The sequence below is a fragment of the Photobacterium sp. WH77 genome, assembly GCF_022014395.1.
GTDB lineage: Bacteria > Pseudomonadota > Gammaproteobacteria > Enterobacterales > Vibrionaceae > Photobacterium > Photobacterium arenosum.
Map to the genome: position 1 here is coordinate 1 of NZ_JAKLTE010000009.1, position 115,343 is coordinate 115,343.

At 48.2% G+C, this 115,343-nt stretch carries 90 protein-coding genes and 1 tRNA gene (1 of these 91 running past the window's edge); 42 read left to right on the forward strand and 49 right to left on the reverse strand.

Annotated features, from left to right (window positions below; translation table 11 throughout):
- Positions 1-21: 21 nt before the first annotated feature.
- Positions 22-330: a DUF3634 family protein gene (locus L6J37_RS10870; RefSeq protein WP_192017091.1), complete on the reverse strand. Its 309-nt coding sequence runs from the start codon at positions 328-330 to the stop codon at positions 22-24.
- 46 nt (positions 331-376) lie between these two features.
- Positions 377-829: a macrodomain Ter protein MatP gene (gene matP / locus L6J37_RS10875; protein ID WP_192017090.1), complete on the reverse strand. Its 453-nt coding sequence runs from the start codon at positions 827-829 to the stop codon at positions 377-379.
- Between the two features lie 236 nt (positions 830-1,065).
- Here matP and L6J37_RS10880 point away from each other — a divergent pair, with 236 nt between their 5' ends.
- Both L6J37_RS10880 and fabA read left to right on the forward strand, forming a co-directional pair.
- On the forward strand, positions 1,066-2,778 hold the full coding sequence (locus L6J37_RS10880; RefSeq protein WP_218385857.1) for an AAA family ATPase: 1,713 nt from the start codon (positions 1,066-1,068) through the stop codon (positions 2,776-2,778).
- Between the two features lie 68 nt (positions 2,779-2,846).
- The gene (gene fabA / locus L6J37_RS10885; protein WP_027252208.1) at positions 2,847-3,362 is read left to right on the forward strand and encodes a bifunctional 3-hydroxydecanoyl-ACP dehydratase/trans-2-decenoyl-ACP isomerase; all 516 of its coding nucleotides are present in this window, start codon (positions 2,847-2,849) and stop codon (positions 3,360-3,362) included.
- A gap of 128 nt (positions 3,363-3,490) precedes the next feature.
- On the opposite strand, the gene rmf is transcribed toward fabA, so the two are convergent.
- The 10 genes from rmf to pepN form a co-directional block, all read right to left on the reverse strand.
- Complete coding sequence (gene rmf / locus L6J37_RS10890) at positions 3,491-3,664, reverse strand: ribosome modulation factor (protein ID WP_027252207.1); 174 nt, start codon at positions 3,662-3,664, stop codon at positions 3,491-3,493.
- 165 nt (positions 3,665-3,829) lie between these two features.
- On the reverse strand, positions 3,830-5,845 hold the full coding sequence (locus L6J37_RS10895) for a DUF3466 family protein (protein ID WP_237795100.1): 2,016 nt from the start codon (positions 5,843-5,845) through the stop codon (positions 3,830-3,832).
- Complete coding sequence (locus tag L6J37_RS10900; protein WP_237795102.1) at positions 5,845-7,773, reverse strand: ABC transporter ATP-binding protein; 1,929 nt, start codon at positions 7,771-7,773, stop codon at positions 5,845-5,847. Before L6J37_RS10900 ends, L6J37_RS10895 begins: the two co-directional genes overlap by 1 nt.
- On the reverse strand, positions 7,760-8,008 hold the full coding sequence (locus tag L6J37_RS10905) for a glutaredoxin family protein (RefSeq protein WP_027252204.1): 249 nt from the start codon (positions 8,006-8,008) through the stop codon (positions 7,760-7,762). The genes L6J37_RS10900 and L6J37_RS10905 overlap by 14 nt, the downstream gene beginning before the upstream one ends.
- 32 nt (positions 8,009-8,040) lie before the next feature.
- Positions 8,041-10,185, reverse strand: a complete 2,145-nt coding sequence (rlmKL, locus tag L6J37_RS10910; protein ID WP_237795103.1) for a bifunctional 23S rRNA (guanine(2069)-N(7))-methyltransferase RlmK/23S rRNA (guanine(2445)-N(2))-methyltransferase RlmL — start codon at positions 10,183-10,185, stop codon at positions 8,041-8,043.
- Positions 10,186-11,366: 1,181 nt separating this feature from the next.
- Positions 11,367-11,906, reverse strand: a complete 540-nt coding sequence (locus L6J37_RS10915; protein WP_192017085.1) for a cell division protein ZapC — start codon at positions 11,904-11,906, stop codon at positions 11,367-11,369.
- Between the two features lie 248 nt (positions 11,907-12,154).
- Positions 12,155-13,174 carry a quinone-dependent dihydroorotate dehydrogenase gene (pyrD, locus tag L6J37_RS10920; protein WP_237795104.1) on the reverse strand — a complete coding sequence of 340 codons (1,020 nt, stop codon included), beginning with the start codon at positions 13,172-13,174 and terminating at the stop codon, positions 12,155-12,157.
- A 45-nt stretch (positions 13,175-13,219) separates the two neighbouring features.
- A complete protein-coding gene (locus tag L6J37_RS10925) occupies positions 13,220-18,049 on the reverse strand; it encodes an NAD-glutamate dehydrogenase (RefSeq protein ID WP_237795105.1) in 4,830 nt (1,609 codons plus the stop codon).
- Between the two features lie 420 nt (positions 18,050-18,469).
- On the reverse strand, positions 18,470-18,691 hold the full coding sequence (locus L6J37_RS10930; RefSeq protein ID WP_192017082.1) for a DUF2835 domain-containing protein: 222 nt from the start codon (positions 18,689-18,691) through the stop codon (positions 18,470-18,472).
- Positions 18,692-18,776: 85 nt separating this feature from the next.
- Positions 18,777-21,401 carry an aminopeptidase N gene (pepN, locus tag L6J37_RS10935; RefSeq protein WP_237795106.1) on the reverse strand — a complete coding sequence of 875 codons (2,625 nt, stop codon included), beginning with the start codon at positions 21,399-21,401 and terminating at the stop codon, positions 18,777-18,779.
- A 422-nt stretch (positions 21,402-21,823) separates the two neighbouring features.
- Between pepN and pncB the strand changes: the two genes are divergently transcribed.
- Positions 21,824-23,020 carry a nicotinate phosphoribosyltransferase gene (pncB, locus tag L6J37_RS10940; RefSeq protein WP_237795107.1) on the forward strand — a complete coding sequence of 399 codons (1,197 nt, stop codon included), beginning with the start codon at positions 21,824-21,826 and terminating at the stop codon, positions 23,018-23,020.
- A 101-nt stretch (positions 23,021-23,121) separates the two neighbouring features.
- Here pncB and L6J37_RS10945 read toward each other — a convergent pair whose 3' ends face one another.
- From L6J37_RS10945 to L6J37_RS10960, 4 genes are all read right to left on the reverse strand, one after another.
- A complete protein-coding gene (locus L6J37_RS10945; RefSeq protein WP_192017079.1) occupies positions 23,122-23,787 on the reverse strand; it encodes a lipocalin family protein in 666 nt (221 codons plus the stop codon).
- 228 nt (positions 23,788-24,015) lie between these two features.
- Positions 24,016-26,019, reverse strand: a complete 2,004-nt coding sequence (prc, locus tag L6J37_RS10950; protein WP_192017078.1) for a carboxy terminal-processing peptidase — start codon at positions 26,017-26,019, stop codon at positions 24,016-24,018.
- A gap of 17 nt (positions 26,020-26,036) precedes the next feature.
- A complete protein-coding gene (gene proQ, locus L6J37_RS10955; RefSeq protein ID WP_192017077.1) occupies positions 26,037-26,675 on the reverse strand; it encodes an RNA chaperone ProQ in 639 nt (212 codons plus the stop codon).
- 110 nt (positions 26,676-26,785) lie between these two features.
- Positions 26,786-27,244 carry a GAF domain-containing protein gene (locus tag L6J37_RS10960; protein WP_237795109.1) on the reverse strand — a complete coding sequence of 153 codons (459 nt, stop codon included), beginning with the start codon at positions 27,242-27,244 and terminating at the stop codon, positions 26,786-26,788.
- Between the two features lie 84 nt (positions 27,245-27,328).
- Here L6J37_RS10960 and L6J37_RS10965 point away from each other — a divergent pair, with 84 nt between their 5' ends.
- The 5 genes from L6J37_RS10965 to L6J37_RS10985 all read left to right on the forward strand — a co-directional run bounded on the left by L6J37_RS10965 (position 27,329) and on the right by L6J37_RS10985 (position 35,603).
- Positions 27,329-29,161: an ABC transporter ATP-binding protein gene (locus L6J37_RS10965; RefSeq protein ID WP_237795111.1), complete on the forward strand. Its 1,833-nt coding sequence runs from the start codon at positions 27,329-27,331 to the stop codon at positions 29,159-29,161.
- Positions 29,162-29,211: 50 nt separating this feature from the next.
- Positions 29,212-30,402 carry a paraquat-inducible protein A gene (locus tag L6J37_RS10970; protein ID WP_192017074.1) on the forward strand — a complete coding sequence of 397 codons (1,191 nt, stop codon included), beginning with the start codon at positions 29,212-29,214 and terminating at the stop codon, positions 30,400-30,402.
- A complete protein-coding gene (locus L6J37_RS10975; RefSeq protein ID WP_237795113.1) occupies positions 30,389-33,052 on the forward strand; it encodes an MlaD family protein in 2,664 nt (887 codons plus the stop codon). Before L6J37_RS10970 ends, L6J37_RS10975 begins: the two co-directional genes overlap by 14 nt.
- A 157-nt stretch (positions 33,053-33,209) precedes the next feature.
- Complete coding sequence (rsmF, locus tag L6J37_RS10980) at positions 33,210-34,646, forward strand: 16S rRNA (cytosine(1407)-C(5))-methyltransferase RsmF (protein ID WP_237795114.1); 1,437 nt, start codon at positions 33,210-33,212, stop codon at positions 34,644-34,646.
- Positions 34,647-35,009: 363 nt separating this feature from the next.
- Positions 35,010-35,603: an FMN-dependent NADH-azoreductase gene (locus tag L6J37_RS10985; RefSeq protein ID WP_237795115.1), complete on the forward strand. Its 594-nt coding sequence runs from the start codon at positions 35,010-35,012 to the stop codon at positions 35,601-35,603.
- 93 nt (positions 35,604-35,696) lie between these two features.
- Here the strand turns inward: L6J37_RS10985 and L6J37_RS10990 are convergent, their stop codons facing one another.
- Positions 35,697-36,011, reverse strand: coding sequence for a DUF496 family protein (locus L6J37_RS10990; protein ID WP_192017070.1), 315 nt, complete (start codon positions 36,009-36,011; stop codon positions 35,697-35,699).
- Positions 36,012-36,475: 464 nt separating this feature from the next.
- On the opposite strand from L6J37_RS10990, the gene cspE (L6J37_RS10995) reads away from it, so the two are divergent.
- From cspE (L6J37_RS10995) to L6J37_RS11040, 10 genes are all read left to right on the forward strand, one after another.
- Complete coding sequence (cspE, locus tag L6J37_RS10995) at positions 36,476-36,685, forward strand: transcription antiterminator/RNA stability regulator CspE (protein WP_027252187.1); 210 nt, start codon at positions 36,476-36,478, stop codon at positions 36,683-36,685.
- 380 nt (positions 36,686-37,065) lie between these two features.
- Positions 37,066-37,275 carry a transcription antiterminator/RNA stability regulator CspE gene (cspE, locus tag L6J37_RS11000; RefSeq protein WP_027252186.1) on the forward strand — a complete coding sequence of 70 codons (210 nt, stop codon included), beginning with the start codon at positions 37,066-37,068 and terminating at the stop codon, positions 37,273-37,275.
- 383 nt (positions 37,276-37,658) lie between these two features.
- Positions 37,659-39,074: a tyrosinase family protein gene (locus L6J37_RS11005; protein ID WP_237795116.1), complete on the forward strand. Its 1,416-nt coding sequence runs from the start codon at positions 37,659-37,661 to the stop codon at positions 39,072-39,074.
- A 59-nt stretch (positions 39,075-39,133) separates the two neighbouring features.
- Complete coding sequence (locus tag L6J37_RS11010) at positions 39,134-39,448, forward strand: hypothetical protein (RefSeq protein ID WP_237795117.1); 315 nt, start codon at positions 39,134-39,136, stop codon at positions 39,446-39,448.
- Positions 39,449-39,723: 275 nt separating this feature from the next.
- Positions 39,724-41,148 (forward strand): exodeoxyribonuclease I, encoded by a 1,425-nt coding sequence (gene sbcB, locus L6J37_RS11015; protein ID WP_237795118.1) that lies wholly within the window; start codon positions 39,724-39,726, stop codon positions 41,146-41,148.
- 286 nt (positions 41,149-41,434) lie between these two features.
- Positions 41,435-41,977: a winged helix-turn-helix domain-containing protein gene (locus L6J37_RS11020; RefSeq protein WP_237795120.1), complete on the forward strand. Its 543-nt coding sequence runs from the start codon at positions 41,435-41,437 to the stop codon at positions 41,975-41,977.
- Positions 41,978-42,074: 97 nt separating this feature from the next.
- Positions 42,075-42,416, forward strand: coding sequence for a CidA/LrgA family protein (locus L6J37_RS11025; RefSeq protein WP_027252181.1), 342 nt, complete (start codon positions 42,075-42,077; stop codon positions 42,414-42,416).
- Entirely contained in the window at positions 42,416-43,093 is a 678-nt protein-coding gene (locus L6J37_RS11030; protein WP_218385887.1) for a CidB/LrgB family autolysis modulator, read from the forward strand. The genes L6J37_RS11025 and L6J37_RS11030 overlap by 1 nt, the downstream gene beginning before the upstream one ends.
- A 238-nt stretch (positions 43,094-43,331) precedes the next feature.
- Positions 43,332-44,219 carry a cytidine deaminase gene (gene cdd / locus L6J37_RS11035; RefSeq protein ID WP_218385889.1) on the forward strand — a complete coding sequence of 296 codons (888 nt, stop codon included), beginning with the start codon at positions 43,332-43,334 and terminating at the stop codon, positions 44,217-44,219.
- Between the two features lie 127 nt (positions 44,220-44,346).
- Positions 44,347-45,255, forward strand: coding sequence for a DMT family transporter (locus tag L6J37_RS11040; protein WP_237795122.1), 909 nt, complete (start codon positions 44,347-44,349; stop codon positions 45,253-45,255).
- 221 nt (positions 45,256-45,476) lie between these two features.
- Here the strand turns inward: L6J37_RS11040 and L6J37_RS11045 are convergent, their stop codons facing one another.
- The 5 genes from L6J37_RS11045 to L6J37_RS11065 form a co-directional block, all read right to left on the reverse strand.
- Entirely contained in the window at positions 45,477-45,878 is a 402-nt protein-coding gene (locus tag L6J37_RS11045) for a hypothetical protein (protein ID WP_192016658.1), read from the reverse strand.
- A gap of 176 nt (positions 45,879-46,054) precedes the next feature.
- The gene (gene acnA / locus L6J37_RS11050; RefSeq protein WP_237795123.1) at positions 46,055-48,742 is read right to left on the reverse strand and encodes an aconitate hydratase AcnA; all 2,688 of its coding nucleotides are present in this window, start codon (positions 48,740-48,742) and stop codon (positions 46,055-46,057) included.
- A 116-nt stretch (positions 48,743-48,858) separates the two neighbouring features.
- Positions 48,859-49,506 (reverse strand): thiopurine S-methyltransferase, encoded by a 648-nt coding sequence (locus tag L6J37_RS11055; protein ID WP_237795125.1) that lies wholly within the window; start codon positions 49,504-49,506, stop codon positions 48,859-48,861.
- Between the two features lie 222 nt (positions 49,507-49,728).
- Positions 49,729-50,022 (reverse strand): hypothetical protein, encoded by a 294-nt coding sequence (locus tag L6J37_RS11060; RefSeq protein WP_027252174.1) that lies wholly within the window; start codon positions 50,020-50,022, stop codon positions 49,729-49,731.
- 206 nt (positions 50,023-50,228) lie between these two features.
- Entirely contained in the window at positions 50,229-50,615 is a 387-nt protein-coding gene (locus L6J37_RS11065; protein ID WP_237795127.1) for a spore gernimation protein, read from the reverse strand.
- 335 nt (positions 50,616-50,950) lie between these two features.
- On the opposite strand from L6J37_RS11065, the gene L6J37_RS11070 reads away from it, so the two are divergent.
- On the forward strand, positions 50,951-51,421 hold the full coding sequence (locus L6J37_RS11070) for a SulA-like leucine-rich domain-containing protein (RefSeq protein WP_237795128.1): 471 nt from the start codon (positions 50,951-50,953) through the stop codon (positions 51,419-51,421).
- A gap of 135 nt (positions 51,422-51,556) precedes the next feature.
- Here the strand turns inward: L6J37_RS11070 and L6J37_RS11075 are convergent, their stop codons facing one another.
- The 4 genes from L6J37_RS11075 to phnW all read right to left on the reverse strand — a co-directional run bounded on the left by L6J37_RS11075 (position 51,557) and on the right by phnW (position 56,000).
- Entirely contained in the window at positions 51,557-51,961 is a 405-nt protein-coding gene (locus tag L6J37_RS11075; protein ID WP_192016663.1) for a hypothetical protein, read from the reverse strand.
- A gap of 657 nt (positions 51,962-52,618) precedes the next feature.
- Positions 52,619-53,431, reverse strand: coding sequence for a phosphonoacetaldehyde hydrolase (phnX, locus tag L6J37_RS11080; protein ID WP_237795129.1), 813 nt, complete (start codon positions 53,429-53,431; stop codon positions 52,619-52,621).
- A gap of 53 nt (positions 53,432-53,484) precedes the next feature.
- A complete protein-coding gene (locus L6J37_RS11085; RefSeq protein ID WP_218385894.1) occupies positions 53,485-54,867 on the reverse strand; it encodes an aspartate aminotransferase family protein in 1,383 nt (460 codons plus the stop codon).
- Positions 54,864-56,000, reverse strand: coding sequence for a 2-aminoethylphosphonate--pyruvate transaminase (gene phnW / locus L6J37_RS11090; RefSeq protein ID WP_237795130.1), 1,137 nt, complete (start codon positions 55,998-56,000; stop codon positions 54,864-54,866). Before phnW ends, L6J37_RS11085 begins: the two co-directional genes overlap by 4 nt.
- A 266-nt stretch (positions 56,001-56,266) precedes the next feature.
- Between phnW and L6J37_RS11095 the strand changes: the two genes are divergently transcribed.
- The 4 genes from L6J37_RS11095 to phnR all read left to right on the forward strand — a co-directional run bounded on the left by L6J37_RS11095 (position 56,267) and on the right by phnR (position 61,027).
- Positions 56,267-57,280: a putative 2-aminoethylphosphonate ABC transporter substrate-binding protein gene (locus L6J37_RS11095; RefSeq protein WP_192016666.1), complete on the forward strand. Its 1,014-nt coding sequence runs from the start codon at positions 56,267-56,269 to the stop codon at positions 57,278-57,280.
- A gap of 158 nt (positions 57,281-57,438) precedes the next feature.
- Complete coding sequence (locus L6J37_RS11100) at positions 57,439-58,515, forward strand: putative 2-aminoethylphosphonate ABC transporter ATP-binding protein (protein ID WP_237795131.1); 1,077 nt, start codon at positions 57,439-57,441, stop codon at positions 58,513-58,515.
- Positions 58,516-58,528: 13 nt separating this feature from the next.
- Positions 58,529-60,259, forward strand: coding sequence for a putative 2-aminoethylphosphonate ABC transporter permease subunit (locus L6J37_RS11105; RefSeq protein ID WP_237795132.1), 1,731 nt, complete (start codon positions 58,529-58,531; stop codon positions 60,257-60,259).
- Positions 60,260-60,328: 69 nt separating this feature from the next.
- Positions 60,329-61,027 carry a phosphonate utilization transcriptional regulator PhnR gene (gene phnR / locus L6J37_RS11110; RefSeq protein ID WP_192016669.1) on the forward strand — a complete coding sequence of 233 codons (699 nt, stop codon included), beginning with the start codon at positions 60,329-60,331 and terminating at the stop codon, positions 61,025-61,027.
- A gap of 113 nt (positions 61,028-61,140) precedes the next feature.
- Here phnR and L6J37_RS11115 read toward each other — a convergent pair whose 3' ends face one another.
- The 4 genes from L6J37_RS11115 to L6J37_RS11130 all read right to left on the reverse strand — a co-directional run bounded on the left by L6J37_RS11115 (position 61,141) and on the right by L6J37_RS11130 (position 65,461).
- Positions 61,141-61,905: an amino acid ABC transporter ATP-binding protein gene (locus L6J37_RS11115; RefSeq protein WP_192016796.1), complete on the reverse strand. Its 765-nt coding sequence runs from the start codon at positions 61,903-61,905 to the stop codon at positions 61,141-61,143.
- Positions 61,906-61,931: 26 nt separating this feature from the next.
- Positions 61,932-63,023: an amino acid ABC transporter permease gene (locus L6J37_RS11120; protein ID WP_237795197.1), complete on the reverse strand. Its 1,092-nt coding sequence runs from the start codon at positions 63,021-63,023 to the stop codon at positions 61,932-61,934.
- A 14-nt stretch (positions 63,024-63,037) separates the two neighbouring features.
- Positions 63,038-64,297 (reverse strand): amino acid ABC transporter permease, encoded by a 1,260-nt coding sequence (locus tag L6J37_RS11125; protein ID WP_237795133.1) that lies wholly within the window; start codon positions 64,295-64,297, stop codon positions 63,038-63,040.
- Positions 64,298-64,411: 114 nt separating this feature from the next.
- Positions 64,412-65,461: an amino acid ABC transporter substrate-binding protein gene (locus tag L6J37_RS11130; protein ID WP_237795134.1), complete on the reverse strand. Its 1,050-nt coding sequence runs from the start codon at positions 65,459-65,461 to the stop codon at positions 64,412-64,414.
- A gap of 596 nt (positions 65,462-66,057) precedes the next feature.
- Between L6J37_RS11130 and L6J37_RS11135 the strand changes: the two genes are divergently transcribed.
- Positions 66,058-67,365: an oligosaccharide flippase family protein gene (locus L6J37_RS11135; RefSeq protein WP_218385902.1), complete on the forward strand. Its 1,308-nt coding sequence runs from the start codon at positions 66,058-66,060 to the stop codon at positions 67,363-67,365.
- 70 nt (positions 67,366-67,435) lie between these two features.
- On the opposite strand, the gene L6J37_RS11140 is transcribed toward L6J37_RS11135, so the two are convergent.
- From L6J37_RS11140 to folE, 8 genes are all read right to left on the reverse strand, one after another.
- A complete protein-coding gene (locus L6J37_RS11140; RefSeq protein ID WP_237795136.1) occupies positions 67,436-70,192 on the reverse strand; it encodes an immune inhibitor A domain-containing protein in 2,757 nt (918 codons plus the stop codon).
- A gap of 94 nt (positions 70,193-70,286) precedes the next feature.
- Positions 70,287-70,556, reverse strand: a complete 270-nt coding sequence (locus L6J37_RS11145) for a hypothetical protein (RefSeq protein ID WP_218385906.1) — start codon at positions 70,554-70,556, stop codon at positions 70,287-70,289.
- 607 nt (positions 70,557-71,163) lie between these two features.
- A complete protein-coding gene (locus L6J37_RS11150; RefSeq protein ID WP_237795138.1) occupies positions 71,164-71,616 on the reverse strand; it encodes a GNAT family N-acetyltransferase in 453 nt (150 codons plus the stop codon).
- 95 nt (positions 71,617-71,711) lie between these two features.
- Positions 71,712-73,088, reverse strand: a complete 1,377-nt coding sequence (locus L6J37_RS11155) for a hypothetical protein (protein WP_237795140.1) — start codon at positions 73,086-73,088, stop codon at positions 71,712-71,714.
- Between the two features lie 223 nt (positions 73,089-73,311).
- The gene (locus L6J37_RS11160; protein ID WP_192016677.1) at positions 73,312-74,712 is read right to left on the reverse strand and encodes a peptide MFS transporter; all 1,401 of its coding nucleotides are present in this window, start codon (positions 74,710-74,712) and stop codon (positions 73,312-73,314) included.
- Between the two features lie 417 nt (positions 74,713-75,129).
- Positions 75,130-76,539 carry an FAD-dependent oxidoreductase gene (locus tag L6J37_RS11165; protein ID WP_237795142.1) on the reverse strand — a complete coding sequence of 470 codons (1,410 nt, stop codon included), beginning with the start codon at positions 76,537-76,539 and terminating at the stop codon, positions 75,130-75,132.
- Positions 76,540-76,837: 298 nt separating this feature from the next.
- Positions 76,838-78,604, reverse strand: a complete 1,767-nt coding sequence (locus tag L6J37_RS11170) for a L,D-transpeptidase family protein (protein WP_237795144.1) — start codon at positions 78,602-78,604, stop codon at positions 76,838-76,840.
- A gap of 322 nt (positions 78,605-78,926) precedes the next feature.
- Positions 78,927-79,580, reverse strand: a complete 654-nt coding sequence (gene folE / locus L6J37_RS11175) for a GTP cyclohydrolase I FolE (RefSeq protein ID WP_192016680.1) — start codon at positions 79,578-79,580, stop codon at positions 78,927-78,929.
- Positions 79,581-79,761: 181 nt separating this feature from the next.
- Here folE and moeA point away from each other — a divergent pair, with 181 nt between their 5' ends.
- Both moeA and moeB read left to right on the forward strand, forming a co-directional pair.
- Positions 79,762-80,997: a molybdopterin molybdotransferase MoeA gene (gene moeA, locus L6J37_RS11180; protein ID WP_237795146.1), complete on the forward strand. Its 1,236-nt coding sequence runs from the start codon at positions 79,762-79,764 to the stop codon at positions 80,995-80,997.
- A gap of 24 nt (positions 80,998-81,021) precedes the next feature.
- Positions 81,022-81,777, forward strand: a complete 756-nt coding sequence (moeB, locus tag L6J37_RS11185) for a molybdopterin-synthase adenylyltransferase MoeB (protein ID WP_192016682.1) — start codon at positions 81,022-81,024, stop codon at positions 81,775-81,777.
- Positions 81,778-81,856: 79 nt separating this feature from the next.
- On the opposite strand, the gene L6J37_RS11190 is transcribed toward moeB, so the two are convergent.
- Together L6J37_RS11190 and L6J37_RS11195 are read right to left on the reverse strand one after the other, a co-directional pair.
- Positions 81,857-83,473 carry a peptide ABC transporter substrate-binding protein gene (locus tag L6J37_RS11190; RefSeq protein ID WP_218385922.1) on the reverse strand — a complete coding sequence of 539 codons (1,617 nt, stop codon included), beginning with the start codon at positions 83,471-83,473 and terminating at the stop codon, positions 81,857-81,859.
- Positions 83,474-83,684: 211 nt separating this feature from the next.
- Positions 83,685-84,524, reverse strand: a complete 840-nt coding sequence (locus L6J37_RS11195) for a CvfB family protein (protein ID WP_192016684.1) — start codon at positions 84,522-84,524, stop codon at positions 83,685-83,687.
- A 302-nt stretch (positions 84,525-84,826) separates the two neighbouring features.
- Between L6J37_RS11195 and L6J37_RS11200 the strand changes: the two genes are divergently transcribed.
- Entirely contained in the window at positions 84,827-86,170 is a 1,344-nt protein-coding gene (locus tag L6J37_RS11200; protein WP_192016685.1) for a hypothetical protein, read from the forward strand.
- Positions 86,171-86,323: 153 nt separating this feature from the next.
- Complete coding sequence (locus L6J37_RS11205; protein WP_237795147.1) at positions 86,324-87,793, forward strand: protein adenylyltransferase SelO; 1,470 nt, start codon at positions 86,324-86,326, stop codon at positions 87,791-87,793.
- Positions 87,794-87,878: 85 nt separating this feature from the next.
- Here L6J37_RS11205 and L6J37_RS11210 read toward each other — a convergent pair whose 3' ends face one another.
- Positions 87,879-88,802, reverse strand: a complete 924-nt coding sequence (locus L6J37_RS11210) for a putative PEP-binding protein (protein WP_237795148.1) — start codon at positions 88,800-88,802, stop codon at positions 87,879-87,881.
- 270 nt (positions 88,803-89,072) lie between these two features.
- Between L6J37_RS11210 and L6J37_RS11215 the strand changes: the two genes are divergently transcribed.
- The 5 genes from L6J37_RS11215 (at position 89,073) to L6J37_RS11235 (ending at position 94,413) form a co-directional block, all read left to right on the forward strand.
- A complete protein-coding gene (locus L6J37_RS11215) occupies positions 89,073-90,125 on the forward strand; it encodes a 3-deoxy-7-phosphoheptulonate synthase (RefSeq protein WP_192016688.1) in 1,053 nt (350 codons plus the stop codon).
- A gap of 84 nt (positions 90,126-90,209) precedes the next feature.
- Positions 90,210-90,695, forward strand: coding sequence for a YajQ family cyclic di-GMP-binding protein (locus L6J37_RS11220; protein ID WP_027252148.1), 486 nt, complete (start codon positions 90,210-90,212; stop codon positions 90,693-90,695).
- A gap of 272 nt (positions 90,696-90,967) precedes the next feature.
- Complete coding sequence (locus L6J37_RS11225) at positions 90,968-92,590, forward strand: glycoside hydrolase family 19 protein (protein WP_237795149.1); 1,623 nt, start codon at positions 90,968-90,970, stop codon at positions 92,588-92,590.
- A gap of 239 nt (positions 92,591-92,829) precedes the next feature.
- Positions 92,830-93,447: a DNA-J related domain-containing protein gene (locus tag L6J37_RS11230; RefSeq protein WP_218385932.1), complete on the forward strand. Its 618-nt coding sequence runs from the start codon at positions 92,830-92,832 to the stop codon at positions 93,445-93,447.
- A gap of 123 nt (positions 93,448-93,570) precedes the next feature.
- Entirely contained in the window at positions 93,571-94,413 is an 843-nt protein-coding gene (locus tag L6J37_RS11235; RefSeq protein WP_237795150.1) for a pirin family protein, read from the forward strand.
- A gap of 62 nt (positions 94,414-94,475) precedes the next feature.
- Here L6J37_RS11235 and lpxL read toward each other — a convergent pair whose 3' ends face one another.
- Positions 94,476-95,405 carry an LpxL/LpxP family Kdo(2)-lipid IV(A) lauroyl/palmitoleoyl acyltransferase gene (gene lpxL / locus L6J37_RS11240; RefSeq protein WP_192016691.1) on the reverse strand — a complete coding sequence of 310 codons (930 nt, stop codon included), beginning with the start codon at positions 95,403-95,405 and terminating at the stop codon, positions 94,476-94,478.
- A gap of 568 nt (positions 95,406-95,973) precedes the next feature.
- Between lpxL and L6J37_RS11245 the strand changes: the two genes are divergently transcribed.
- The 5 genes from L6J37_RS11245 (at position 95,974) to L6J37_RS11265 (ending at position 102,380) form a co-directional block, all read left to right on the forward strand.
- Positions 95,974-96,267 (forward strand): winged helix-turn-helix domain-containing protein, encoded by a 294-nt coding sequence (locus L6J37_RS11245; RefSeq protein WP_027252143.1) that lies wholly within the window; start codon positions 95,974-95,976, stop codon positions 96,265-96,267.
- Positions 96,268-96,664: 397 nt separating this feature from the next.
- Entirely contained in the window at positions 96,665-97,279 is a 615-nt protein-coding gene (locus L6J37_RS11250) for a DUF2760 domain-containing protein (protein WP_237795198.1), read from the forward strand.
- Complete coding sequence (locus L6J37_RS11255) at positions 97,279-99,114, forward strand: Hsp70 family protein (RefSeq protein ID WP_237795151.1); 1,836 nt, start codon at positions 97,279-97,281, stop codon at positions 99,112-99,114. Before L6J37_RS11250 ends, L6J37_RS11255 begins: the two co-directional genes overlap by 1 nt.
- A gap of 123 nt (positions 99,115-99,237) precedes the next feature.
- The gene (locus L6J37_RS11260; RefSeq protein WP_237795152.1) at positions 99,238-102,060 is read left to right on the forward strand and encodes an Hsp70 family protein; all 2,823 of its coding nucleotides are present in this window, start codon (positions 99,238-99,240) and stop codon (positions 102,058-102,060) included.
- A 116-nt stretch (positions 102,061-102,176) separates the two neighbouring features.
- Complete coding sequence (locus L6J37_RS11265) at positions 102,177-102,380, forward strand: helix-turn-helix domain-containing protein (RefSeq protein ID WP_027252139.1); 204 nt, start codon at positions 102,177-102,179, stop codon at positions 102,378-102,380.
- A 60-nt stretch (positions 102,381-102,440) separates the two neighbouring features.
- Here the strand turns inward: L6J37_RS11265 and L6J37_RS11270 are convergent, their stop codons facing one another.
- The gene (locus tag L6J37_RS11270; protein WP_192016694.1) at positions 102,441-102,746 is read right to left on the reverse strand and encodes a hypothetical protein; all 306 of its coding nucleotides are present in this window, start codon (positions 102,744-102,746) and stop codon (positions 102,441-102,443) included.
- A 553-nt stretch (positions 102,747-103,299) separates the two neighbouring features.
- Between L6J37_RS11270 and L6J37_RS11275 the strand changes: the two genes are divergently transcribed.
- From L6J37_RS11275 to L6J37_RS11285, 3 genes are all read left to right on the forward strand, one after another.
- Positions 103,300-103,376: transfer RNA gene (locus tag L6J37_RS11275), tRNA-Pro, on the forward strand.
- Positions 103,377-104,120: 744 nt separating this feature from the next.
- Positions 104,121-105,602, forward strand: coding sequence for an alanine/glycine:cation symporter family protein (locus tag L6J37_RS11280; protein ID WP_192016695.1), 1,482 nt, complete (start codon positions 104,121-104,123; stop codon positions 105,600-105,602).
- A gap of 519 nt (positions 105,603-106,121) precedes the next feature.
- Positions 106,122-108,656 carry a glycosyl hydrolase family 18 protein gene (locus tag L6J37_RS11285; protein WP_442957011.1) on the forward strand — a complete coding sequence of 845 codons (2,535 nt, stop codon included), beginning with the start codon at positions 106,122-106,124 and terminating at the stop codon, positions 108,654-108,656.
- A gap of 218 nt (positions 108,657-108,874) precedes the next feature.
- Here L6J37_RS11285 and L6J37_RS11290 read toward each other — a convergent pair whose 3' ends face one another.
- Entirely contained in the window at positions 108,875-109,360 is a 486-nt protein-coding gene (locus L6J37_RS11290; RefSeq protein ID WP_237795153.1) for an MAPEG family protein, read from the reverse strand.
- A gap of 331 nt (positions 109,361-109,691) precedes the next feature.
- Between L6J37_RS11290 and L6J37_RS11295 the strand changes: the two genes are divergently transcribed.
- A complete protein-coding gene (locus tag L6J37_RS11295) occupies positions 109,692-110,384 on the forward strand; it encodes an alpha/beta hydrolase (RefSeq protein ID WP_218385948.1) in 693 nt (230 codons plus the stop codon).
- Positions 110,385-110,725: 341 nt separating this feature from the next.
- On the opposite strand, the gene L6J37_RS11300 is transcribed toward L6J37_RS11295, so the two are convergent.
- The 5 genes from L6J37_RS11300 to L6J37_RS11320 form a co-directional block, all read right to left on the reverse strand.
- On the reverse strand, positions 110,726-112,348 hold the full coding sequence (locus L6J37_RS11300) for a peptide ABC transporter substrate-binding protein (protein WP_370630700.1): 1,623 nt from the start codon (positions 112,346-112,348) through the stop codon (positions 110,726-110,728).
- 169 nt (positions 112,349-112,517) lie between these two features.
- The gene (locus L6J37_RS11305; protein WP_046221276.1) at positions 112,518-112,853 is read right to left on the reverse strand and encodes a hypothetical protein; all 336 of its coding nucleotides are present in this window, start codon (positions 112,851-112,853) and stop codon (positions 112,518-112,520) included.
- 127 nt (positions 112,854-112,980) lie between these two features.
- On the reverse strand, positions 112,981-113,592 hold the full coding sequence (locus tag L6J37_RS11310) for an HAD family hydrolase (RefSeq protein WP_237795201.1): 612 nt from the start codon (positions 113,590-113,592) through the stop codon (positions 112,981-112,983).
- Between the two features lie 89 nt (positions 113,593-113,681).
- Positions 113,682-114,482, reverse strand: coding sequence for a transporter substrate-binding domain-containing protein (locus tag L6J37_RS11315; RefSeq protein ID WP_192016700.1), 801 nt, complete (start codon positions 114,480-114,482; stop codon positions 113,682-113,684).
- 280 nt (positions 114,483-114,762) lie between these two features.
- Positions 114,763-115,343, reverse strand: the 3' portion of a protein-coding gene (locus tag L6J37_RS11320; RefSeq protein ID WP_192016701.1) for a helix-turn-helix transcriptional regulator. The gene runs 130 nt beyond the window's last position; 581 of the gene's 711 nt are visible here — the last part of the coding sequence; the start codon falls outside the window, past its right edge; the stop codon is at positions 114,763-114,765.

The window sequence follows — 115,343 nt, forward strand, 5'->3', positions numbered from 1 at the left end:
CTGCTCTTGGCAGGCCTGAATCTAGGCTTGTCTCCGGCCTGATTTCTTGTTGTTAGAAGAAAACGGAAACACGTTGTGGATCTTTTGCTTCACTTTTGCTGGAACATCTTTCGAGAAAACCAGCTTTGTCGTAAACCTATTCTTATAAACCTTGATTTGCCCAGTAAATGGCTCCCGATGGGCAATATCTTTACACCCATGTAAGAATCCACTGGGGACATTCCCCTTCGTCTGTTTCAACTCACCTTGCTCAAATTTTAACATCATTACTGGGCGATCCTTAAAAACCAGGATCAACACAGCAACTGCCAGCAAAAGAACATATTCCATCGTCTTATTCCTCAAACAAACAGCGCATGATATTAGGTATAGCGAATCAGTCGAGTTGAAGCAATTTACTTAAGTCTTGTTTTATGTCCTGTACCTTTTTATTGGCTTCCAGGGACTTGGTGCTTTCACTCAACAAATACTCGATAGTGTCAGATAAGGTACAGTCCAACTCTTTCGACTTATCGGCCAGCTTCTCCCAGACACGATAATCCAGATCAATAGATTTTTTGCGTGTATGGACCTGCTCAGCATTGAAGTGGCGTTTTCGCTTCGCACGTATCGCCTGCTTCATTTTATTTTCAAGATCGGGAGACATGTGATGACCAATCCAATCCAGCACTTTGGTTGGTTCGTGCTCTATCTCAAGTAATGATGCCACGGCGGCCTCGGCCTCACTGGTATCAATATGACGCGTAACGGCTTCCCCTTCCTTGTACTTCTTTACCAGGTAGCCCCACTTCCAGCCAGCCTCAAGGTTTTCTAATTGCTGATATTTCATAATCGACGCTTATTTGGGTATGTAAAGTCTACAATTAATAGAGAGTGACAGTGTAACTAGATCGATAGTGAAGCACAATAGCACATTGATTTAGAAGCATGTCTCCCTCTTTGAAGGAACGCCTTTTGGCTGATTCTCATCCGAATCGCAGGATAATCCATGCCTGTTCTATTATGCGGACAACGATTCCTTTATACTGCTGTCTTTTTCACAGTAACGGAAATTATATCAAGCCTATGCAAGAAGAATCCTGGCGTACCATGCTCCCAGATTACACTCAGTATGAGTCAATTCTGGACCAGTATGCACAACTCCCCCCTGCACCGACAGGCATTTTACAAGATCGCCTGAGCGATGCCGTACGCCGATTCACAGCAGTTGATATCCAGCCCAGATTATTAAGAATTACTGCACCTGATAACAAGGTTTACCGCGACTATATCATTGATCTGCTGATGCATTGGGATTCAGCAGGTAAAAGCCCGTCAGATGAGTCTCCTATTGTAATAGCCGGTGACAATGTCACAGACATCAACCTGTTTGGAGCCGTGTATCCACCTTTAGAAGATGGCAAATTAACGAAACCTCAGGTTAAGCATGGTCTGCTTCACCAAGCCAACAACGGTTATTTAGTATTGTCTGTCGCCAGTATTCTTGCCAACCCAAGCTTATGGCCAAGGCTCAAAGCGGTACTGATGAATGGCGAACTGGAGTGGCAACCCGTTACTCAGAAGAAATTTTACCCATTGCCACCTGCTGAAGCACTGAATGTAAAATTAGTCGTGGTTGGTGACAGATTCTTAATGGCAGAACTGGAAAATGCTGAGCCCGACATCGCTTCTGGCTTTAGCATGTATGGTGAGTTTGAGCAGGATATGCGCCTTACTCAAGAGAGTCTGCCAAAATATTTAGCCTATCTGAAGTCTCTGATTGAAAAAGCTGGGGTACCAGACATGGCGGACAACGACGCATTGAAACTCTTGATGCGTACCGGTGCTCGCCATGAAGAAGATCAAAACCGTTTACCTCTTTGCCCTATCTGGCATCTAAGCCTGCTATGTGAGGCAGCAATAGAATCCCAGAGCAAACCGATTACAGCCGAACACTTGCAGCAGTCACTGAAAGCCAGAGAATACCGCAGTTCATATTTGCCAGAGAGAGCCATCGAGGATATCCATCACGGCCAGGTTATTATTAACTGCCATGGCAAAGAAATCGGTCAGGTTAATGGTTTAACTGTTGTCGAAATGCCTGGCCACCCTGTCGCTTACGGCGAGCCAGCCCGAATTTCCTGCGTGGTTCACTTTGGTGATGGCGACATTTCAGATGTTGAACGCAAGGCTGAACTGGCAGGTAATATTCATGCTAAAGGCATGATGATCATGCAGGCCTTTGTCAGTACCGCCCTTGACCTTGACCAGCCGCTGCCGTACTCGGCATCTATCGTTTTTGAACAGTCATACAGCGAAGTGGATGGCGACAGCGCGTCTTTAGCAGAACTATGTGCTTTGGTGTCAGCCCTTTCTCAGCAGCCCATCAATCAGCAAATCGCCGTTACAGGGGCTGTCGATCAATTTGGCCGTGTACAAGCAGTCGGTGGTATAAACGAAAAAATCGAGGGATTCTACAAGGTTTGCGCCTATCGGGGCCTAACCGGCCACCAAGGTGTCATCTTGCCGAAAACAAACCTGAGTAACCTGTGTCTTTGTGACGAAGTCCTGAATGCAATTAAAGACGGTAAATTTCATATCTGGGCCGTAAATAGCGTGGATGATGCGCTACCTTTACTGACAGGTAAATCTTTCCGTCGAGACGAAAGTAATCAAGAAAGCGATGAAGATACACTCTTAGACGTCATCGCTATACGTATAGCGCACTTCCATAGCGGTCATAATGACGAAGGCTCAGGTTGGTTTACCAAAATGAAAAACTGGTTGGTCCACCACTGATCCGAGTTGTTAGGCGTACAGGTGTAAGCTAAATTGCCCCAATAATTTCAAAGAGAAAATAGCATCCAATGAAGAAATGCAATTCTTACAACCGTGACGATCTCCTCGCTTCCAGCCAAGGCCAATTATTTGGTCCTGGCCGTCCTCAATTACCAGCACCTAACATGCTGATGATGGATCGTATTGCTGAAATCACTGATGAAGGTGGTGAGTTTAATAAAGGCTTCATCATTGCTGAGCTGGATATCAAACCTGATCTTTGGTTTTTTGACTGCCACTTCCCTGGCGATCCCGTCATGCCTGGCTGCCTGGGTCTGGATGCAATGTGGCAACTTGTTGGCTTCTTCCTTGGCTGGATTGGCGGTGAAGGTAAAGGCCGTGCTCTGGGCGTGGGTGAAGTGAAATTCACGGGTCAAATCCTGCCTACAGCTAAAAAAGTCACCTATGAGATCCAAATGAAGCGTGTTATCAACCGTAAGCTGATTATGGGTGTTGCTGACGGCCGAGTGTTGGTTGACGGCAAGGAAATCTATGTTGCTAAAGATCTGAAAGTTGGCTTGTTTCAAGACACGTCGAATTTCTAATTCAAGTTTAGCGCTATAGCAATATCAAAAAGGTCGCACACGCGGCCTTTTTTGCGTGTTTGCAGCAGATAAAGTAAAGCCCCTCTCCAAAGGGGCTCTGTATGGTTAGGGATATGAGGGTGAAGGTTTTATTTTGCGCGGCCAGATTGCAATTCTTCTCTCGCGTCTCGCCAGCCACCTAGCCAGTTCATACGGGCGTCCACAGTTTGATATGGACATGCGTCACTGGAACGACCATTAATGCCAGCTTGATAGCCTCGAGATTGGGCGCGTTCCATACGATCCCGCTTTTGTCTCTTCATAGTTCGATCCTCATCCTTATTCATATTAATCATTACCGTTACATAATGATGGAGTTTTTGTGACTCCACCTTAAGGATTGGATATTTAACTGAAGAGATCAACCTTCATAAAAAATCAGGCTCACAACTTGTGAGCCTGATTAAAAATCGAACAATTTTGACAAATTACTTTCGGCGACGTAAGCCCAGCAGCACCATAAGTGACAGTGTCACTATACCAATGGAGCCCCCTTTGCGGCTTACACTACTTTCATCATCGCCTCTTGGCTGCACTTGAGCATCAACGCGAGGAATCAGCTTAACAGCAACTAAACGCTCATCCCCATCACACTCCGCATTCTTGCTGAGCGACTTATACCCCGCATCACACTTCAGTGCTGTCGCAGAAATAACACCCGCATCATTAATGCCTGTAGCCTGAGCGATACGGAACTGGTTTGCGGATCCACTAATGTTGTCATCATTGGTCAGGTCATCCAGCATCCAGGTTGACTTCGCTGGCAGTGCATCAGTGACAGCGTCACTACCTGCCAGATAGGTGAAAGCACGCTGACGACGTTGCCGGCCGTTAACCTGGTTGACCGTTTCTGCATCAACCCAACCGACAATCTGATCACTATTGTTGATCGCGCTTGGGTAGCCATTGGCACCGGCAAAGAAAATGCTGCTTACGGATGAGTCCAGCCATTTGAACGAATTCGACGTCGCGTCATACAAATACATCATTTCAGCATAAGAGCGCTCTGTCGACTTGGCTCGCTTAGCAACCCCAATCACTGTATTTTGGTCATTGATATCCGTCGCTATGGTATAGCGGTAAATACGGTCATTACCCTGTTCAATATTCAGGTTCGGAATGTAAGAAACCGTCCAGCTCTCAGCGGTTGGAGTGCCAGTCACACCCTCTTTCAGCTTAAAGATAGCTGCGCGCACCGCATAATAATCGTTGTCCACTGAGTCGGTGGTGTATCCCACCATCACAGGCTTACCGTCAACCAGAGAAACCGCCCGGGCTGATGCCTGGAAAGAACGGTTGTTGTCATCTGGGTCTAACGCTGGTCGATCCGATGCACGGGCTGCAACTAACTGAGCTTCTGAAGTGGCTGAACCATCAACATTCCAGAATGCCGCCTCATTGGCGAAGACAGTAAACTGACAGGCCCATGAATTAAATATCGTGCCTGGCGTCGCGCCATTGGTGACACAGTTATTCAGGTCGCCACGGTTGATCGGCACGTCATCAGGCAGCTTGATATTGTCATTAAGGTTTGAAGGGGCAAACGCCGCGCTACCAACCACCAGCAGATTACCAGCAGGATACTCAACAGCATCCCAGGCTAATGTCTGACCCATGTTTTTAACCAGGTCATTGCCGGCTACCGGCAGTAATGAAACCTTACTGGCGCCAAGATTCACAAAGCCGCGCTTGTTGAACTGGCGGGCATAATGGTTGTTATTGGCAAAATAAGCCGAGCTGGTCACACCCAACGCATAGCCACCCAACGTTGAGGTACCGACAGCACTGACCGCACCATTGGCGGAAACATGATCGCCGCCATCCACCAGCGTACCGAGTGACGGTGTCACGCTTGAATCATAACCTGCCACATCATTGGCAAACGTAGTGGCACGCTCAAAAGCGTCTGCACCGTTATCTAGGATTGGCAACGTGTTAGCATAATAATTGTTCTGCCAGGCAAACTGCTCTCTGCGCAGGCCGCCATAACCTGAACCATCTTCCGGTTTGTCAGAGTTATAACCGACACCAAAAAACCGAGTCTCGGCCCAGGTATCACAGGTGTTAAATCCATATGCCGAGCTGCAGTGTCTTTCCAGTGACCACTCATCATTGATCTGCTGGAAGTTATCCAGCTGGTATGGGATCTCATCGCGGATATCAATACCGTCACTGCCAAAGCGGCTTTCACCGAAAACTTTATAACTGGTTGATGAACAGCTGGTTTCAAAGCAGTTTTCAGTGCCTGTTGACGGACTGATCCCCTGCCCATAAAACTGCACCTGGCTGGCCAAATCACTGTTATTTTTATCGTAATACTGCAGTGCTGATACACCACTGGCATCACCGCTCACTTCAACAACGTCGTAAACCGCCGCTTGTGCCTGCGTGACGCTGGCAACAACAATTGCCAGCGCTGAAAACTTGAACATCTTCTGTCGCATTAGGATTCCTTCTGCATTGCTTCTAGTTCTTCCCAACGTTCAAAGGCGACTTCCAGTGCCTGCTCTGCCTCTGCCAGGCGTGACAGGGTCACTTGAGTGTCATCAGTTGAGCTTTGGAAAAATGCAGGATCATTGATTTTTTCCTGCAACTGGGCAATCTCATTTTCCAAATCTTCCAAACGAGACGGCAATTCTTCAAGTTCTTTCAGAAGTTTATAAGACAACTTCTTACCCGGCTTATCCCGGCTCCCTTGCTGCCGCTGTTGGCTTTCATCTTTTTTATTCTCGGCGGCTTGCTCTTCTGCCTGTGCTTTTGCACGTTGCGCAGCAGAGTTTGCTCGCTGGGCTTGTGCATCATGGTAGCCACCCACGTATTCATTGACGACACCCTGACCTTCAAAAATCCAGCTTGTGGTCACAGTATTATCAACAAACTGACGATCGTGGCTCACTAAGAGCAAAGTGCCCTGATAATTGGCAAGAATATCTTCCAAAAGTTCCAGAGTTTCGATATCCAAATCGTTTGTTGGTTCATCAAGAACCAATAAATTATTGGGTTTCAGGAATAACTTGGCCAACAACAAGCGGTTCTTCTCACCGCCAGACAGCGCCTTCACCGGCGTGCGCGCTCTTTTGGGGTGGAACAAAAAGTCCTGCAGATAACCTAACGCATGGCGGCTGCGGCCGTTGACCGTGACTTCCTGTTTACCTTCTGCCAGGTTATCCAGCACGGTTTTTTCGGGATCAAGTATTTCGCGGTACTGATCAAAGTAAGCCACTTCCAGCTTGGTACCACAGTGAAAATGCCCTTCCGTCGCCTGTAGCTGGCCCAGCATGAGCTTGAGCAAAGTACTCTTACCGCAGCCGTTTGGCCCAATCAGGGCGATACGGTCACCGCGCATGACGTTAAAGCTGAAATCATGAATGATAGGCTTGTCGTCGTAACGGTAGCTGATATTCTCAGCTTCAAAGACAACCTTGCCTGAACGACGGGCATCTTGAAGCTGCATATCCGCTTTACCCATCACTTCCCGGCGCTCACTGCGCTCGGCACGAAGCTGCTTCAGCGCTCTAACTCGCCCTTCATTACGGGTACGTCTCGCTTTAATGCCCTGACGTATCCAGGTTTCTTCCTGCGCAAGTTTTTTATCAAACTCAGCGTTCTGCTCGCTTTCGATCCGCAATAACTCTTCCTTCGCGTCGAGATACTTATCGTAATCGCCAGGGAATGAGTTCAGCTTGCCTCGATCCAAATCGACAATACGTGTCGACATTGAACGAATAAAAGCCCGGTCGTGAGAAATGAAGATGATAGAACCACGGAAATCTTTTAAGAAACCTTCCAGCCATTCAATTGTGGCGACATCCAGGTGGTTGGTCGGTTCATCGAGCAAGAGAATATCAGGCTCACTCACCAGAGCACGTGCCAGCGCGGCTTTGCGCTGCCAGCCGCCAGACAGGTCCGCCAGCAAAGTGCCGGCATCTAACTCGAGGTGTTCTAATACAGAGCTGATTTTGTTGTCAAACTGCCAGGCATTAGCATGATCCAGTTTTTCCTGTACCTTAGCTAATTGTGCAAAGTGTACTTCACTGGCATCCGTGGTGATTTTATCGAGTAAGTGGTGATATTCGCGAAGCAAACCACCCACTTCTGATAAACCTTCTGCAACAAAATCAAAGACAGTGCCTTCGGCATTGCGAGGTGGATCTTGTTCCAGCCGTGAAACCTTTAATTCACTCATACGCTGGATACTGCCATCATCCAGCAGTACCTCACCGGCGATGACTTTCATTAACGTGGATTTGCCTGCACCATTACGGCCGACCAAACAAACACGTTCATTAGGTTGCAGCAGAAATTCGGCATGATCCAATAATGGATGATCACCATAAGCAAGCTGCGCGTTACTGATTTTAATTAATGCCATGACTCTTTAACCAAAGTGCCAGCTCAGCGGCATCGAAAGGCCAGCCAAGCTCAGAAACAGATTCATTGTCGTAAAAAGATACGACCGGTATTGTGACGCCGTAACGGGAAAACAGGTTGTCGTCAAAAGCAATATCAACGACATCTACCTGCTCTGAAACTCCAGCCTCCGTAAGCAGTGCATACGCCTGCTCACAGAGGTGGCATCCCTCCGTACTGTAGAGGATGATAGACAAGTAACAATCCTTAGTTTATCGACTTCAGCGACTCAAACATCGCCTTCCTTATGGGTAATAATCCAGCAGTTATGAATTTGCTTATTACGGGCAAAATCCATCGGCAGTGTTTCAGAAGATATGTTCTTCGCCACCAGCCCCAAATCTGCTAATGCCGCTTCATCCATCTTGAAGTGGCGTTTATTGTTTGAAAACACAATCTCTCCCCCCTTGCGCAGCATTCGCTTCAGGTTCTCCATCAGCATGATGTGGTCACGCTGCACATCAAAACTCTGTTTCATGCGCTTAGAGTTAGAGAAAGTCGGCGGATCAATGAAGATCAAATCAAAGGTGTCATCCACTTCCTGCAGCCATTGCAGGCAGTCCGCCTGAACATACTCATGCTGACGGCCGACCTGACCATTCAAGGCCATATTTTCCTGTGCCCAACGCAGATAGGTATTTGACATATCAACCGTTGTGGTGGATTTAGCGCCACCGCAAGCAGCATGCACCGTTGCCGAGCCTGTGTAAGCAAACAGATTGAGGAAATCTTTGCCTTTTGACATCTCGCCAAGACGACGACGGGTAATTTTATGATCCAGAAACAGCCCGGTGTCGAGATAATCAAACAGGTTAACCTGCAGCTTTACTCCGTATTCGTTGACCGTCATATAACGCGATGCATTAGACAGCTTCTGATACTGGCTTTTACCTTTCTGGCGCTCTCGCACCTTCAACACCACTTTATCGCTGTCAACCCCGGTCACCTGGATGGTGGCACGCATAATATCCATCAATCGACGGCGGGCCGTTTCCTCAGGTACTGATTTAGGTGCTGCGTACTCCTGAATCACCACATAGTCGGCATACTTGTCGATCGCGGCATTGTAGTCAGGCAAATCGGCATCGTAGACCCGATAGCAATCCAACTCTTCTTTCTTTGCCCATTTATCTAATTTCGACAGGTTTTTCTTCAGGCGATTCGCAAAATCCGGTGCAACCAGCGTTTCTTCAAGTTGTCCTTCTTTAGCACCCTCTACCTGCTTAACACCACCAGCAGTGATCTGATATGTCTTGAGCACACAATCTAATGCGCCGTTACGCAGCTTAAACTGCTTATCGGCCCGCATACGCATACAGCTCAGCAATTCATTCGACGATGAGAAGATCGACGCCACTGAACCGGCAAAGGCCAGCTTGAGACGATTTCCTAACTCGGTGTAAAGCGCAATCAGCTCAGGTGTGGTACCCAAGCGCTCACCATAAGGGGGGTTACACAAAATCACACCGGTCTCGAATCCGTTAGGACGAACCAATTGGGTGGCATCACCGTATTCGAAATCAATCAGCTCACTCACACCGGCGCGGCCTGCGTTGTCTCTGGCCACACTCAGAATACGCCTGTCCATTTCGCGGCCAAAGAAAGATGTTGTGACGTTAGCCACACCCCGACGGGCTTTCACAGAGGCTTCAGCATGAATCTCTTGCCAGGCATCCTGGTCAAAATCATTTAAGACTTCAAAACCCCAACGCTTACGCTTTAATCCCGGCGCAATTTCCGCTGCTATCATGGCAGCCTCAATCAATAATGTGCCTGAGCCACACATTGGATCTAACAACGGCTTCTCTGGCGTCCAGCCACTTTTCATCACCAAAGCCGCAGCGTGAGTCTCGCGCAATGGTGCTTTACCCGCTTCAGTACGATACCCGCGCTGGTGAAGGCCACTCCCCGCCATATCCAAACCCACAATGGCTTTATCGTTCGACAAACGCACGTGGATGCGTAAATCAGGTCGTTCACGGTCAATTGTCGGACGAGGCTGATTTCCCTTGGTAAACCGGTCAACAATGGCATCCTTAACTTTCATCGCGCCATACTGGCTGTTACGGATTTCACGGTTAGTACCGTTGAAGTCGACCACAATACGGGTACGGGAACTGAAATACTGCTCCCAGCTGATCGCTGTCGCGCCGAGATACAGATCCAGATCGTTCCTGACGTTGAATTCGCTTAATACCTGGACGATACGTGATGCAACACGAGTCCATAAACAGCAACGATAAGCCGTATTCTGATCAGCGGAAAAGCGAACGCCGGCATGCACAACTTTTACTTGTGCAGCACCTAATTGAGTCAGTTCATCGGCCAGAAGATTTTCCAGACCGCGGGAAGTAATAGCGAGATATTGATTCATGGGTTTCTTTTCAAACAAATGTTGCCCGCGATTATACCTGAATTCACAGATATGCGCCTGTATCAGCTATGCCGGCCAGTCATTTTTTCTGCACTGTTCGAGTATAAATCAAGCTAACAATCGCAGTTTGCCACTTCACAGACGGTTTATCTTTGCAATCCGCCACACGCCAAGATAGCAAAACAGATAAACGCATACTTTTCAGAGCATCTCACCCAGGCAGATAGTTTCCCACAGGAAACGAACCTAGCCTAACTCCTTGAATACAATTCATAATACGGATTTAGCAAGCACTTACCTCTACGCCCGAAAATCGTTTCCTCACGGAAACAGTAAAATAAAACCCATTAAAATCAACGACTTAACAATAATCAGTAATCAGGGTGACAGCGTGATTACTGAAGATACAGCGGCCAAACACAAGCAATGTTTGTAAGCATTCGCTATCTCCACACCTATGTATATACAATAATCTCTCGCTGCACTGTTCGCTCCAGATGCAACTCTTTCCTGTTGGGAAACTTAATATGATGCGCTTGTTCGGGTTTGTAATGGACTTTCACAAATGAGGAAAACAGGGAAATATCCACCCAGATAAACGATAATTTACCGGAAAATAGTGGTGTTTTTTTGTCCAAAAAAAAGACAAGTAACTATAAAAAAGTCCCTATTTTTACTGATTTTTTGCATCAAGATGACGTTATGTCGCTCAATACCCGTATAGATATTCATCAGATGCTGCACTGATGACTATTATCCCCACGGCAGCGGATGTATCTGGAGCCGCTAAAAAGACAAAAAGGCGATAGCTGATAGCTGATAGCTGATAGCTGATAGCTGATAGCTGATAGCTGATAGCTGATAGCTGATAGCTGATAGCAAAGCATGACGCCCTCTGTTGAGAACAGGGGCTGAGAAAACACCCTGATTTAGCCAAAGGCCTGTTCAAGGTGCAAGAAGCGGCATGAGATAAAACACGTGTGTTTAGATAAGAAGAGAGTGTGGGAATTGGCGCAGAGAATCGAGCCGTGACACAGACAGCTAAATCCGGTCACGTAAAGCAGCTGATTAACCAGGCACTATATGACAAGTGGCTGATAGCTTATTGGGGATATATAGAAATGTGCTTTTAAAGCCTATTGCTGTAAATCGTTGTTAAATATACTTTTCCAGGCCAACGATTAGCCTACCAGCGCCAGGCCAAGCTCTGTGTCTAAATGGACGGCCTGCATTCTGTCGTTCATTACTTTGATAATGCCGCAGAATTCCATTTCTTTCCCTGACGTCAGAACATGAGATTCCACATCCGCCAGCATGCACAGGCTCGCACAGCCGCTGTTTTCAATAACCAGGTAACGGGCAGAGCCGAAATCGGTATCCAGCCCGATGATCTCGCCGTTATGAGGCGTATACCCCCCCTCTTGCTGAGAAAAAAACCAGCTTTTAGGCATCATGGGTTTATGAAAACGACTGGCAGCGACAGCATTTAAGGCCAGCTCGACCTTACGCGGAGCAGACAAATCCAGCGCAGAAATATTTTCGAGGTATGTTTGATAGGTACTTGCATCGTCAACCGTGAACTCACATCGGTTAAAGGCGCAAGCAATAAGATGTTTACTCGGAATTGAAACGCGGAAAACCATCTCTTCGCCCAGGTCGAGCATTAAAGAGTCATTCTTCTGGTCGTAATACCACGTCCATGAATTATTTGGTTTTAACACGATAGGCTCCAATGTCAGTGTCTTAACTGTGATCAAAGCAAGCAAATTAAGTACGTAAAAGGAATTGTACTAAGTAAGTGGTAAAATAAAAGGGGAAAAAATTTGTAAGATCATAGTGTTAAGCTATGTAATTTTGACAAAATACCGCTTTTTACCGATGTTGGAACAAAAAAACGCCCACATAAAGTGGGCGTTGTTTGTATGACGGCAGATTTACAAACGCTAACGTTTAGTGACAGCGTCACTCATTATCGTAAATCACAATTGAGTACGATATCTTTAACCAGCTTAGGACCATGATAGATAAAGCCTGAATATACCTGGACCAAACTGGCACCGGCTAGCAGCTTCTCTCTTGCAGCAATGGCTGAATCAATGCCACCTACCCCAATAATAGGGATTTGCCCTTTTAGCTCATGATTAAGCATGCGGATGACTTCCGTGCTTCTGTGCTGCAGCGGACGCCCACTCAAGCCGCCAGCCTCATCACAATGCGGCATTCCCTGTACCAGGGTACGATCCAGGGTCGTATTCGTCCCTATCACACCGTCTATCTCATTTCGGATCAATGAATCGGCAATCTGGATCAGCTCGTGATCTTCGAGATCAGGCGCGATCTTCAGCGTAAGCGGCACGTATCGGCCAAACTTCTCAGCCAGCGATGTTTGTCTGCTCTTCAATTGCGTCAGCAAATCATCCAATGCCTCACCGTATTGAAGATTACGCAGTCCAGGCGTATTCGGTGATGAGATATTCACAACGATATAGCCAGCATGCTCGTAGACTTTATCCATACAAATCAGATAGTCGTCTACCCCTTTCTCCAACGGTGTATCTTTGTTTTTACCGATGTTGATACCGATAATTCCGTCAAACGTGGCTTTCTTTACATTTTCTACCAGTTGGTCAACGCCTTTATTGTTGAAACCGAACCGGTTGATAATGCCTTCTGCAGGCTGTAACCGAAAAAGTCTGGGTTTGTCATTTCCCGGCTGAGGTTTAGGCGTCACAGTGCCGACTTCAACAAATCCGAAGCCCATCGCGCCAAAGGCATCAATACACTCGCCATTTTTATCCAGGCCAGCGGCCAGACCAACAGGGTTTTTAAACTTGAGTCCCATGACTTCAACAGGACGATCAGGGAGGTTTTGGCGGTAAAAAATATCGAGAGGTGTACCGGTGAAGCGAGAAAAGTTCTTGATAGCCAAATCATGCGCTTTTTCAGGATCAAGCTGAAACATGGCCGAACGCGCGAGGCGGTAAATCATTATACCTCCTTAAAAAAAAGCCCCGTATAAACGGGGCTAGATTATTCACTGATTTGGTTTGCAATTCAAATTTAATAGCACCAATTCACGCATTGCAACGGAGAATTTTGCAAATTCATGGGCTGTACCCACCTTGAATTCAGCAAGTACGCTTTCCCAGCGTTGAATGGCGGAGTGATGATGCTCAATCCACATCTCAATCAGCGTTTCAGGTTTTTCACTGCCCTTGCCTGCTCCGATAACTGCAGATGTGAGCTGACGTTGCTGCCAATCCAGATCTTCACGGAAAGAAGCACGAGCCAGTGCCTGCCAATGGTTTTCAACCGGCTGATTATGAACCTGTTGCAGGAACCAGTGCAGTGATAACTGTGCGCCAAGTACAAAGTAGACACGAGCAATAAAGCCAACATCTTTGTTCAGCTCTTTCGCACTCTGCGCAATATCCATGGCAGAGTACAAGCTGCTCAGGCGGGCAATATTGTGCGCAAGCTGTGCCGGGACGCCTTCGTTGATCATGCTGTTCGCCTGATCATCATGCTCCTGCACCTCTTCAGCCACCAGGTATTGCTCCAGGTTATCACGCAGGTTGTTCAGCGTTGGCTGATAGAATGCAATTTGCTCTTCAATGCCCATCTTACGATCGCGGTTACGCAAGAACCAGCGAGTGATGCGACGCAGCATACGACGGCAACGATACATCATTTCGTACTGGATATGCGCAGGCACTTTATTGTCCAGCTCGCGGATTTGCTCGAAGAACTGCTCAAAGCCAAACACATCACGGCCAACAGAGTAAGCAGACGAAATTTCCGCCACTGTCGAACCCGTCTCTTCCTGCAAACGGGTAACAAAGTTACAACCCATCTCGTTAGACATCTGGTTAGCCAGCGATGTGGCAATCAACTCTCCTTTCAGAGGGTGATTTTCCATCTGAGTACGATACTTTTCCTGCAGTGCTTTCGGGAAGTATGCCGGCAGCAGGCGGTTATGATAAGGATCTTCAGTGATCTCTTCAGTAACCAGCTCTTCTTTCAGTACCATCTTGCCGTAAGCAACCAATACAGCCAGCTCCGGACGCGTCAGACCAATGCCGTCTTTCTCGCGCTCTGCCAGTGTATCGTCATCTGGAAGATACTCCAAACCACGGTCCAGCTTGCCTTCTTTTTCCAGATGATGAATGAAGCGGATCTGCTCTTTCAGCAGCTGTACGCTTTGATGCTGAGTCACAGAAATAGACTCACTTTGGGTGTACGCATCGTCCAGTACGATATCGCCTACTTCATCTTCCATCTGCTCAAGCAGAAGGTTGCGTTGCTTGTATGTCAGATCACCCGCCGCAACCAGACCATTGAGCAGGATCTTAATGTTAACTTCGTTATCAGAGCAATCTACACCGCCCACGTTGTCAATGAAGTCTGTGTTAACCCGTCCGCCATTGATCGCAAACTCAACACGACCCAGCTGAGTCATACCCAGGTTACCACCTTCACCAACGATCTTGGCGCGCAACTCACCGCCATTAACACGCAGGCCATCGTTAGCACGGTCGCCAACATCGGCATGTGTTTCACTGGCAGCCTTAACATAAGTACCGATACCGCCGTTCCACAACAGATCCACTTCCATTGTCAGGATCAGTTTGATCACTTCATTTGGCGTCAGGCTTTGTTTACGCGTACCTAAGAGTTTCTGAATTTGTGGTGACAGCTTAATAGACTTGCTGCGACGCGAGAATATACCGCCCCCTTCAGAGATCAGGCTGGCATCGTAATCTTCCCAGCTTGAACGAGGAAGATTGAACAGACGGTTACGCTCTTCCCAGCTTGAGGCTGAATCCGGGTTTGGATCCAGGAAGATGTGCATGTGGTTAAAGGCTGCAACCAAGCGCGTATGTTTAGACAGCAACATACCATTACCGAATACGTCGCCGGCCATGTCACCAACACCAGCACAGGTGAAATCTGTTGTCTGGCAGTCAATACCCAGCTCACGGAAATGACGCTTAACAGACTCCCAGCCACCTTTGGCAGTGATACCCATTTTCTTGTGGTCGTAGCCGTTAGAACCACCAGAAGCAAATGCGTCACCCAGCCAGAAGTTATAATCTGCTGATACCGAGTTAGCCAGATCAGAGAATGTCGCGGTGCCTTTATCGGCAGCAACAACCAGATATGGGTCGTCCTCATCATGACGAACAACATTGCTCGGATAAATAACCTCGCCTTCAACGATGTTATCAGTCACATCCAACAGTGCGCGAATGAAGCGCTTGTAACAACGCTGACCTTCAGCCAGGATTTCCTCACGGGTTGTCATTTGCGGCTGACGCTTACAAACGAATCCGCCTTTTGCACCTACAGGTACGATAACTGTGTTCTTAACCTGCTGTGCTTTAACCAGACCGAGGATCTCGGTACGGAAATCTTCCTGACGGTCTGACCAACGCAAGCCACCACGGGCCACCTTGCCACCACGCAGGTGAACACCTTCAATATCTGGCGCGTAAACGAAGATCTCAAAGAAAGGTACAGGTGCCGGAATTTCCGAAATTTCAGACGGACGCAGTTTCAGCGACAGCCATGGCTTAGGCTGGCCTTGTTCATCAGTCTGATAGTAGTTAGTACGCTGGGTAGCCAGAATCATTTCCATATAACGACGGATAATACGGTCGTCATCCAGACTTTCGACTTCTTCCAGCTTTTCATTCATCTTAGTGATCAGTGCTTCTTCAGCTTTTGCACTGAACTTTCTCGCCGGATCAAAACGCAAGGCGAACAGATCAACCAGATCACGCGCCAAATCAGCATGGTTGGCCAGCGTATCTTCAATATATTGCTGGCTGAATGGAAAACCAACCTGACGCATATAACGGGCATAGCTGCGGACAATAGTGATTTCCCGGCCAGTCAGCTCTGCACAGAACAGAAGACGGTTAAAGCCGTCACTTTCCAGTTCACTGCGCCAGATAGCAGCAAACGCTTCCTGGAAACGATCTCGTGCATCGCTCAGATCAATCTCGTTGCAACCATTGACCAGCATCGCAAAGTCGAGGATCCAAAATACTGTTCCGTTCGCCGTAACGATCTCGTATGGCGACTCTCCGATCACACGTAAGCCAAGGTTTTCCAGCATAGGCATCACATCTGACAGATGGATGGGCTCATCACGATGGTAAAGTTTCAGCTTCACAAAACGGGAATCTGTTGCCACTTCCTGCGGACGGTAGAACAACATACCCAGCTTGTTGTCTTCGCTCAGGCTTTCCAGCAGCTCAATATCTGCAACCGCAGAGCCTGGCAGCATTTGTTCTTTATAAGAACGCGGGAAGGCGCGCGCATAGTTTTTCGCCAGAGGGGTTCCCTGATTCTCACCAAAATTTGAGATCAGTGAATCAATTAAACGATCTTCCCAGGAAGCCGCTGCTTCTACCAGATTACGTTCGATCGCTTTTACATCTACATCAAAGTTGTTGTTATCTACACGCACAATATAATGAGTTCTCGCTAGTGGGCTCTCTGAGAAGAAAGTGGTGAAATCCACGTTCAGTTTAGAGCCAAAATACTCTTGGAAAATTTTCTGAGTCTTGACACGCAATTCGGTGTTATAACGCTCGCGGGTGACATAAACCATGCAAGAGAAGAAGCGACCGAAAGGATCACGGCGAACAAACAGACGCAGAAGATCACGATCCTGCATTCTGACAACACCGCTGGCCACATCCTGCATTTCTTTTTCACTGGCCTGAATCAGCTCATCTCGCGGATACGTTTCCAGAATGTTATTCATCGCCTTCCACGAGTGTGAATCTTCTGAATAACCACTGCTTTGAAGAATGCGTACCACTTTATTGCGGATCAACGGAATATTCATCGCTGTCTGATGATAAGCCGTTGCAGCATACAGGCCGGTGAAGCGGTGCTCGCCTATGACATTGCCGTCTTTATCCAGACGTTTAATACCGATGTAATCAATGTACGCTGGGCGGTGAATCGCTGACTTGCCGTTGCTCTTGGTCAGAATCAGCAGATTTGGCTTTCTGGCTTCTACACGTGCTGATTCTGGCAAATCAGACAGCATCAGTGTACGTGCTTTACCCGGCTTGCTCAGCAAACCCAAACCTTTCTCGTCACAGGGACGCAGTTCAAAATCACCTTCAACAGGTACCAGATCGTACTGGTGATAACCCATAAAGGTAAAATTATGGCGTGTCACCCACTCCAGAAACTCAATCGCTTCTTCACGGTGGCTTTTATCTACCGGCAATTTCGCTGATTTAAGTTCTTCTGCAATCTCCAGCATTTTGCTCTGCATTGCCTGCCAGTCATTCACGACCAGCACAATATCTTGCAATACTTGCTCAAGCTCGGTTCTCAAAGCATCCATTTCTTCCTTACTGGATAACCGATCGACTTCAATATGGAATAAAGTTTGCAGATCTCCGGATTCTCCACATGCTTCAATGATCACCCCTTGATCATCGCGCTTGAAGAAATACGGGCCATTGAACATCAAATGACTGGTGATACCCAGACGGTTTAATGTCATACGGACTGAGTCGACCAGAAATGGATGATCCGGCATCACAATCTCCACTACCGTGTGGGTTGACTGCCAGCCATATCGACTCAATGTCGGGTTATAAACACGAACAGATATTTGGTCAGGTTTGTTTTGCACTAGATGGTGCCAGAGGCTCAGTACTGCACCATACAAATCAGATTCATTCCGTTGAAGCAGATCATCATCTGCCAGTTGTCCTAACAATCGTTGAGCAAACACTTCGACTAATGACTGCTGAGGGGATTCTATCTTGTCCTGGATTAAGCCATACACTTTTTCAAGCAGTACCGGCACTATTGTGTCAGGTGCGGTCATAGCAGATGCTCCATCGTTATTACTTTTATCAATCTAGTATAGGGTTTTATAACGACGCCCCGAGTTCAGCGCTAAAAAACTTCTCTCTGGCGAGGTATTGTTGACTCGAAAGCTATTGTAGGGGGTTTTGTTGCCAAATGGTTACGTTAATTACTCTGGTTTTTGAAGAAAAAATCGAATATGTGACTAAGGTAGATGTTTTGACTGGTGGCCTGTCAGCAGACAAAAATTCCAATGCGATAACTTGCTACTACACACACTTTTTGGTCTAACCATCTAAAAATATAAACTTTTTTCTAGCTGTGAAACTAATCAACATCTCAGGCAACTGATTATGAGATACTTTTTTCGCAACAGATAAAAAAACCAGTTTCGCATAATTATGTAGGATATTTGTTAATATCCGACTAAAGACAGGTTTTAAGCGATTTTCTCCAACTTTTCAAAACGGTTTTCTGCATTCACCACAACCCGAAAGCGCCCTTTTATACCTAACTGGCTGAGGAAAGGACGAAGTCTGACGGCTGGGAGCTGCAGCCGGAGGCCCTCATCGGTGTGAACCAGCACTGAGCTGGCAGCACCTGAGTAATGCTGCAGGTAGGTGTGATAGGGAATGTTGACTGAAAAGGTGTATCTCTTCATGCAAACAAGCCTGCTTGTCGAATAAAATTGGTCGAATAAAAAAGAAAGGCTCCCGGAGGAGCCTTCTGATTAAAACAGACTTGCTTTATTGTTCAAGTGCTTTTTCCACTTTCTCAAACAAATCTCTCGCCAGATTGTCCAAACCGGCCAATTTCTCCAGTTCGGCACGCATCAGTGCCTGGCGTTCCTCATCATACAGACGGTACTTGAGGAAAGGCTCAATCAGGCGTGAAGCCAACTGCGGGTTCGACGTATTCAGGGCGGTCAGTATCTCAGTCAGGAAACGATAACCACTACCGTCTTTTGCGTGGAATCGAACCGGGTTGTTGGCGCAAAAGCTCGCTACCAGACTGCGTGTACGGTTCGGGTTCTTCAGGCTAAACGCTGGGTGTTGCATAGTGTCACGCACATTATCCATAGCATTTGCCGCTGGATTCTTACCCTGAAGAATAAACCATTTGTCCATAACCAGTCCGTCATGGCTCCACTTGTCGCTGAAATCTGCCATCTGCAATTCGCGGCAGGCCAGCTGCGCTTCATTAGCCGCTGACATGGCAGCCATAGTATCTGTCATGTTATCGGCCGTTTCATACTGAGCTGACACCATTTTTTCACCCTGCTCTGTCAATGCCAGATAAGCGAGGCAGCGATTACGTAACGCACGTTTGGCTATCGCACCATGTTCAATACTGTAGCTGGCTTGCTTCAGTGAGTGATAAATGGCAGTCAGCTCATCTTCCAGCTCTGTCGCCAGAAGCTTTTCGAGCTGTCCGAGCACAGCATGTATTGCATCAACATCGACAATGTCATACCAGCCAGCCACTTCATTCTCGCTGGGCAGAGTCAGCATTTCAGCAATAAAGGCAGGATCGAGTTTTTCGTCCAGTAACGCCCCGCGGAATGCATCAACCACGTTTTCAGGGAAAACCACTGTGCCCCCCGTTTGTACCGCGGCCACATTACTTCGAATGTATTTGGCAAGTAACATCTGACCGGCATCCCAGCGCGCAAATTCATTGCGTGCATGAGTCATCAGGAATACTAACTCCTGGTCACTGTAATCGTACTCCAGAGCAACCGGCGCCGAGAATTCACGTAACATGGAAATCACAGGCTGCTCATTCACCCGATCAAATTCAAAAGTCTGCTCAAGCTCTGTGACATCCAGTACATGATGCACTTTTTCTCCGTTACGCTGTAACTCAATAACCTGACCATTGCTGTCGTAGAGTTCAATATCAAACGGAATATGCAGGGGCTGTTTCTCTTTTTGCCCGGCTGTAGGTGCCGTATGTTGTTTTACCGTGACAAGGTAACGTTTGGTGCCGGCATCATATTCGGTGCTGACTTTTACAATCGGTGTGCCCGACTGGCTATACCATAAACGGAACTGTCTCAGGTCAACACCCGAAGCCTCTTCCATCGCCAGCACAAAGTCGTCACATGTCGCTGCTGTGCCGTCATGACGTTCAACATACAGTTTCATACCCGCCTGAAAACCTGCTTCGCCCAGCAGTGTGTGCATCATCCGAATCACTTCACTGCCCTTCTCATAAACTGTCAGGGTATAGAAGTTATTCATCTCAATGACTTTTTCCGGTCGAATCGGGTGCGACATCGGACCGCGGTCCTCAGCAAACTGTGGCCCACGCATAACACGGACGTTGTTGATTCGGTTTACCGGCCGAGAGCCCAGATCCGATGAAAACTCCTGATCCCGGAATACAGTCAAGCCTTCTTTCAAGCTGAGCTGGAACCAGTCCCGGCATGTAATGCGGTTACCGGTCCAATTGTGAAAGTACTCATGACCAATAACTGACTCAATACCCAGATAATCCGTGTCCGTAGCAGTGGCCGGATTCGCCAGCACGTATTTGGAGTTAAAGATATTCAGACCTTTGTTTTCCATCGCCCCCATGTTGAAGAAATCAACGGCAACGACCATATAGATATCCAGGTCATATTCCAGGCCAAACCGCTCTTCATCCCATTTCATAGAGTTAATAAGCGATTGCATGGCGTGCTCGGCGCGATCCAGATTGCCCTTATCGACAAAGATTTCCAGCGCAACGTCACGACCGCTGACTGTTTTATAATTGTCACGCAGCACATCAAAGTCACCGGCAACCAAGGCAAACAGGTAGCAAGGCTTTGGATACGGATCCTGCCACTGAACCCAATGACGACCATTTTCCAGCTCACCGCTTGCCACTTTATTACCATTACTCAATAAATACGGGAAGCTAGCTTTATCTGCGATCACTTTGGTGGTGAAACGGGCAAGCACATCCGGGCGGTCCTGATAAAACGTAATACGCCGAAAACCTTCCGCCTCGCACTGAGTACAGAAGCCACCACCAGATTTATACAGACCTTCAAGCGCGGTGTTTGCTTCCGGGTTAATCTCCGTTTCAATGGTAAGTTCAAACTCTTCAGGCAATTGACGAATCAGCAGGCCATCTGCCGTTTCTTCATAGTGCTGCCAGGTTTCACCATTGATTTCCAGCCGACGCAGAACCAAATCATCACCGTCTAATTCAAGTGACGTCACACCTGCAGTTTGTTGCTTCACTTTACTGACAGCAACAACGCGGGTCGCCGTGTCTTGCAGATCAAACACCAGATCAATGTCGGTAATCGTAAAATCGGGTGCGGTATAGTCAGCACGATACTTAGCAGTGGGTTGAGCGGCATTCGGTTGATCGGCCATAAAGTCCTTCCTTCATCATCCATATTGGCAGTTACCACAAAACAACGAACAAGATTTGATCTTTTCAATCGATGAAACATTGTTTGCGGAACTGAAAAATTTGCATACCCCAACTTCAGGTTATGATAGCGGGTATGGAGCAGGTAAAGTCAGCGTGAAGCCTATGCCATATACACGCAATTATAGGTAAGACAAGAATTCTTGAAATCGCATCAACTATACTTTATGTGAATACGTATAATTGGTCGCCAATAATCTTTACACTGTGTTAAGGCAAAATGTTAGCAGATAGCACTTGAGGTGAAAATCTTATCTTTATCTATTGTTACCAGCGTCGCGTCGCGTAACAATGACACTGTCGTACAACCTCCTTTACCCCAGTACATTGATTTTAGCCTCTTTAACAGGAATGACTCTGCAATATGAACCACACTATGCAACCTTGGATCATTGATTCACTGCTTGATACCGATGCGTACAAACTCCACATGCAGCAAGCGATTTTTCACCTCTACCCAGATGTGAGCGCTGCCGCCGAGTTTCGCTGTCGCAGTGGCGAAGATCTCAGGCCTTACCTGGCTGAAATCAAAAGACAAGTCGCTCACCTGGGTGAGCTGCAGTTTAGCGCAGAAGAAATTGACTACTTAGCCACACTGCCATTCTTTCAGCAAGACTACCTGGACTATTTAAACCAGTTTCGCCTCGATCCCACACAGGTCATCATAGATGAAAGCGATGAACAGATCACTATACGTATCGAAGGAAAATGGCTGGATATCATCTTGTGGGAAGTGCCTTTGCTGGCCATTGTCTGTGAGACTCGATGTCGTCATCGCTATGCTGATGCCTCACCTGAAGCTGCGATTGATCAACTCAATCACAAGCTGTCCCGTTTTCACGCGCTGGCTGCCGATACGGACATCAGCGAATTTTCTTTGGTCGATTTCGGCACCCGGCGTCGCTTTTCTAAAGATGTACATTACGCCGTTGTCGATCATCTGACAGCACACTTCCCTCAGTTCAGCGGTACTTCAAACTACCATCTGGCCCGAACTCGCCAGCTAACCCCTGTTGGTACCCAGGCACACGAGTGGTTCCAGGCTCACCAACAACTGGCCGGAGAACTGGCTGGTTCTCAGCAGTTAGCATTGAACCGCTGGCTTCAGGAATACCCGGACTCCTTAGGTATCGCCTTAACCGACTGTATTAACATGGATGCATTTTTGCGGGATTTCGATCTGCGTCTTTCCAAACGCTTCAGTGGTCTGCGTCATGACAGCGGTGATCCGATCACATGGGGCGAAAAAGCCATTGCGCACTATCAGTCGCTGGGCATCGATCCAAAAAGCAAAACGCTGGTATTTTCCGACAGCCTGACGTTAGAGCGCGCACTGGAGATATATCAGCACTTCTGTCAACGCGTCCAAATCAGTTTTGGTATAGGGACGAATATGACATGCGACTTGCCGGGCGTAGACACCTTAAACATTGTGCTGAAACTCACCGAATGTGAAGGCCGGCCAGTTGCCAAAATTTCAGATGAACCTGGAAAAAGTATCTGTCAGGATGAAGAGTACCTGGGTCAACTCCGTGAAGCCTTCAAGCTGGTCAATGACTGAGTTGAATGCACAGTAATACTGCAGACAAAAAGAGAGGCGAAAGCCTCTCTTTTTATTACAACGTTGCGTTACAAGGTAACATTTTACAGATAGATAAGGTGTTATTGACGCTGCATCACAGCTTCCATGCCAAACTGTTTATTTGTCAGAGTTAACGTATTGTCTCCGCCCAGTTTAAAGTGGCTGTCATGCTGGCCATCTTCGTAAATCAGCACAATCCTGTCATCTTCCAGGTAGTAGATGCCCTTATGCTCTTTACGTGTTCCGTCTTTTCCTATTACCTGAGCGGAGAATAAGAAATCCGGACGTAGCGACAGCTTCAGCTCTGACACTTTGTTATCAACGTCCTTACCGCCTATCGCGGAAGAACGCCATTGACCCGGTAAATTTTCAGGCGCCAGCTTAGTAAAACGCGCACCATCTAAAAGAAACTGGTTATAACTCAACACATATTCATGCTGCTGGGAGGGCTGATTGATGGAGTTCATGGTAAGCGTCGTTTCATCAATATCATAGTTGCCGCCCCACTCGTCGATCAGTCCGTCAGTACGAAGCAGGCGCACTTTAAAATGATAAGACGAACTGAACTTAATATTCATAGCACGGTAGTTGATTCCCTCACTCTCCACCCCTTCCTCGGTAGTGCTGAACCAGTACCAGTCTCCAAGCAGCAGTGGATAATCGAATTCAGTCAGCTCATCGGCTGCTGCAGTGTTGCTCCATGTAAAAACACTGAGAACAAATGACAAAAGAACGGCTCGCAGCATGATAGTACCCCTAAGAAGTATCAGCCCCTTCTATCAAATTAGCCCTCATTGGAATGTCCCGCGCGCGAATATGATACTTGTCATAAGTATTCAACAGCTTGTTTCAACTATGAGACATGGCCAGCCATGAACTTCAGCCTTGTTATTAACACCACTAACGCACTGTTGTAAAAAGAAAAACGGCGCAGAATGCGCCGTTTTTTATATCATCATTAAACCTTAATCACTTCAGCTTTGCTCTTCCCGAACTAAATCAGCCGTGATTGCAACAGCCTCATCCAGATAAGCATCAGGCGCTTCATAATCTTTAGGGACGTCTTTCAATGCAATGAAAGGTTTCTCACCTAACGATTTCTGACGTGCGTTCAAGCGCTCCAAACGCTCTTTCTCATCCAGATCCTGCTCAGAGCGACGCTTGCTTTCGTTCAGAGACAAGGCATTTTTATCTTTCTCAGCGTTGTACTTGGCTATGTCATCGAAAATAAAGCCAAACTCCATATCGCTCTTGATACGTTGTTCGTGTTGAACACGTAACGAAGGCAACAGCGGAGAGAAGTCATACAGCTTCTGGTAACCCGCAGGCTTGATACTGTCCCACGGCAGAGCATTATCTTCTACACTTTCACCCGTATCCGCAGGGTCAATGGCAGTAGGGAAACTGATATCCGGTACAACACCCAGATTCTGCGTACTGCCGCCGTTAATGCGGTAGAACTTCTGAATCGTGTACTGAACGTGACCTAGCGGTTTATCGAACAGATCATAGATATGATTCAGAGAACGGTGCTGCTGAACTGTACCCTTACCGAATGACTGTTCACCGATAATAACGGCACGACCGTAATCTTGCATTGCCGCGGCAAAAATCTCAGACGCAGACGCACTGTAACGGTTGATCAGCACAGTTAAGGGGCTATCAAAGTAAACGCGATCATCGGAATCACCATTCACTTTCACACGTCCGTAACTATCGCGAACCTGAACCACCGGGCCACTGTTAATAAACAGGCCGGTTAATGCTGTGGCTTCCGTTAACGCACCGCCGCCGTTATTACGTAAATCAATAACAATACCATCAACCTGTTGCTGGTTTAATTTCGCCAGCTCTTTCTTGGTATCTTCAGAAAGACCAACATAGAAACTCGGGATCTCAAGAACACCAATTTTGCGGCCTTTATAAGTTTCTACTGATGACTTGGCAGCCCTGTCTTCAAGACGGATCTTATCCCGGACGATTGTGACACTGTAGCTTTTGGCATTGACTCCCTCCGGAAGAATCTCCAGGCGAACCTTGCTGCCCTTCGGCCCTTTGATCAGCTGTACCACATCATCCAGTCGCCAGCCCACCACATCGACCATTTCTTTACCGTCCTGAGCGACACCAATAATACGGTCTCCTGCAGACAGTTTTTTAGAATTGGATGCCGGGCCACCAGCAACTAAAGAACGAATAACAGTGAATTCATCATCCACTTGAAGCACAGCACCAATCCCTTCCAGAGACAGGTTCATCTCCGACTGGAACTGCTCAGCGCTGCGAGGAGAGAGATAACTGGTATGAGGGTCAACTTCACGCGCGAATGCATTCATATAAAGCTGAAACACATCTTCGCTGTGACTTTGAGTCAGGCGCTTCAACGCGTTGTTGTAACGTTTACCCAAGGTTTCCTGAATGTCTTTCCACTCTTTGCCTGCCAGCTTAAGATTCAGCTCATCCGATTTGACACGTTCACGCCAAATTTCATTCAGCTCTGCCCTGTCCTTCGGCCATGGCATTTCTGAACGATCAACCACAATATCTTCGTTGACATTGAAAGACATAGGTCTGTCCAACAGAGTCAGCGCATATTGATAACGATCAAACCGACGCTTCAATACCGTATTGAAGATATCGTAAGCTGCTGTTGTTTCGCCTCTTTTTAACTGGTCATCAAGCTGATATTTCCACTGTTCGAACTGTCTGATATCAGATTGAGTGAGGAAGCTTTTGTTGAAGTCCAGCATTTCCAGATAGCGATCGAAAATGTTGGCAGAAAATTGGTCATCAAGTGAGAACTGGCGATAGTGAGATCGGGTAAACCGTGAGGCTACACGCTTACTGGCGGTCGCATGCTGTTTTTCTGGAGACAAAACAGGCAATTCACTTTGTGTATGTGTGGCTTCCAAGGCCTGAGCTGATGCTGCCAGCATGATACCGGCAGCAATCAGTGAGAAACGGAATCGACATTTCATACGTCGAGCATTCTCCTTTATGAACGCAGGTGCTCCGCTTTCACAACCATGGTCAGGCCATTAGTCAGACGGACACGCACATCGTCCTTATTAATTTCTACAATGGTTGCCGGCATGTTGCCATTGCCCATATTGACACTGACATCCTTACCCACTGTCACTTCATCGGAAGACAAAGCGCGTGTTGTTTCTACCGGCTTCTTATCTAGCTTAGACGTTTTTTGCTTAACGTTTCTAGGTCTAGGTGATTTTTCCCTAACTTTCTTTGGCTTAGCATCACCTTCAGCCGCCGCTTTAGCCGCTGCCTGCTCTTTACGACGGGCGCGAACTTTCGCTTTACTTTCTTCCAACGCCTTTTGCGCGTGATCAACATGTTCCTGTTCTAACACACCACACTCATTGCCATCAAGGTCAATACGGCTAGCGCCTGCTTTAACACCATGAAGATAACGCCAAGAAGAAGTGTACTGACGAAGTGCTGCTCGCAGCTGAGTTTTACTGACTTTAGGATCATCACTCAGTCGTTCAGCGAGGTCTTGGAAGATACCAATTTTTAATGGTTTAGCTTCACCTTCAACAGTAAAACAATTCGGGAATTGCTCTGCAATATAGGCAATCACTTCTTTACTGTTCGTTAACTTTTCAGAGTTTTCCATGGACTTTCCTGACAAAGCGAGAGTACCTCGCTGTTAGTGCTTTTAAATAAAACCAATAAGTGCGGGCTATTATAATTACCTGATGTTGAAAAACCACCGAAAGCATGCAATTAGAGCTTAATTTGTAGTTCCTCAATGAATGCAGCCAGCCCGTCTTCATCTTCCTGGTCAAATCTTGACAGGCTTGGGCTATCAATATCCAATACGCCGTACAATTCACCTTTAACTGAAAATGGAATCACGATCTCAGAATTACTGGCAGCATCACAGGCAATGTGCCCCTCAAATTGATGGACGTCACCTACTCGCTGAATTTTGTTTTCTGAGATTGCCGTACCACAAACACCGCGGCCAACAGGTATACGAACACAGGCTGGTTTACCCTGAAATGGACCCAATACCAACTGGTCATCTTTCAGCAAATAAAAACCGACCCAGTTAATATCCTCTAACTCCATGTTCAGTAACGCACTAATATTAGAAATATTAGCAATTACATCGGGTTCACCGTCAACGATTGCCACAGCCTGTTGGGTTAAACGACGGTAGAATGCAGATTTATTTTCCATGGCTTACTCCATATATAGCCGTTAAAATGGCACCTTTGTATCGTAATAGGAATCGTTATCACTGTGAAAGGCTCAACGAATCAAATGATTAACTGGTCATGGTTGATAAAGCAAGCAAAACATCACAAAAAGAGGCTGATTGCTGCCAATATCATCGCCCTGATTGCTACGCTTATCAGCGTTCCTATCCCACTGCTGATGCCGCTGATGGTAGACGAAATTCTGCTTGATCAGCCTGGTAAGGGAATTGCTTTATTAAACCACTTCCTGCCGTTAGCCTGGCAACAACCGACTGCCTATATCATTCTGGTACTCCTGATGGTCGTCGTCATGCGTGCTGCCAGCCAAGCTTTGAATATCCTGCAAAGCCGCCAGTTTACCTTAGTCGCCAAAGACGTCACTTATCAGATGCGCAAGCACCTGATAGATAAACTTGGCCGGATAAGCATGCGTCAGTATGAAGAGCGCGGCAGCGGCGGAATCACTTCTCATCTGGTTACGGATGTTGAAACCATAGATAAATTTGTGGGCGACACGTTAAGCCGCTTTCTGATTGGTACGCTGACTGTGCTCGGGACAGCCATCGTGCTGCTGTGGCTGAACTGGGAGCTGGGGCTGTTCATTCTTCTGGTCAACCCCGTTGTGATTTATGCATCACGAAAAATGGGAAACCGAGTTAAGCACTTAAAGCGGAAAGAAAACCAAGCCTTCGAGAAATTTCAGCAGCGACTGGTTGAAACGCTGGATGGTATTTATCAGCTAAGAGCGGCAAACCGTGAACGCGATTTCCTGAAAAACCTGAAAGAGCATGCTGATGGCATCCGTGATAATGCCGATAAATACGCCTGGCAGTCAGAAGCCGCCGGACGGATCTCTTTCCTGCTGTTTTTGATTGGATTCGAACTCTTCCGCGCTGGGGCCATGCTCATGGTGCTGTTCAGTGATCTGACCATTGGCCAGATGTTCGCGGTATTTGGCTATCTGTGGTTTATGCTGGGCCCTGTTCAGGAACTGCTGGGGATTCAATTTGCCTGGTACGGTGCTTCGGCCGCTATGCAGCGTCTGAACCAGTTGATTGCACTGGAAGAAGAGGTTCGCCCTCAGGCCAAAGTGGATCCCTTTTCCGGCCATAAGCAGATTGCCATTGATATCAATCATCTCGACTTTTCCTATGATGAAGACAAGAAAGTCCTGAACGGATTGAATATTTCATTACCCGCAGGAAAACGCGTGGCATTAGTGGGTGCGTCAGGCGGCGGAAAGTCCACATTGATCCAGTTACTCCTTGGCATCTATCAAAAAGACAGTGGCGATATACTGATCAATGGCCATCCTGTTGAAGACGTCAGCTATGAGGCACTGCGGGAAAAAATGGCCGTTGTGCTGCAACAACCGGTACTGTTCAATGATACTCTTCGTCATAATCTGTCATTGGGCGCTGAGTATAGCGACGAACAACTTTGGCAAGCAATTGAAATTGCACAGCTTTCAGATGTCACACAGCGGCTGAGTGACGGGCTGGACACTCAGATTGGCCGTCAGGGTATTCGCCTTTCAGGAGGACAACGCCAACGGCTCGCTATCGCCCGAATGATTCTGACTAACCCGGATTTCGTCATTCTGGATGAAGCGACATCTGCACTGGATACGGCCACTGAAGCCGCTTTGCATACTGCCTTGAACCACTTTCTGGCAGACCGGACGACCCTTATCGTGGCTCACAGACTCTCTGCGGTGAAACAGGCTGATATCATTTATGTGCTGGAAGACGGTCAGGTAAGCCAGACGGGCACACACACTGAACTGGTGAACACAACCGGCCTGTATCAGACCCTGTACGGTACTGCACAATCCAGCGAGGCTGAACATCACATTAATGATCAGAATCTGACAGTAGCCAGGTTCAGTTCAAAATAATATAGTGATGCCAGTTCAACAAGTTAACGGTTCCAATAGGATGGACATCAATGTCAACGGTAAGACTCTGCCCTAGTTGTGATTTACTATTGACACCTAAAGTAACCGCCAGGGGACAAAGCGCTTTTTGTCCCCGTTGCGAATCACGCATGTACCGTGGCGGCATGCCATCTATACGTGGCGATCTGGCTCTCGCTGTCGCCGGTTTGATACTAATCATACCGGCGCATCTCTATCCTTTAATTACCATTCGCCTGTTCGGTGTCATGATACCGGCTACCATACCCTCAGGCGCACTGACGTTGTCGTCCGATTACCCCGCTGTCGCGCTGTTAATACTGTTCTGCAGCACAGTCGCACCTTTACTGGTTTTCCTATCGGTAGTCGGCGCTCAACTAGGCTTGGCGAAGCGCCAGCTCAGCCTCTTTAAGTACTCGATGTGGTGCATAGAACACCTGAAGCATTGGGCGATGTTTGATGTTTTTCTGGTCAGTTTGGGTATTGCGTGCTTCAAAGTTAAAGACTATGCCGATATCTATGTCGGCCCCGGCCTGTTTTGCCTGGTTATGATGGAAATACTGATGGTCATCATGCTCACGCGCTTCCATGTCAAACGGTATTGGGAAGCCTGGCAACCTGAATCCGATCATAAAAGCCCAGCCTTGAAGTTACACTGTGACAATTGCCATCTGAGCCAGGAAGAAGCCGATAAATGTCAGCGCTGCCATAGCCCAACTCACTACCGTAAACCGTTTTCAATTCAGAAAACATGGGCTTACCTGATCACGGCGACTATTTTCATCATCCCGGCAAACACCTACCCGATATCAATATTTTTAAACAATGGTAAGCGGATTGAAGACACTATTCTCTCTGGCGTCGCGTCACTCATCAATACCGGCATGGAAGGCATAGCCATTCTGATTTTCTTTGCCAGTATCGTTGTGCCCGTTGCCAAAATACTTGGGCTTGCATTTATTCTTCTGTGCATCCACGGTAAAAGAAAGATCAATCACTTACACAGAATGAGGCTTTACCGTATCATTCAATGGATCGGTAAATGGTCAATGATGGACTTGTTCGTCATTGCTTTAATGGTCACGCTCATTGATCGCGGCCAGATTCTGGATTTTACCCCTGGCCCGGGAGCCATTGCCTTTGCGATCGTTGTCGTGCTCACCATGCTGGCAGCAGAAAGCCTGGACTCTCGCCTGATTTGGGATAACTATGACAAACAGTAAACACCCTCCACAGCCGCCTTTTGGCAACCCCGTCGGCCCGCAACAGCCTCAACCGGTGAATGTCAAAAGGGACAGACAGATATCGCCGCTGTGGATTTTACCTGTACTGGCTTTGGGGCTGGCGGCATGGCTGGTCGTTCAGGCTGTCAGCGAAGCTGGCCAGCGCATCATTATCCATTTTGAGGATGCGGCCGGTCTGGTTGCCGGCAGAACCATGATTCGTTATCAGGGCCTGGAAGTTGGCGTCGTCCGGGACGTTAAATTATCTGATGATCTGCAAAGTATCTATGTAACCGCTGATATCTATCCTGAAGCGGTACAGGTTTTACGTAAAGGCACGCGGTTCTGGCTTGTTAAACCCAAAGCCTCGATTACCGGCATCAGTGGCCTTGATGCACTGGTATCGGGTAACTACATTGCGCTGCTCCCAGGAGAGGGAGAACCGGCCCAGGAGTTTGACGCTTTAGACAGTCAACCCTCCGAAACTCCCGCTGGCGAAGGGCTCACCATTCAGCTTCAGGCGCCCGACCTGGGTTCTGTTTCTATCGGCGCGCAGGTCTACTATAAAAAAATCCCTGTTGGCGAAGTCTATAACTACACCCTCAGCAACAGTAAAAAACGGGTGTTGATTGACGTCCTGATCCAACCTCAGTACGCCAACCTGGTGACCAATAAAAGCCGCTTCTGGAATGTTAGCGGTGTCAGTGCCAATATCGGATTTAATGGTGTCGATGTTCAGTTTGAAAGTCTCTCTGCATTAATTGCCGGGGCGATTGCTTTCGACTCCCCGGACGAAGGTCTTCCTATCCAGCCGAACCATTTGTTTCGCCTGTACCCCGATCTGAATACCGCTGGACGCGGCATCGCCATTACCGTTGAATTACCAGATGACAATGACATCAGTGCTGGCGGCGCTCCGATCGTGTATCGCGGCCTGCAGATTGGCCAGATCTCTGATTTGCGTTTAGACCATCAGCGCAAACGTATTATTGCCCATGCAGCGATTGAACCTAGCATGAGTGATTTGCTGACATCCGGCACCAGTCTGTTGTTGGAAGAAGCCAACCTCTCCTTACAGGGTGTGAGTAATCTCGGTAACCTGATAAAGGGCAATTATCTGACGTTAATTCCAGGCGAAGGTGAGCCGGCCCGGCACTTCCAGGCATTCACCCAGGAGCAGCTTGAAGAGAAACGTCCCGGGGCTGCCGTCATTCACCTGTACGCCGATAAGAATGTTGGTATCAGCCGAAATACTCAGGTGACACACCGAGGCATGGCCGTGGGAAGTGTCAAAAAAATCAGCCTGGAAAAAGAAAAAGTCCGCTTTGATATCATAATCAAACCCGAATTCACCTCTCTGGTACGAAGCCAAAGCCGCTTCTTTATTGATGGCGGAATTCAGGCCAATATCAGTGCAGATGGCATCAATGTATCAGTACCACCAGCAGAGCAGTTAATCAGTAACAGTATCGCTTTTACCTCTGAAGGCTCAGGGAAAATGCGTAGCCAATATCCGCTGTTTGAAAGTCGGGCACTCGCGAAACTTGCCAGCAGCCAGCAATCCGGCAGTACCACGGTACAACTTTTTGCCGACACTCTTCCCTCGGTGAGCGAAGGTAGCCCTGTGCTATACCGTAACCTTCCCGTCGGCAAAGTCAGTGGTTATGCCCTAACGCGTGACGGCGTCACAATAAAATTATCGATTCAGAACAAGTACCGCTATTTAGTGACAGCAGACAGCGTTTTCTGGGATCAATCCGGTGTTGAAATCGAAGCTGGTTTGTCTGGGGTCAATATAAAAGCCAGCCCTGTCACTTCATTACTCAAAGGCGGTATTGCTTTCGATAACATGAACGGCATTCCCAACCGTGTCGGTAAACAATTCAAACTGTTCGGCAGCCTGAAAAGCGCGAAGGAATTTGGTACGCAAATCAGCCTGACGGCAGAGCATGCCAAAGGCATTTCTGTGGGTACTGACATCAAATACCAAGGAGTGACGGTGGGTAAAGTGTTGTCGCTGGTACCGGATTTTAAAACCGGTCTGGTTCAGATTGATGCGCGTCTTTTTCCCCGGTTTGCTGATGCTCTGACAAAAGATAAAACGCACTTTTGGCTGGTCACACCCAAAGTCGAACTCACTGGAGTCAAAAATCTCGACAGTCTTTTAAGCAGCTACATAGAAGTAGAGCCGGGTGAAGGAAATTACCGGCAAACATTCGCGCTTTCGGAACAGGAAAAAGCAAGGTTCGATGGCCTGACCGTTATTCTGGAAAGTGTCAACCGCGCTTCAATACGTTCAGGTACACCCCTGCTGTTCAGAGACATACAAGTGGGTCAGGTCAGTAAAGTCACGTTAGGCGAATTGGCTGACAGAGTAATGATTGAGGCGCACATTGAGCCTGGCTTCCGGCATCTGGTTCGTTCAGATACCGTATTCTGGAACACATCAGGTCTGGATGTCAGTGTCGGTCTGACAGGCGCCAGCATTCAGGCTGGTACTGTAGACAGCCTGATTCGTGGCGGCATTGCACTCGCCACACCCGAAGGCCAGCCCCTTTCCGCGCCAGCTCAAAGCGGAACGCACTTTCTGCTTCACGAAAAGGCCAATCCGGAATGGAAACAGTGGCGGACTGCTATTCCGGCCGAATAACACCCGGCATCGGCCACCGGGCACGTGGGTCGCCGAAAAAGTCTGGTTGTTCCAGCCTGCAAAACAACAAGGCAAGCCATTGGGCTTGCCTTGTTGTTTTATCCTAACGCCAGTTTGTTATAGACTTGCCGCCTGCATCCCAACCGAGATAAAGCAAGTGCATCAGTCCATCTACATTCCAGACGATTTCATTAACCTCATCCGCCAAATTCTGCCAGACAGTCTGGATATGGACAGTTTCCTCGCCAGTTGCCGTACCCCGCTGCGTCGTAGTATCCGGGTCAATACTCTGAAAATTTCCGTCGCCGATTTTTTGGCAAAAGTTAGTGATAAAGACTGGACCCTCACACCGGTTCCCTGGTGTGAAGAAGGATTCTGGATAGAGTACGATGAGTCAGTCACTGAGTCTTTAGGCAATACCGCAGAACACCTGGCAGGACTGTTTTATATACAGGAAGCCAGCTCCATGCTGCCAGTCACCGCTTTACTCACAAACAACGAGCAAATCGGCTGTGTGCTGGATATGGCCGCCGCCCCCGGTTCAAAAACAACGCAAATCGCGGCCTCAATGCAACATAAAGGCGCACTGGTTGCTAACGAACTGTCAGCCAGCCGCATCAAGGTATTACACGCCAACCTGCAGCGTTGCGGTGTGTCTAATGCCGCAATTACACATTTCGATGGGCAGATATTCGGTAGCTGGACCCCTGAAGCATTTGACAGCATTCTTCTGGATGCCCCCTGTTCAGGCGAAGGTGCAATACGTAAAGACGAAGACGCCATGGCAAACTGGAGCCTGAAGCACGTTCAGGATATTGCAGACATTCAGCGCGGCCTTATTGTCAGTGCTTTTCAGGCGCTGAAACCCGGCGGTGTGATGGTGTATTCCACCTGCACGCTTAATCATACTGAAAATCAAGAGGTGTGCTTATTTCTCAAAGAAACCTTTGGCGATGCAGTGCAATTTGAATCCCTTGCAGGTTTATTTAACGGTGCAGAGCAAACCTGTACCGAGGAAGGCTTTTTACACGTCTTCCCGCAGGTTTATGATAGTGAGGGATTTTTTGTCGCCCGCATTCGTAAACTTGCGGCTGTTGAAAACGAGCCGGCTAAAAAACGAAAAGCCATTTTTCCCTTCTCTCTGGCCTCGCGTAAAGACAGTGAGCAAATCCACCAGCAGCTGTACACAGATCTCAGCCTGACACTACCGCCAGAGCGGGAGGTTTGGCTTCGGGATCAGGAAGTCTGGTTGTTCCCTGCCCGCCTTCGTCCGCTATTAGAAAACATCCGTTTCCAGCGTATTGGCATTAAACTGGCAGAAAAGCATAAAAAAGGGTACCGCTGGCAGCATGAAGCAGTCATGACACTGGCCACAGGCAAAGAGCCAAGCTGTGTTTCTCTAACCACCGATGAAGCCAATGAGTGGATCATGGGCAGAGACATACGCCCGCAAGACCTCACTGGCAAAGGTGAAGTTATTGTTACCTATCAGGATTATCCTCTGGGATTAGGAAAATGGGTTGGGAATCGCATCAAAAATGGCCTGCCAAGGGAATTGGTGAGAGATACAGGTTTATCTGGAAAAATACTTTGAATTTGGAGCAGACGGTTATTGGTATCGATGATGGCAGTAGCCTTGACTGTCTCAGGGCTAAAACTGGCAAAAAATGCTGCTTGAACTAAGCTTGATATTGTAATTGATCTCCATTTATAAACCAGTTAGCGCAAGGCTCTCACGAGCCATTCCCCTAAGCCCGAAACAGGAGTCGTTTCGGGCTATTTTTTATCCTTTTTTAATCCCTTCTGCCCTCAGACCACCCGAATTTTTCCGGGCCGAATCTAGCTTCATTCAAAATACTCGAACAACTTACACAAGTTTTTCAGCTTTTAGTGCTGCAGCCCGGCATTTATAGTTAGCCCAAGTTCATTAAAGAATCACTATAGAAGGGACAGCATTATGTCTAAAGTTCTTGTTCTGAAATCCAGCATCCTTGGCGGTTACTCTCAATCAAACGCCCTGATTGATCATCTTGTCAACGTTAAAGCAGATAGCATCTCCACCATCATTGAACGTGACCTGGTTGCTCATCCGCTCCCTGTTCTAGACGGCGAGCTGGCAGGTGGGTTACGTGGCGGTGACAATCTGACCCAACGTCAGAAAGAAACGATTGCACTGTCTGATCAGCTGATCAACGAAATCAAAACCAGTGACACTGTTATCATTGGCGCACCTATGTATAACTTCAGCATTCCGACTCAACTGAAAAACTGGTTTGACCTGATTGCCCGTGCAGGTGTGACTTTCTCTTACACTGAAAATGGGCCTGTTGGTCTGCTGACAGGTAAAAAAGTGATTGTTGTTTCTTCTCGTGGCGGCATGCATAAAGGTAACGCCACTGACACTATGGTTCCTTACCTGACCACTATCCTTGGCTTTGTCGGCATGACAGAGGTTGAGTTTGTTTATGCAGAAGCATTAAACATGGGTGATGAATTGGCCGATAAAGGCCGTGGGGAAGCGAAAGCACAGATTGAAGATCTGGCAATCTAACAGCGCCTCATCTCTGCCGACATGTCATACGAAAAAAGCCGCTTATGCGGCTTTTTTATTATCAGATACAAACGGTTATTGTTACTTATCCGCTTATTTAGCCGGGCGGTTCGCCAGCTCAGTACGCTTATGTTCTTTCAATTGCTTACTGGCTTCACGACGCTCTTTTGATAGCTCAGCAGTGATGATGATGTGATCATCAACGCGGTCTTCATAATCCGCTTTCATGTTTTCAATAATGCTGACAATCTCTTCATGTGTCATATTCGGCTGAATGTAATCAATCAGGTTTTCCAGCAACTCAACGCGCTTGCGGTTGTCTCTGATCTTGCGGTCATTATCAAGAATTTCACGCTTAAGTTTATTTTTACGCCTTGCAAGACGCACCAATTCCAGGATATTGCTCATGTTTTGTCCTTACTTTGAAACTAGAAAACCTGCATTACTTGGGTTATAACAGAAACTTGTCTTTCTTCACAAGTAAGATCACTCTTAATTCACTACACCCTGCATTTCATTGATCTTGCTCAGCGCCTCAAAAATCAAGTTCAATTTTTAACCGATTAATTATACTGTTGATTTTCATTATTCTGATGACAGATGCTTTTCATTAATGCGACAAGCAATGAAAAACAAATATGCACACTGTTTCTTGTTATGTGACTCACAATATACTGCGGAATTATTTGCTTTTGGAATACAAGAGCCTACTCTTTCTTAATACCAGTATTGATTTAGCTTAATACGATTGCGTGCGACACTTCTCGTCAGGACTCTTTCGGATGACTGTGGATGTAGAGTTAGCAATTCTTTGGTGTTTCGTTAAGCCTTATTGGTTAGCTACGTAAAGAGTAAGAGATTCAGGAGACAACATGTCCAAAGCAACAGGTACCGTTAAGTGGTTTAACGAGGAAAAGGGTTTCGGTTTTATCACTCAGGATAACGGTGGTGCCGACGTATTTGTTCACTTCCGCGCAATTGCCGGTGATGGATTCAAAACGCTGCAAGAAGGTCAAAAAGTACAGTACGAGGTTGAGCAAGGTCAAAAAGGCTTGCAAGCAGCTAACGTAGAAAGACTATAAGCTAACATCACATTAGCGTAAAAGGGGCTGCGAAGCCCTTTTTTTGTCGATGAAATCCGACCAGTTCCTCTTTCTCCTTTCAGGTAAAACCCTGAATCCATTTCACAATTCCTCACATTTGCAGTTATCTTCACAGTTTTTCAGGATTTTTTGGGTATGACTCACTATTTGCTTGCCGTCTGCTTTGCATTGTGGCCTAATAACTCTGCCTATAATGCAACGCTATTTATGCAACAAAGTGAAAAGTATACTTCGATACACCCGCTTCACCTAAGCGCCGTTGTCCTGAAGAGCTACATCCTTGTCCATAAGTAATCCATTATGTTGGCATGAAGCACGCCCAAGGGCGTATTTATTCCTATATTTTCAGGAGACATCCTATGTCTAAAGCAACTGGTACTGTTAAGTGGTTTAACGACGAGAAAGGCTTCGGTTTCATCACTCAAGACAACGGCGGTGCAGACGTATTCGTACACTTCCGTGCTATCACTGGTGAAGGCTTCAAATCTCTGGCTGAAGGTCAGAAAGTGAAGTTCGATATCGAGCAAGGCCAAAAAGGTCCTCAAGCTGCTAACGTTGAGCGCGCATAAGCCCTCTTCAAGCACATGAACACGAAAAAGAGCGCCTGAGGGCGCTCTTTTTATTTCCTCTGAATCATCCTCTGCCCCCAAAAAACGCTTCCCGATGTTTTCACCTCAATGAAAAGCTTTGCTCTTCACCATTGAAGAAAAACTCACAGCGTCTGACCAAATTGCCTCCCACTCAGTTACCCCCCCACATCAGATGCATAACCTGTCTCCTTAGCTCATACACCCTAGTTCACACTTTTCAACTTTAACCGCCATAAGCATTCAAGTGCACTATAGTGAACACAACTATGTATAAAAAAGCAGGCAATGGCTCCCCGGGTTCAGCCGTCTCCTTATTGCCTTCCGCTTTTTAAATGACAGATGTAAGGAATGAGGATCGATAAATGACAACCATTGCTAAACTCAATTACCGCAGAAAAATGGCAGGCTTACCCCTGATCCGTTTTAACCTGTTACGTCTGAATCCTGAAGACATGAACGATTTACGAGACGCCTATGCCGCAATGTATGAAATTTCAGACATTGCAGTTGGCGATCGCCGTGGCTATTTTTCGCTGGCCCGTGGTCACGGTTATGATCAGGATCTTTGCCACGATGATAACCGGGTATTTCTTACCTGGCACCGCTCATATATCTACTCATTCGAAAAGGCCCTGAATACGGCCTTACAGTGGAAACGTAAAGATAAAGAACTTGAACTCACATTGCCTTATTGGGACTGGACACAGTTCAGTCAATCGACTCATGCGGCAAACGGCCTGCCAAAAGTGCTCAATGACAGTCAGTATAAAAATGCAGAAGGCGTCCAGCTGGATAATCCCCTCAACCGGGCAAAAAGCCTGTATCGCATCACATCGCAAGGCCTGGAAGGTGATGAACAATACACACAACGCTTCCCTAGCGCTTTTAAAAGCATCATCAGTCAGCTGAAAAACGATATTGACCGTTATATGGACAACCCCAACTTTATGCGCTTCCAGGAAGATTTCGATTTTGGAGCGCATGGTGCTGTGCATGTGTATGTCGGTGGTGCAGGTAACTCCCCCTTACCACAAGGGTCAGGTGACATGAGCTCAGTCATTTCTGCGGCCTATGATCCCCTTTTCTGGCTTCACCATTCCATGGTCGATAAAGTCTGGTTTGACTGGCAAACACTGCACCCTGATGCAAATATTCCAACATTCGTTCAACAGAAAGTTGTCTATGACGGGCGCATCGGGCGTGATCTGATTGACGCAGAGAATTCGCTAAAATACATCTATTCTGACAATTCAGTGGAATCCGCCATCGCAGCCACAGGTACCACCAATACCCTGCCAGCCAAATCACTCTCAGCAGCAGCAAGCCTGGCTAAAGAGCTATCAATGGGACTGGTAGAAGGCGGCTTTGTCCGGGCGCAACTTGATTTCCTTCGTTTACATCCACCCAAAGAGAGTTATGAGATTCGCGCTTATATCAATAATCCCGCCTGCAATGCTTCAACCGGTTATGACGATGAAAGCTACTCTGGGCGCCTCGTCCTGTTTGGTCATGGTACTTGTCACGGAGCATCAGGGCATTGTAATCCGACCATGGCCGTGCGGGACGATTACGATATTCGTACGAAGCATCCATTGCGCTACGAACACACACGTTATTCGATTGATCTCACTCGCGGATTGCGGCGCTTTATTGGTCGGAAGAAATCCGTCGATGATGTGAAAATCTACCTGCTTGTTATTGATGCGAAAGGCAAAGCCGTTCCACCGGAAACCCTCAAATATGATGGTTGTTCCCTTCGCACTTTTGCGAAGAAATAGCGATTGCCCTGTGGTATGTGCATCTTGCAGCCACAGGGTTTAACTATAATCAAATTGCCATGAAAATTACCGTTCCCTCTACCGCCGCAAGAAACGGCATTCTCCGTGTCTGGCTTCAACGGATCCCGGTCGACAGCCAGATCATTTATGCCTTTCGAACCAGCCCGAATGCCGCTGATGCGCTCCCTATCAGCCAGGCTCATATCTACGGCCGCGGCGAAGGCTCATCCGCCTCTGAGAAAGTCATGCTGCAATTTCCTATCGGCCCGGGTGGCAAACCCTTTCAGGCTGGCGAAGTGCTTATCCTTAAAAGGCGCAATACAGCGGCTGACGCCTACGAAGACGTTCAACTCGATGTCATTGAGGTTACATAGACATCTTTAAGTTGTGACGGCGTCACTAAAGCACAGTCATGCAACCAGCGCTGCATCACGCATGTAATGACTTTTCCAGACACCGACAACCCAATGTCCATTCAGAGCAATGAGTCCTTAAGCCTAACCGCTGCCGGTATGCGCTTGTTGGTCATCTTAAAATAATACGTTCTTTCATAGGTACTGCATGTCATCCACGCCAAAATCCCCCGCAGCCAGTGCAATTCTTTGGTAGAATGACCTCAGAAAACACGTTTATGCCAGTAAAGGTAAGAATGAGTAATAACGATAACCAACCAACCTTGTTTTGGCTGGACTATGAGACATTTGGGGCAAATCCTTCGGTTGATCGGCCTTGCCAGTTTGCCGGGGTGAGAACCGACTTGGATTTCAATGTGATTGGTGAGCCATTGGTGATTTACTGCCAGCCGCCCAGCGATTACCTGCCTTCACCCGAAGCCTGCCTGATCACAGGGATTACACCGCAAGAAGCGATGGAGAAGGGCTTACCGGAACATGAATTTATTGCGCGCATTCATGCGGAGCTCTCTAAACCCAATACCTGCGTCATCGGCTATAACAATGTGCGCTTCGATGACGAGGTCACTCGGTATACTCTGTACCGTAATTTTTACGATCCCTATGCCTGGAGCTGGCAAAGCGGCAATTCGCGTTGGGATATGCTTGATATCATGCGTACTTGCTATGCGTTACGCCCAGATGGTCTGAACTGGCCAACAAACGAAGACGGATTCCCGAGCTTTAAGCTTGAGCATTTATCTGTTGAAAACGGAATCGAACACAGCAACGCGCACGACGCAATGGCCGATGTGTACGCCACAATTGAGCTGGCCAGGAAAGTCAAAGCCAGCCAACCCAAACTCTTTAACTACCTGTTTAACTTACGTCATAAACGTAAATTACAGGAACTGATCGACATCGCTGAGATGACGCCCTTGGTGCATGTTTCAGGTATGTTTGGTTCTGAGTGCGGGAATACCAGCTGGATCGTCCCCATGGCCTGGCATCCGGATAACAAGAATGCGGTCATTTGCATCAATCTGGCAATGGATCCTGCCCCGCTGTTCGATCTGGATGCTGACAGTTTGCGCGAGCGGCTGTACACCAAACGTGCTGATCTCAACCCCGGCGAGCTGCCTGTTCCACTCAAGCTGGTTCATATTAATAAGTGCCCTGTGCTGGCACCGGCAAAAACACTGACGGCCGAAGATGCTGAGCGACTAGGGATCGATCGGACTCAATGTCTGGCTAACCTGAGCGCACTGAAAGATAAGCCTCAGATCCGTGAAAAACTGCTGGCCGTGTTTGGTCAGGACAGAGAATTTGAGCCAAACGATGATGTTGATACACAACTGTATAACGGCTTTTTTTCTGCTGCGGACAAATCGGCGATGGATATCATTCGTGAGTCCGCGCCTGAGGAGCTGGGCAAACTCGAACTGAATGTGGATGACAAACGCATCAAACCATTGCTGCTTCGCTACCGCGCCCGTAATTTCCCGTTAACGCTAAGCCATCAGGAACAGCAGCAGTGGAAGTATCATTGTCAGGATTACTTCGAAACCAAACTGCCGGCTTACATGCAAAATCTCGAATCTATCGCGATGGAGCACCAAAGCGATGAGAGAAAAATGAAAATCCTGAAAGCCGTGTACGATTACGTAGGCAAGCTGGTGTAATTACACAGCCAGGATGCCAGAAAGACAAATCGTTACAGAGCGCTGATCTTACTCAGTAATTTCGCAACCCTGACCTGCAGAGCAGTCAGGGTTTCTTTTTTCAGACACTTTTCCTGCCCTGGTAGTTTGAACTTCAACGCAAGGCCAATAACAATTAATAAGTACCCGCTTTGTGCCATGCGTCATGGAGGCGCTTGGCAACATAAGCCACCATCAAGCCAATGATGTTTTACTGCCAGATGCCATAGGGACAGCATGCCGACAGTAAATTGGAAAAGTGACTATTATGGCAACTGAGTCTCTCACCCGGTGTTATCGATTTGCCAGGGTGGATTTTGAACCCGATCTGCGGCTGCTCGTCTGGCCTGATAAATCAGAGACAGCCCTGACGCTGCATGAGTCACGCCTGCTTGAAGCTCTGTGCTACTTTGCCGGAGAGGTGATAAGCCATAAATCATTGTCTGATAAAACATTTCTTCCTCAGGATTCCATGTCGCACATACAAAAAATCGACCTGGCTTCGATATTCAACTCGCTTCGCCGCAAGCTGACTGTTAACGGTGTGATGGCTATTCCTATCGAAGTGCTCCCCCATTTTGGCTTTCGTGTCCCTCTGCCGAAAGAGACCTGTCGCCATATTCATCGCTTCAAACAACCCGAGACGCTGCCGTCCAAGCCGTCGCCACAGCCAGCAATCACAACGGTTAAAACCAGACGACCGCATAGCTCGGCAACAGAGCACATAGTAAAACACAGCCTGATGCATAAACTGTCTGTGTTGTTGCTTGCTGCCGCCGGCATTGCAATCGTCATCGTTTCAAACCTGTGAACAAGCTGTCCAGGATAAATACAGCCGCAAAGAAATGTGGTGTAGATCTCATCTATTTTGTATCATTGCGACACCATTTATCATCATCCTGACGTCTATGAGCTACCTGCGTTCATTTGCAATCATCGCCATTTTTCTGATGGTCGGTAAAGGATTTCAGTCTCTTACTCAGATCCCCATACCCGGCAGCATTCTCGGCATGTTATTTCTCTTCACGGCTCTGTCTGCAGGCCTGTTGCCGCCCAACTGGGCTAAACCCGGCTGTCATCTGTTTATTCGCCATATGGCTATTTTGTTTGTGCCTGTGGGTGTCGGACTGGTGAATTACCTGGATCTGCTCAGAGCCAATGCGTTGCCTGTTCTGGTAAGCACCATAGGCAGCAGTTTGGTGGTTCTGTTATTTGTTGGCTGGTATGTACAGCGCAAGGAGTCTGACTGATGTGGTTAGCTGTAACGCTGATTGTTTTTATTCTTGCCCGTAAATTATCCAAGCGCTTCCAGCACCCCATTCTTAATCCGTTACTTCTCTGTCTGGTGGTGATCATTCCTTTGCTTTTGGTGCTTAATGTGCCTTATGACGTCTATTTCGATGATAATAAATGGATTCATTTCCTTCTGGAGCCCGCTGTTGTTGCCCTTGCTTTCCCTCTTTATGAGCAATTGCCGCAAATCCGCAGCCGCTGGAAAGTCATAGTCACAGCCACCCTGTTTGGCAGCATACTCTCAATGATTACCGGGACAGCGATTGCTCTTGCTCTTGGCGCTGATTTACAGCTTACTGCAAGCATTCTGCCTAAATCCGTGACCACCCCCATCGCTATGGCGGTTGCTGAACAAATTGGTGGTGTGCCGTCGCTGGCCGCTGTCATGGTTCTGATCGCCGGCATCTTTGGTGCTGTATTAGGTTATCCGTTGTTTAAACTCATCAACATCACCCATCCCATGGCCAAAGGATTAAGCATGGGGACTGTGGCACACGCGTTAGGAACGGCTAAAGCGGCTGAGGAAAATTACAAAGATGGCGCGTTCAGCTCACTGGCCTTAGTACTTTGTGGCGTCATTACCGCCATACTCGCCCCGATAATCTATCCGTTGCTGTTGTCTGTCTTTCACTGACAACCGATCCACCTGCCACTTCTTAAGCGGTTTAGCTGTGCAACGCCCTTGCAACACCCACACAGCCAGGCCGCTTTACTGAGTATTGAAATACAGACACTTACCTCATCAATCATGTGAAACCACTCACCAATTTGTAAATAGAGTGAAATAAACAACCTTTAATAGTGATCTTTGTCACTATATTTATTCGTTTACGCACTACAATGCGTAAGTGAATACATTAAGGAGAATCAGTATGCGCACCGAAGTAATGGACGCTTTAGAGCACCTGCCACACACATTGTCACAGGCGCTTAAGCCTATCATTACCGCTCCGGGTTTTGATGCCACACTGAGCAAAGAAGAATTTGAACAGTTAATGAAAGACAGTCATCTGACGGATGCAGAACTCCGTATTCAGTTACTGAAAGTGGCTGCGGCCTACTCGATTGCTTCTCTCTCAAACTTCCATGTGGGTGCCATTGCCCGCGGAAACTCAGGTCGTCTGTATTTCGGTGCGAACATGGAATTCAGCGCCACCTCTATGTCACAAACGGTTCACGCAGAGCAATCTGCAATCAGCCATGCCTGGTTGAAAGGCGAAACGGGCATTACCGACATTACCGTCAACTACTCCCCCTGCGGGCATTGCCGGCAGTTCATGAATGAACTGACGACGGCACAAAGCATCGTGGTACAGTTGCCAGAGCGTTCACCCAAAGCACTGCAGGAATATCTGCCAGAGTCCTTTGGCCCGTCTGATCTGGGTATCACCGAGCTCTTATTATCAGACAGCTCACATGAGCTGAAGCTCGAAACCGATGATGTGCTGCTGCAAGCAGCCTGTAAGGCGGCAGATAAATCACATGCGCCATACAGTAAAAACTATGCGGGAGTTGCGCTGAAAACGAAAGATGGCCGACTGTTCTCAGGCATGTATGCAGAGAATGCGGCATTTAACCCGAGCCTGCCACCACTCCAGGTGGCACTGATTAACATGAATATGGCGAGCTATTCGCTGTCAGATATTGTTGAAGCCGCTTTGGTTGAACAGAAAGACTCAGCGATCAGCTTGCTGGCTGATACTCAAAATACGCTGGAAACCTTCAATCCTGATATGCCACTTTCTTACGCCGCTATCTGATAACAAATTAAGAATTCCTTGCCGCCGACAAAGCTCCCTGTTTTGTCGGCTTTTTTTATCAATTAACAATTTCTTCTATGCACTCATCAGAGTATGATTCCAGATTATTTTTTCTGAAAGACACCTTATGACTCATCGACACAACCCTATTCAGGGCGCTTGCTGGATGCTGACAGCCGGAATGGCGTTTGCCGTGGTTAACAGCATGGCACAATACCTGAGTGTGACCTTCCATTTGCCATCTACCACTGTCGGTTTGATTCAATACTTTATTGCTCTCCTGGTCATGCTTCCCTGGCTGCACAATATCGGTCTTCGTCAGGCTCTGAAAACTCAACACTTTGGTATGCACTGCTTCCGCGTGTTTCTGTCTGTTATCGGTATTCAGTTATGGCTGTGGGCCCTGGCGTACCCTGTACCTATCTGGCAAGGCATTGCGCTACTGATGACATCGCCTTTGTTCGCCACCGTAGGCTCGGGTTTGCTGCTGAAAGAAAAGGTCGGCTTTGTACGCTGGATGGCAACACTGGCCGGCTTTGCAGGTGCGATGATCATTCTTGAGCCGTGGGCCGACAATTTCAACCTAGCCTCATTGCTGCCCATTGGCGCGGCTTTCTTCTGGGCGAGCTATTCTCTGATGGTGAAGAAGATGTCGCACCACGACTCCCCGACGACTATGGTTGTCTACCTGCTGGTGCTGATCACGCCATTTAACCTTTTTCTTGCTGCACCTGATTTCACCCTGCCTGTTGGCCAGCACACCTGGGTTCTTCTGATAGGTGCCGGATTATTTACCACACTGGCTAACTGGGCCATAGCTAAAGCCTATGCCATTGCTGACGCTTCTTTCGTACAGCCTTTCGATCATGCCAAACTGCCATTGAACGTGCTTGCCGGGTTTATCGTCTTCGGATGGGTACCACCTGGACGGCTTTGGCTGGGGGCTGCCATTATTATCGCCTCAGTCGCTTTCATTACGCAGTGGGAACGAAGAAAACCGATGTTACAGGCGGCTACTATCAATGAAGCAGCTTAACTAAAAGATACCCAAACGACTTGAAGTTGCAGGTAAGCGGCAAGTAAGTGAAGTCCCATGGGCATAGATAACTATGTAATTGGGGAATGGGAACGCAGCCAACACCACTGCGGCATCAAGCAGGACGGGGGCAACAGACACAAAAAAGCTGGCAATTAGCCAGCTTTTTCGATTCATTGTGCTTTTTTGGGATTCATTCAGCTATTTACATTCATTCTGAATCAGAAACGCACTCTTACACCCATAGCCGCTTCCAGTTCGACATCAACATCTTCCACCATATACAGCGTCGGTCCAACTTCACCATACAGCTCAAACTGATTAACAGGCACTTCCAGGCCAATACCGGAACGGATACCCAATTTGTCATAATGGTTATCAACATACTGTGCGCCGACAAAGGTATACCCCATGTTAAGCTGCGGATTTCTGGTCAACGTACCCAGGTTGAAGGTTTTATCGACCGCAAAACCAAATTCGTCTAACCCCAGCGAAAAACGCAGGTCATTGTGTTTGTACTGCACACCACTCATTGGCGAACCAAGAAAAATACCTGCCGATTGCGACGCCAAAGCCGACGTAGACAAACCGCACAACAAAATACCAATCAACGACTTCTTCATGTTACTGTCCGTTTTCCCTGAATTGCGCTCTAACGACCTTAGATTATACTGATAGAGCTCTCTTTAAGCTTGTCACTCTACTGTAACTGCAATATCGCGGCAATACGAACCTACAACCATACAAATGACAATTATTTGACATACCAAGTGTCAAATAATTACAGAAAAACGCATTGTCATTCGGTAGAAATCATTGTTCTCAAAACATAATGCAAAATACCTCCAGCCTTGAGATACGCCATTTCCGTTCGGGTATCAACCCGGGCTTTTACGCCATATTGTGACTCTTGTCCCTGTTCGTTGGTGATTTCCAATGTCAGCGTTGCCCCCGGCGACAAGCTATCAATGCCTTTCAGCTGTATTTTTTCCTTGCCAGTTAACGACAATGAAGCCAGTAAACCTTCAGGAAGCTCAACAGGAATCACCCCCATACCCACCAGATTTGAACGGTGAATTCGCTCAAAACTTTCAGCCAGTACCGCTTTTACACCCAGTAAGCTGGTCCCTTTCGCAGCCCAGTCCCTGCTGGATCCGGTGCCGTATTCTTTCCCGGCAAAAATCACCAGAGGTATGTTCTGATCCTGATACTTCATCGCAGCATCATAAATTGATACCTCTTCCCCTGTCGGCTGGTAAATGGTGTACCCGCCTTCTTTCCCCTTGAGCATCAGGTTCTTAATACGAATGTTGGCAAAGGTGCCGCGCATCATGACTTCATGATTGCCGCGCCGTGAACCGTAGGAATTAAAATCTGCCGGTTCAATACCCTGCTCCTGCAAATAGTGCCCTGCCGGGCTGTCTGGCTTTATGTTACCCGCCGGTGAGATATGGTCGGTCGTTATTGAGTCACCAAATATTGCCAGAATGGCTGCATTTTCAATATCTTTCAGTGGCTTTAGCGGCTGTGTTATCTCGTCAAAATAGGGCGGAAGGCGAACGTAAGTAGAATCTGGCCGCCACTGGTACGTATTGCCTTTATTGATGGTGATCTGCTGCCAGATATCGTCACCGGCAAAAATGTCCGCATATTCCTGCTCAAACAGACTGTTCTTCACTTCCTTCATCGCCTGCGTGATGTCTTCCTGGGAAGGCCAGACATCTTTCAGATACACAGGCTGACCATTGCTGCCCTGACCCAGCGGCTCTTTGGTCAGGTCAATGTTTGTCGTACCGGCCAGTGCGAAGGCAACCACCAGAGGCGGAGACGCCAGCCAGTTAGCTTTCACCAGCGGATGCACGCGACCTTCAAAGTTACGGTTGCCCGACAGCACCGAGGAAACAGTAAGGTTGGCGTCATTGATGGCTTTTTCGATTGGTGCAAGTAGCGGTCCGGAATTTCCGATACATGTCGTACAGCCATACCCCACTAAATTGAATCCAAGCTTGTTCAGATAGTCTTGCAGACCCGATGCCTCAAAATACCGGGTCACCACTTTCGAGCCTGGCGCAAGGGAGCTTTTAACCCAGGGCTTAGTCTGCAGACCTTTTTCCACCGCATTTTTAGCCAGTAAACCCGCGGCTAACATGACGCTGGGGTTAGAGGTATTGGTGCAAGATGTGATGGCGGCAATCACGACATCACCGTGAGTCAGTGAGAAGCTCTTGCCTTTGGTATCCTCGCCAGAATCGCCTAAATCGACCTGGATTTGCTGTTCTGGTTGCAGGCCGCTCAATGCCAGCAAGTCTTCCGTCGCGGTTTTGATATCAGGCAACGGGACTCTGTCCTGCGGGCGCTTGGGGCCAGCCAGGCTCGGGACAACCTGATCCAGTGCCAATGCCAGGGTATCTGTATAAAGTGGCTCAGGCTGGCTGGAATCCCGCCACATGGCGTTGGCTTTGGCATAGGCTTCAACGCGGGCAATCAGAGACTCACTGCGCCCCGAAAGGCGCATATAGCGCAGTGTTTCCTGATCAATCGGAAAGAATCCGCAGGTAGCACCGTATTCTGGTGCCATATTGGCAATTGTCGCCCGATCAGCCAAAGGCAATGCATCTAAACCGGGGCCGTAGAATTCCACGAATTTACCGACTACCCCTTTTATTCGCAGCATCTCAGTGACAGTTAATACAAGATCTGTTGCCGTCACACCCGGACGCAATTTACCGCTGAGATGAAAACCAATCACTTCCGGGATTAACATAGAGATTGGCTGACCAAGCATGGCGGCTTCAGCCTCAATGCCGCCAACCCCCCAGCCAAGTACACCCAAGGCATTGATCATAGTGGTATGTGAGTCGGTTCCGACCAGGGTGTCCGGATACAAAACGCCACTGTCCTGCCACACCGATTGTCCAAGGTATTCAAGATTAACCTGGTGGCATATTCCTGTTCCCGGCGGGACGACACGAAAATTGGTAAAAGCTTGCTGGCCCCAGCGCAAAAACTGATAGCGTTCAATGTTACGCTGCATTTCAAGTTCAACGTTTCGGGCAAAAGCCTGCTCAGAAGCGTAAACATCCACCATCACAGAGTGATCAATCACCAGATCAACGGCCGACTGAGGATTGATGCTGTCGGGGTTTTTACCGGCCCGGGTCATGGCATCCCGCATTGCAGCCAGGTCCACCACAGCCGGCACACCGGTAAAATCTTGCATCAGCACCCGGGCTGGACGGTATTGAATCTCTTTGTCTGAACGGCGGGTTTGAAGCCAGTCAATCACGGATTGGATATCGGACTCAGTGACAGTGTCACCATCTTCAAACCTGAGCAGGTTCTCCAGTAACACTTTCAGCGAAAAAGGTAAGCGGTCAACCTCTCCCAAATGACGCAGTGCGGTCAGGTCAAAATAATCAAAGCGCTGACCGCCTGTATCCAAGGTTTTTTTACTGTGAAAACTGTCCTTTGAGATTTGTGCCTTCATGACTCACCTCCGTCTTGGTCATTTTGACTATAGACGGGATCAAGCTAATGATAAAAATAGACAATAATCAGAACAGACAAGTGTGACTGACCACACAGTCACACTGCAAACTTTATTCAGGCTGGGGTTTGGATGAACCAGACTTCTTCGGCAAAACGGCTTAAACCCTGCTGACGACGCGGGTGTGATTCATCGGCGTCCTGACGCCCGATATGAGTCACTGCGCAGCCCGCGAAAAGTGAATGCACTTCTTCTGCACGGACGCTGAACGGCGGCCCGGCCATTTCTTCCTGAATGTAATCCAGCGTCACCAGCATGATCTTTCCGCCAGGCTTCACCAGAGATAACAGACGCTGCACATAGCTTTGCCGCATGTTCTCCGGCATCGCAATCAACGCAGCGCGGTCGTACACAGCATCTACGGGCTGAACCGGTGCAGTAAAATAATCACCGCAATAAATACGGACCTCATCAAACTCATACAGAGTATGCCCGTTACCCAATGACGTCACAGTCGGTAAGTACAAATGCTCGGCAAAATAGGCACGGACAGCGATTTCACTTAACTCAACACCCGTCACCTGATGGTGCTTTTCTGCCAGCCAGGTCAAATCCAGAGATTTACCGCACATAGGCACAAGCACAGTATCTTCGCGTTGCAGCCCTAATTTCGGCCAGTAATAAGGTAATACCGGGTTAGTGTCGTTTAAATGAAATCCGATTCGGTTCTCTGCCCAGCGGCTATGCCAAAATTCTGCATCCATCAACTGCTCTCTCTGTACTGACTGACTTCAGGGCGGTATCAGACCACATTTCGGTATTGAGATCCAGCCAGCCCTGCCAGCGCTTTAGCATCTGCAGAAACGAAAAAAGGATGCCAGAGCATCCTTTTTCTTACCTTCGACAAAACAAAGGCCTGCGGTCAATTCTCAATTTCTTTATGCGAGCTTAGTGACAAGGTAACGCACCGGTATCAAGCACCAGCATCAACCTATGCGGAATAACTTGATTGAATCACGACGCACGGTAACCCCACGGAAGGTCACAGGTTCCAGTAACGTCATCAGTTGCTTAGACACAAAAAACTTACCGCCGTAACTACGATCGCCACCACGATTTACCCAATCTGCAAATTCATCTGCCAGGTTGAACATTGAGTTTCCTACAAGTAAAACCAGGACTTTCGCAACTTCGCTGTCGTTGTGTTTATTGAATTCTGCGTCACGAACCTTCTTGCGGTATTCTTCGACAATTCTCTCAAGGCAATCAAATCTGCTCATATACACCACCACATAAAAAAGAGGTGCGGATACTACTGATGAATAGTGTTTAAATCAAGCCATCAGAGCATGATTTTGGCTATTGCTAACACAAATCAATGCTATCTGAGCACGTTAACGAAATTTCAGTTAATAGAAGCGAGTAAACACCTAAGTTTCTATAACCATTGCTTTACTTTTATGTGATTTCATTTACCAGCCAATGATTATCGATAGTAATCCACCACTTGCACAGAAACAGGTATATTTTGAGGTGCTATCTCAATTGTGAACTGATGCTGTCCCACCATTTTTAGCGTCCCGCCAGACTCTCCTGTCACACTCACTCCTTCAATTTTCGTAAAAGGTTGCTCAGTGCCATAAAACATATTCACCGACAGAGTCACTTTCTGATTGCTTTCGAGCCCGAAGCTGCATATTCCTGACGAACAGTACACATCCAGCGATTGTTCTTGTTGTTCAATGCGGTCAACACCTTTTACCGGTGTCGCTGATACAGACAGAGCTTCACTACAACCCGTCAAAAACAGCCAACCCGGCATCAGCACTATCAAGCATTTTGCCCAGCCACTCAGGCAGATTCTCTTTCCCATAGTTCACTCCATCGACATTTTCTGATCTGTGTAGTGGAAAGAGTACTGTATAAGACACTGCCCATACATACTGTATAAATAAACAGGCAATGATATTCACATCACAAATCTGTTTAACATTCACCTGAATACAGACAATTAAATATCAACATAAAAACACGTTAAATCAAGAGTTTATACTTTTGTTTCTAGTATCAGATAAAGCCAGACGTCTCCGATTATTGTGAATCAGACTCAAAAAACACTTGCATCCCTTTACGTTCAAAACTACTGTATAGACATACAGCATGTATAAATACACAATAACATCGACTCTAGCAGAGGATGGAACTCTCATGACAGCACAATTAGACAGCATCCAATCAGTGACCGCTTCTCAGGTGTACAAATCCACTTTTCTGCCTCATTCTTCTTCCCTGAGTTCCAGCCAGGTTCAGTATCCTATCGAAGTCAGTTTCTGCGATCATGAACAAGCTCAGCTCGCCTATCTGCTCAGACTGCTAAAACAGGCCAGTGAGCAAAACCGCTGGATTATGTTTATCGGGGCAGATGCACTGCTGGATCGCCAACTGCTCAGCAATGCCGGAGTCGATATCAGTAAAGTTCTGGTGTTAAAAGAGAAGAACAAACAATCCACTCAGGCGCTGATGGCTAAAGCGTTACACATGGGAAATTGTAGTGCGGTAATTGCCAGCGGGAATGTGCAAGAGTATTGCAACAAAACCATCCATGATGCTGCTATTCATGGTAACTCGATGGCGTTTATCATCAACCGGACTCAGCGAGCCAATACTCTGCTGCATTGAAAAGCGACGGAAACGATTGCTTTCGACTGAAATGAAAAATGCCAGGAATCGAATACATTCAACTGGCATTTTTCTACGCTTGTTTATCCATTACCTATGGCGTTATTTGGGCGCAGACATGAGCGCAGTCCGGATTCAGGGCACCATTAAACGAATGTGCAATTGTTCGCCATTATTGCCAACTTCCTGAATCTCGCACTCTGCTTTTTCTGTAATCAGATCCAGCTGATCCTGATCCAATGAATATGGCAGGCGGATGTCCAACTCAGAAATCTGCTCCATACGGGCCAGCCGCAACAATCTCACCAGATTGTTCACATCGCTGGTATGGGTAGACAATACTTTCAGCGCCTGGTTACGTAAGCGCTCGGTCTTGCTGGCACCAGAACCAGACGATCTGCCCCAGGAAAATTCCAGGGCTGGCAGCACCACTTTAAACGCATCCCACAAGGTTGGTCTGTGATGACACAACACAGACAGAAATGAGGTGTAATCAAACACAATCTCTTTCGCTTGTTGGGCTTCAACTGAAGATTTCATAACTTTCCTTCACAAGAATTCAACAGCATTAATGTGCAAGCTAAAGTAAATTGGACGAATGCTTTATTTAGCGAGACACTATAAAGGCTTCGCCAATCACTTACTTTTTTATCTCTTCATTTTTTTGCGCATGATCGTGTTTTTTCTTGCTTCGCATCAATTAAAAAATATCGGAAAAACATTTAATTAACATCATATGAACGCATTTCATACAAGTCTTCATGCTTTGTAATTTTTCAGTTTTTGCTAATTCACTGCATTTGTTAACTCAAAAGCAACAAATTAAACACTTTATGTAAACCTTCTGCCAGGTTAATACTCCACTTAATCCATATTGGTTCATGATTCAAATAAAGCAATTACTAAGCCAATACTGGCAATACGTGAACCAGCCTTTTGTCAGAATGGAAAATAAATCAATAAATACATATACTTAAGATTAAATTAGAAATAATACACTAATGAGAGACGATAAGAGGAAAGTTGAGATGTGTAATAAAATCGGGCACTTGCACCAATCTGCCTCATATTCAGGCATAAATTCAACAAACGAATTAAGTGCAACGACACGAATAAAGCCAGAGTGTTCTGCTCAGTATTATAAAAATAATGGCAAAATAACCTGGCTTCTTGACTAATTAATGATGAGAAACAGATTTAAGGACGCTCGCCTTCCGCCAATCTGCGATTAATATCAGCAATGACATCAGGCAAGTCAGCAACTGTATCTATTTGATAATGTGCATTACAACCATTAAAGGCTTTCCGTACTTTTTCTCTCGCAACGGCCAGTTCATGCTCAGATGCGGACAAGTATTCTTGTTCAGTCAATCCAGCTTCATTACCCGACAGTAAAAGTGCGACAGTCCACATACCTGCATTATGACCTTCTTCAATGCCCGGTACTGAGTCATCAATTTTGACGCAAGCGGCCACGTTACTTACACCAAGTGCAATCACATTTTGCAGCGCCATGAACGGACCAGGACGACCGCCCGCGGCAAGATCATCGGTGGCGACCACATAATCCGGCGCGAACCCTTTTTCAGCAGCCGCTGGCAGCAATTCGTTCATCACAATTCTGGGGTAGCCCGAACATGAGCCCAGCTTGATACCCTGCTCACGGAGCCTGGCAACGACCTCTGTGGTACCCGGAATCAAGTCGGCATGCTCAGCAACTTTTGCCACCTGTAACGGCATAAACGTTTGGTAGATAGTGTCAATGTCTTCTCTGGTCATTGCTCGCCCAAACCGGCTTTCCCAGCGGGCGGCAACATCAGGTAATTCACCCACCGCCTTGATATGATCCCACTTCCCTAGCCCCATGGGTACGCGGGCTTCTGCCAGTGAAATATCAAAATTGTATTCTCGTTTGAATGCTTCAACAAAAATGGTGGTTGGCGCGAAGGATCCGAAGTCTACAACCGTTCCCGCCCAGTCAAAAATTACCGCTTCTACTTGTGTATTCATCTTCAGTTTCTCGTTCATTTCTTGGCCCGTCGCTTCAGGCTCTGACTCAATGGTTAATTAACACGCTTGCACACAGACTCAATGGCGTCTTCCAGCCAGTCCAAGGCCAGCGCCAGCTCTTCTCTGGCAATAATCAAAGGCGGGCTGAGTTGTAATACATTCCCCTGAGAAACTTTAAAGCTCAGCCCGCGCTCCAGACAGTGGTACATCACCTGCTCTGCCGCGTTATAGGCCCGCACTTTTGTTTCCCTGTCTTCAACCAGCTCAATGCCCCACAGCAGACCAATACCGCGAATATCGCCTATGATCGGCAAGCGTGCCTTCATGGCCTCCAGCCTCTCTGCCATGTAGACCGCATCGCGGCGAACCTTCTGCAGTAACTGCTGCTGTTCGATTACCCGGATGGTGGCTAACGCTGCCGCGCAGCCTATCGGGCTCTTCTCGTGGGTATAATGACCCAGCGAAATCTGGGTCGCCGAGTTGTACTTGTCTTTGGTCAGCATAGCTGCCATTGGCACAACACCGCCGCCCAGCCCTTTGCCGATACAGAGGATATCCGGTTCAATGCCGAATGCCTGATGCGTGAACCAGTGGCCGCTCCGGCCCATACCGTTGGGGATGTCATCGATAATCAGCAGCACATTGTGGCGATCACAAATCTCCCGGACGCGCTGCCAATAGGCTCGGCTGGGCACCTGAACATCGGTATTACGCACCCCTTCTGCGATGAATGCTCCGATCCCGCCCTCTTTTTCAATCACGTATTCCAGATAATCGGCGTAATGCACATCTGAGCCATCGTCACGCGGGAAAGCGCCCCGATAGCGAACGGGCGGCGGGATACGTTCAACCCCGGCCATGAGCGGCCCCATGCCTTCGCGAAAGCAGGCTTCACCCCCCACAGAGATCGCATCCAGCGATGCACCGTGAAACGCATCCCAGAGTGAAACCACTTTGGGATTGCCTGTGATATAGCGAGCCAGCTTCAGTGCCATGCCCACCACGGATGTGCCTCCCGGCGCGAACAGCACACGGTTCAGCTCACCGCCGGCAATGCGGGTCAGTTCGCGGGCGCAGTCGACGGCTGTCTGGTGCGTGAAGCGCCGGGGGGCGAAAGGCAGTTTGGCTAACTGGGTCTGGATAGCAGCCAATACTTCCGGGTGGCCGTAGCCCAGCTGATGGACATTATTGCCATGAAAATCCATATACCGTTTGCCGGCCACATCGGTCAGATAGATCCCCTCAGCACTTTCCAGGGCATCCAGACAAGGTGTCGACATGGCCTGATGTAAAAAATACTGACTGTCTTCCTCCAGCAGGGTTTGGGTTTGCCTGTCAGAGAGACTCTCTATCCACCGGACACGCGCAGACGATGTATTGGTATCTCCCTCACAAGCCAGCGCACGCTGGCTGAGGTCAGTCTGGCGGGACGTCATGCCTGCTCTCCGGCCGTTTCCGTTTCACTGGCCCAGAACACAGACACGTTAATGGCCTCCAGCAGGCGCTGAATGTCACTCGGATGAACATCACCTATGTTGCCAATACGGAAGCAGTCTGCATCAGAGACTTTGCCCGGGTATATCACGAATCCTTTGCTTTTCAGGCAGTCATAGAAGCGCTTAAAGTCATATAGCGATGATTGCGGAGAATGAAAAGACGTAATAATGGGTGAGTGCAGTGCTGTATCGAGCAGGCTTTCAAAACCCAGCCGTGACATACCTGCCACCAGAGTTTGCTGATTGGTGCGGTACCGCTGAAAGCGCGCTTCAATGCCCCCTTCCTGTTCCAGTTCCGTCAGCGCCTGAGCAAACGCCCGCACTGTATGAGTCGGAGATGTAAACCGCCATTTGCCATGGTTGTTTTCCATACACTGCCACTGATCATACAGGTCCAGCGACACTGAACGCGCACGTCCGTGGCAGGCTTCCAGTAATGAACGGCGCGCAATCACAAAACCAAATCCTGGAACTCCCTGAATACACTTGTTCGCTGAGCTGATCAGAAAATCGATGCCCAGTTCACCGATATCCATAGGGATGCCGCCGAAACTCGACATGGCATCCAGGATCATCACTTTGCCGGCCGTTTTTACTGTTTCGCACACCGCTGGCAACGGATTCAGCATGCCTGTGGTTGTTTCACAGTGCACCATAGCCACATGAGTGATGGCGGGATCGGCAGCCAGCAAACGTTCCAGTTCGTTAACGTCAGGCTGGGTCATTTCACCTAAAGACCAGTTCAGGTGCGGGATATTCAGGCAATTGGCAATCTGTGCAATACGGGCACCGTAAGCACCATTGTTGATCACCAGCAACTTACCCTCTGGGGGAATCACAGAGCCTAAAGTGGCTTCCACAGAGGCGGTACCGCTGCCCTGCATAAGCACGCTGGTGTAGCCGTCGTGCGCGGTGGCCAGAGCGACCAGCTGCTGGCGAATGTGCTGAACCACGCCCACATTGTAGTCATCATCCCAGGTGCACCAGTCTTTCAGCATAGCTTCTCGCACAGTCTGTGTTGTCGTCAGCGGGCCAGGAGTAAGCAGTAGATATTGATTGTCGGAGTTTGCCATTTGTTGATCTCTTTGGACTATACCAGATTACGAAATCACTATAGCGATGGTGAACCGATGCTGTAAATGCGCCAGAGCCAGTCTTCATAAAAGTTTAATAATGGCAATGTTCGCCGATTTTCAACACAAATTTGCGCTGAATCACGATCACACAGTCCTCATGAAACTGACATCTGGCAATCATCGAACTGTCATAAATGGCACCTAGCATCTTCCGTGTCGAACCAATCTGGTACATACCACATTTACTTTTTTAGGAAGGACATATGAAAAAGACATGGCTTGTTGCACCACTGACGGCAATGATGGCACTGAGCAGCACCCACGCTTTCGCTTCACAGGAACTGACGGTATACACAGCGTTCGAAACGGACATGCTGGCGAAATTCAAAACCGGATTTGAAAAAGCAAACCCGGACATCAAGATCAAATGGGTACGGGATTCCACCGGCATCATGACGGCCAAGCTGCTGGCCGAAAAAGGTAACCCACGTGCAGATGTTGTATGGGGTCTGGCCGGTTCTTCTATGGCACTGCTGAAAGAAGAAGGTGTACTGAAACCTTATCAGCCAAAAGAACTGAGCAAAATCCACAGCAATCTTATCGACCCGCAAGCCAACCCGGCCTGGTTTGGTAACGATGCCTTCTTTAATGCGGTCTGTTTCAATGAAAAAGTGGCCGAGCAACTGGGACTGAGCAAGCCGGCCACCTGGGATGACCTGCTCAAACCAGAATACAAAGGCCATATCGCCATGCCAAACCCAGCCTCATCCGGCACAGGTTACATGCAGGTCTCTGCCTGGCTGCAAACCATGGGTGAGCAAAAAGGCTGGGATTATATGACCAGCCTGGATCAGAACATTGCTCATTACACTCACTCAGGTTCCAAGCCTTGCGTTCAGGCCGGTATGGGTGAAGTCGCTATTGGTATCTCGATGGCAATTCGTGGTGCCAAGCTGAAATCTCAGGGTGCCCCTATCGACATTATCCTGCCTGAAGGTGGCGTAGGCTGGGAAGCGGAAGCCGTTGGCCTGGTCAACACCCAGTCTGATGCCGCAAAGCGTCTGGTTGACTGGTCTTTATCTAAAGATGCCAACCAGCTGTATAACGAGTTCTACCCGGTTGTCGGTCATAAAGACGTGAACAAACCCGTGAAAAACTACCCGAATGTTCAGCAGGCGATGGTGAAAATGGACTTCTCTAAAATGGCAGTCAGCCGTGAAGATGTGCTGAAAACCTGGTCGGATAAATTCGACGCGAAATCTGAACCACGCTCTTAACCGCACCCAATCCTATATCAAGGCAACCGCACGGGTTGCCTTTTTCATTTATCGGGCAGAACCGACTCGGCTGTCTTCTTATCGTCAAGCTTCTGTCATCGAACTGTCATTCATTAGAACTACATTTGGTATATACCAAATAGAGAAATGACTTTGCTATGGAAACTTACCTGAAAATCTCACAAGTCGGTAAACAGTTTGGTCAGTTTACTGCGCTGAACAACATTTCACTGGATATCAACAAAGGCGAATTTGTCTGTTTTCTTGGCCCTTCCGGCTGCGGAAAAACCACCTTGCTGCGTGCCATAGCCGGACTGGATCTGGCCAGCTATGGCACAATTGAACAGGCGGGACGTGACATCACCTATCTGCCGCCGGAAAAACGGGACTTTGGTATTGTTTTTCAGTCCTACGCCCTGTTTCCGAATCTGACTGTGTATGAAAACCTGAGCCTTGGATTGCGCAATCAGGGGAAATCTGTGGCAGAAACAGACAGTATCGTCAGCCAGTGGCTGGAAACCATTGCCCTGCCGACCGCCGGTAATAAATACCCAAGCCAGTTATCCGGCGGACAACAGCAACGGGTAGCACTGGCCCGTGCCTTATCATTATCACCAGGATTGTTACTGCTTGATGAACCGCTTTCGGCCCTTGATGCAAAAGTGCGTTCTCATTTACGCGAAGAGATCCGCCGCTTACAACGCAAGCTGGGTATTACGACCATTATGGTGACGCACGATCAGGAAGAAGCGCTCGCGATGGCCGACCGTATCGTGGTCATGAATCACGGCTGTATTGAACAGGTCGGCACCCCACAGGAAATCTATCAGAACCCGAGTTCCCGTTTTGTCGCTGAATTTGTCGGTCAGATGAATTTCTTACCAGCCTCTGTGGTGAGCGAGCAGCAAATGCGAATCGGTGAAAGTCTGCTGCCGCTTCCGGCCGCTCAATTCCAGCGCGGCGAGCAGGTCGAGTTAGGTCTCAGACCGGAAGATCTGCATTTTCTGCCCGCCGGTGAGAAGAGTGACAGCAGCGTGCTGGTACGGATAGACGAACTGGAATTTCAGGGCACTTTCATGCGTGCCGACTGCCAGCTCCAGGGCGCGCATCAGCTGCCGACGATCAAGGTGGATGTCCCTATCCGGGAGACACGTAACCTTGGCCTGAGCCGTGGCCATTATCTGCAGTTGCACATTGCCGATAAGCATACCCATATCTACCGCCAAAGCCGATAAGCAGGACGTCACCATGACTCAACTGACCCGACCGCTTCCTACGTCAAAATCCGGTCTTTTACAATCCATCACTCGTCTGCGCCATCACTTTAGTCGTGACAACGTCACTCTGGCCGTGCTCTTAGTGATATTTAGCGCACTGATGGCGGCTTTTATCGTCGCGCCACTACTTGCCATGCTGCAAAAAAGTGTACAGAACGCTGAGGGCGACTTTGTCGGCCTGGCCAATTTTGCCACCTACTTTGCATCACCTGCCCTGTGGCAGTCATTGCAAAATACCGTGGTAATCGGTGTGGTTGTCACTGTCATTGTTGGCCTGCTGGCTTTTGGTTTTGCCTTTGCCTTAACCCGCAGCTGTATGCCATTCAAAGGCGTCTTTACCGTCATCGGTTCTGCCCCCATTCTGGCGCCATCACTGTTACCTGCCATCAGTCTGATCTATCTGTTCGGTAATCAGGGCATCGCCAAAGAGATGCTGTTCGGCCACAGTATATACGGCCCCATCGGCATTGCGATTGGTCTGGTATTATGGACCTTCCCTCATGCTTTGATGATCATCAGTACATCGCTGAAAACATCCGATGCCAGGCTCTACGAAGCTGCTAAAGCGCTCAATACATCCAGTGTGCGCACTTTCTTTCTGGTTACTTTGCCGGGGGCGAAATACGGCCTGATCAGCGCCTTGATCGTGGTATTTACCCTGGTTGTCTGCGACTTTGGTGTCCCTAAAGTCATTGGCGGTCAATACAATGTGTTGGCAACAGACATTTTCAAACAAGTAGTCGGGCAGCAAAACTTCGCTATGGGTGCCGTAACGTCCGTCATGCTGTTACTGCCCGCTTTGCTGGCCTTTGCCGGCGATCGCTGGGTGCAGAAAAAACAGCAGAACCTGTTCGATGCCCGTTCAGTCGCTTACCAGCCAGAGCCAAACCGCCTCCGTGACGGCGCATGTTTGCTGTTCTGCTCGCTGATCTCACTGGCGATTCTGAGTGTCATTGCCATGGCGGTGTACGGCTCTCTGGTCACATTCTGGCCATGGAACACGGCATTGAGTCTGAACAACTATAACTTTACTGAATTCAGTACCTACGGCTGGGCACCGTATTTCAGTTCACTGAAACTGGCTGGAATGGTCGCACTGGCAGGGACACTGGTGATTTTTACCTGCGCCTACTGCATTGAAAAAGGGCAAAGTTTCGCCCCACTGCGTAACCTGCTGCAAATGCTGGCGATTCTGCCGATGGCTGTACCGGGTATGGTATTAGGGCTGGGCTACATCTTTTTCTTCAACCACAGCGACAATCCGCTGTCCTGGATTTACGGCACACTGACCATACTGGTGGTCAATACCATTACTCACTACTACACAGTCGGCCATATGACCGCAGTGACAGCGCTGAAACAGTTGCCGGGCGAAATCGAAGCGATCTCTGCATCGCTCAACATTCCTCAGTTCAAGACGTTCCTGAAAGTCACTGTCCCTGTGTGTACCCCAGCCATTTTAGAGATTGCGACCTACCTGTTTGTGAATGCGATGACCACCACATCGGCCATTGTTTTTCTGTATGCCTCAGACACCATGCCTGCATCCGTGTCTGTCCTGAATATGGACGATGCCGGTCAAACCGGTCCTGCCGCCGCGATGGCGGTTATGATCCTGCTGACTGCGGCTGCAGTGAAACTCATGCATCTTGGTGCAAACTGTCTGAGTGATAAATACACCCAAGCCTGGCGTAACCGCTGATGACTCTGTGAAAACAGACTTTATAATAGCTAACCAATTGAACCCTGGTCGGCAACGGGAAGGATTAACGTGCAATATTTAAGAATCATGGAAGCCATCAACGAACAGATTGATGCCGGGCTTCTGGCAGGCGGGCACAAACTGCCTGCTGAACGTAAGCTGGCGGAGTCTTTCAACACCACACGCGTCACTCTGCGTGAGTCGCTGGCCTTGCTCGAAGCCGAAGGTAAGCTGTATCGGGAAGATCGCCGCGGCTGGTTTGTCTCACCGGTACCGCTTTTGTACGATCCGACGTACACCACGGATTTTCCGGCCATGGCCAAAGCACAAGGTCGCGAAGCGCGTTCTGAGCTGCTCTCCGCCAAGCGTGTGCCTGCCAGCCGGCGCGCCGCCTCGCTGCTGAATGTCAAACCACTGACCGAAGTGTACCGCATTGACCGGCTGCGATTTCTTGATAATCGTCCGGTCGTGGTGGTCACAAATTTTATCTCACCCTCCCATTTCCCTGATTTGTTCGAGCACAATATTATCGACTCGCTCACGACTACGTACCGTGAGCAATACGGCGTGATTTATTCCAAAACCCGGTTCCGGGTTCGCTCTACATCCCTGATGGCGGAAACCGCCCATCATCTCAGGGCAACATCTGGCACACCCGCCATGTTTGTCGAACGGGTAAACTACGACCAGAGCGGCAACCTGATTGACTGCGATTTAGAATACTGGCGCCACGACGCAATTTTGATTGAGTCGACGGCGACGATTTAACGGGTTATCCGCCAGTGCGCTACGCCCTCTTTAGCTAACAAAAAATGGCGCCTGAAAAGGCGCCATGACAATCGTTCTTTCCGTCACCTAAAAGCCGCTTCAGGGATGGAAAATCAGTGAATGATCTGCTGCAGGAAATTTTGCGTGCGGTCAAACTGCGGGTTACTGAAGAACGCCTCCGGGGCATTCTGCTCAATAATTTCACCTGCATCCATGAAGATCACACGATCCGCCACTTCGCGGGCAAAGCCCATTTCATGCGTCACACAGAGCATGGTCATGCCGTCTTCTGCCAGCTCAACCATCACATCCAATACCTCGCGAACCATTTCCGGATCAAGGGCTGACGTCGGCTCATCGAACAGCATGATTTGCGGCTCCATACACAATGAGCGGGCAATCGCCACACGCTGCTGCTGACCACCGGACAGCTGGCCCGGAAACTTATGTGCCTGCTCGGCAATCCGCACCCGCTCCAGGTACTTCATTGCCAGGGCTTCAGCTTCTTGCTGCGACTTTTTCTTCACCCACATCTGCGCCAGCGTACAGTTTTCCAGCACACTCAGATGGGGAAACAAGTTAAAGTGCTGAAAACACATACCGACTTCGCGACGCACCAGCTCGATATTTTTCAGATCGTCCTTCAGCTCTGTCCCGGCGACAACGATGTCGCCGCGCTGGTGTTCTTCCAGATGGTTGATACAGCGAATCATGGTCGATTTACCCGAGCCGGAAGGCCCGCAGATCACAATTTTTTCGCCCTGTTCCACTTCCAGATTAATGTTTTTCAACACATGGAACTCGCCATACCACTTGTTGACATCTTTCAGACGGATGACAGGTTCTTTGTCCGAACTCTGGTTCACTTTTTCAATCATAGACATCCTAACTTCCTTGTAATTGATCAATGCCCGGTATGGAGTTTGTTTTCCAGATAAAGGCTATAACGTGACATTCCAAAGCACATCACCCAGAAAATGAAGGCCGCAAATAAATAACTTTCTGTTGAGAAGCCGAGCCAGGCCGGATCACTGTTCGCCGACTGAGCGATGCCCAGTACATCAAACATACCGATAATCAGCACCAGGCTGGTATCTTTGAGCAAGGCAATAAAGGTATTGACGATCGACGGAATACTGACTTTCAGCGCCTGGGGCAGAATAACTAAACGCATCATTTTCCAGTAGCCCAAACCCAGCGCTTCCGCCGCTTCGTACTGCCCTTTAGAAATAGACTGTAAACCGCCCCTTATCGCTTCGGCCATGTAGGCCGAGTTAAAGAGCACCACACCAATCAGCGCACGCAGTAATTTGTCAATTTCCGTGCCGCCAGAAAGGAACAAGGGCAGCATGACAGACGCCATGAAAAGGACGGTAATTAATGGCACGCCACGCCAGAACTCGATATACACAGTACTTATGCTGCGGATAACCGGCATGTCTGAGCGTCGCCCGAGCGCCAGCAATACACCAAAAGGCAGAGAAGCGAGTATGCCTGTCAGCGCGATAATCAGAGTGACCATCAGCCCGCCCCACTGGTGCGTCTCGACAGTTTCCAGGCCGAATGTACCGCCGTGTAACAGCATGGCTGACAAAACAGGAAACGGGATCAGGGTGATCAGTAACGCCCATTTTTTATAGGGGATACGATCCACCAGCAACCACAGGATTAACCCTGCTGTGGCTGCAAAAAACACCACAGGTCGCCAGATCTCCGATTCCGGATAAAAACCAAACATGAACTGTTCGAACCGTGCCTGAATAAATACCCAGCACGCGCCTTCCCGGGTACAGGCGTCACGGGTTGAGCCAATAAAATCCGCATCCAGTACGGCCCACTGGAGAACCTGTTCAGCCCAGGTAACAACCAGCCAGAGCAGCCCCAGTGTGACCACTGTATTGACCGGACCGGCAAACAGGTTTTTGCGTAACCAGCCGCCCACACCCGTTAACTTTGCCGGCGGGGTTTCTGAAGGCGTAAAATCAAATGTTTTCATCATGCTACCTCTTACTACCTTTCCACCAGCGCAATCTTGCGGTTATACATATTCATCAAAAGTGACGTCAGTAAACTCAGCGCAAGATACACTGCCATTGTCATCGCAATAATTTCAATGGCCTGCCCTGTCTGATTCAGGGTCGTACCGGCAAACACAGACACCAGATCCGGGTAGCCTATCGCCATGGCAAGCGAAGAGTTTTTAACCAGATTCAGGTACTGGCTGGTCAGAGGCGGCACAATGACACGCAATGCCTGCGGGATAACAATCAACCTGAGCGTATGCGAACTTTTCAGCCCCAGCGAGTGCGCTGCTTCCGTCTGTCCATGACTGACAGCCATAATCCCCGAACGAACAATTTCAGCAATAAAAGAAGCGGTATAAATACTCAATGCAACCAGTAAAGCAAACAGCTCAGGCATAACAGAAATACCGCCACGAAAGTTAAAACCTTTCAGCTCGGGATATTCCAGTGACACAGGCTGACCCGACACAAAATACGTCAGCACAGGCAAGACCAGCAGCATGCCAAGGGAATAGCGCCAGGTCGGACGCTGCTCCCCCGTGGCCTTCTGATGCCGGCTGGCCCGGATATGAACAACGACACCCGCAATCACACTGATTACGACAGCAGCGAGTACCATCCAGGCGCCTTGCTCATAAACAGGTGCTGGCACATACAAACCGCGCACATTCAGGAACGCGGCTTCACCCAATGACAATGATTGTCTTGGCGAAGGTAAGGCACGCAGAACAACGAAATACCAGAAAAGAATTTGCAGCAATAGCGGCACATTTCGGAACACTTCGATATACACAGCAGCCAGGCGGCTTAACAACCAGTTTTTTGATAAGCGGGCAATGCCAATAACGAAACCCAGCGTTGTTGCCAGCACTATGCCAAGAATACCGACCAATGCTGTATTCAGTAATCCAACAATAAAAGTCCGGCCATAGCTATATGTCTCATCATATTCAATGAGCGACATGCCAATACCGAAACCAGCGGTTTGATCCAAAAAATCAAAACCGGTTGCGATTCCCCTTTGCGCTAAATTATCCAGCGCATTACTGACAACGGTATATAAAAATAACCCGACGGCCAGAATTAGCAGCGACTGGAAAAAAACGGCACGAGCACCCGGATGATAAATTAAAGAACGGAGGTTCAAGGAAGGTGTTTCAGAAACGGCGGCGTTTTTTTCGCCCGTCGTTCCATTCTTTTTGTCTTTTTCGGTGACAGCATCGAATTCAACTTCACTCAGTGCCATACAACTACCCTGTTAAGCAAATGGATTTTCATCTTTTCATGATTCATTTCAATGAAAAGCTGTTCCAATCAGGCGGGGAAATATCCCCGCCACGTATTGAATATTAACCGGTAATTAACGCACAGGTGGCGCGTACATGATGCCGCCGTCTTTCCAGAGGGCATTCAGACCACGGGCAATTTTCAATGGCGAGCCGGCACCAACATTTCGCTCAAAGCTGTCGCCATAGTTACCCACTTGCTTGATAACCTGATAAGACCAATCGTCAGCAAGACTCAGGCCGGCACCTTTCGGACCATCCAGACCTAAAATACGGCGTACGTTTGGATCGGTCGATTTCAGTTTGGCATCAACATTGCTCTGATTAATACCGTACTCTTCGGCATTCACCATCACGCTCAGTGTCCACTTCACTATGTTAAACCACTTGTCATCACCCTGACGTACTACCGGACCTAACGGTTCCTTTGAAATCACTTCAGGCAACACAACCGCTGACGATGGGTTGGCCAGTTTGATACGCAGTGAATACAGCTGAGACTGATCTGAGGTCAGCACATCACAACGCCCTGCTTCGAATCCTTTTACCGTTTGATCTGAAGTATCAAAAACGACGGGCTTAAAGCTCATGTCGTTAGTGCGGAAGTAATCGGCCAGATTCAGCTCTGTTGTGGTACCAGACTGAATACAGACTGACGCACCATCCAGCTCTTTCGCAGACTTCACTCCTAAATCTTTACTGACCATAAAACCTTGGCCGTCGTAATAGTTCACGCCGACAAAATTCAGCCCCAGGGCCGTGTCACGTTGCAGTGTCCATGTTGTATTACGGGACAGCACATCCACTTCGCCAGATTGCAGCGCGGTAAAACGCTCTTTGGCCGTTAACGGGATATATTGCACTTTACTGGCATCTTTCAGAACTGCAGATGCAACGGCACGACAGAATTCAACATCAATACCTTCCCAGTTCCCTTTGGCGTCGGTATTTGAAAAACCTGGCAGCCCAGTGCTGACACCGCACTTAAGCACACCGGCTTGTTTTACTTTATCTAATGTTTCAGATCCTGAAGCCATTTCGGCATGAGCGCTTGCAGAAATACCTGCCAGCATCAGAGATGAAGCAATTAAAGAAGCTGAAAAAAGGTTTCTTTTGTTTTTCATAAAGACTTCCTGTCTGTTGTGTTGACTAACCTGAATGGTTATTTGTGCTGTTTTAATATTTGTAAATCGCACTCACATGTTTCAGTTGCATATGACTACGATCCCATTCTTTATGCTGTGTTATGCATAAATAACCGCACTAACTCAGCATTTTCATACGATAGGTAATCTATCGCATCCTTATTTAACATTCTTATAGCATTTGACATGCCAAAACACCGACAAGATCTCATTCAACTTCATTTGGGTTTATTATCTGAACATTGATTAAAAAGGCAGGATAAAAAGCCGCAAAAGCAACAAAAGTAAAGATGATAAAAATATTAATAATTTTGATATTTTCAAAGCGCACTTTAATTGTGCATGGACTGCACATTTTGCGTATAAACAATGATTTTGACTTGCACAATAACAGGGCATCCACTACTGATATTTCACCAAATATGCTCATGAATTAACATTATTCCCTTTTTCATTTCTTCATTGCAGCGATCATTGAGCATAGTGTGACAGGTGAAACTGAACTGGTCGGGTTCTTTACATAGTCAAACACAGGCATAATTCATTGTGTTTTTATTTTGACGGATACCTGATCAATGCGTTCATCGCCGGTTAATTCTCACTCAGATTATTTAAAATCAGGCAGCTTAATTTTATTCTTTAGCCTGGGTCTTGGCTTCATCGCAGACTACCTGTTTAACCTGACACTCAGTCAGGCACTTTCCAGTCATGAATACGGCGATTACAAAGTCGCTTATGCCTTTGCTACTTTAACCAGTATGATCATCTTATTAGGCGGTGATCGGGTTGCTCCACGAGTGCTGTCCGGCGCCATCGAGAATAAAGACCGCCACTATATCGTCTCTTTTCTTCTTTTCTATGGCGGCATCGCCATGCTGTTTTCAGCCTTCGTCATACTGGCCACTTACTTAGGTGGGGTACTGCATCTGGGAAAAACGGATGTGCTGGGCCATCACCCGCTGATGATAATCACATTTGTCATCCCCCTGATTGCCATTGGCGCTCTGTTTAGCCGTGTACTGCAATCGGCAAAATTGCTGGCAGCTTCTAACCTGCCCTGGCGGATTGCACTGCCTGCGATTAAAACCTGTCTCTTGTTACTGCTAATGTCGGCGATTAGCGAGGTGGAGTATTGGCATGTCATTGTGACCGGAGGCTTCACCGTTGCCGCTATCGTGATCTGGCAATGGCATAAAATCCGTCAATTGGACTTGATAAGTGCTGACCACTATCGCGCAAATGTCCTTGAAAAACGCAGGCTGTTAAGTCTGTCCGTTCCTATGATGCTCGCCATGTTGGTGACCATGGCTTTAAATCAAATTGACCTTTTTATGCTGGAAATTCTGGCCGATGAACAAGATGTCGGACACTTTGCAGCAGCGGCCACCACAGCCCACTTATTGCCTGTGGCCCAGGTCACGATTGCTGGTTTATTTCTTCCGCTTATTGGCCCGGCGCTCGATGACTGCCCTGACAGCGCCAAAGCCCTGTTCCTGCAGGCACAACGCCTCATTGTTATTGTGACTGTTATACTGACTGCCGCTGTGCTGGCTGTTGGGCCATGGTTATTAACCTTCTTTGGCGATGATTTCGCGCAGGCGGCGCTCTCGCTCAATGTGCTGACAGCCGCATACAGTGTCTGGGCCATGAGTGCTTTCGCCTCAACCTGGCTGCAATACAACGGTAAAGGCCGGCAAGTCATGATTATCGGCGTGCTTACCCTGCTGACAGACACGCTGGCGAATCTGTGGCTCATCCCTGAATTGGGCATGACAGGGGCAGCCATGGCAACATGTCTGGCAATGTTTGTTGCCTCTGCTCTGACCTGGCATCAATTGATCGCGATGCATACAGGAAAATCTCCGCTTCAGATCCCGCGTTAAATCAGGATCAAAAAAAGAGCGCAACCAGACTGGCTGCGCTCAAAACTGCAGGAGCTAAACAGAACTTTCGTTACAGATTAACCGTTATCGCTTTTGACGTAATGCCACCATCATTATCGATAATTTTGATTGTGACTTCATGCTGACCATAGCTCGGGAAAATCGAAGTAAACACACGACCTCGTTTCACCTTGCCATTCGGCAACGTCCACTCGGTATCCACGATACGGCCATCACTGTCTGTGCTGGTTGACCACATAGTGACCCAGCGACCCAGATGAATATATTTCGCGCTTGCTTCAGGCAAGGCATTCGGTGTCTCGACAGTGACTGTGTAACTAAAGGTATCGGTCGCCCCTTTGTCATCGGTTACCGTTAAGCTGACCGGATAACTGCCAGCTTGCTGATATTGCCAGACTGGCGCTTCTTCACTGCTGGTTTGGCCGTTGCCGAAATCCCATTGGTAGGCTGTAATCTGACCATCAGGATCTACACTCAGGTTATTCGCTGATACCGTCAGGCCATCAACATTCAGCTCAAAACTCGCGGTTGGCAACTCATTGTGCGACGCAGCTTTAGATAAGCGCACCACGCCAAACTCGTTGTTCGGGCCTTGCTCGACAACATCAATCATCAGGCCAAATTCAGTCAGCTTGCGACCTGAATCCGGGGCCATCGGAGAGCTGTAATCTTCCGCATCAGAGAAGTAGGCATTACCAATCAGGCTGCTGTCTTCCAGCACATCCCCGCTGCTGTTTACCAAACGCAACGGCGCCTGATCCTGCAATGAGAATGCTGCGTCGCGTACCTGGAACCGCGTCTGTGCCGCCTGGCCAGAGCCAGTCCAAACCAGCGCATTCTGATCCGCATCAACAACGCCTAACCAGCCTTCACCGGGGTGTTTGCCTACCCAGTTGTCCGTCATCGACTCATCGACATACCAAACAATCAAACCAGGCTCAAAGGTCATGATCTGGCCCATGCGTTTGATATTTGCCAGGCCTTCATCGACACCTGTATGGCTACGCCATTGCAGCAGGTAATAATGCGCGGCATCGTGGTAGCCATCAGACAACTTGTAGCCTGCAAAGGCAAAGCTTGAGCCGGATTCGCCATTGTCAATCGCGGTAACAGCGCCATCTACATCCAGAACCATATTGTCCAGATACAGACCATCCATCGCCAGACCGCCGTCTGTCACATAATCAAAGCTCAGCGAAATTTCCTGACCGGCATAAGCCGTCAAATCAAACTCAGCATCAATCCAGCCATTTGAATCACCGCCAATCGCTGGTGCCAGACCTGTGTTATACGGATCATCCATGGAAGTGACATTGCCGCTGATTGGCTTGCCATTAACCAGAACACGGGCAAAATCGTAGTCTTTTTCTATCTGATACCAAGCTTTGAATTTCAGTGTCGCTTTTGCGCCCGCAGGAACAGTCAGTTTGCGAGTCATGCTGTTACGCAGATCATCGCCTTTGCCCGAATGGAACGAGTACTGGCCTTCGAACGGTTTCAGTGTCTCTATGCGTTTATTTGGCAGTGAGACTTTCACCATGTTAGGTTTTTTGGTGTCTGTCGTCTGGAACAGGGTAAAGTCACGCGGGGCATTTTCCAGCTCGCTGATAGCAACCTGCTGATCATTAACCCACTGTCCGCCAATAGACTGCTGCAAGAATTGCTTCGCCCAGGAGCTGAACGCAGTAGGCTGCGTGCCGCCTATCTTACCGGCCCAGCTGCCCGAGGACATGATGGACCAATAAGAAACAGGTTCGCCCTGCCCGGTATATTGGGTGTCGTACTCGTCCGGCAGTCCAAGATCGTGGCCGTATTCGTGGGCACACACACCTGCTGCTGCATCAATAGGCTGAACCGTGTAATCGTAGGCAGCATACTGGCCGTTAAAGCGTCCCGGCACTGTACTCTTGGTGCCTGCCAGCACGTGATACTGGCCAAGGTTGAAGCGGTGCGACCAGATTGCGTTTGCGCCCAGCACACCGCCGCCAGCTTCTTCGCCGACAGAAGAGTGGAATATCATCAGGTGATCGATCACGCCATCAGGTTCACGATAATTACCGTCACCATCGTAATCGTAGCGGTCTTCTACATCGTAGTCGGCCAGGTTAATCGTCGGATCCTGCGCCAATTGGTTCAGGGCTTCACGCACCAGTTCCTGTGCATTCAGATCGTTATCCGTTGTGGGTGAATTACCACCATAAAAAGCCGCATTTTTCGATGCGCGATACCAACCGGCAGCCTGTCCCATTACCGAGTAGGAATCTCCGGACTCCGCCTCGTAAAACTGACGCATTGAAATCAGGTTTTCACCGTTTGGTCCGGTATATCCGGCCCCTGAAAACAGCAGATCCTGATAATGGCCCGGTTCATAGCTGTCATACAGCATCTCTGTATGGTCTTTCGTCAGGCGGTTGTCATTCCATGGCAGATCAGGGAAATCAATTAACAATGCCAGCACTTTATCTGTTCGCTTCTGGCCAACATCCAGTGCAAAAATATTGGCACGCTGGTTGCCTTTATTTTTCTGAATCGCCTTTAGCACTTTGGCTCTTTTTTCTAAGGCCTGTTTACCAAATTGCGCATCCCCTTTAAAACCTGAACGTATTTTATTATCCAGATATTTATCCAGTGCGTGACGCTTCTGCTCCTCTGAAGCATCCGCTTCAACAACACCATTTCTTACCAGCATTTCAATGAGTTTATCTTCATTAACAACGCCCATATCAGCGGGTGTATGCGCATAGCCACTACCACTAAATAAAGTGAACATTGCTGAAGCCAGCAATGTTTTCTTCATATGTTTCATTTACTGTCCTTATTTATTATTTCCATCGTGAAGCTGTCAAAACCCCGGCTGAGCACATTGTGCTCAGCGGTTAACAACATTATTTAATGCGTTATTATTCTGGTGAAATACACGTTTTTTTGGTGTCGTCCAAAGTGTCTGGTTGCCCGGTTGTGTCATTGGCTTTTTGCTTTTTATCTTTCATCGTAGCTTTACGATGTAAGTAAATTCGCAATGCTTCCTGTTTTTCCGTGTATGAGAGCCCTTTGCAAATAATGCCCTGCTCTTCTAATGCACGAAGTAATCGCTCATCGTCCGGCTGAACCTGAGCAAGGGATATCTGTGGACAAACCCACAAAATGATGAATAACCATGCACGTTTCACGACTGACCTCAACACATGTAAACAATGTGTAACAAACTATATGCAACGATATTGCCCATCAATATGCCAAAACGGTCTGTTTGGCTGAGCATCACAACTTAAACATAAACAGTAAACTATCTATAATGAACCAATCATTGAAATATCAACTATTTAGTCAAAACAGGAGCATAAATAGCTAACATATCTATCACTAAGTAAAGATCACTTTGAACTAAAGTTCCTTTCGTTCGAGCAACAATCACCTTCATTCTTATATCGTTATAATAAAAACCACCAATACAGGTCGGATCAGTATGCATTTATATTCTGAAATATTGTGTAACTATTTTGTGTGATTTATTTGACGCGCGTCGAGAAAATGCTTCTATTACTATCAATAAGCGAAAAATGAATGAATACCAGTGAATTACGCTGCCATTTTAATTAAGTACTTAGCTAACAAAGAATATTTAAGGTATGTACTAAGCCGCGACTCAACATGAATAAAAAACGGCGGCGATAAAGTGTACATCGCGGTAAAAGAAAATATTAGAGAACGTTTATGTTTCGAACAAAAAGGAATCAGCCTCACCCTGAACAGATAAGGGCTGATTAACAGAAGAGATTAACGATCGACAATTGAGCCGATCGGCAGGACAAATTTAAACGACTCATGGTGAAAGCCGGCATTCACATAAAAAGCATGAGTGTCCTCTCGTGTCACTGAACTGGTGACTTCAATACAAACACAGTCACGCTCCACCGCGTTGATTCTGGCATATTCAAGCAACTCTGAGCCTATCCCCTTATTTCGGTGTTGAGCATCAACCACCAAAGCAGTGATACGGGCATACCGCGCAGCCGAAGGAAAATAGTCAAAAAAGATCAGCGACATCACCGCCACTAACTGATCGTTTATTTCAGCTACCGTTATCAGTTCAGAATCGGAATCCGCAAGATAAATCATCTTCTCGAGGCGCGCCGGCTCGGCGTCATAACCTAGCTGGGCCATCAAACGCGTGAGCGCAGGTGTATCGGCAAGCGTTGCAGGACGGATGTAAAGCTGAGGTGAATGCATGAAGAAATCCTTTCAATGAAGTGAGAACTCGGACTCGGTTTTTCATACCTTACCCCAGTTCCCACATCATCGTCATGCCGTTCCAGATGAAAGGTTTATTGCCAATGCTTGTGTAACGCTTTCGCTAAAGCTTTGTTCTGTGTCATGAGGATACTCTGAGGATTGTCCTTAACAATATTCTGCTTTAACAACGTGACCCCAGCCTTTGATGCATCCGTATCCAAAATCATTGTATTGTTATTGCTGAACTGAATCGTGAGGGTCTGGAAACTCTCATTTGGATCGGATGTAAAACCCCACTCCGCTTCATAGGCGTCCGCCCCCATCGGATTGATCGACACATGGGTGGCAGAAAGAAAGACGAGCTCATTGAGTTCAGGCACCGGAGGCTCTTCTTCTTTTGCATCTGGTCCGGCAGCATCTCTCAGGAGATACCAGATTTTCCCCGTAAAATCCTCTTGGGCCAGATCAGTGCTCCCGTTCATATAATCCGCCTCGGATTGCCAGAACGTCAGAAACTTCTTCGAAGGATCATGATAGACATAACCCAAAGCGATATCCGGGGAAACATACACAAAGTCGATCTTCGTTTCTGGCTGAGAAGCCAGGGTCACGGATGTACCTGAAACCTGGTAATCCGTACCCGCCTGAATGTAACCAATATCGCTGCTGGTAATTTTTCCATCCGTAAATGTGAGCTTATGTGGGATATCAATTGAAGCATTGAGCCACTCCAGAAATTTCACGCCACCGTTTCCTTCCAGGAAGGGCTGGATACCTTTCACACGGTCGGAGCGACTGAACTGCCCGCTTTTTTTATCCAGCGTTAAAGTGACGGCATCAAAATCAGCGTGATTGTTTTCCAGCTCCTGAACTTTGTTTTTCAGGTTCTGAATCCAGATTTTCTGCCCTTCCAGATCATTTTCAGACAGGGTTGCACCGAGCATCGCATTCATCGTCCGCGCATACAAATGGACTTTCTTGGCATCAGGATTCGACGATTTTAAAGCCACATAATCCTGATTGAGCAGACTGGCATCCAGATTCAGACTGGCCGCATAATCGGCAAGGCTTAGATCGTTTAAATAAGCCAGAGTCGAAAAAGGGGTCAGGATTGTCTGACCGGCAGGCGCATAGAGTTCCGCATCCTGCCAGACAAAACCTGGATGATCGCTGTCTGAAGATTCACCGGCAATTACTCTGGCAATCAACGGGTACTGGCTGTCACTTGCAGAAATGGTGATTTGACCGTTGCCATTGGTTTTTGCGGTTAACAGTTCGCCTGTATTACAGTGCGCATTGCGATTTCGGTCGACACACAGTTGTGCATTCGACAAATAACCGTCGATCACCTGAACAGTGACCTTGCCGTCGAGATCCTTACCATTGTCATCGTTATTGCCAGAGTCCGAACCACCACACCCCGATAAAATAGCTGTTGTCACCGCAACAGCAAAAAGCGATTTCCTCATGCGCGCCCCTCAAAAATAAAAACTGAACAAATATAAAACAATATTCACATAGGTTATGAATTTTCAACGCAATATGTCCACATGCGCACAACCACAATGTGCGTGTAATCGAATACACAAATTGAGAAGTGAATCGCAATATCAGGAAAAACAGAAGGGAAATTCAGATATAAAAACGGGAGCCTGCTGGCTCCCGCAATATTATTCTCTTTGGATCTTTACATTAAGCTTGTGCCGGTTTTGCGTTGGCTGGCACGTCGGTAGTGTCTGCCACCACTTGACCTTCAGCACCATGCATCCAACGAATCAGCTGATTTGAGAAAACAACCAGAATCAAACCGGACGCTGCTGCTGTCACAGCAATACCACCGAAGATGGCTAGTGGGCCCGCTTCACCTACATGTGCGCCAATCATACCGGCAACATAGTTAGCAACCGCATTAAAGCCAAACCATACACCCATCATCAGGGAAGCCAGACGTAACGGTGCCAGCTTAGTCATCATAGACAGACCAATTGGCGACAGGCACAGCTCACCCATGGTGTGGAAGAAATAAGCTGCGACAATCCACAACATAGAGGTCTTGGCCGTCATATCGCCACCCTGCTGCATTACGGCACCAACCATGCACACAAAGCCAATCGCCAGCAGGAAGAGTGCAATGGCAAACTTGATTGGAGAGCTTGGCTCTTTAGGCCCCATTTTTACCCACAATGCAGCCAGCAGCGGTGCCATTGTGATGATAAAGAATGGGTTCAGAGACTGGAACCAGGCTGTGGGTACTTCAAAGCTGCCAATCATACGGTCGGCATATTCCTGAGTGTAAATACTCATCAGACCGCCCGCCTGCTCGAAACCGGCCCAGAATACAACCACGAACAGCCCCATGATCATAATCACTTTCAGGCGATCAATTTCCTTTTTCGTCAAAGGTTGTTTCTTACCGTTGTCAGACATGGCAGCAGCTCGCTTCGCAGCGGGTATTTTACCTATGTTACCCAACAGCTTTTCAGCAAACAGCATTTGGGTGACAAGGCTGAATAGCATACCAATACCTGCAGCCAGGAAACCAGCTTTCCAACCAAAAGCCGTGGACGCTGAACCCGCGACAATACCTGCCAGTAAGGCCCCCAGGTTAATGCCCATGTAGAAAATGGTGAAGGCACCGTCACGGCGGTGATCGCCTTCAGAATACAAATCACCCACCATAGTCGAAATGTTTGGCTTAAACAGACCGTTACCAATAATCAACAGTGCCAGGCCGAGATAAAAAGCTGTTGTGGCGTTCGGGTCAACCAGAGAATGTGGCAGTGCAAGAGTGAACTGCCCTAAAGCCATCAGAACACCACCAATGATAATAGAGCGGCGTTGCCCTAAGAAATTGTCGGCGATCCAACCACCGATCAACGGTGTGATATAAATCAGACCGGTATAGATACCATAGAGACTGAGTGCGTCCTCCGTTGACCAGCCAAGACCACCGCTCACTGTTTTATCGGTAAGATACAGCACCAGAATGGCGCGCATTGCATAGTACGAAAAACGTTCCCAAAGCTCGGTACCAAACAGCAGGAACAAGCCTTTAGGGTGTCCCATCAGGGTCCCATTTCCTTTATTGCTCATAATTATTCTCTTCGTTGAGGTAGCTATGTATCCATAAATGCGGTTCAATTTATAAATTACAAACTAAAACACTGCAAATTTTAACAATATCAGAACAAAATACGAACAACGCAAGTCGTTGATTTTTATAACAACCAAATATCCAGTCGAAAATGGAAATTTACTTTTCACTGACACGACAAATAAACTGTCCATAAAAACACAACAACAAAGAATTAAATGCCAACAGGACATAAAAATTCAGAATTTAACGTTAAATTACAGGGATATTAATGATTATTACATTTGGAGCTGACCGAGTGGTCAAAAACCAGCCACGTTAATACCCAAGGTGTGAATACATTTTTGCAACAGGGTGAATAAAAAAAGCAGGCTTATCCACCTGCTTGGTGTTGCATTCTGAACGGGTGACGTACTTTAGCTCTTATCAGCTTTACCGGCTGATTGAGCAAACCTTGAGAGTTGTGTATCCAGCCAGTTCGGCGTTTGGTTCTCATCTTCCGCGCTTTCTTTTCGTCGTATCGCGTTTCTGACCAGAATGGCCCCCAGCCAGCGAATCGGCTCGGGTGGGAAAGCGCCTTTAGGTCCCGACACTAAGCCAGACCGTGCCCAGTCATTGTCTTCTTCAAGTACCAGGGAGGAGAGGATCTGTCCCCCCATCCAGCTCTGTACTACCCCATTGCCGGAATAGCCCAAACCATACACAACAGAAGGGTTGTCCGCTAAACGTCCAAAAAACGGCATGCCAGTGGCAGAGCGGTCAGAGGCACCTGTCCAGGTCATCGCCAGTGGAACAGACTGCATTGCAGGGAAAAATCGCCGAAAAGCGGTGCGAAGAATCGCTTGGTAACGACTTGGCTGATCAAAAACCGCACTCACTTTATTACCAAAAGAAAAATAGTTGCCACCTTTGCCGAGCATCAACCGGCCATCCGGCGTTGTACGGTAATAGTGAACAAAGGTTCGGCCATCGATCACGGACTTACCGTCGCGTAAACCCAGATTTTTCAGGTGTTCAGGGGCAGGCTCAGTAATCAACATATCAGACGAGACCAGCACCACACTGTGTTTAAATTCAGGGAATAAAGATGGCATCCAGGCATTTAACGCCAGTACCACTTTATCTGCCCGAATATTCCCGCCGGGAGTTGTGATCCGAACCGGAGTTTGCTGCCGATCGATCGCCGTCATAGGCGTGTGTTCAAAAATGGTCACGCCCATTTCCTCTGCAACACGCTTGAGACCTCTGACAAGCAATCCGGGCTGAACTGTCCCTGCCGCTGATGAAAAATGGCCTTCGAGATGAACATCGGATCCCGATTCTGATTGTACCTTTTCCTTCGTCCATGGCTGCCAGGCATTGATCGACTGTTTGTCCAGCGCCGCCAAAACCGGATCCATTGCCCCTATTTGTGCTCTGTTTGATGCCGTATATAAGGTGCCATCTAACCGGATCTGCGCCTCAATGCCATGCGCTTTACAAAACGCCTCTATGTCATAGACCGCCGCTTCAGAGGCCTTCACCAATCGAATTGCTTCTGCTTCACCGTACAGTTTTTTTAAGGTCAGATACTTGGTTGACCAGGTCAGCATACAACCCCCATTGCGACCCGATGCCCCGCTGCCGCAGAGATCTTTTTCAATCACCAGGATATCCAGAGACGGCTGTTTCATTTTCAGCTGAATTGCCGTCCACAGCCCGGTGAACCCGCCACCCACTATGCAGACATCGGTTGTTGTGTCTGTCTCTAATTTCCTGGGGCGAAGATCAGGTTCGTTTTCCAGTGCTTCTTTAAACCAAAATGAGCTGTACTGTGTCGATTGCATTGCGTCACCAAGTGGTATAGACCAAAATTGCGTATACTCTACGCAAGCTGCCTGCCCAGGCTCAATAGCCAGCAGTGCATTGACACAGAAAATTCATCTTAGGCGGGAGCTACGCTATGACATAGCGTCTGCACAGAATGGCAGTAAGCCAATGGCTATGATTTGATTGTGTTCGTTGTCGGGGAAAACACGAAAGACTTCATGCCTTCCCCGCTCTGCGCTGATATTACTGCTAAAACATCATCTCCAGAAAATGTGGTTAAGGTTTTGTCTGGTCAACGGGTTAGCGCAGTCGTTATCAGCGATAGTTCATCATGGCGATGTAGTCATGTTCTTGCGGTACTGTGGAATCATCATCATAGCCATAAATATCGTCACGAACCTGCAGTTTACCTTGCTCATCAAGCCAGGCGGTGCGGTAAATAAAATCCACCGCCAGTGTTTTTCGCAGATTGATCGTCGCTGGGTTGCGTTTTCGCAATAAATTATCATAGGTTGCACTTTGTCCTGCCCGCTGCCTTTCCAGCAGGAAGTAGGCTAAGTCGTGCGCCTTCTCCACCCTGACACAACCCGAGCTGAAGTTCCTTTTACTTTTGTTAAACAAACGCTTAACTGGCGTATCGTGCAAATAAATCGAAAAATCATTCGGCATCATGAATTTCACCTGCCCAAGTGCATTACCAGGGCCGGGTCTTTGCTGAAATTCGTAAGGAAAATTACGGGCCGACACCGTACTCCAGTCAATTTGTGCGGGGTCAATCGACTGCGCATCACTCCATCCCGACACCATCCGCATGTTATGACGCGCCAGATAATCAGGAGATCGTTTCATGCTGGGTATGACATCTTCTTCCTTGATAGTTTCAGGGACATTCCAGGTTGGATTCACCACCATGTGATTGATAGCAGAAGAGAATAAATAGGTTGGCCGGCTGCTTCTGCCCACAATGACTTTCGATTCAAATACCACATTTTCATCATCCAGAACCCGCAACATGAATTCCGGAATATTCACCTGAAGCACCTCACCCTGACCATGTCGCTGCAGAACACGGTTACGCTGTAGATTCAGGGCCAGAAGCTGGGCAACCTGTTCGTACGAACGCGCCATATTCTGCGCGGTTTCAGGGCCAATAACGCCATCATCTGTCAGGCCATGACGCTGCTGGAACTGCCGGATGGCCTGATGAAGTACACCGGTATTGGTGAGTCGGTTTACTGCTGACTCACCGGTTGCCTGCTCCATCTTCATGACATTGGCATAATCCTGATCCGACAAGTCACCATAAGTATTGAGCATGCGTGCAAGCTTGTCACCGTTAGGTATTTCAGCGCCAAATTTAATGGCCGGGCGTCCCGACAGATACACACCATGCGGCTGAGCCTGTTCAAGCGCGCGCATTTCGGCAACCAGCGCGTCAAAGTGCTTGTCTGTCGGACGCAGTCGTTGCAGTGAGGTTAGAGTCAGTGGCACAGTGATCATAGGAGCTGACGCAAGGTGTTGAGCATCCAGGGTAAAGTTGGCAGGCCGATAGAGCGCACTCGGATCATTGAGCATCTGGTTAACGGTGGACTGGTAGACCATCAGGGTATCTGTCGCCAGAAGATCCAGACCGCGTTGATCATCGCGCTGCGATAGCTGTTGCAGTTCCTGAACTCGCTGCAATAAACCCGGCACCCTATGGGTTTCAGCCAGTGCTGTTAACTGCAGCAGTAATTCATCCACCAAAGCCGGATCACGCCAGAGGGGCATAAAATCATGACTGGCGTAAAGGTTTTGCAACGCTGTTGGGAAACACAACGGGTCAGTCTGGCCCGGACAAAGCTGGCGAGTGCTCAGAACGGAAACCGATTCCAACCCGTGCCTGCCGAGCTGAGGGACAGTCAGCGAGGCAGAAATAATCGAACTCTGAGCAGGAACCAGCCTTATCACGCCTTCTTCTGCCGCCAGCGAATACGCGGACATCAGCACTGCCGCAGCCAGTCCGGCTGTTCCTTTCACGAAACCAGAGACCGCAACATCCATTGCCTGTCGTGTCACTTTGCCGCTGTTGAAATTGAGCATAGCCTGACAACCCCACTTTACGTTCTTTGTTATTCGCACTAAAAGTCAGTAGTGGTTAACTCACTTTTATCCGGCTTTTCTTAGCCTAAGTTTATCCAAGCCACCAGCTGTAAAGTGTTCAACATTTAATAATCGCTAATATTAACGTTAGCTATACAGTAAAGTACCTGTGCAGTAATGATTGACGTTATATTCACTATTTTTAATATCAATTACGTAATTTTGTCTTGCAGATATGTAATCGGTGCCATAAAAAAAGCCAATACAGACAGTTAGCTGTATTGGCTTTTTTTACGACGGCAGGCTGGGTGGCAAAAAGCGGTTAACGCAGTCCGTGAAGGAACTCTGCACGGGTCGCAGGTATGCGTTTAAAAATACCGCCGAGTGCGGTTGTTGTTGTCTCGCTGGTTTGATCCATCACACCACGGGCTTTTACACAGTAGTGCGTGGCATCAATTCTCACTGCGACATCATCGCTTTCCAACAAAGTTTGTAGCGCAACTAAGATTTGCTGCGTCATACGTTCCTGCACCTGCGGACGCTGAGCAAAGAAACGCACAATGCGATTAATCTTCGACAAGCCGATAATTTTTCCGCGCGGAATATAAGCCACCGTTGCTTTACCATCTATGGTTACAAGGTGATGCTCACAAGTGCTGGTCAGGGTGATCTCTTTTACCCGCACCATTTCATCACAGTTCATTTTGTTATCAATGACAGTGATTTTCGGAAAGTTGCCGTAATCCAGACCGGAGAAAATTTCGTCTACATACATTTTCGCGATACGTTTTGGGGTATCCATCAAGCTATCATCGGTGAGATCCAGAGATAATAATCCCAGAATTTCGCGCATGTGGAATTCAATACGTTCTTTCTTCTCGGCATTGCCAACCAAGTCGGTTGTCATCGGGGTTTCCAGTCCACGGGCTTCTAACGCCTGACGGACTTTCAATGCTGATTCGCTTAATGTTGTCATTTTCTCCTCCAACTGACTGAGGCTGATGATCGAACAACACTGCCTTGCCAGTAAAACTGAGCCCGAAGGATACCCCCATTTAGCAACAATTACACCTCGTATTTGCTGGGGGAATTAGTTCCGACGAGTTTTTTTTGTCATAATAGTCAGCAATTAAGCATAACGAATGAAGGATTAGCAAATGGACTCGTGTGATGCGCCGGGCTTGATGCCGGTAGAAACAGCCATTGAGAAAATGCTGTCAGTGGTCAAACCTATCAGCAAAACCAATAGATTACCTTTGGCAGAAACACTGGGGCTGGTACTGGCAGAGGATGTGACCTCCCCGATTAACGTCCCGCCCTTTGCCAATTCCGCCATGGATGGCTACGCCCTTCAGCGTGCTGATTTAGACAAAACAGACACCCTGACTCTGGCCGGTCAGTCGTTTGCAGGTAGCCCTTTCGACGGTGCATGCCAATCAGGCCAGTGCATCCGTATTATGACAGGCGCAGAGCTACCTGCTGGGACAGATACCGTGATCATGCAGGAAGAGACAGAGGCGCTTGGTGACCAAATCCGCTTTCTGGCTACACCTCAGGCAGGAGACAATGTCCGCCCGATTGGCGATGACATTCAACTCGGCGAAGTTGTTGTTGCCAAAGGCCACAGGCTTTCAGCGCGAGAACTCCCGCTGATCGCTTCACTGGGCATTGCCAGCTTACCTGTGTTTGAACGTCCTAAAATCGCTTTCTTTTCCACCGGTGACGAGCTGCGCCCGCTCGGCGAACCGCTGGCCGCCGGCCAGATTTACGACAGCAACCGTTACGGAATTCGGGCGCTGCTGGATAAATTCGGCTGCGAGGTGCTGGATCTGGGGATTATTCCTGACGATCCCGCCCAGTTGGACGCGGCTTTTGCGAAAGCCACCAGCACAGCGGATGTGTTAATCACCTCAGGTGGCGTCAGTGTTGGTGAAGCGGATTACACAAAAGATATCCTCACCCAGCAAGGCGAAGTCGGTTTTTGGAAGATAGCCATGAAACCAGGCAAGCCTTTTGCCTTCGGCAAGGTCAACGACTGCTGGTTTTGCGGTTTGCCGGGGAACCCGGTGTCAGCCATGCTCACCCTGTATCAGATGGTTCAGCCTGTCCTTGCCCAGTTGGCGGGCCAGAGTCAGTATCAGGCTCCCCAGCGCTTACCGGCCATTGCCAGTACCGTGTTTAAAAAACGCCCTGGCCGTACCGACTTCCAGCGCGGCATTTATCAGGTGAACGACAAAGGGCAAATTGAAGTGGCCACAACAGGCAATCAGGGGTCAGGCGCATTCAGCTCCATGCATCAGGCCAACTGCCTGGTCATTCTGGAACAAGAGCGCGGCAAAGTGCAGCCGGGTGAAACTGTCACGATTGAACCGTTTAACGCCAGTATGTATTAAATGATGACCGAGCAGGAGCCAGTAATGGAAGAGTTATCTGATCAAGAAATGCTGCGTTACAATCGGCAGATCATTTTGCGTCAGTTCGACTTTGAGGGCCAGGAAGCCTTAAAAGCGGCGCACATACTGATCCTTGGTGCCGGAGGGTTAGGTTGTGCCGCGAGCCAGTATCTGGCTGCGGCCGGCGCCGGCGTGCTGACCCTGATTGATGACGATAAGGTTGAGCTCTCCAATCTGCAACGTCAGGTGCTCCACCACGACGCGACTGTGGGTATGCTGAAAGTCGACTCCGCCAAACAGGCACTTGAGCGGATGAATCCGCACTGTTCTATTCGCACCATTGGCGAGCGGCTGGATGATGCGGCCCTGCTCACCCTGATAAAACAGCACACGCTGGTTGTCGACTGCAGCGATAACCTGCCGACCCGAAACCAGTTGAACCGTTTATGCTACCAGACTCAAACCCCTCTGGTTTCCGGCGCGGCAATACGCATGGAAGGCCAGGTCAGTGTCTTCACCTATCAGAACGATCAGCCTTGCTATGCCTGCCTCAGCAGCCTGTTCGGCGAACAAAACCTGACCTGTGTTGAAGCCGGTGTGATGTCACCTCTGGTCGGTATCATCGGTGCGGTGCAGGCGATGGAAGCCATCAAAGTGATAGCGGCTATGGGCAAACCGCTCACAGGTAAAATTCTGCTGCTGGACGCCATGACTATGCACTGGCAGGAAATGAAGCTAATGAAGCAGGCGAACTGTCCGGTTTGCGGGAGTAACGAATAACACGAGTAAAAAGAGCCTGACTGAGATCAGGCTCTTTGCTTAAGGCTCTTTAGTCAATCTTACAGAACGTTTCGTCGCATCACTTCATGATGTACAAATCACGGGTGTAGCGGTTTGCCGATGCATTAGTCGTTGAATACCCGCCGACTTTTGGCGACTTGATAACTGTCTTGGTATAAAAATACACAGGGATTGCCGGCATATCTTCAGCAAAAATACGTTCCGCTTCCTGATAGAAGTGATTACGCTCTTTATCTGATTTCGCCGCTAAAGCGTCTGCCATTGCTTTGTCGTAGGCTTGATTGGCCCAGCGCGAATAGTTCATGCCCTTGCTTTCAAAGTACGACAAAAAGGTTGATGCTTCGTTATAGTCACCTACCCAGGCATAACGCGCCAGACTAAAGTCTTTCTGAGCCAGTTTCTGCAGGAAGGTTTTCCATTCCTGGTTCGCCAGATCCACTTCTACCGGCAGGCTTTGCTTCCACATCGACAGCATCGCCAGCGCCAGTTTTTTGTGCGATTCATTGGTGTTATATACCAGCTCAAATTTCAGCGGGTTATCTTTCGAATAGCCTGCTTCTTTCAACAATTCCTGCGCTTTTTGGTTACGTTCCTTCTGAGACAGCGAAGCCCAGGGCAATTCCGGCGCATCAAAACCCGCCACGGCAGGCGGTGTCACACCGTAGGCTGGGATCTGCCCCTGCCCCAGAATAAACTGAGTCACCACATCACGATCGATCGCATAAGCCAGTGCTTTACGGACGCGGACATCATCAAATGGCTTCTTATCTAAGTTGAACAGATAGTAATAGGTCGCCAGCGATGGCATGGTCAGCAGCTCATCAGGACGCTCTTGCTTGATGTGCTTATACTGTTCGAGCGGAAATGTCGCCGTGATGTCAATTTCACCGGTACGGTAACGGTTATACTCTGCCGTCTGATTTTCAATCGCCAGATAGGCGGCTTTGTTAATCACCGTTTTAGCATCATTCCAGTATGCCGGGTTACGTACCAGATCAATGCGCTCGTTCACTACCCAGTTGGTCAGAGTGTACGCACCTGAGCTGACGATATGATCCGGATTGGTCCAGTTATCACCATACTTTTCAACCGCTTTACGGTAGACAGGAAACGTTGATGGATGTGAGAGCATTTTGACAAAATAAGGGGTTGGCTGAGTCAGACTAAACTGAACGGTGTTGTCGTCCAGAGCCTTGACACCCAGAGTCTCTTTGTCTTTTTTGCCATCAGTGATGTCTACAGCATTCACAATATTCGCTGTACCCAGATACCACGAATAAGGCGCTGCGGATGCCGGATCGGCATTGCGCTTAAAGCTGTATTCCACATCGTGCGCCGTTAATGGTTCACCGTTAGACCACTGAAGCCCGTCACGAAGATGGAAAGTCACGGTTTTGCCATCAGCAGAGATGTCCCAGTGCGAGGCCAGGGCAGGAATAATATTGCCTTCCTTATCTTCAGACACTAAACCGTCGAACAAATCGCTGATCACTTTGCTGCTTGAGTCATCTGTGGTCATGGTGGGATCTAAGGTTGGCACCTCACCGCCCAGACTCCAGACAATTTCCTGTTTCTCTGCCAGCGTCACACCCGCAGGCACATCGGCTGCGTAAGCCGCGCCAGACATCAGCAGCGAAATACCTGCAGCCAATGCTTTCACTTTCATTCCTTGCATGTTTATTCCTTGTCAATTGTAGTGTGTTGTCAGGTTGGATAAGCCTTGGATGGGACCTAACAGTTTTTTACTCACAATCAATGACTATAAATGGCTCAATGCTGTAACCATTCAGGTATATAAACATACGCTCATATTGAGCAAGAGAGAATAACAGCGGTCACAAAAAAGCCGGTGAGTTTCACCGGCTTATGTCAGAATTGCAGCACTTTCAGTTATCGTTGAGACGGATACCATCCCTTTCGATGATGATCAGGCCTTTCTTGTATAAGCTGCCAATGGTTTTTTTGAACGTTGCTTTACTGGTTCTGAACGCTTTGAAGATATCATCGGGTGCTGACTTATCGCTCAAAGGCAGAAAGCCCCCCTGCCGCTCCAGCGTTGTCAGGATTTTATCCGCCAGATCGTCCACTTTCGCTTTGCCTGCTTTTTGTAACGACAGGTTGATCTTGCCATCGGGGCGAATTTCTTTGATATAGGCTTTCAGTTTCTTACCGACAAACAACTTACCAAACGCTTCTGTCTTAAAGAAAAGTCCCCAGTGCAAATCTTCGATCACCGCTTTGTAACCCAGCTCAGTCGTTTCCGCGATTAAGACTTTCACTTCATCGCCCACTTGATACGGTGCCGGTGTTTTATCCAGAAAACGGTTCAGTTTAGTCGAGCCAACTATACGGCCGGACGCTTTGTCGGTATAGATTCGCACCAGAATATTCTGACCGACTTCCAGGCGGCGTCGCTGCTCACTGAACGGTACCAGCAGATCTTTATCCAGCCCCCAGTCAACAAAGGCGCCGACACCAGAAATGCCGACTATCTTCAGCAGCGCAAAGTCACCGACTTGCGCCAGCGGTGTTTTCGTCGTCGCAATAATGTCATCTTCAGAATCAAAATAGACGAACACCTCCAGATTATCCCCCAGAGATGTGCCTTCAGGCACAGACGATTTCGGCAGCAAAATATTGCCAAAATCCTCGCCACCATCCAGAAACACGCCAAAATCTACAATTTTTACGACTTCCAACGTGTTGTACTGACCAACTTTAATCATAAATATGTCACTCTCAGGGTAAACTATTCCAGCGGTTATCCGCCTCAATCTCCGGTCAGCAGCATTTCTGACACAAAACTAACGCTGAACGGGAGAAAGCTCGCTATTTTGAAACGCGCATTATACGTGATGTTGATTCAGGCTGCCTGACCAAAATAGGCGTATCTGACCAAAATTTCTGCTGTCGAGCCATAACTCGTTGTCTGGTAGTGCTATTTCACATGAGTTTACACTAAAATTCTAACAGCAACTGAATCCGGCAAACCCACACCACAGAACCTTCAGAGAGGAACCGACTTAAAGTGATCACCGTTGAAAAGAAAGATGGCCATAACCTGAAAATGTCGCATGTCATCCATGAGGCAAAAAATCGTCAGCTTGATGTATTTCTTTTCATTCCCGGTGAACTTGGCCTGAACGCCAATATCATGTCTGAAGACGAGTTCTACCATAATGTCATTCACGGTAAGCGAACTTACTTCAGTGATGTTCATCATCTTCCACTGGTACACAGTCGCCTCGCCAGTCGTGGTAATTTGCCATCCGGTCAGTATCGCTTGAGCCTGAGTTTGTTTGCTTACCAGTTTGCGGTGGCACTGGAAGAAACCGTCCATCAACTACTTGATGAAAAAACAGAGCGAACCACAGAGGAACTGGAAGAAGTCGCCAGTGTTTCGGCAGGGATTCTCAAGCGTTTGCGCCGGAATGTGCCGAGTGATGAAGAACTGCTCAAGTATTACCAAAACATAGATAACTATTTGTCCTGGTTTACAGAACAGCGTTTCCTTTCGTTGGTCGCCCACCTGCCAAGAGCGGAAAACTACAGCGAAATCAAAGCACTGTATCTGGATTTCTGTCAGACAGAATCCGCTCACCGTTTATCTAATAATTATAACTCTGAGCGCGCAACGGCTGATCCAACGCGCATGTCGAACAAAATGCGGTTGCTGCGACGCCTGATAGAATATCCGGTCACCATGAAAGAGAGCACGACTGTTTTGGGTAATACCACCAAAAAAGTCGTGACAGGGTTTGCGGCCGGTTTTGTGATGATCTTTGTCACCATCATGCTGATTGAGGCCCGCGGTGTACTTGGTGACATTACCGCGTCGTTTATCCTGGTGCTGTCGGTAATTTATGCCGCCCGCGAGGTGTTTAAAGACGACCTTAAGCACGCTCTCTGGCGCTGGGTACGAAAAGGCAAACCCAAGTGGCGTAAACAGTTTTTTGACAGCGACAGCAATAAACTGATTGGCCGCCAGCTGGAATGGCTGGAATACATGCGCTACGACACGCTGGATGACAACATCAAAAAAGCGCGCAAGCACAAGGTGTCGGCTAAAGAAGAAGCCATTCTGCATTACAAAAGTACCACCAGAATGTCGACGACCAAGTTTCTGACCGGGTATGAGCAAACCAAAGAATCGATTCTTTTTGATCTGCGCTTCCTGTCCACGCTGATGGAAAAAGGTTCCCAGAAGATTTACGTCATGCGTGACGGCCAGGTGGCGAGAGAATCGGTTGAAAAACGGCACCTGATTAACCTGATCACCCGTGAGAGTGACGAAGATCAGGAACCTAAAATACAGCGCTGGAAGATCATCATGAACCGTTCAAAGATCGTCGATATTGAAGCGATTGACTGATTTCCTTCACTAACTGACACGATTGTGGGCCTCTTCTATGCTTATGTTATGAGGAGGCCCACTTTCCGATGCCATTAACCCTACATTTTATGCCTTGTTTACAGGCCGTAACTTGATACGCTACCCCTCACTTTCATCTTCCTGGCGGCCATTATGCGCAAACTGACCGAATTGATTTTCAATAATACTTACAGTGAATTACCCAGTGTGTTCGGCACCCGGGTGATCCCCCAGCCGCTGGAAAATCCTTACCTGGTCAGTGTCAATCCTGCCGTCTGTGAAATGCTGGAACTGGATCCTGCCGAAGCGCAGACCCCTTTCTTTGCAGAACTGTTTACCGGCAATGAGGCACTGCACGGACTTGACCCGCTGGCCATGAAATACACAGGTCATCAGTTCGGTCAGTACAATCCGGATTTAGGCGATGGACGCGGCCTTTTGATGGGAGAAGTGATCACATCACAAGGCAACAAGTGGGACATTCATCTGAAAGGCTCCGGGCAAACCCCTTATTCCCGCATGGGAGACGGACGCGCAGTGTTACGCTCCAGCATCCGTGAATATCTGGCCAGTGCGGCCATGAAAGGCCTGGGTATCCGAACCACGCATGCACTGGCCGTGTTAGCCAGCGACACCCCTGTTTACCGGGAAAAAGCAGAACCGGGCGCCACACTGATCCGTGTCGCAGAAAGCCACCTGCGTTTCGGCCACTTTGAATACCTGTTTTATACCCAGCAGCACACGGAGCTGAAGCTGCTGGCGGATTATCTGATCAAGCATCATTTCGCTGATCTACTCACCCATGCCACACCGTATGCGGCCATGTTCCAGCGCATCGTCGATCTGACAGCCACCTTAATCGCTGACTGGCAAGCCGTTGGTTTTGCTCACGGTGTGATGAATACCGACAACATGTCAGTGCTCGGACTGACATTCGACTACGGTCCTTACGGGTTCCTGGACGATTATCAGCCGGGTTATATCTGTAACCATTCAGACTATTCAGGCCGCTACGCGTTTAACCAGCAACCGTCCATTGCACTGTGGAATTTATCCGCGCTTGGCTATGCATTAACCCCGCTTCTCGACAAAGAAGAGATTGATGCCGCACTGCACAGCTACCAGTCACGGCTTCAACAGGAATACAGCATCCGGATGCGCAATAAATTGGGCATTATGGAACGCCATGAAGAAGACAGCGCCCTGTTCAGTGAGATGTTTGAGCTGCTCGCCAATCAGGCAATAGATTACACCCTGTTCTTCAGAACGCTGACTGACATTCCAGCCGGAAACCTGACTGACAGCAGCCACCTGTTTTCGGATCTGGTTAACGATCCTGCGCCCCTGCAAGCCTGGCTTAACACTTACGCGAAGCGACTGACACTCGAGCAGAACAACGATGCCGATCGCTTAGCGTTAATGCGGCTGCATAATCCTAAATACATACTGCGGAACTATTTAGCCCAGCAAGCCATTGAGCAGGCGGAAAGTGGTGACTATGCCATGGTTGAGAATCTGCTTAACGTTCTGGCCAACCCATATGACGATCACCCTGGCTATGAGCAGCTGGCGGTGAAACCACCGCAATGGGGAAAAGAGCTGGAAATCAGTTGCTCGTCTTAGCAAGCACTCTTTTCCGGCACGATGCCGACACGATAGAAAAGAGCGGCAAGTATAAAAAGAGCCTGAATACTCAGGCTCTTCGTAGTTATTGTGGGCTGCAGATAAGACTCGTCACTGCGTGTTCCGATAGCCAGCGCTGAAGTTTTGGCTGAACGGTGACAGAGCGTGACAGTAATTCACAAGGCTTATTCACTTCCCGGCTCTTTTTCAGAGTACGTTCAGCCAGAAATAACACTGCGTCATTATAAGGTTCGTCATAATCCAGCGTGTCATTTGCCGGGTCTATCGCCAGCGTCAGTTGTGCCAGATGATCCAGATCGATCACTACACCATCAAAGTAATGCAGAAATTTATCCGCCATCACAGCATTGGCCGGTAAATCACACATCAGATGCACCTGCAAACCTGACTTTCCGCGAAACAAACCTTGTTCTGCCAGCAAATCATGAACGGATGCCGCATCACTGTATGTCCGGACAAAAGGAATCACTATGGCTATCGGCAAATCACCGGTAACAAGGCGCAATTGCTTGATAATCTGACACTGCAGTGCAAACATTCTGGCCCACTGCGGCTGCAGGTAGCGAGCGACACCGCGCAGCCCCATCACGGGATTCTCTTCTTTCGGCATTAAATGACCGCCAATCTGCGTACTGTCGCTGGCAATCTCCCCTCCGCTGAGTCTCAGCTTCAGTACCGGTTTGGTATGTCCTGCCGCAATACGTTTCTGAGCAAATTCAGACAAATCACTGACCAGCCTGTCAACCAGAAAGCTCTCAGCATCTTTCCCGCCGGTTATCGCTGACAACGCCGCTTTCTCATCACCATTGAGTACATCCGGCTGACACACAGCGCTGAGATGAATCCCGGTTTCTGCTATTAACGCATCCAACCCTATCAAAACTGTATTGCTGGCTTCATCTGTTGACCTTGATACCAATTGCGAGCGCGTTAATGCGATTACTTTACCCGCGACAACATTGGTCGCCCACTTCTCTGCGGACATCATAGCCATCTCCCTTACACTGCTGTTTATTATCTGTTATTCAACCAAAGTAGCTCAGCATCCGAGTTACTCTGAAAGGCAAGCACCATTTTTATGCTTACAGGAAACATAACAATTCATTTTTATCCGGTGCAACCATTATTCAGGTTTTCTTCAGATCCCAGTAAATTCAGGCCATAAAGGTGATGGATATTAATCGTTTGGTTTATTCCTGCGGCCTTTTAGGCTATCTTTATCCGTCATCAATGTTACACCTGAAAAGCAGGCGCCCAAATGCCCCAAAAAACCGATGAACTTCGTACCGTCAGTCTCGGACGTATGCCTTCTCCAGACGAGGTGGAAGCCGCCCATCCGATGACAGATACCACCGCCAAGCACATCGCTCATTCCCGCCGTGAGATCGAAAACATTCTGACAGGCAAAGATAACCGCCTTCTGGTCATCGTTGGCCCATGTTCAGTCCATGATACAGAAGCCGCTCTGGACTATGCGCGTCGCCTGCTGACACTAAAAGACAAATACCAGGAAAAACTGTGCATTGTAATGCGCACCTATTTCGAAAAACCACGGACTGTCGTTGGCTGGAAGGGCCTGGTTTCCGATCCCCATCTTGATGGTAGTCTGGATTTAGTTGCCGGTTTGTACAAAGCCAGAAAACTACTGCTCGACATTAATCAGCTGGGCATGCCAACAGCGACCGAGTTCCTTGATATGATCACAGGCCAGTACATTGCGGACTTGATCAGCTGGGGAGCGATTGGCGCACGTACCACTGAATCTCAGATACACCGTGAAATGGCCTCTGCGCTTTCCTGCCCGGTAGGATTTAAAAACGGCACCGATGGTAATGTGAAAATTGCGATAGATGCGATTCGTGCCACCCGTGCACCGCACGTTTTTTGCTCCCCGGCAAAAAATGGCGAGATGACGATTTACAAAACCGCGGGCAATCCCCATGGCCACATTATTTTGCGTGGCGGAAAAATGCCAAATTATCACGCAGAAGACATTCAGGCAGCCTGTGACGCGCTGGAAGAGTTTGCGCTGCCGACTAAGCTGGTAGTCGATTTCAGCCATGGAAACTGTCAGAAGCAACATAAACGCCAGCTTGATGTGGCTGCCGACATCTGTAAACAACTGACAGATGGCAGTCGCTACATTGCCGGCATTATGGCAGAAAGCTTTATTGTTGAAGGTAATCAGTCACTGGAAAGCGGCCAGGAAAAAGGCCTGACCTATGGTCAATCCATCACCGACCCTTGCATAAGCTGGGAAGATACTGAAGAGATGCTTGCCATGCTCGCTGCTGCAGTCCAAAAACAATAAGCCAGGCCAAAAGCCATTAGTTACAATAATCTGGCGTTTTATGATATAAAAACGCCCATTAACAATGATGAGCAGGAATACACCATGCCTTCTTTTGATATTATTTCTGAAGTCGATACCGTTGAGCTGAAAAATGCGGTAGATAACAGTAACCGCGAGCTGGACACCCGCTTTGATTTCCGCAATGTAGAAGCCACTTTCAGTCTGAATAAAGAAATCGTGAAAATGTCTGCTGAAGCTGAGTTTCAGCTGCTGCAAATGCGCGATATCCTTCGCGGAAACTTAGCCAAACGCGGCGTTGATGCCCGCGCGATGGAAACCAAAGACATGGTTCACACTGGGAAAACCTATTCACAGGAAGCCATGTTTAAGCAAGGGATTGATACCCCTGTGGCTAAGCAAATAGTCAAAATGCTAAAAGATTCCAAGATCAAAGTGCAAGCCTCTATTCAGGGCGACAAAGTCCGGGTAACCGGTAAAAAGCGCGATGACCTGCAAGCTGCAATGGCGCTGGTACGAAGCTCAGAAGAGCTGGATAAACCTTTCCAGTTTGAAAACTTCCGCGACTGATTCACCGCTTTATCCATTGATTTCAGGAAGGCGATACATGCCTTCCTGATCAGCCACAGAGTCAACATCAACACTTTTTACACCACTCCAATTAAGTTGTAGTGCATTATCACAACTTCTCAGCAAGCCTCTGACTCCTTCACTGATTCCTATTGCTTGCTATCACAGTTTGTCATTTCATCTCACGACAAAACTGTCATAAGCGATACCTTAATTTGCAGTACATTTTTTCGGTCAACTGACCGGCTTTTACTGCACTTAAGGAACCAACAATGAATAACAGACACATACTGCAAAGGACGCTGAAGACAGTCCTGATCAGCAGTGCTTTACTCTCTGCCAGCGTCATGGCCACGGCGAATTACAACCCCGATGGCGTTTATAGCGTGGGTGAACAAGTCATCTATCAGGGAGCCACTTATCAAGCACTGCGCAGCACAGAAAACGAGGCACCCGATACGTTTCTGGGCGATGCCTGGCAACAGGTCAACGCGCAGAATGTAACGTCATCAACAACACCGACGTATCCGGCCTACCAGAGCAGTGCTGTGTATGTAGGGGGCGACCACGTTTCTTACAACAGTCAGATTTATAAAGCAAAATGGTGGACACAGGGAGAAGCACCAGACGCCACACCCGGCACAGGCGTTTGGGAGTGGGTCAGTGCAGACAACAACCCTGATCCCGGCCCCGGCCCTGATCCGGATCCAACGCCGGAACCGACACCGGCCAACGGTATCATTGGTCAGAACCCGGACGGCAGCTATATCATGAGCAAAACCTATCTGGATGCCCGTGAAGCCGAACTGACCAGCTCGCCGGAATTCGCTGCAGTGCTGGCTTCAATCAGCACACGCGACAACGCAGTTGTAGAAGCCGTTGTTCCTGGCTTGTCTACCAACCCGGATAACGTCAAACGGGTTGAAGCCTTAATCAGCGAGCAAAAATGGGATGCGCTGTTCCCGGAGCGCAACGTCGTCTATACCTACTCTAATTTTCTGAAAGCAGTCGCGAAATTCAAAGGTTTTTGTGCCACCTATACCGATGAGCGTGCAGCGCAATCAGATGCCATCTGTGCCAAATCGCTGGCCGTTATGTTCGCGCATTTCACTCAGGAAACCGGCGCCCATAACCCCCACTCTCCTTACGAAGAATGGCGGCAGGGCCTGTTCTTTGTACGCGAAGCCGGGTGTTCGGAAGAGGCCTCTTCCTGTGGCTACAACAGTGAATGTGCCGCCAGTAACTGGCAGACTGAACAGTGGCCATGCGGGACTAACCCCGACGGCAGTTATGTGAAGTATTTCGGTCGTGGTGCCAAACAACTGTCTTACCACTACAACTACGGCCCCTTCTCTGACTTTATCTTTAACGACGTTAACGTACTGCTACAAGATCCGGATCGTGTTGCTGACAGCTGGCTGAACCTAGCGTCTGCCGTGTTCTTCTTTGTGTATCCGCAGCCACCGAAACCTTCCATGCTGCATGTTATTGACGGTACATGGCAGCCAACAGCAGCAGATATTGCTGAGAAGCGCGTACCCGGCTTTGGTGTCACCACTATGATCATCAATGGCGGTATTGAATGCACGCTTGACACTGAGAAACCTCAGTCAGTCAACCGTATTAAATACTACCGTGGTCACGCTGCCGCTCTGGGTGTTGCCATTCCCGCAGACGAACAGCTGGGCTGTGCGGGTATGAAAGCGTTCAAGAAAACAGGTGACAGCACCTTTGGCCTGTACTGGGAAAATGACTGGAGCTATTACCCGGATAACCCGAGCGGCAGCAGCTTTGCCTGCCGGATTGAATCCGGGTATCAAACCGCACACACCACACTGAAAAAAGGCGATTATGCCAAGTGTATCCAGAAGTATTACGGCGTGACGATTGAGTAACACCACTCATTCCAGCAACATCAGATAAAGATTCCGGGATAATGAACAGCGTCATGCACTTATCCCGGATTTTTTCATGCAATAGCCTGAAAATGTGCAAGCTGTGACACCGATTCCCCTATCCGCTTTCTGTACCCTGATTTCTTTTTGTCTCACACCCGAGTTTGTTAGAGTGCCACTGCCTATCGTCGCAGACGGTGATCAGGCGACACCTTTTTCACAACTAACGGAAACACTGAATGACCCTGCCAGAGCGTCCATCTGACGAACAACCTGAAAACCCGCTTATCTGGCCCATTCTCAGCCTTCTGGAAAAGCAACCCGATGGATGGATGGTACATACCCTGGCGGAATCGTTGAAGCAGCAAGGTTTACTGAACACCTTAGACGAGGTTGCTGAGCAGGATCTGTTCAAGCGAAATTTTCTGCTGATGAATGCGCTATACCAGCTGCAGCAAATGCTGTTGCCCCGGCAGTGGCTGCAGGCTCAGGCAATGAACATCAAACTGATGCAAAATCAGGGTGATCAGCAGGTCGACGAGCAAGACCCGCTCAGGGAATACTATCTGGACTGGCAGAATTATAACTCTGATACCCACTCCATCCGCGATCTGCTGTCAACGTTCTGGCAAAGATATCAGCAACACATAGGCAACCTGAGTGTCACGACAAACGCCTCATGGCAACAAGATCTGGCCGTACTTGAGCTTCCCGCTGATGCCAGTCCGGCACAAATACGCAAACAATGGCGAAGGCTGGCATTGCGCTGGCACCCTGATCGCCCGGAAGGTAATACAGAGAAATTCCGACAGGCCTGTGAAGCCTGGCAGCGCATTCAAAGCCGCCTCCACAACTAACCCCAAACGCCAACTCATTCAATTTTTTCTAAGAAGCTGTTCGTCAGCCTGAACTGTTCTGTTGCCTTTGCCCGGCGTACACTTTTTTCAAACTACGCCGGAAGCTGATATTCGGAGGCAATCATGGCAATCAGACACATTCAACATATCCAGCGCTCTCACCCATCGTCAGATGGTGATGGTGTCAAAATTCAACGCGTGCATGGTTTCGACAATGCGGCATTCTCGCCTTTTCTGATGGTTGATGAGCTCAAGTCTGATCAGGCCGCTGACTATATTGGCGGGTTTCCACCTCATCCTCACCGAGGCATAGAAACACTGACTTATATGTTACACGGTCACTTCCAGCACCAAGACCACTTGGGCAACAAAGGCGAGCTGAAAGACGGTGGTGCGCAATGGATGTCGGCAGGTAAAGGGGTTATTCACAGTGAGATGCCCATCATGGCCGACGGGCAATTACATGGTTTTCAAATTTGGATAAACCTGCCCGCCAACAAAAAAATGCTGCCCGCTCAGTACCATGACTTCCAGTCTGACGTGATTACAGAGAAACAGCTAAATGAGCAGAACCTGATTCGTGTTATTGCCGGCGATCTCACCATTGACGGTGACACTCTGACAGGTCCGCTGCAAGAAACGGGTGTACCCACCACTATTGCAGACTGGCGAGCAGCAGCCGGTGAGCAATTGAACAGTTGCCTGAACCCGGATTTCCAGGCCATGCTGTATGTTTACCAGGGAGCAGTCAGCATCGAGGGACGACATGCCAAAGCCGGTGAACTGGTGATGTTAACCGCCGGTGAAGGTCTGGCAATAACGGCCGCAGAAGATACCGGGCTGCTATTGCTCTCGGGCACCCCGATTAATGAGCCAGTGGCACATTACGGCCCTTTTGTCATGAATACCATGGAAGAGATCGAGCAAGCGATTCGTGATTATCAGACCGGCCAGCTGACCGACTAGCTGATAGCCACAAGCCCTACGAAAACAGCCCGCAATGCGGGCTGTTTTTTATCTTTCGCCAATCAGTATAAACTGGCCTCGCCTTCGGGACGGGTCTTAAACCGCCGGTGCAGCCACATATACTGCTCTGGTGCCTGCATGATCATAGGTTCTACCGCGTGTTTGTTGATATAGACTGCTGCCGCATCCGGATCATTATGCGGGAAGTCTTCCAACGGTTTAAACACTCTGAGTGTATACATACCGTCATCGGTGTCGCGGACCAGGGCAATAGGTACAATGGCACAATCAGTGGCATCAACCAGTAAACTGGTTCCTACCGTCGTACACGCCTTATCAACGGCAAACAGGGGCGCAAAGGTTGAACGGCGACGACCATAATCATGATCAGGGGCATACCAGACCCGCTCCCCTTCACGCAAGGCACGGAACATCCCTTTGACATCTTTGCGATCCAGCATATAACGGTTAGAACGCACCCGGCCTTTAAACTGGAAATAATCAAAACAAGGGTTATTGTTCGGACGGTAGACACCCACACCCGGCGCTCTAAGGCCGAATGCGCGGGCTCCGACTTCCAGATTCATGGAATGAACAGCCACCAGCAGTACACCTTTCCCTTGCTTATCCAGCTCATCCAGATACTCAACACCTTCAAACCGGATGTGGCGTTTAACCCGCCATTCAGGCCAGAACCAGGCCATGCCGGTTTCAAACAAAGCCAGTCCGGCATTGTCGATATTTTTCTTAATCAACGCATCACGCTCATCCTTTGGCATATCTGGAAAGCAGAGTTCCAGATTACGCTCAATGGTATAACGACGCTTTTTGAGCAATTTGATTGCCAGCCTGCCGACACCTTTACCCATCAGAAACTGAATACGGTAAGGGAGTAAACTGATGAGTTTCATAGTGCCAATCATCAACAAGGTCGGCCAGTATCGGGGGTGAAGAAGTTCGGCCTTAAATTCCGGTGCCGTCAATTTGCTCATAACAGAGACGATTTTCCTTATTGTTTGAAGCGAAGCCTGCACTGTCATCGTCGTGGGCAGACAGGAAAAGAACAATGTATTGTATACCAGCATGGCAAGCTTGCAAGAACCACAGCACCTGGTCTGTTCACCTGGCTACTATCCCTGCAGTGCCAAACAAAGAAAAAAGAAAAGCCACCCGCAGGTGGCCAGTTGAAAATTATAATTTTAGTCTGTTGTTATTATAATTCTGAATCCCTGCACAGTATCAGCGCTTCCCCTAAGCCCTGAAGCAGTGATCACAGATACTCCCTCTTCTTCACATCACTGCATTAACATTCACGTAATACGCGCTTTGTTTCTGCTGTGTCTGGTTTCATTATTTGATTGCACTATTCGGGCCAACTTTATCCATTCATTAATTTCAATGTGTTACGGTTTTACAAAGATGACAACTTCAGACAGCTGTAAAACTCTCTGACAATAGCAACGACTGCCGGCTGCATCAAAACGCCGTTCATCCTGGCTGAAATTGGTGATACTCTGGCATCGTCAGTTAAGATGTTTAAACGGAGTTAACACGGCAGTTATGTCCATCAGTAAAACCAAATCCAGCTTTTATCGTCGCTTATATGTCGCGCACCTGATCGACCAGGGCATCGCGACAGTGCCCGCATTGCTTGAATATACGGGTATGCCGAGGCGCACAGCGCAAGACACCATTAAAAGCCTCTCCGACCTCGATATTGTGTGTGAATTCAAACAGGCAGAGGGAGAACGCCACCGAAGCGGACGGTATGAAATTCAGGAATGGGGCGCAATCAACAAACAATGGATTGCCGACAACCTCACTGACATAAAAGCAGTGCTTGATTACCCCTGATGCACTATCTGCTGCGCAAGTTATCGCAGCCTGCAACTCATAATGCGTTGCATTTTGCCTGTCTGATTTTCTGACACTCCTGTAAAGTTAATGCGAATTTCACACAGGCTCAAAAAATAGACTAAAAAGTAATGAAGGACGGTAAACTCCAGCCTCATTCAGCGATTTGAGCCTTACCACTGCCGCTCTTATCACAAGTGTATGTAACCTGTGACAGAAAAATGTCATATTGACTTGGTTGCAAAGTAACCTAAGAGACAGTTTCTCGCGAAACTAGCGCTAAAAATGGCGTGTTTACTGGCTATATTAGCAATATGTTGTGTTAATATTCGGGCCAAAATTTTTCAGCTTGTCACGGACAAAAGAGAAGATAAATATGGCTTTAGACTTTTCAAAAATGACGGTGGATTTATCCGCAATGCCAACCACTATTGATATGGCACATGGCGTACTGGCCGCTCTGATTGTTATTCTTTTACTGCTATACGTGACAAAGAAAGGCAAACCGGTAGAAGTTGAGAAAGTCGTCGAGAAAGAAGTCCAGGTTGAAAAAATTGTCGAAGTCGAAAAACCGATCGAAAAGATTGTTGAAGTAGAGAAAATTGTTGAGGTGGAATCTAAACTCAAAACCGCAACGCCTGACGCTGCGCTTCAGCTCCTGTCTCTGCTGCAAAAAGAAGCACGTTTCATCGACTTTATGCAAGAAGATCTGAAAGGCTTTGCCGATGCCGAAATTGGCGCGGCAGCCCGGGTTATTCACGAAGGCGGTAAAAAAGTGCTGGATGAATATTTCCGGTTTGCGCCAGTGCGCATTGAAGAAGAAGAAACCCGCATCACCTTACCAGAAGGCTTTAATGCCTCTGAAGTCCGCCTGACAGGCAATGTGGTGGGTAATGCGCCTTTCACTGGCACCCTCATTCACCGCGGATGGAAAGTTACAGAAATTCATTTACCTAAAATGTCAGACGGACACGACCCTCGTATCCTGTCGGCAGCTGAGGTTGAGCTATAATGCAAGCACATCAAGAACATAAATACAGTGTGGGTATTGACCTTGGCACCACCCACTGCGTTCTGTCTTATGTTGATTTACAACAGGACGATGCACCGGTCACTGTGATGCCAATCGCCCAGCTGACCACTCCGGGCAATGTAGAAGACAAGTCGCAATTGCCCTCTTTCATGTATCAGGCACACGAATCTGAGCTGGCACCAGGGGATACTACCCTGCCGTGGGATGCTCAGCCGAATGCGATTGTGGGTGCGATGGCTCGCCATTTAGGCAGTAAAACCCCTATCCGTTTAATCGCCAGTGCCAAAAGCTGGTTGTGCCATGGCGGCATTAACCGTCGTGATGCCTTTCTGCCGCTGAATGCGCCAGAAGAAGTGACTAAAGTTTCTCCACTGGCTGCGACCCGCGCTTATTTGTCTCACCTGGCCAGAGCCTGGGATCACAAACACCCTGATGCATCACTGTTCGATCAGGATGTTACCATTACCGTACCGGCCTCCTTCGACCCGGCGGCTCGCGATTTAACGGCAGAAGCGGCGCGCGAAGTGGGCTTCAAACACCTGACGCTGTTAGAAGAGCCACAGGCAGCGGTATACAGCTGGATCAAGAATAACGATGACACCTGGCGTGATCAGGTCAGCGTGGGCGATGTCGTCCTGGTTGTCGATATCGGTGGGGGTACCACCGACCTTTCTCTGGTCGCCGTGACGGAAGAAGACGGTAACCTGACGCTGAATCGTGTTGCTGTCGGTGATCATATTTTGCTGGGTGGCGATAACATGGATCTGGCGCTGGCTTACCGTCTGAAGGCCAAACTGGCGCAGGAAGGCAAGGCGCTGCAACCCTGGCAGATTCAAGCCATTACCCACGCTTGCCGTGATGCTAAAGAAGCCCTGCTGACAGACGATACTCTGCAGGCTGTTCCCATTGTGGTGCCAAGCCGGGGTTCCAAGCTGCTGGGTGGTACACTGCAAACCGAACTCACCCAAGCGGAGGTTCAGCAAACACTGGTAGAAGGCTTCTTCCCACAAACAGACATTGAAGAGCATCCGGTTGAAATGCAGCGCGGTGCTCTGACACAAATGGGACTGCCTTACGCACAAGATGCCGCTATTACCCGTCATATTGCCGGTTTTCTGAGTCGTCAATCCTCCGCCGTGGATGAACTTTTTGATAGCTTTGAGCAAATTCATGATGGCTTCATTCGCCCGACTGCAATTTTGTTCAACGGTGGTGTGCTGAAATCCGATCTGCTTTCTCAGCGCCTGACGTCCACCATCAATCAATGGCTGACCCAGGCCGGCAGCCCGGAAGCCAAACGCCTTCAGGGACTGGACTTGGATCTGGCTGTTGCCCACGGGGCTTCCTATTACGGCTCAGTGCGCCAGGGCAAAGGCGTTCGCATTCGCGGTGGTATTGCCAGCAGCTACTATGTGGGCATTGAAAGTGCCATGCCGGCCATTCCGGGTATGGAACCACCTGTAGAAGCGCTTTGCGTAGCGCCTTTTGGTATGGAAGAAGGCAGTCATGCAGACGTATCAGGCAGAGAATTCGGCTTGATCATTGGTCAGCCCGTGACTTTCCGATTCTTCGGTTCAACGGTTCGCCGTGAAGATGCGCCGGGGGTCCTGCTGGACTGGTGGCAACCAGAGGAGCTGGAAGAACTGCCAGCGATTCAAGTGACCCTACCGGTATCCGATGGTCGTTCTGCGGGCCAGATCGTTCCGGTTTCACTGGCGGCACGAGTGACAGAACTGGGCACCCTATGCCTGGAAGCCATTCCAACTGATGGCGGACAGAAATGGCAAGTAGAGTTTGACGTTCGGGAAAGTTAATGCTTTCTCAGATGATATTTCGACGGCGCATTCATTGCGCCGTTATTTTACCCAGCTTACCCAGTTTCAGCCACATGCTGGTTACACGGTAACATCTGAGTAAAAACAGGCACGGAGTCTTACATGTCTTCTCCCCGATATTTAGTGGGTATAGATTTAGGTACAACACATACCGTTGTCGCCTACTGCCCTGTTACTTCTGATCTTCAACATGAAGCTGTAAAGATTTTCGACATCGACCAGCTCATCGCCCCCGGTGAAGTGGCACGTAAACCCCTTTTACCCTCGTTCAGATACCATCCTACAAGCGGTGAAATAGCACCTGATCTGTGTGTTCTGCCCTGGGATAACAATCCCGTTAATGGCGACTTTCCAGAGGCGATCATAGGTGATTATGCCCGCGAATTAGGGGCCAAAGTTGAAGGCCGGCAAGTCACTAGTGCAAAAAGCTGGTTATCTCATACGGGCGTTGATCGCAATCAACCGATTCTGCCATGGGCAGCCAGCAGCGGTGTGCAAAAAGTATCGCCGGTTATTGCCAGTGCGAGTTACCTGAACCATGTCCGTCAGTGCTGGGACTATCACCATCCACAAGATAAACTTGCCCACCAGGATGTTGTTATCACCATACCCGCTTCTTTCGATGAAGGCGCCAGAGCGCTAACGATAGAAGCGGCCAGACTGGCCGGGCTAAGCCATATGGTATTGCTCGAAGAACCACAGGCCGTATGCTACGACTGGTATTCCCGTCACCACAATGAAGCGGAAACCCTGTTGAAAGATATACCGCTTTTAATGGTGTGCGACATTGGCGGCGGTACCACAGATCTCAGCCTGATTAAAGTCAGCTACCAGAATGAAAGGCTTAAGCTTGATCGCATCGGCGTAGGTGACCACCTGATGCTGGGTGGGGATAACCTGGATTTGGCACTGGCCCATCAGGCCGAGAATATCCTGCACACCGGTGGTAAACGGCTAAGCGCTGCTGGCCTGTCGAAGCTCATTCAGCAAACACGTCGTGCAAAGGAGCAACTGCTGGCAGAGAATGCGCCCGATCAGGTGAGTGTGACGCTGCTTGGCAGTGGCTCGAAACTGATCGGCGGCAGCCGCTCGGCGGAACTCACTCAGGCGCAAGTCAACCACATAGCCCTCGACGGATTTTTCCCTGTCAGTGCGTTTGATGAACATCCTGGCCAACGTCAAAGTGCCGTTGTGGAATTCGGTTTACCCTACGCTTCAGATCCGGCTATATCCAGACATCTGGCACACTTCATCAGTGAACATAGTGCCGCCTGCCATGAGGCTATGGGCTTAGCCGAAGACAACAGCGACACATCGATTAAGGCTATTCCCCCTGCAATTTTGCTCAATGGCGGCGTATTCAACAGCCCTGTTTTGTCCGAACGTATTCAGGATATTTTTGCCCATTGGAAAGGAGCAAGCGTCACCTGTCTGGACAATCCGCATCCCGACCTTGCTGTCGCATACGGCGCCGTCGCATATGCAAAAGCCAGACACGGCGCACAGCTGAAGATTGGAGGAGGATCAGCGCGCTCATTTTTCCTCGACCTGCATACACAATCCGCTCATTCTGGTATTTGCCTGTTACCGCGAGGTACTGAAGAAGGTGTTGAAGTGGCATTGTCAGACAGAAAATTCGCGCTGACATTAGGCGAACCGGTTCGTTTTGATCTGTATGCCTCTTCAGATGATACGCCGATCTCGGCCGGGGATATCCTTACTCTGGATAAACCCCATATGACCTCGCTGCCCCCTTTTGTTATTACTCTGAACAGCGAGACCGACAGAGAATCACTGGCAGCAAACCAGAAAGACAGAGTTGATGTTACCCTGGCCTGTCAGCTCACTGAAGTGGGCACATTACAATTGGAATGCGTCAGCGCAGATATGCCAGATAAACGATGGCAGGTTAATTTTTCCGTACGAAAAGCAGCCTCTGTCGATAATAACCTTGATGCAAGTGAAGACATGCCCCATCCAACCGCCTTGCAATCAGCCCGAATCGCCATTCAGAAAGCGTATGGCGGCAGCAAAAAACACGCAGATGAAAAACCGGTAAAAACACTCAGAAACGATCTGGAAAAGTACCTCGGTAAGCGTGAAGACTGGGAAATGCCCTCATTAAGAGCCTTAGCCGACACCTTGCTTGACAGCAAAAAACGGCGGCGGCGCTCCGCTGTGCATGAGCGAAACTGGCTGAAACTGACAGGTTACACGTTAAGACCCGGTTTTGGTGACCCGGTTGATGACTGGCGGATGAATCAAGTCTGGGCGCTGTATCAGCACAATCTGCAATTTCACCAGTCTGCTCAAAGCTGGAATGACTGGTGGATATTCTGGCGTCGTGTAGCAGGTGGTCTCAATCAGGCGCAGCAAGAAATCATTTACAAAGATATCGCCAAATACATTAATCCGAGCGCAACCCGCAATCCTAAATTAGCAAAAGAGATGCAAGAGCGAGGCTATGAGCAAATGGTGCGTTTAGCAGCTTCTCTTGAGCACATAGCATTTGAAAAGAAACTGCAACTGATTGAATGGTTATTCTCACGATTGCAAAAACCACAATTTGCTCAGGCGCATTGGTGGGCAATTGGCAGGATTGGCAGTCGCTTCCCGCTCTATGGAAGTCGGCATAACCTGTTAACGGCTCAGCATATCAGCTACTGCCTGCCAGAGTTATTAGATTCAGACTGGAAAGATGAACCTGATATTGCCCTTGCCGCCGTAATGATGTGCAGAAAAACAGGCGACAGAACACTGGATATTGATGATGAGTTACGACAAAAGGTAGTAGATAAACTACTGGCAAGCAAAGTGCCAGAGCGCTGGATCGAGATGGTCGCAGAGCATAAAGTGTTGACTCAGGAAGAAAACCAGCGTGTTTACGGCGATTCGCTTCCCACCGGCCTTATACTCCTGGAGTAAATATTCGCTTATTAAGCTTACGTTAGGGTATGACTGCTACTATACCGGGAATCAGAACTGCCGGTCAGTCATACCCAGCAGGCCTATAAAGGAATAACAAGCGAGTAGTTTTGGCTATGACACGTGAACAATTTAAAGTAATCTCAGAGCGAATTTTCAAATCCCAAAATCAACGTACTGCTGTTGAGGCTGTCGTCTTCGAAGGTTTATCAAGCTATGAAGCCGAGAAACGATATGGCGTACCGAAAGGGACTCTCTCACGGAATGTTCGCAAATATAAAAATGAAGTCGACTACATCACAACAGTCACTGAAGCATAATAAAAAAGGAGAGTATGACTCTCCTTTTTTATTATAAGTAGCAATCAGATAGACGTTAGGTTATTCCTCAGTCTGAGAGTCCATCAACTCTTCAGGGTGAACACCGTCTTTTTCCATCAACGCCAGAATCTCAATCATTCTTACCTGACGAGCTTCTTCTTTAAATTCGTTCAATACTGCTATCAAATCATTTATTTTCTGTAGCGGAATTCGCTTAATGACAGCACGCTGTCTGCCCGGTACTTCGTCGGCAAAGTCAATCAGTGCCTGACGATAGTCAGCTCTGGTCTCTTGCAGATGTTTCCCGTTTTCAACATTCTTTAGCATCGCACTTAGTGCTTTTTCCGCATCCGAAAAGTTAGCCATGAATTACCTCTAAACACTATTCTTATAAAGAGCACTTTCTTGCCATCGACTAACAGATTCATGACACTTGTTGTGCTATTTGAAATAGAGCAAAATTAATAAAATTAAACCAAGATCCCAAGATATCTCATAAGACCCGTATTCTGCCGAAAAACTAACGCTATGACTTCTGCTGCGCGTATGTGAGAAGAGTAGTACGCTCACTTAATTATAATAGAGAACTCTAACGAGGGTGTAAGAGTAGCAGCAGTAATTAAATAATACTCTCAGTCTTCGTTATTGTGAACATAATTTTTGTGTCCTTGACAATTCTCTGACCAAAAAATGATTTTAGCGATCTCGGACTGGGATTCTCAACTGCCGCTACAGCACGTTTATTTTAGTGAATTTGCCAGATACCTGTGCGCTGTTGCACCAACACAAATACCCTTTCACCCTCAGAATCAGCCAGCAGCTAATCAATCGATGAAATAATAGCCTGTTTCTCAGCAATTTAGCTTTGCCAAAAGCAGTCAGTATTGGTAATATGCTCGTCAGTTAGCAAGCCTTTTGGCGGACATTAGCGCAGTTTGGTAGCGCACTACTCTGGGGGAGTAGGGGTCGCTGGTTCAAATCCAGTATGTCCGACCAAAAGGCTTTTTTGTTTCATTCTTCTCATCTTCTTTATTTGTTTCCCCTCGAATTTTTTTCAAAACTTTTTTTAGCAACAGTTGCTTCAGTCTATCATTGGCTCGATTCCCCAAGGAGCATGATATGGAACAGGCACCATATTGCAAAGAATGCGGACAACACGAAGAGTTCATTGTCATCGATGAACATCTGTTCGTTTGCATATGTGGCTACCAATTCAGCTGTATCTCAATCAGCGTGAAGAAAAGCACTATGACGTCTCCCTCCCCCTCTCCACCTTTCGATTATCAAGTCCATTAAACAGACGGCACCATCAGTGAAAACGACGGCCCTCAATCAGGTAAAAGCACGATCTCAATCGCAACATCACAGTGTTATAATTTGAAGAATAGCGTTAAATTTAGTTTAAAATTCCGTTAACAACAAATTAATCCTACTTTGGTTTTTCGCTTACAGCACAGACAACAAATACTCAATAAGCAACTGTTTTTAGTATATAAAAAATTAATTTCAACGTAATAAATCTCATGTAACGTCGTATAAATCCATTAAAAACGTGATCTATATCCTGAGCCATTTGCGGGATTTTGTGCTACCTTCTCGCACGAAAATTAAGTCACTATTACACATTCGGGAACATCTCTTCATCTCGCTGCATAAGCCAGTGAGCTGAATCATTCCCTTCATTTAGGACAATGCTTGTTGTCCTGCTTCTTAGTCAATATGACATCACAGGATCATTCTATGGATGCAACGATTAACAATTGGCTCGCCATTCTCAACGAAAAATTAATGCTCATCATTGGCGACATTAATGGACTGCTATGGGGCCACCTTCTTGTATATCTGCTGGTTGCTGTAGGTATCTATTTTACTTTTCGCCTCGGGTTCATTCAGATTCGACAGTTTCGTCATGCCATCGGCGTCTTGAAAAAAGGCAAAGATGTAGAATCTGGTATTAGCTCTTATCAGGTATTTTGCACTTCAATGGCAGCACGTGTGGGTACCGGTAATATGGCTGGTGTCGCAGTCGCACTGACAGTCGGCGGACCCGGTGCCATTTTCTGGATGTGGGTGATGGCCCTGCTGGGAATGGCGACCGCTTTTGTGGAATCCACACTTGCTCAAGTCTATAAAGTAAAAGATGTAGACGGGCAATACCGCGGCGGCCCAGCCTATTACATGGAGCAGGGACTTGGTGCCCGCTGGATGGGCACACTGTTCTCAGTCTGTCTGATTATTGCTTTCGGACTAGTCTTCAATGCCGTTCAGGCAAACACCATTACCGCTGCCCTCAACCATTCTTTTGAGATCGACCGTAAGTATGTAGGGCTAGTTATTGTGGCGTGTTCTGCCTTCTTCATCATGGGCGGATTAAAATCTATCGCGCAAGCTTCTGCTCGTATCGTACCGGTTATGGCGGTCGGATATCTAGCTATCGCCTGTCTGATTGTCATCATGAACATGTCTGAACTGCCTGCCGCAATCTCGCTGATTGTTAAAAGTGCTTTCGGCTGGCAGGAAGCCGCAGCCGGCGGCGTGGCTTATACCATTGCGCAGGCAATGCAAAGTGGTATCGCTCGTGGCCTGTTCTCAAATGAAGCGGGTATGGGCTCAGCGGCCAATGTTGCTGCCAGCGCAACACCTAACCCTAACCACCCTGCATCGCAAGGCTTTGTACAGATGCTCGGGGTGTTTGCTGACACCATTGTCATTTGTACTGCCTCAGCCGCGATGATCATGCTGTCAGGTGTGATGGATCAGCCTGATGCTGCTTCTGGTATCGGTCTGCTACAACAAGCACTGACAAACGAGTTGGGAAGCTGGACAACCTACTTTATGGCAGCCGCTATCATACTGTTCTGCTTTACTTCCATTATTGCTAATTACAGTTACGCAGAAACAAATATCATGTTCCTGAACGGCAATACGAAGAAAGGCTTGTTCACATTCAGAATCATTGTGCTGGCTATGGTGTTGTTTGGCTCCATTGCCTCACTGCCTGTCGTATGGAACATGGCTGATGCTTCTATGGGCATGATGGCGCTGATCAACATTGCTGCACTGGTGCTGTTGTCTAATCTGGCTATCAAGGTGATCAAAGATTACGAAGTACAAGTGAAAAACGGGCAAGTGCCAACATTTGACCGCCGTAAGTTCCCAGAACTTAGCAAGCTAGACGGTGCCTGGCATCCTAAATCTGATACGGCTAAAGAATCACGCTAAATCAGCAAGATAAGACCAATACAAACAAGCCAGTATCCTTCTGGCTTGTTTTCTTTTAACTGGTACATATTTCCTTGTTTAGACGCTCCTGATTAATAAGAGCGTTGCAAGTCCACATGTCACACTAAAACGTTTTCCTCATAAGTTTCTCATAAGCACGTAAACTCCTCAGCCACATCGCCGTTCCTTCTTTATCAAAAAATTCATATCTCATTGATTATTAATGAGTATTGTTTGTATAGCAAACCGCACTCATAACCATCTTATTGCAGTAAACTTATTTTTATACATTTATAAAGTCAGTCGGAACCAAGGGGTTTTTCGTTTACAAATCATTATCACGTGCTAATTTCAGTTAAATACCCACCACAAATGCAAAAAAGATCACATTAATTAACATTTTTATCATTTATTTAACTTTCTTGCTTTGAGAAAAAAAGAAACTGTTCTATTTATTTATTAGCTATGACCGACATGTCATTTGCTCTTATTGATTATTTCGACTCAAGGAAGAAAGCAATGCTATTAAACAAGTTTAACTTGGTTGCACTCTCCGTTGCCGCTGCGACTATGTCCTGCAGTGTGCTCGCCGCACCGGGTACCCCTCAACTTGCATGGATGGAAACAGACTATGCCATCGTTGAAGTTGATCAGGCTGCAACCGCCTACAAAGATCTTGTCACAGTAAAAAATGCAGCAGATGTGCCAGTAGCCTGGCAACGTTATTCCGGCGAAACGGCTGACCACTGGAAAGTAAAGCTCAATGGCAACGCGGCATTTGAGGAAAGTATTAACCCGGCATCCAGTGGTGCTGGCTCTACGACCTTGTCCATCACTCAGGGTGGTCAATATGCGTTAACCGTCGAATTATGCAGTGGCTCTGGCGCTGAAGAAGCGTGTAGCAGCAGCCCTGCAACCAACATAGTGGTGGCAGATACAGACGGCAGCCATCTCGATCCACTCCCCATGAATGTCGATCCGAACAACGGCACCTACTCTACCCCTGCTGATACTGTTGTTGGTGCCTACTTTGTTGAGTGGGGCGTCTTTGGCCGTAAATTCACCGTCGACAAGATCCCAGCCCAAAACCTGACACACATCCTTTACGGCTTCATCCCTGTTTGTGGTCCGAATGAATCACTGGGCGAGATCGAGAGCGGCAATAGTTTAGCGGCACTTAATCGCGCTTGTGCCGGCACAGCTGATTTTGAAGTCGCGATTCACGATCCCTGGGCTGCTGTCCAAATGCCACAACCACAGTCTGGCCATACCTACAGCACCCCTTACAAAGGAAACTACGGCCAGTTGATGGCACTAAAACAACGCTACCCGGATTTAAAGGTCATCCCTTCGATTGGTGGCTGGACGCTGTCTGATCCTTTCTTCTCGTTTACCGATAAATCCAAACGTGATGTCTTTGTTGCCAGTGTGAAGAAGTTCCTGCAAACCTGGAAATTCTTTGATGGTGTCGACATTGACTGGGAGTTCCCAGGCGGAAAAGGTGCGAATACCACTCTGGGTGATCCGGTTAACGATGGCCCGGCATACGTAGCGCTGATGCGTGAACTGCGCACCATGCTGGATGGGCTGGAAGCCGAGACAGGTCGTCAGTTCGAACTGACTTCTGCAATTGGTGTTGGTTACGACAAGATTGATGTCGTTAACTACGCTGAGGCATCTCAGTACATGGACTACATCTTCAACATGAGTTACGACTTCTACGGCGGTTGGAGCAACGTAACAGGTCACCAGACAGCGCTGAACTGTGGCAGCCATCTGACAGCGGATCAATGTAACGGCACAGGTGTTGATGAAAACGGTGAGCCTCGCCAAGGTCCAGCTTACACCACTGCACATGGCGTCGAGCGTCTTCTTGCTCAGGGTGTACCTGCCAACAAACTGGTTGTGGGTGCAGCCATGTACGGTCGCGGCTGGACGGGTGTGACCCAAGCCAGCATGACAGATCCAAGCAACCCGATGACAGGTGTGGGTAATGGTGCTGTCGCCGGTTCCTGGGAAGCGGGTGTGATCGACTATAAAGATGTCGTTACCCGTTATGAAAATAAAGCTGGCGTCGTACTGGGTTATGACGAACAGGCGGAAGCACCATGGGCTTATGATCCGAGTAACGGCGATTTAGTCACCTACGACAGCCCACGCTCTATTATGGCCAAAGGTCAGTATGTGCGTGATCTGGGACTTGCCGGTCTGTTCGCATGGGAAATTGATGCTGACAATGGTGACATCCTGAATGCGATGCAAGAATCCCTGGCTGGCGCACCGGCAGGAAACCGTGCACCTGTTGCACGTGCAGGTTCTGATCAGCAAGTGAATACTGCAGCCACTGTGACTCTGAACGGTTCTTCATCAACAGACAGCGATGGTCAGATTGCCGGCTATCAGTGGGTACAGACCAGTGGACCGGCATTGACACTGAACGGTGCGAATACGGCTTCCGCAACCATTTCAGTGCCAGATGTCACGGTTGATACTCAATATGTCTTTACTCTGACTGTTACGGATAATGAAGGGGCGACAGCCACCGACAGCATCACAGTGACTGCGAAAGCGCCTGGTGCACAAAACACCGCGCCGGTTGCATCACTGACCGGCCCAGGTACAGCCAATGCAGATGATGTGATCACCCTGGATGCGTCACAGTCCACTGATGCCGATGGCGATACCCTGACGTACGACTGGACTGTACCTGCAGGTGTGAATGCCGTTATTAATGGTTCAAGCCTGAGCTTTACGGCCGGTAGCTACACGACTGATACAGCATTGTCTTTCAGTGTCAGTGTTTCTGACGGAACGGCTAGCGATGCGGCCTCTCTGACAGTGACCATTGCAAAAGACGAAAGCGGAACCGGTGGTGAGGGTGATTTACCAGCCTATGTGGAAGGCACTGCGTACCAGGCCGGTGATCAAGTTTCCAACGGCGGCGTGAACTTTGAATGTAAACCATACCCTTATTCTGGTTGGTGTTCAGGTGCAGCCTGGGCCTATGAACCTGGAGTGGGCGTATACTGGCAGGATGCATGGACTCAGCTTTAATGGTTCATTGCCGTGCTTAAAAAAGCATTAATCATTAAACTGTCCATCTGAAAAAGGCCACTCGTTCTGTTGCGAGTGGCCTTTTCATTTGAGTGACACACTGGGTTTCTTAGCTGACTGTAAGCTAGGAAACAGAGATCAAGCATGTCACAGCCTGCAAATAAATGGCCAGACGAAATACCATTTCATCTTTTACGAATGTTAGCGAACCCACACCTTTACTGCGCTGAGGTGAACAATCGGACAAGTGTATAGATCACCATTGCGATCACCGCCACTGAACTGACAGTCCATATCGTGGCCCGGACATCGTGTAACTGAGCCGTTGCATAGGCTATAAAATGTGCCGCTCGAGCCAGAACATACGCCCATATTAACACTTGAGCAAGCAGCAGCGGCGGATCTATTAACACGAATAGCAATCCGGCGATAAGAAACGCGGGTATACTTTCCAAATCATTCAGGTTCATACGCCGCGAGCGCTCAACGTACTCATTCAGCGCCAATTGACCAGTTACCGGGGTCGGATTCAGCGGGCTTTTCTTCGCATCTTCCGGGCTACGAAAACCAGCACGCACTTTCATCATTCGGTAAACCGTCATCCACGGCTGCAGCAAGAGCTTCAGCAACATCAGTGACGCCGCAAGCACATAGGTAAAGAAAACTGGATTCTCCAAACTCAAAATGACACTTTCACTTGCCATACGCTTTTTCCTCCTGCCATAGGCAACAGCGTGATGCACAGCTGAATCATTTAGTTCTTTAGAATCGTAGCTGATGCTGCATCATACTGCCGTTCACCCGCACCGCACCTCAGGTATACCTCCATCGGGTGGGGTACCGGGAGGACAGCTTTTCCCACCGCATAGCCCTCTTTTGTCGCTGTGAGCGATTATGGCGACTTTCCATCCGGTCTACTAGAATCTTACGAAATATGCGCTTTAGGTATGCATTAACCGTATCAACGAGAAGGCTTATTTTATAGAGAATCGGCCTGTGTAGTGGCCTCATAAAATAGCCGCGGAGGCCGTTCTAATGTCTAGCAAGTTAAACATTCTTTTGGTTCATGGAGCCTGGGGGGATGCATCTCATTGGCGCCATGTTATCCCTGCTTTACACAACAAAGGGTATAATGTTCGTGCTGTGCAAAACCCACTCACTTCACTTCCTGATGATATCGAACGTACAAGTCATCTGGCTGCTTCGTTAGAAGGGCCAGTGCTGATGGTTGGCCACTCTTATGGAGGGATGGTTATTACTGGTGCGGGAAATGCGACTAATGTTGTCGGCTTAGTTTACATTGCGGCATTTGCGCCTAATGAAGGAGAAAACCCTGGTGGTTTATTTGGGCTGAGGGAGCCACCTCCCGGGGCTGCCATCATTCGCCCTGACGAGCAAGGTTTTTTGTGGTTAGATCCGAATCATTTTCATGAGAATTTCTGTCCAGACGTGGATGAAACAGAAGCGCTCGTTATGGCACTAAGTCAAAAACCAATTGCAGCTCGCTGTTTTGAAGATAAATCTGGCTCTCCTGCCTGGAAAGTTAAACCTAGCTGGTACCAGGTTTCAGCGCAGGATCGAATGATCCCACCAGAAACAGAGAAATGGTTTGCAGAACGGATTCAAGCGAAGAAAACGATCACTTTACAAGCTGGGCATGCCCCTATGGCTTCTCATCCAAATGACATAATCGAATTAATTGATGAAGCGGCACGCCAAGTTAGTTAATGTCATTATCATGCGACACCAGGCATAGTGGTCTTTTTAATTACACCGGTAAAAGTTGGTATGCACAAAAACACTGAATACTGTGATTTCAGTGTTTTTGTTTTTCAGTACCTGATTAAAACTGATCCATTACATGATCTTAAAGGGGCGATGTTGGCCATTTTTCACTTAAGACGGATCTACCCGACACAGTCGATTTTTGCAAATCTCTGGGTAACTGGAAATTCGGTTTAAACACACACTATCGTTTTGGTCACGAATTGCTGCCTGGTCAATATGGAGCAGGTTTATGATGAACGGCCTTTCATCGAAAAAAGCCTGTAAAAAACAGGCTTTTCTGGTCATTTAGCTACAAAATACAGGTCCTTAGCGTAAATATTTCCCTTCGGATTATTGTCCGGAAACCCTTTCAGATGACTTTTTACCAGCCGTGTGTGGTTGTAATGGTAAATTGGCATGACAGGCGAATATTGATCGAGAATATGTTCTGCCTCGCGGTAAATACCATATCGTTTTGGCTCATCCGTAATATCAGCGGCCTGCTTAAGCAACGCATCAAATTCCTTGTTACAGAACCCGGTTTCGTTACTGACATGCCCGCAAGTGAAGCTGCTGAGAACAGAGGAGGGTTCTGCATAATCACCAAATGCATACGAGCGCGCAACGGCATAATCACCCGCCGCTTTTGCCGCCAGGTAAGCATTCCATTCCATGTTTTCCAGCTTTACGCTCACATCCAGAGACTTCCACATAGAGGCAATCGCCAGTGCCAGCTTTTTATGATTTTCACTGGTGTTGTAGGTCAGAGTGACATTCAACGGATGGCTCTTGCTGTAACCCGCCTTCGCCAGCAGCACTTTCGCTTCACCAATGCGCTCGTCATGAGCCTGAGACTTAAATGCCGGGGTGAAATTCTGATAGTTTGGAATGATATCCGGCACGACAGAGAAAGCCTCTGGCTCGCCCTGCCCCGTCACTTTTTGCACCAACACATCGCGGTCTATCGCCATACTCAGCGCACGGCGTACGTCAGCATTATCAAATGGAGGCTGCTGGGTATTAAAGGCATACACATAAGAGCCCAATAAGCGCAGAGATTTAATCTCTTCCGGGCTGTCCTTCAGCAATTTCTGATAATACTCAAGCTGAACACGGTTCGTCATATGCACTTCACCAGCCTGGTAGCGCATCAGCTCTGCACTTTGTGACGACAACGCCAAATAGGTCACATTGTTAATGACCGTGGATGCATCATCCCTGTAATGCTGGTTACGTGTTACTTCGACCCTTTCGTTCGGCACCCATTCTTTCAGAACATAGGCACCATTTGAGACAAAATGATCGGCACGAGTCCATAAATCACCGTGTTGACTCACCACATGAGCCGGTACAGGAAAGAAGGTTTTGATGCTCATCAGGCTAAGGAAATACGGCGTCGGGCGGCTTAATGTCACCTGAAGCTGATGCAGGTTGAGCGCTTTCACTCCCAGCTCGGATGCCGGTTTTTCACCATTCAGTATTTCCTGGGCATGGGTAATGTTGGCGGTGACCAAATTGAATCCGGTATTGTTGCCCGTCGATTTATCAACCGCCCGACGCCACGCAAACACAAAATCCATGGCGGTCAATGGCTGACCATCAGACCATTTCAGGCCCTTACGCAAATTAAAAGTGTAGGTTTTTCCGTCGTCTGACACAGCCCAGCTTTCAGCTTGCCCAGCTGTGATTTCGCCCTGCAGATTTTCAATCAGCAGCCCTTCGAACAAGTCATTCACGATGACATCGCCCGGGCTGCCTGAACCAACAAACCCAGGATCTAATGTACTCGGCTCTGCGCCATTGGCTCGTACCAAGTGCTGCTCTTTGGCTAGAACAACCCCTTCAGGCACATTGGCGGCAATGGAATGTAGTGAAAATGCGGAAATGGCCAGCCCGATGCTGGCAGTGATAAATTTCTGATTCAATGCGAAATCCTTTTGTGGCATTACTATCTGGAACGAAATCTATACTAACAAGGAAATCAGTAAACGCTATGAGCAGCGTCAAGAAGACAAACTCAGTAACAATTTATGGAAAGACCCGCAGCGTATGCGGGTCTTGAATTAACGATTTGGGCAAATAAAAGAAAATCCGTTACTTGGGAATGTTGAAGTTTTTATCATTCATGCAGGTGAACGTATAAAAATCTGAGCGCTCATTAAAATGGCTGAATCCTCGTCCATGGCAATATGCACCGTTAATCTCATTCATAACTGTCAGCGTCTGCTGATTATTGACAGAAAAATAGCTGTCGTTTTCACACACTACGCGAATTTTTCCGTCATCACTCTGAGAAAACGCTTTCACTTTTGCACCGCATAAGGAATAGCTGACATCGACGAAATCATTGGCACGCTCATCGATTGATGCACTGCATCCTGCTAAAGCCAGACCAGATAATCCCACTACTAATGTTGTTAAGGCTTTCACAATCACCTCCTTACTTAATATTATATTTTGATTGTAGTGCGACCAGCATAAAAACGCATTAAAATCCTGCCACTAAATAAAAAATAAATCACATAGAATCATAAATTTAGTCAATCCTAATGTAGCGCTATCGCACTGGCGTTGCAGAGGTGAACTCTGCGATTACTCCATCGACAACAAGAAAACAGTCCATCCCTGCAGCTAATGCCGCCCGCCGTCCTAAATCGGTATCTTCAAAAACCACACACTGATGAGGTGCCAGCCCGATACGGTTAGCCGCTTCAAGGAAAGTATCGGGGTGAGGTTTATGGTTTAGGACATCGTCGGCAGTGACTAAGGCATCAAGTAAAGGCAAAATGTCGGTTATGGTCAGCAAGTTTTCTGCATTAACTTTGCGGCATCCGGTACCGACGGCCACTTTCTTTTGGTCTCGATACTGCAATAAAAGATTAACAGTGGCCGGAATGGCCTCTCCCTTTTGTTCCAGCGCTTCAAAAAAGCGCCATTTGGCATCAGCCACTTCCTGGATATCATGATCCGTCTGATATTTTTCATTCATCATTTGCGCGGTTTTGATTGTGGGCGATCCACCCAGACTCATAAGCCACTGCGGATCAAAGGGAATGTTGAACTGCTCGCAGGCATAGCGCCAGGCTGTTATATGGGCTGGCATTGAGTCTATCAGCGTGCCGTCCATGTCGAAAATTAATCCCTGATACCGTGACAAATCCATATCCACCTCCAAATCAGTACGTTTCACCATAGTGACGCAAGTGGTCAGTACAAATCCAGAGTGGATAACTTATATTCCGACACGGCTCAGACTGCTTACTCAATATCCATGACGGCCAGTCCCCATTTTTCGGCTATCCGGTCAAAAAATCCCTGCGTTTTCTTTAATTCTATCCATTGGTTAATGAAATTAATCCAGACTTGATCATCTCTTGGCATCAACATCGCTAAAGGTGTCGCCCGTCGCATCCCCTGAACGTTAGGAATGGTCAACTGTGGAAATCGGCTGATTAGCATTGCAGCCTCTATATTGGACGTCACAATGACATTGGCACGGTTTGCCAGTAACTCCTGATAAGATTTTCCGCTCTCTATGACCTGCTGCCTGGCCCTGGGAAAGAATTCTTTTACCATGGTTTCCTCAACAGCCCCCCGACGGGAAGCCACCGTTACCGATGAAGAGTTAAAATCGGCCCAATAGCGAAAGCGATTCTGGTTCGTTTTCTGCGTCACCGGCACAAACGCAAGGTAATAATAAGGCTGGCTGTACCCGACTACCTTTGCCCGACTGATATTGAGCGCCGCACTGCCGGTCAAGTCGTATTTTTCCGTAACAATTCCGCTGACCAAGGCTTTCCAGTCCGTGGCCACGTATTCAACAGTCACACCGAGATCCTTGGCCAGCTCAGTCGTTATATCAATGTCGTATCCCTTGTAGAAATTTGTCGCAGGATCCCTCATGGTCATTGGCCCCCAGTCGCCGGTAGTTCCAACCCGGAGCACTCCCCTGTCCATGACTTTCTGTAATCGGCTCGATGCCGCATGAACCTGGCTGACACACACCAGAAACAGTGCTAAAGACAGCAGCAGCAACCTAAAAGATAAGGTGAATCGCATCGGACACCTCCGGAAACAACAGAACACGCTTACTCAGCATTGAAATAAAGATAGCAGTGTCTGTGTGATCATTTTCATCTGAGGACAGAATAATTGTGTGTCAAAATTGAAAGTTTCTGTATTTTTTTGTGATTAACCAACAATGCCAATACGTTGTCTTATTTATGAGAAATTGTACGTAAAAAAACTGCATTGTTTCGCAATGCAGTAAACACAATGAAGGAATTCATACAGAAGTGTTTATATTTTTAGACACACTAATAAACACGCCAATAACAGGTTAATTGTGATTTAAGTTATGCTTCCTCATTCTGAATTCACCCGGTGAGCATCCCATGTGCTTTTTAAAAACACGGGAGAAATAAGACACATCCTTGAAGCCTGAAGAATTAGCGATCTGAGAAATTTTCTCGCGATCAGAGCTTAATAATCCACACGCCAGATCCAGCCGTTTCTTTATGATGTACTGTTTCAGCGTGACGCCCATAATGCTATGGAATAAACGAGAGAAATAGGTCGGTGAGTAATGGCAAGCACTCGCCAGTTCTTCCTCGCGCAGTGGAGAGCTCAGGTTTTCATCAATAATTTTCAGTGCTGGCCGGATTGAAAGCTCACGACTTTCGAAACCAGGCTCAGATTCATTTTCAATATTATGTGTATGCAGTCTGCTAAAACACTCCTCCAGCTCTTGCCTGCTGGCATTGGCAGCCAGCACATCTTCCCCACCGGCTCTTAATACATTAAGTGCCAGACTCCCATCCAGGTTATGGTATACGACAACAACCTTTGCGGCTGGGAAACGATTTTTCACTGCACGCAGCAGCTCAAATCCTTCCGATGTCGAATCAATCACTTCAAGAA

What these genes read in the sequence shown, in the direction of transcription:
- L6J37_RS10870 (WP_192017091.1), bottom strand. Translation starts at nt 330, where the DNA reads ATGGAATATGTTCTTTTGCTGGCAGTTGCTGTGTTGATCCTGGTTTTT.
- matP (WP_192017090.1), bottom strand. Translation starts at nt 829, where the DNA reads ATGAAATATCAGCAATTAGAAAACCTTGAGGCTGGCTGGAAGTGGGGC.
- L6J37_RS10880 (WP_218385857.1), top strand. Translation starts at nt 1,066, where the DNA reads ATGCAAGAAGAATCCTGGCGTACCATGCTCCCAGATTACACTCAGTAT.
- fabA (WP_027252208.1), top strand. Translation starts at nt 2,847, where the DNA reads ATGAAGAAATGCAATTCTTACAACCGTGACGATCTCCTCGCTTCCAGC.
- rmf (WP_027252207.1), bottom strand. Translation starts at nt 3,664, where the DNA reads ATGAAGAGACAAAAGCGGGATCGTATGGAACGCGCCCAATCTCGAGGC.
- L6J37_RS10895 (WP_237795100.1), bottom strand. Translation starts at nt 5,845, where the DNA reads ATGCGACAGAAGATGTTCAAGTTTTCAGCGCTGGCAATTGTTGTTGCC.
- L6J37_RS10900 (WP_237795102.1), bottom strand. Translation starts at nt 7,773, where the DNA reads ATGGCATTAATTAAAATCAGTAACGCGCAGCTTGCTTATGGTGATCAT.
- rlmKL (WP_237795103.1), bottom strand. Translation starts at nt 10,185, where the DNA reads ATGAATCAATATCTCGCTATTACTTCCCGCGGTCTGGAAAATCTTCTG.
- pyrD (WP_237795104.1), bottom strand. Translation starts at nt 13,174, where the DNA reads ATGATTTACCGCCTCGCGCGTTCGGCCATGTTTCAGCTTGATCCTGAA.
- L6J37_RS10925 (WP_237795105.1), bottom strand. Translation starts at nt 18,049, where the DNA reads ATGACCGCACCTGACACAATAGTGCCGGTACTGCTTGAAAAAGTGTAT.
- L6J37_RS10930 (WP_192017082.1), bottom strand. Translation starts at nt 18,691, where the DNA reads ATGAAGAGATACACCTTTTCAGTCAACATTCCCTATCACACCTACCTG.
- pepN (WP_237795106.1), bottom strand. Translation starts at nt 21,401, where the DNA reads ATGGCCGATCAACCGAATGCCGCTCAACCCACTGCTAAGTATCGTGCT.
- pncB (WP_237795107.1), top strand. Translation starts at nt 21,824, where the DNA reads ATGAACCACACTATGCAACCTTGGATCATTGATTCACTGCTTGATACC.
- L6J37_RS10945 (WP_192017079.1), bottom strand. Translation starts at nt 23,787, where the DNA reads ATGCTGCGAGCCGTTCTTTTGTCATTTGTTCTCAGTGTTTTTACATGG.
- prc (WP_192017078.1), bottom strand. Translation starts at nt 26,019, where the DNA reads ATGAAATGTCGATTCCGTTTCTCACTGATTGCTGCCGGTATCATGCTG.
- proQ (WP_192017077.1), bottom strand. Translation starts at nt 26,675, where the DNA reads ATGGAAAACTCTGAAAAGTTAACGAACAGTAAAGAAGTGATTGCCTAT.
- L6J37_RS10960 (WP_237795109.1), bottom strand. Translation starts at nt 27,244, where the DNA reads ATGGAAAATAAATCTGCATTCTACCGTCGTTTAACCCAACAGGCTGTG.
- L6J37_RS10965 (WP_237795111.1), top strand. Translation starts at nt 27,329, where the DNA reads ATGATTAACTGGTCATGGTTGATAAAGCAAGCAAAACATCACAAAAAG.
- L6J37_RS10970 (WP_192017074.1), top strand. Translation starts at nt 29,212, where the DNA reads ATGTCAACGGTAAGACTCTGCCCTAGTTGTGATTTACTATTGACACCT.
- L6J37_RS10975 (WP_237795113.1), top strand. Translation starts at nt 30,389, where the DNA reads ATGACAAACAGTAAACACCCTCCACAGCCGCCTTTTGGCAACCCCGTC.
- L6J37_RS10985 (WP_237795115.1), top strand. Translation starts at nt 35,010, where the DNA reads ATGTCTAAAGTTCTTGTTCTGAAATCCAGCATCCTTGGCGGTTACTCT.
- L6J37_RS10990 (WP_192017070.1), bottom strand. Translation starts at nt 36,011, where the DNA reads ATGAGCAATATCCTGGAATTGGTGCGTCTTGCAAGGCGTAAAAATAAA.
- cspE (WP_027252187.1), top strand. Translation starts at nt 36,476, where the DNA reads ATGTCCAAAGCAACAGGTACCGTTAAGTGGTTTAACGAGGAAAAGGGT.
- cspE (WP_027252186.1), top strand. Translation starts at nt 37,066, where the DNA reads ATGTCTAAAGCAACTGGTACTGTTAAGTGGTTTAACGACGAGAAAGGC.
- L6J37_RS11005 (WP_237795116.1), top strand. Translation starts at nt 37,659, where the DNA reads ATGACAACCATTGCTAAACTCAATTACCGCAGAAAAATGGCAGGCTTA.
- L6J37_RS11010 (WP_237795117.1), top strand. Translation starts at nt 39,134, where the DNA reads ATGAAAATTACCGTTCCCTCTACCGCCGCAAGAAACGGCATTCTCCGT.
- sbcB (WP_237795118.1), top strand. Translation starts at nt 39,724, where the DNA reads ATGAGTAATAACGATAACCAACCAACCTTGTTTTGGCTGGACTATGAG.
- L6J37_RS11020 (WP_237795120.1), top strand. Translation starts at nt 41,435, where the DNA reads ATGGCAACTGAGTCTCTCACCCGGTGTTATCGATTTGCCAGGGTGGAT.
- L6J37_RS11025 (WP_027252181.1), top strand. Translation starts at nt 42,075, where the DNA reads ATGAGCTACCTGCGTTCATTTGCAATCATCGCCATTTTTCTGATGGTC.
- L6J37_RS11030 (WP_218385887.1), top strand. Translation starts at nt 42,416, where the DNA reads ATGTGGTTAGCTGTAACGCTGATTGTTTTTATTCTTGCCCGTAAATTA.
- cdd (WP_218385889.1), top strand. Translation starts at nt 43,332, where the DNA reads ATGCGCACCGAAGTAATGGACGCTTTAGAGCACCTGCCACACACATTG.
- L6J37_RS11040 (WP_237795122.1), top strand. Translation starts at nt 44,347, where the DNA reads ATGACTCATCGACACAACCCTATTCAGGGCGCTTGCTGGATGCTGACA.
- L6J37_RS11045 (WP_192016658.1), bottom strand. Translation starts at nt 45,878, where the DNA reads ATGAAGAAGTCGTTGATTGGTATTTTGTTGTGCGGTTTGTCTACGTCG.
- acnA (WP_237795123.1), bottom strand. Translation starts at nt 48,742, where the DNA reads ATGAAGGCACAAATCTCAAAGGACAGTTTTCACAGTAAAAAAACCTTG.
- L6J37_RS11055 (WP_237795125.1), bottom strand. Translation starts at nt 49,506, where the DNA reads ATGGATGCAGAATTTTGGCATAGCCGCTGGGCAGAGAACCGAATCGGA.
- L6J37_RS11060 (WP_027252174.1), bottom strand. Translation starts at nt 50,022, where the DNA reads ATGAGCAGATTTGATTGCCTTGAGAGAATTGTCGAAGAATACCGCAAG.
- L6J37_RS11065 (WP_237795127.1), bottom strand. Translation starts at nt 50,615, where the DNA reads ATGGGAAAGAGAATCTGCCTGAGTGGCTGGGCAAAATGCTTGATAGTG.
- L6J37_RS11070 (WP_237795128.1), top strand. Translation starts at nt 50,951, where the DNA reads ATGACAGCACAATTAGACAGCATCCAATCAGTGACCGCTTCTCAGGTG.
- L6J37_RS11075 (WP_192016663.1), bottom strand. Translation starts at nt 51,961, where the DNA reads ATGAAATCTTCAGTTGAAGCCCAACAAGCGAAAGAGATTGTGTTTGAT.
- phnX (WP_237795129.1), bottom strand. Translation starts at nt 53,431, where the DNA reads ATGAATACACAAGTAGAAGCGGTAATTTTTGACTGGGCGGGAACGGTT.
- L6J37_RS11085 (WP_218385894.1), bottom strand. Translation starts at nt 54,867, where the DNA reads ATGACGTCCCGCCAGACTGACCTCAGCCAGCGTGCGCTGGCTTGTGAG.
- phnW (WP_237795130.1), bottom strand. Translation starts at nt 56,000, where the DNA reads ATGGCAAACTCCGACAATCAATATCTACTGCTTACTCCTGGCCCGCTG.
- L6J37_RS11095 (WP_192016666.1), top strand. Translation starts at nt 56,267, where the DNA reads ATGAAAAAGACATGGCTTGTTGCACCACTGACGGCAATGATGGCACTG.
- L6J37_RS11100 (WP_237795131.1), top strand. Translation starts at nt 57,439, where the DNA reads ATGGAAACTTACCTGAAAATCTCACAAGTCGGTAAACAGTTTGGTCAG.
- L6J37_RS11105 (WP_237795132.1), top strand. Translation starts at nt 58,529, where the DNA reads ATGACTCAACTGACCCGACCGCTTCCTACGTCAAAATCCGGTCTTTTA.
- L6J37_RS11115 (WP_192016796.1), bottom strand. Translation starts at nt 61,905, where the DNA reads ATGATTGAAAAAGTGAACCAGAGTTCGGACAAAGAACCTGTCATCCGT.
- L6J37_RS11120 (WP_237795197.1), bottom strand. Translation starts at nt 63,023, where the DNA reads ATGAAAACATTTGATTTTACGCCTTCAGAAACCCCGCCGGCAAAGTTA.
- L6J37_RS11125 (WP_237795133.1), bottom strand. Translation starts at nt 64,297, where the DNA reads ATGGCACTGAGTGAAGTTGAATTCGATGCTGTCACCGAAAAAGACAAA.
- L6J37_RS11130 (WP_237795134.1), bottom strand. Translation starts at nt 65,461, where the DNA reads ATGAAAAACAAAAGAAACCTTTTTTCAGCTTCTTTAATTGCTTCATCT.
- L6J37_RS11135 (WP_218385902.1), top strand. Translation starts at nt 66,058, where the DNA reads ATGCGTTCATCGCCGGTTAATTCTCACTCAGATTATTTAAAATCAGGC.
- L6J37_RS11140 (WP_237795136.1), bottom strand. Translation starts at nt 70,192, where the DNA reads ATGAAACATATGAAGAAAACATTGCTGGCTTCAGCAATGTTCACTTTA.
- L6J37_RS11150 (WP_237795138.1), bottom strand. Translation starts at nt 71,616, where the DNA reads ATGCATTCACCTCAGCTTTACATCCGTCCTGCAACGCTTGCCGATACA.
- L6J37_RS11155 (WP_237795140.1), bottom strand. Translation starts at nt 73,088, where the DNA reads ATGAGGAAATCGCTTTTTGCTGTTGCGGTGACAACAGCTATTTTATCG.
- L6J37_RS11160 (WP_192016677.1), bottom strand. Translation starts at nt 74,712, where the DNA reads ATGAGCAATAAAGGAAATGGGACCCTGATGGGACACCCTAAAGGCTTG.
- L6J37_RS11165 (WP_237795142.1), bottom strand. Translation starts at nt 76,539, where the DNA reads ATGCAATCGACACAGTACAGCTCATTTTGGTTTAAAGAAGCACTGGAA.
- L6J37_RS11170 (WP_237795144.1), bottom strand. Translation starts at nt 78,604, where the DNA reads ATGCTCAATTTCAACAGCGGCAAAGTGACACGACAGGCAATGGATGTT.
- folE (WP_192016680.1), bottom strand. Translation starts at nt 79,580, where the DNA reads ATGACAACATTAAGCGAATCAGCATTGAAAGTCCGTCAGGCGTTAGAA.
- moeA (WP_237795146.1), top strand. Translation starts at nt 79,762, where the DNA reads ATGGACTCGTGTGATGCGCCGGGCTTGATGCCGGTAGAAACAGCCATT.
- moeB (WP_192016682.1), top strand. Translation starts at nt 81,022, where the DNA reads ATGGAAGAGTTATCTGATCAAGAAATGCTGCGTTACAATCGGCAGATC.
- L6J37_RS11190 (WP_218385922.1), bottom strand. Translation starts at nt 83,473, where the DNA reads ATGCAAGGAATGAAAGTGAAAGCATTGGCTGCAGGTATTTCGCTGCTG.
- L6J37_RS11195 (WP_192016684.1), bottom strand. Translation starts at nt 84,524, where the DNA reads ATGATTAAAGTTGGTCAGTACAACACGTTGGAAGTCGTAAAAATTGTA.
- L6J37_RS11205 (WP_237795147.1), top strand. Translation starts at nt 86,324, where the DNA reads ATGCGCAAACTGACCGAATTGATTTTCAATAATACTTACAGTGAATTA.
- L6J37_RS11210 (WP_237795148.1), bottom strand. Translation starts at nt 88,802, where the DNA reads ATGATGTCCGCAGAGAAGTGGGCGACCAATGTTGTCGCGGGTAAAGTA.
- L6J37_RS11215 (WP_192016688.1), top strand. Translation starts at nt 89,073, where the DNA reads ATGCCCCAAAAAACCGATGAACTTCGTACCGTCAGTCTCGGACGTATG.
- L6J37_RS11220 (WP_027252148.1), top strand. Translation starts at nt 90,210, where the DNA reads ATGCCTTCTTTTGATATTATTTCTGAAGTCGATACCGTTGAGCTGAAA.
- L6J37_RS11225 (WP_237795149.1), top strand. Translation starts at nt 90,968, where the DNA reads ATGAATAACAGACACATACTGCAAAGGACGCTGAAGACAGTCCTGATC.
- L6J37_RS11230 (WP_218385932.1), top strand. Translation starts at nt 92,830, where the DNA reads ATGACCCTGCCAGAGCGTCCATCTGACGAACAACCTGAAAACCCGCTT.
- L6J37_RS11235 (WP_237795150.1), top strand. Translation starts at nt 93,571, where the DNA reads ATGGCAATCAGACACATTCAACATATCCAGCGCTCTCACCCATCGTCA.
- lpxL (WP_192016691.1), bottom strand. Translation starts at nt 95,405, where the DNA reads ATGAGCAAATTGACGGCACCGGAATTTAAGGCCGAACTTCTTCACCCC.
- L6J37_RS11245 (WP_027252143.1), top strand. Translation starts at nt 95,974, where the DNA reads ATGTCCATCAGTAAAACCAAATCCAGCTTTTATCGTCGCTTATATGTC.
- L6J37_RS11250 (WP_237795198.1), top strand. Translation starts at nt 96,665, where the DNA reads ATGACGGTGGATTTATCCGCAATGCCAACCACTATTGATATGGCACAT.
- L6J37_RS11255 (WP_237795151.1), top strand. Translation starts at nt 97,279, where the DNA reads ATGCAAGCACATCAAGAACATAAATACAGTGTGGGTATTGACCTTGGC.
- L6J37_RS11260 (WP_237795152.1), top strand. Translation starts at nt 99,238, where the DNA reads ATGTCTTCTCCCCGATATTTAGTGGGTATAGATTTAGGTACAACACAT.
- L6J37_RS11265 (WP_027252139.1), top strand. Translation starts at nt 102,177, where the DNA reads ATGACACGTGAACAATTTAAAGTAATCTCAGAGCGAATTTTCAAATCC.
- L6J37_RS11270 (WP_192016694.1), bottom strand. Translation starts at nt 102,746, where the DNA reads ATGGCTAACTTTTCGGATGCGGAAAAAGCACTAAGTGCGATGCTAAAG.
- L6J37_RS11280 (WP_192016695.1), top strand. Translation starts at nt 104,121, where the DNA reads ATGGATGCAACGATTAACAATTGGCTCGCCATTCTCAACGAAAAATTA.
- L6J37_RS11285 (WP_442957011.1), top strand. Translation starts at nt 106,122, where the DNA reads ATGCTATTAAACAAGTTTAACTTGGTTGCACTCTCCGTTGCCGCTGCG.
- L6J37_RS11290 (WP_237795153.1), bottom strand. Translation starts at nt 109,360, where the DNA reads ATGGCAAGTGAAAGTGTCATTTTGAGTTTGGAGAATCCAGTTTTCTTT.
- L6J37_RS11295 (WP_218385948.1), top strand. Translation starts at nt 109,692, where the DNA reads ATGTCTAGCAAGTTAAACATTCTTTTGGTTCATGGAGCCTGGGGGGAT.
- L6J37_RS11315 (WP_192016700.1), bottom strand. Translation starts at nt 114,482, where the DNA reads ATGCGATTCACCTTATCTTTTAGGTTGCTGCTGCTGTCTTTAGCACTG.